103 protein-coding genes and 2 pseudogenes (2 of these 105 only partly in view) are annotated in these 115343 nt (G+C 37.5%); 44 read left to right on the forward strand and 61 right to left on the reverse strand.

What is annotated here, in order from left to right:
• The 5 genes from CW736_RS03600 to CW736_RS03620 form a co-directional block, all read left to right on the forward strand.
• Window positions 1-252, forward strand: partial view of a phage holin family protein gene (locus CW736_RS03600; protein WP_101012609.1) — the 3' portion only. Its footprint begins 96 nt before the window's first position; the window shows 252 of its 348 coding nt (coding positions 97-348); the start codon falls outside the window, past its left edge; the stop codon is at window positions 250-252.
• A gap of 375 nt (window positions 253-627) precedes the next feature.
• Window positions 628-1956, forward strand: a complete 1329-nt coding sequence (tig, locus tag CW736_RS03605; protein ID WP_101012610.1) for a trigger factor — start codon at window positions 628-630, stop codon at window positions 1954-1956.
• A 92-nt stretch (window positions 1957-2048) separates the two neighbouring features.
• Complete coding sequence (locus tag CW736_RS03610; protein ID WP_101012611.1) at window positions 2049-2723, forward strand: ClpP family protease; 675 nt, start codon at window positions 2049-2051, stop codon at window positions 2721-2723.
• Between the two features lie 190 nt (window positions 2724-2913).
• On the forward strand, window positions 2914-4149 hold the full coding sequence (gene clpX / locus CW736_RS03615; RefSeq protein ID WP_101012612.1) for an ATP-dependent Clp protease ATP-binding subunit ClpX: 1236 nt from the start codon (window positions 2914-2916) through the stop codon (window positions 4147-4149).
• A 103-nt stretch (window positions 4150-4252) separates the two neighbouring features.
• Window positions 4253-5854 (forward strand): Ig-like domain-containing protein, encoded by a 1602-nt coding sequence (locus tag CW736_RS03620; RefSeq protein ID WP_101015017.1) that lies wholly within the window; start codon window positions 4253-4255, stop codon window positions 5852-5854.
• On the opposite strand, the gene CW736_RS03625 is transcribed toward CW736_RS03620, so the two are convergent.
• Together CW736_RS03625 and CW736_RS03630 are read right to left on the reverse strand one after the other, a co-directional pair.
• Window positions 5841-6617 carry a nitrilase family protein gene (locus tag CW736_RS03625; RefSeq protein WP_101012613.1) on the reverse strand — a complete coding sequence of 259 codons (777 nt, stop codon included), beginning with the start codon at window positions 6615-6617 and terminating at the stop codon, window positions 5841-5843. The two genes, CW736_RS03620 and CW736_RS03625, sit on opposite strands and share 14 nt — an antisense overlap.
• A gap of 211 nt (window positions 6618-6828) precedes the next feature.
• Window positions 6829-8121, reverse strand: a complete 1293-nt coding sequence (locus tag CW736_RS03630; RefSeq protein WP_101012614.1) for an aminopeptidase P family protein — start codon at window positions 8119-8121, stop codon at window positions 6829-6831.
• 551 nt (window positions 8122-8672) lie between these two features.
• Here CW736_RS03630 and CW736_RS03635 point away from each other — a divergent pair.
• The 5 genes from CW736_RS03635 (at window position 8673) to CW736_RS03655 (ending at window position 15254) form a co-directional block, all read left to right on the forward strand.
• Complete coding sequence (locus CW736_RS03635) at window positions 8673-11513, forward strand: WD40/YVTN/BNR-like repeat-containing protein (protein ID WP_101012615.1); 2841 nt, start codon at window positions 8673-8675, stop codon at window positions 11511-11513.
• Window positions 11514-11517: 4 nt separating this feature from the next.
• Window positions 11518-12342 carry a cyclase family protein gene (locus CW736_RS03640; protein WP_101012616.1) on the forward strand — a complete coding sequence of 275 codons (825 nt, stop codon included), beginning with the start codon at window positions 11518-11520 and terminating at the stop codon, window positions 12340-12342.
• Between the two features lie 9 nt (window positions 12343-12351).
• A complete protein-coding gene (locus CW736_RS03645; protein WP_101012617.1) occupies window positions 12352-12972 on the forward strand; it encodes a DUF4230 domain-containing protein in 621 nt (206 codons plus the stop codon).
• Entirely contained in the window at window positions 12972-13340 is a 369-nt protein-coding gene (locus CW736_RS03650; RefSeq protein WP_101012618.1) for an MmcQ/YjbR family DNA-binding protein, read from the forward strand. The genes CW736_RS03645 and CW736_RS03650 overlap by 1 nt, the downstream gene beginning before the upstream one ends.
• A 135-nt stretch (window positions 13341-13475) precedes the next feature.
• Window positions 13476-15254, forward strand: a complete 1779-nt coding sequence (locus tag CW736_RS03655) for a MutS-related protein (protein ID WP_198519337.1) — start codon at window positions 13476-13478, stop codon at window positions 15252-15254.
• A gap of 110 nt (window positions 15255-15364) precedes the next feature.
• Here CW736_RS03655 and CW736_RS03660 read toward each other — a convergent pair whose 3' ends face one another.
• The 3 genes and pseudogenes from CW736_RS03660 to CW736_RS03670 form a co-directional block, all read right to left on the reverse strand.
• On the reverse strand, window positions 15365-15901 hold the full coding sequence (locus tag CW736_RS03660; protein ID WP_101012620.1) for an RNA methyltransferase: 537 nt from the start codon (window positions 15899-15901) through the stop codon (window positions 15365-15367).
• A 103-nt stretch (window positions 15902-16004) separates the two neighbouring features.
• Window positions 16005-16136: pseudogene (locus CW736_RS14350) on the reverse strand (T9SS type B sorting domain-containing protein); the annotation flags it as partial.
• 101 nt (window positions 16137-16237) lie between these two features.
• The gene (locus CW736_RS03670; protein ID WP_101015019.1) at window positions 16238-17239 is read right to left on the reverse strand and encodes a type IX secretion system membrane protein PorP/SprF; all 1002 of its coding nucleotides are present in this window, start codon (window positions 17237-17239) and stop codon (window positions 16238-16240) included.
• A gap of 353 nt (window positions 17240-17592) precedes the next feature.
• Between CW736_RS03670 and CW736_RS03675 the strand changes: the two genes are divergently transcribed.
• The 3 genes and pseudogenes from CW736_RS03675 to CW736_RS03685 all read left to right on the forward strand — a co-directional run bounded on the left by CW736_RS03675 (window position 17593) and on the right by CW736_RS03685 (window position 19466).
• Window positions 17593-18504 carry a NifU family protein gene (locus CW736_RS03675; RefSeq protein ID WP_101012621.1) on the forward strand — a complete coding sequence of 304 codons (912 nt, stop codon included), beginning with the start codon at window positions 17593-17595 and terminating at the stop codon, window positions 18502-18504.
• 36 nt (window positions 18505-18540) lie between these two features.
• Window positions 18541-18718: pseudogene (locus tag CW736_RS03680) on the forward strand (dodecin family protein).
• Between the two features lie 52 nt (window positions 18719-18770).
• Entirely contained in the window at window positions 18771-19466 is a 696-nt protein-coding gene (locus CW736_RS03685) for a hypothetical protein (protein ID WP_101012622.1), read from the forward strand.
• Here CW736_RS03685 and CW736_RS03690 read toward each other — a convergent pair.
• On the reverse strand, window positions 19456-19770 hold the full coding sequence (locus tag CW736_RS03690) for a hypothetical protein (RefSeq protein ID WP_198519338.1): 315 nt from the start codon (window positions 19768-19770) through the stop codon (window positions 19456-19458). The two genes, CW736_RS03685 and CW736_RS03690, sit on opposite strands and share 11 nt — an antisense overlap.
• A gap of 65 nt (window positions 19771-19835) precedes the next feature.
• Between CW736_RS03690 and CW736_RS03695 the strand changes: the two genes are divergently transcribed.
• Entirely contained in the window at window positions 19836-20468 is a 633-nt protein-coding gene (locus CW736_RS03695) for a hypothetical protein (protein WP_101012623.1), read from the forward strand.
• 8 nt (window positions 20469-20476) lie between these two features.
• On the opposite strand, the gene tsaB is transcribed toward CW736_RS03695, so the two are convergent.
• The 16 genes from tsaB to CW736_RS14255 form a co-directional block, all read right to left on the reverse strand.
• Window positions 20477-21157 (reverse strand): tRNA (adenosine(37)-N6)-threonylcarbamoyltransferase complex dimerization subunit type 1 TsaB, encoded by a 681-nt coding sequence (gene tsaB, locus CW736_RS03700; protein ID WP_101012624.1) that lies wholly within the window; start codon window positions 21155-21157, stop codon window positions 20477-20479.
• Between the two features lie 2 nt (window positions 21158-21159).
• Complete coding sequence (locus CW736_RS03705; RefSeq protein ID WP_101012625.1) at window positions 21160-22446, reverse strand: efflux RND transporter periplasmic adaptor subunit; 1287 nt, start codon at window positions 22444-22446, stop codon at window positions 21160-21162.
• A 10-nt stretch (window positions 22447-22456) separates the two neighbouring features.
• Window positions 22457-23782 (reverse strand): TolC family protein, encoded by a 1326-nt coding sequence (locus CW736_RS03710; RefSeq protein ID WP_101012626.1) that lies wholly within the window; start codon window positions 23780-23782, stop codon window positions 22457-22459.
• 53 nt (window positions 23783-23835) lie between these two features.
• Entirely contained in the window at window positions 23836-25005 is a 1170-nt protein-coding gene (locus CW736_RS03715; protein WP_101012627.1) for an efflux RND transporter periplasmic adaptor subunit, read from the reverse strand.
• A gap of 16 nt (window positions 25006-25021) precedes the next feature.
• Window positions 25022-26281, reverse strand: a complete 1260-nt coding sequence (locus tag CW736_RS03720; RefSeq protein ID WP_101012628.1) for an ABC transporter permease — start codon at window positions 26279-26281, stop codon at window positions 25022-25024.
• Between the two features lies 1 nt (window position 26282).
• Window positions 26283-27530 carry an ABC transporter permease gene (locus CW736_RS03725; protein ID WP_101012629.1) on the reverse strand — a complete coding sequence of 416 codons (1248 nt, stop codon included), beginning with the start codon at window positions 27528-27530 and terminating at the stop codon, window positions 26283-26285.
• Window positions 27523-28224, reverse strand: a complete 702-nt coding sequence (locus tag CW736_RS03730; RefSeq protein WP_101012630.1) for an ABC transporter ATP-binding protein — start codon at window positions 28222-28224, stop codon at window positions 27523-27525. Before CW736_RS03730 ends, CW736_RS03725 begins: the two co-directional genes overlap by 8 nt.
• A gap of 146 nt (window positions 28225-28370) precedes the next feature.
• The gene (locus CW736_RS03735) at window positions 28371-28598 is read right to left on the reverse strand and encodes a hypothetical protein (RefSeq protein ID WP_101012631.1); all 228 of its coding nucleotides are present in this window, start codon (window positions 28596-28598) and stop codon (window positions 28371-28373) included.
• A 9-nt stretch (window positions 28599-28607) separates the two neighbouring features.
• Complete coding sequence (locus CW736_RS03740; RefSeq protein ID WP_101012632.1) at window positions 28608-29129, reverse strand: DUF420 domain-containing protein; 522 nt, start codon at window positions 29127-29129, stop codon at window positions 28608-28610.
• 3 nt (window positions 29130-29132) lie between these two features.
• Window positions 29133-29843, reverse strand: a complete 711-nt coding sequence (locus CW736_RS03745; RefSeq protein WP_101015020.1) for an SCO family protein — start codon at window positions 29841-29843, stop codon at window positions 29133-29135.
• The gene (locus CW736_RS03750) at window positions 29836-30534 is read right to left on the reverse strand and encodes a membrane or secreted protein (RefSeq protein WP_101012633.1); all 699 of its coding nucleotides are present in this window, start codon (window positions 30532-30534) and stop codon (window positions 29836-29838) included. The genes CW736_RS03745 and CW736_RS03750 overlap by 8 nt, the downstream gene beginning before the upstream one ends.
• A gap of 84 nt (window positions 30535-30618) precedes the next feature.
• Window positions 30619-31026, reverse strand: a complete 408-nt coding sequence (locus CW736_RS03755) for a cytochrome C oxidase subunit IV family protein (protein WP_101012634.1) — start codon at window positions 31024-31026, stop codon at window positions 30619-30621.
• Window positions 31027-31043: 17 nt separating this feature from the next.
• Entirely contained in the window at window positions 31044-32045 is a 1002-nt protein-coding gene (locus CW736_RS03760; protein ID WP_101012635.1) for a cytochrome c oxidase subunit 3, read from the reverse strand.
• Window positions 32046-32081: 36 nt separating this feature from the next.
• On the reverse strand, window positions 32082-32672 hold the full coding sequence (locus CW736_RS03765) for a heme-copper oxidase subunit III (RefSeq protein WP_232735413.1): 591 nt from the start codon (window positions 32670-32672) through the stop codon (window positions 32082-32084).
• A 2-nt stretch (window positions 32673-32674) separates the two neighbouring features.
• Window positions 32675-33568 (reverse strand): heme o synthase, encoded by an 894-nt coding sequence (gene cyoE, locus CW736_RS03770; protein WP_101012636.1) that lies wholly within the window; start codon window positions 33566-33568, stop codon window positions 32675-32677.
• 219 nt (window positions 33569-33787) lie between these two features.
• On the reverse strand, window positions 33788-37402 hold the full coding sequence (locus tag CW736_RS14255) for a leucine--tRNA ligase (protein WP_232735414.1): 3615 nt from the start codon (window positions 37400-37402) through the stop codon (window positions 33788-33790).
• Between the two features lie 329 nt (window positions 37403-37731).
• On the opposite strand from CW736_RS14255, the gene CW736_RS03795 reads away from it, so the two are divergent.
• The 4 genes from CW736_RS03795 to CW736_RS03810 all read left to right on the forward strand — a co-directional run bounded on the left by CW736_RS03795 (window position 37732) and on the right by CW736_RS03810 (window position 40725).
• Window positions 37732-38610 carry a cell division protein FtsX gene (locus CW736_RS03795; protein ID WP_101012637.1) on the forward strand — a complete coding sequence of 293 codons (879 nt, stop codon included), beginning with the start codon at window positions 37732-37734 and terminating at the stop codon, window positions 38608-38610.
• Between the two features lie 409 nt (window positions 38611-39019).
• Complete coding sequence (locus CW736_RS03800; RefSeq protein ID WP_101012638.1) at window positions 39020-39328, forward strand: DUF3098 domain-containing protein; 309 nt, start codon at window positions 39020-39022, stop codon at window positions 39326-39328.
• Window positions 39329-40138 carry an undecaprenyl-diphosphate phosphatase gene (locus CW736_RS03805; protein WP_101012639.1) on the forward strand — a complete coding sequence of 270 codons (810 nt, stop codon included), beginning with the start codon at window positions 39329-39331 and terminating at the stop codon, window positions 40136-40138.
• 71 nt (window positions 40139-40209) lie between these two features.
• Window positions 40210-40725, forward strand: coding sequence for a DinB family protein (locus CW736_RS03810; protein WP_101015022.1), 516 nt, complete (start codon window positions 40210-40212; stop codon window positions 40723-40725).
• Window positions 40726-40844: 119 nt separating this feature from the next.
• Here CW736_RS03810 and CW736_RS03815 read toward each other — a convergent pair whose 3' ends face one another.
• Together CW736_RS03815 and CW736_RS03820 are read right to left on the reverse strand one after the other, a co-directional pair.
• Window positions 40845-42908, reverse strand: coding sequence for a M16 family metallopeptidase (locus tag CW736_RS03815; protein ID WP_101012640.1), 2064 nt, complete (start codon window positions 42906-42908; stop codon window positions 40845-40847).
• Between the two features lie 8 nt (window positions 42909-42916).
• Complete coding sequence (locus CW736_RS03820; RefSeq protein WP_101012641.1) at window positions 42917-44638, reverse strand: insulinase family protein; 1722 nt, start codon at window positions 44636-44638, stop codon at window positions 42917-42919.
• Window positions 44639-44809: 171 nt separating this feature from the next.
• Between CW736_RS03820 and CW736_RS03825 the strand changes: the two genes are divergently transcribed.
• From CW736_RS03825 to rpmA, 3 genes are all read left to right on the forward strand, one after another.
• On the forward strand, window positions 44810-45265 hold the full coding sequence (locus tag CW736_RS03825) for a DUF4199 domain-containing protein (protein WP_232735415.1): 456 nt from the start codon (window positions 44810-44812) through the stop codon (window positions 45263-45265).
• A 110-nt stretch (window positions 45266-45375) separates the two neighbouring features.
• Window positions 45376-45903 (forward strand): 50S ribosomal protein L21, encoded by a 528-nt coding sequence (gene rplU / locus CW736_RS03830; protein ID WP_101012643.1) that lies wholly within the window; start codon window positions 45376-45378, stop codon window positions 45901-45903.
• A 21-nt stretch (window positions 45904-45924) separates the two neighbouring features.
• Complete coding sequence (gene rpmA, locus CW736_RS03835) at window positions 45925-46188, forward strand: 50S ribosomal protein L27 (protein ID WP_101012644.1); 264 nt, start codon at window positions 45925-45927, stop codon at window positions 46186-46188.
• 287 nt (window positions 46189-46475) lie between these two features.
• Here rpmA and CW736_RS03840 read toward each other — a convergent pair whose 3' ends face one another.
• From CW736_RS03840 to ahcY, 3 genes are all read right to left on the reverse strand, one after another.
• Entirely contained in the window at window positions 46476-46832 is a 357-nt protein-coding gene (locus tag CW736_RS03840) for a hypothetical protein (RefSeq protein WP_101012645.1), read from the reverse strand.
• A 153-nt stretch (window positions 46833-46985) separates the two neighbouring features.
• Entirely contained in the window at window positions 46986-47204 is a 219-nt protein-coding gene (locus CW736_RS03845; RefSeq protein WP_101012646.1) for a hypothetical protein, read from the reverse strand.
• A gap of 115 nt (window positions 47205-47319) precedes the next feature.
• Window positions 47320-48636: an adenosylhomocysteinase gene (gene ahcY / locus CW736_RS03850; protein ID WP_101012647.1), complete on the reverse strand. Its 1317-nt coding sequence runs from the start codon at window positions 48634-48636 to the stop codon at window positions 47320-47322.
• Window positions 48637-48748: 112 nt separating this feature from the next.
• Here ahcY and CW736_RS03855 point away from each other — a divergent pair, with 112 nt between their 5' ends.
• The 9 genes from CW736_RS03855 (at window position 48749) to CW736_RS03895 (ending at window position 55550) form a co-directional block, all read left to right on the forward strand.
• Complete coding sequence (locus CW736_RS03855) at window positions 48749-49384, forward strand: 4'-phosphopantetheinyl transferase family protein (RefSeq protein WP_101012648.1); 636 nt, start codon at window positions 48749-48751, stop codon at window positions 49382-49384.
• Window positions 49377-50108, forward strand: a complete 732-nt coding sequence (locus CW736_RS03860) for a geranylgeranylglyceryl/heptaprenylglyceryl phosphate synthase (protein WP_101012649.1) — start codon at window positions 49377-49379, stop codon at window positions 50106-50108. The genes CW736_RS03855 and CW736_RS03860 overlap by 8 nt, the downstream gene beginning before the upstream one ends.
• Window positions 50109-50138: 30 nt before the next feature.
• Window positions 50139-50399, forward strand: coding sequence for a hypothetical protein (locus CW736_RS03865; protein WP_101012650.1), 261 nt, complete (start codon window positions 50139-50141; stop codon window positions 50397-50399).
• The gene (pnuC, locus tag CW736_RS03870) at window positions 50399-51028 is read left to right on the forward strand and encodes a nicotinamide riboside transporter PnuC (protein WP_101012651.1); all 630 of its coding nucleotides are present in this window, start codon (window positions 50399-50401) and stop codon (window positions 51026-51028) included. Before CW736_RS03865 ends, pnuC begins: the two co-directional genes overlap by 1 nt.
• The gene (locus CW736_RS03875; protein ID WP_101012652.1) at window positions 50989-51549 is read left to right on the forward strand and encodes an AAA family ATPase; all 561 of its coding nucleotides are present in this window, start codon (window positions 50989-50991) and stop codon (window positions 51547-51549) included. Before pnuC ends, CW736_RS03875 begins: the two co-directional genes overlap by 40 nt.
• A complete protein-coding gene (locus CW736_RS03880) occupies window positions 51546-53099 on the forward strand; it encodes a DUF4301 family protein (protein ID WP_101012653.1) in 1554 nt (517 codons plus the stop codon). The genes CW736_RS03875 and CW736_RS03880 overlap by 4 nt, the downstream gene beginning before the upstream one ends.
• On the forward strand, window positions 53099-53500 hold the full coding sequence (arfB, locus tag CW736_RS03885; protein WP_101012654.1) for an alternative ribosome rescue aminoacyl-tRNA hydrolase ArfB: 402 nt from the start codon (window positions 53099-53101) through the stop codon (window positions 53498-53500). The genes CW736_RS03880 and arfB overlap by 1 nt, the downstream gene beginning before the upstream one ends.
• A gap of 49 nt (window positions 53501-53549) precedes the next feature.
• Window positions 53550-54629 carry an isoaspartyl peptidase/L-asparaginase family protein gene (locus tag CW736_RS03890; protein ID WP_101012655.1) on the forward strand — a complete coding sequence of 360 codons (1080 nt, stop codon included), beginning with the start codon at window positions 53550-53552 and terminating at the stop codon, window positions 54627-54629.
• Between the two features lie 159 nt (window positions 54630-54788).
• Window positions 54789-55550 carry an exodeoxyribonuclease III gene (locus CW736_RS03895; protein WP_101012656.1) on the forward strand — a complete coding sequence of 254 codons (762 nt, stop codon included), beginning with the start codon at window positions 54789-54791 and terminating at the stop codon, window positions 55548-55550.
• Between the two features lie 134 nt (window positions 55551-55684).
• On the opposite strand, the gene rsmI is transcribed toward CW736_RS03895, so the two are convergent.
• Window positions 55685-56353: a 16S rRNA (cytidine(1402)-2'-O)-methyltransferase gene (gene rsmI, locus CW736_RS03900; protein ID WP_101012657.1), complete on the reverse strand. Its 669-nt coding sequence runs from the start codon at window positions 56351-56353 to the stop codon at window positions 55685-55687.
• A gap of 342 nt (window positions 56354-56695) precedes the next feature.
• Between rsmI and CW736_RS03905 the strand changes: the two genes are divergently transcribed.
• Window positions 56696-57052, forward strand: a complete 357-nt coding sequence (locus CW736_RS03905) for a hypothetical protein (RefSeq protein ID WP_101012658.1) — start codon at window positions 56696-56698, stop codon at window positions 57050-57052.
• Here CW736_RS03905 and CW736_RS03910 read toward each other — a convergent pair.
• From CW736_RS03910 to mutY, 6 genes are all read right to left on the reverse strand, one after another.
• The gene (locus CW736_RS03910; RefSeq protein WP_101012659.1) at window positions 57049-57948 is read right to left on the reverse strand and encodes a DMT family transporter; all 900 of its coding nucleotides are present in this window, start codon (window positions 57946-57948) and stop codon (window positions 57049-57051) included. The genes CW736_RS03905 and CW736_RS03910 overlap by 4 nt on opposite strands.
• Before the next feature lie 103 nt (window positions 57949-58051).
• Complete coding sequence (locus CW736_RS03915) at window positions 58052-58591, reverse strand: hypothetical protein (protein ID WP_101012660.1); 540 nt, start codon at window positions 58589-58591, stop codon at window positions 58052-58054.
• A gap of 147 nt (window positions 58592-58738) precedes the next feature.
• On the reverse strand, window positions 58739-59308 hold the full coding sequence (gene gldD / locus CW736_RS03920) for a gliding motility lipoprotein GldD (RefSeq protein ID WP_101012661.1): 570 nt from the start codon (window positions 59306-59308) through the stop codon (window positions 58739-58741).
• A complete protein-coding gene (locus CW736_RS03925; RefSeq protein ID WP_101012662.1) occupies window positions 59293-60594 on the reverse strand; it encodes a gliding motility-associated protein GldE in 1302 nt (433 codons plus the stop codon). The genes gldD and CW736_RS03925 overlap by 16 nt, the downstream gene beginning before the upstream one ends.
• A 61-nt stretch (window positions 60595-60655) precedes the next feature.
• Window positions 60656-61162, reverse strand: coding sequence for a single-stranded DNA-binding protein (locus tag CW736_RS03930; RefSeq protein ID WP_101012663.1), 507 nt, complete (start codon window positions 61160-61162; stop codon window positions 60656-60658).
• 119 nt (window positions 61163-61281) lie between these two features.
• Window positions 61282-62325: an A/G-specific adenine glycosylase gene (gene mutY / locus CW736_RS03935; protein ID WP_101012664.1), complete on the reverse strand. Its 1044-nt coding sequence runs from the start codon at window positions 62323-62325 to the stop codon at window positions 61282-61284.
• Window positions 62326-62454: 129 nt separating this feature from the next.
• On the opposite strand from mutY, the gene CW736_RS03940 reads away from it, so the two are divergent.
• Both CW736_RS03940 and CW736_RS03945 read left to right on the forward strand, forming a co-directional pair.
• A complete protein-coding gene (locus CW736_RS03940; RefSeq protein ID WP_101012665.1) occupies window positions 62455-62745 on the forward strand; it encodes an HU family DNA-binding protein in 291 nt (96 codons plus the stop codon).
• Window positions 62746-63013: 268 nt separating this feature from the next.
• Window positions 63014-64558 (forward strand): ribonuclease E/G, encoded by a 1545-nt coding sequence (locus CW736_RS03945; RefSeq protein ID WP_101012666.1) that lies wholly within the window; start codon window positions 63014-63016, stop codon window positions 64556-64558.
• 207 nt (window positions 64559-64765) lie between these two features.
• Here the strand turns inward: CW736_RS03945 and CW736_RS03950 are convergent, their stop codons facing one another.
• Window positions 64766-65371 (reverse strand): DUF6252 family protein, encoded by a 606-nt coding sequence (locus CW736_RS03950; RefSeq protein WP_101012667.1) that lies wholly within the window; start codon window positions 65369-65371, stop codon window positions 64766-64768.
• A 307-nt stretch (window positions 65372-65678) separates the two neighbouring features.
• Here CW736_RS03950 and CW736_RS03955 point away from each other — a divergent pair, with 307 nt between their 5' ends.
• Entirely contained in the window at window positions 65679-66188 is a 510-nt protein-coding gene (locus tag CW736_RS03955; RefSeq protein WP_101012668.1) for an acyl-CoA thioesterase, read from the forward strand.
• 162 nt (window positions 66189-66350) lie between these two features.
• On the opposite strand, the gene CW736_RS03960 is transcribed toward CW736_RS03955, so the two are convergent.
• From CW736_RS03960 to CW736_RS04030, 15 genes are all read right to left on the reverse strand, one after another.
• Complete coding sequence (locus CW736_RS03960; RefSeq protein WP_101012669.1) at window positions 66351-67556, reverse strand: murein hydrolase activator EnvC family protein; 1206 nt, start codon at window positions 67554-67556, stop codon at window positions 66351-66353.
• Window positions 67557-68312 (reverse strand): DUF4292 domain-containing protein, encoded by a 756-nt coding sequence (locus tag CW736_RS03965; protein WP_101012670.1) that lies wholly within the window; start codon window positions 68310-68312, stop codon window positions 67557-67559.
• Complete coding sequence (locus CW736_RS03970; protein WP_101012671.1) at window positions 68312-69685, reverse strand: tetratricopeptide repeat protein; 1374 nt, start codon at window positions 69683-69685, stop codon at window positions 68312-68314. The genes CW736_RS03965 and CW736_RS03970 overlap by 1 nt, the downstream gene beginning before the upstream one ends.
• A gap of 60 nt (window positions 69686-69745) precedes the next feature.
• Entirely contained in the window at window positions 69746-70762 is a 1017-nt protein-coding gene (locus CW736_RS03975; protein ID WP_101012672.1) for a sugar phosphate nucleotidyltransferase, read from the reverse strand.
• 211 nt (window positions 70763-70973) lie between these two features.
• Window positions 70974-71408 carry a dUTP diphosphatase gene (gene dut, locus CW736_RS03980; RefSeq protein WP_101012673.1) on the reverse strand — a complete coding sequence of 145 codons (435 nt, stop codon included), beginning with the start codon at window positions 71406-71408 and terminating at the stop codon, window positions 70974-70976.
• The gene (locus CW736_RS03985) at window positions 71405-72871 is read right to left on the reverse strand and encodes a lipopolysaccharide biosynthesis protein (RefSeq protein WP_101012674.1); all 1467 of its coding nucleotides are present in this window, start codon (window positions 72869-72871) and stop codon (window positions 71405-71407) included. The genes dut and CW736_RS03985 overlap by 4 nt, the downstream gene beginning before the upstream one ends.
• Before the next feature lie 314 nt (window positions 72872-73185).
• A complete protein-coding gene (locus CW736_RS03990) occupies window positions 73186-73680 on the reverse strand; it encodes a hypothetical protein (RefSeq protein ID WP_101012675.1) in 495 nt (164 codons plus the stop codon).
• Between the two features lie 186 nt (window positions 73681-73866).
• Entirely contained in the window at window positions 73867-75000 is a 1134-nt protein-coding gene (locus tag CW736_RS03995; protein WP_101012676.1) for a methionine aminotransferase, read from the reverse strand.
• 116 nt (window positions 75001-75116) lie between these two features.
• Window positions 75117-75863 carry a succinate dehydrogenase/fumarate reductase iron-sulfur subunit gene (locus CW736_RS04000; protein ID WP_101012677.1) on the reverse strand — a complete coding sequence of 249 codons (747 nt, stop codon included), beginning with the start codon at window positions 75861-75863 and terminating at the stop codon, window positions 75117-75119.
• Between the two features lie 55 nt (window positions 75864-75918).
• Entirely contained in the window at window positions 75919-77922 is a 2004-nt protein-coding gene (locus CW736_RS04005; protein ID WP_101012678.1) for a fumarate reductase/succinate dehydrogenase flavoprotein subunit, read from the reverse strand.
• A 10-nt stretch (window positions 77923-77932) separates the two neighbouring features.
• Window positions 77933-78598: a succinate dehydrogenase cytochrome b subunit gene (locus tag CW736_RS04010; RefSeq protein ID WP_101012679.1), complete on the reverse strand. Its 666-nt coding sequence runs from the start codon at window positions 78596-78598 to the stop codon at window positions 77933-77935.
• Between the two features lie 279 nt (window positions 78599-78877).
• Window positions 78878-79861, reverse strand: coding sequence for a PKD domain-containing protein (locus CW736_RS04015; protein ID WP_101012680.1), 984 nt, complete (start codon window positions 79859-79861; stop codon window positions 78878-78880).
• Between the two features lie 10 nt (window positions 79862-79871).
• Window positions 79872-81428, reverse strand: a complete 1557-nt coding sequence (locus CW736_RS04020; RefSeq protein ID WP_101012681.1) for a hypothetical protein — start codon at window positions 81426-81428, stop codon at window positions 79872-79874.
• 11 nt (window positions 81429-81439) lie between these two features.
• Window positions 81440-82897 (reverse strand): RagB/SusD family nutrient uptake outer membrane protein, encoded by a 1458-nt coding sequence (locus CW736_RS04025; RefSeq protein WP_101012682.1) that lies wholly within the window; start codon window positions 82895-82897, stop codon window positions 81440-81442.
• Between the two features lie 12 nt (window positions 82898-82909).
• On the reverse strand, window positions 82910-85936 hold the full coding sequence (locus CW736_RS04030) for a SusC/RagA family TonB-linked outer membrane protein (RefSeq protein ID WP_101012683.1): 3027 nt from the start codon (window positions 85934-85936) through the stop codon (window positions 82910-82912).
• A 730-nt stretch (window positions 85937-86666) separates the two neighbouring features.
• On the opposite strand from CW736_RS04030, the gene CW736_RS04035 reads away from it, so the two are divergent.
• Genes CW736_RS04035 through CW736_RS04045 form a run of 3 tightly spaced genes read left to right on the forward strand, consistent with a single transcriptional unit; the run spans window position 86667 to window position 91095 of the window.
• A complete protein-coding gene (locus CW736_RS04035; protein ID WP_101012684.1) occupies window positions 86667-88259 on the forward strand; it encodes a hypothetical protein in 1593 nt (530 codons plus the stop codon).
• The gene (locus CW736_RS04040; protein WP_101012685.1) at window positions 88256-89632 is read left to right on the forward strand and encodes a LysM peptidoglycan-binding domain-containing protein; all 1377 of its coding nucleotides are present in this window, start codon (window positions 88256-88258) and stop codon (window positions 89630-89632) included. Before CW736_RS04035 ends, CW736_RS04040 begins: the two co-directional genes overlap by 4 nt.
• A complete protein-coding gene (locus CW736_RS04045) occupies window positions 89629-91095 on the forward strand; it encodes an MBOAT family O-acyltransferase (protein WP_198519339.1) in 1467 nt (488 codons plus the stop codon). Before CW736_RS04040 ends, CW736_RS04045 begins: the two co-directional genes overlap by 4 nt.
• A gap of 198 nt (window positions 91096-91293) precedes the next feature.
• On the opposite strand, the gene hemW is transcribed toward CW736_RS04045, so the two are convergent.
• The 4 genes from hemW to CW736_RS04065 all read right to left on the reverse strand — a co-directional run bounded on the left by hemW (window position 91294) and on the right by CW736_RS04065 (window position 97561).
• Window positions 91294-92427 (reverse strand): radical SAM family heme chaperone HemW, encoded by a 1134-nt coding sequence (hemW, locus tag CW736_RS04050; RefSeq protein WP_101012686.1) that lies wholly within the window; start codon window positions 92425-92427, stop codon window positions 91294-91296.
• Between the two features lie 521 nt (window positions 92428-92948).
• Complete coding sequence (locus tag CW736_RS04055) at window positions 92949-95654, reverse strand: carboxypeptidase-like regulatory domain-containing protein (RefSeq protein WP_101012687.1); 2706 nt, start codon at window positions 95652-95654, stop codon at window positions 92949-92951.
• A 77-nt stretch (window positions 95655-95731) separates the two neighbouring features.
• Window positions 95732-96595 (reverse strand): GLPGLI family protein, encoded by an 864-nt coding sequence (locus tag CW736_RS04060; RefSeq protein WP_101012688.1) that lies wholly within the window; start codon window positions 96593-96595, stop codon window positions 95732-95734.
• 99 nt (window positions 96596-96694) lie between these two features.
• On the reverse strand, window positions 96695-97561 hold the full coding sequence (locus CW736_RS04065) for a GLPGLI family protein (RefSeq protein ID WP_101012689.1): 867 nt from the start codon (window positions 97559-97561) through the stop codon (window positions 96695-96697).
• Between the two features lie 118 nt (window positions 97562-97679).
• On the opposite strand from CW736_RS04065, the gene CW736_RS04070 reads away from it, so the two are divergent.
• The 4 genes from CW736_RS04070 to CW736_RS04085 all read left to right on the forward strand — a co-directional run bounded on the left by CW736_RS04070 (window position 97680) and on the right by CW736_RS04085 (window position 101493).
• Entirely contained in the window at window positions 97680-99182 is a 1503-nt protein-coding gene (locus CW736_RS04070; RefSeq protein WP_101012690.1) for a sensor histidine kinase, read from the forward strand.
• A complete protein-coding gene (locus CW736_RS04075; protein WP_101012691.1) occupies window positions 99175-99861 on the forward strand; it encodes a response regulator transcription factor in 687 nt (228 codons plus the stop codon). Before CW736_RS04070 ends, CW736_RS04075 begins: the two co-directional genes overlap by 8 nt.
• Before the next feature lie 226 nt (window positions 99862-100087).
• Complete coding sequence (locus tag CW736_RS04080) at window positions 100088-100873, forward strand: hypothetical protein (protein ID WP_101012692.1); 786 nt, start codon at window positions 100088-100090, stop codon at window positions 100871-100873.
• Window positions 100874-100875: 2 nt separating this feature from the next.
• Window positions 100876-101493, forward strand: a complete 618-nt coding sequence (locus CW736_RS04085; protein WP_101012693.1) for a deoxynucleoside kinase — start codon at window positions 100876-100878, stop codon at window positions 101491-101493.
• A gap of 236 nt (window positions 101494-101729) precedes the next feature.
• Here CW736_RS04085 and trpS read toward each other — a convergent pair whose 3' ends face one another.
• Window positions 101730-102698 carry a tryptophan--tRNA ligase gene (gene trpS, locus CW736_RS04090; RefSeq protein WP_101012694.1) on the reverse strand — a complete coding sequence of 323 codons (969 nt, stop codon included), beginning with the start codon at window positions 102696-102698 and terminating at the stop codon, window positions 101730-101732.
• Between the two features lie 212 nt (window positions 102699-102910).
• On the opposite strand from trpS, the gene CW736_RS04095 reads away from it, so the two are divergent.
• Entirely contained in the window at window positions 102911-103603 is a 693-nt protein-coding gene (locus CW736_RS04095; protein ID WP_101015024.1) for a lysophospholipid acyltransferase family protein, read from the forward strand.
• A gap of 139 nt (window positions 103604-103742) precedes the next feature.
• Here the strand turns inward: CW736_RS04095 and CW736_RS04100 are convergent, their stop codons facing one another.
• The 5 genes from CW736_RS04100 to CW736_RS04120 form a co-directional block, all read right to left on the reverse strand.
• Window positions 103743-105341: an outer membrane beta-barrel protein gene (locus CW736_RS04100; RefSeq protein ID WP_101012695.1), complete on the reverse strand. Its 1599-nt coding sequence runs from the start codon at window positions 105339-105341 to the stop codon at window positions 103743-103745.
• A 2-nt stretch (window positions 105342-105343) separates the two neighbouring features.
• Window positions 105344-105889 carry an RNA polymerase sigma factor gene (locus CW736_RS04105; RefSeq protein ID WP_317044414.1) on the reverse strand — a complete coding sequence of 182 codons (546 nt, stop codon included), beginning with the start codon at window positions 105887-105889 and terminating at the stop codon, window positions 105344-105346.
• Between the two features lie 17 nt (window positions 105890-105906).
• Window positions 105907-106320 (reverse strand): hypothetical protein, encoded by a 414-nt coding sequence (locus CW736_RS04110; RefSeq protein WP_101012697.1) that lies wholly within the window; start codon window positions 106318-106320, stop codon window positions 105907-105909.
• 121 nt (window positions 106321-106441) lie between these two features.
• Window positions 106442-107455: a recombinase RecA gene (gene recA, locus CW736_RS04115; RefSeq protein WP_101012698.1), complete on the reverse strand. Its 1014-nt coding sequence runs from the start codon at window positions 107453-107455 to the stop codon at window positions 106442-106444.
• Between the two features lie 205 nt (window positions 107456-107660).
• A complete protein-coding gene (locus CW736_RS04120) occupies window positions 107661-112175 on the reverse strand; it encodes a fibronectin type III domain-containing protein (protein ID WP_101012699.1) in 4515 nt (1504 codons plus the stop codon).
• Between the two features lie 190 nt (window positions 112176-112365).
• Here CW736_RS04120 and CW736_RS04125 point away from each other — a divergent pair, with 190 nt between their 5' ends.
• Both CW736_RS04125 and dusB read left to right on the forward strand, forming a co-directional pair.
• The gene (locus tag CW736_RS04125) at window positions 112366-113415 is read left to right on the forward strand and encodes a rhodanese-related sulfurtransferase (RefSeq protein ID WP_101012700.1); all 1050 of its coding nucleotides are present in this window, start codon (window positions 112366-112368) and stop codon (window positions 113413-113415) included.
• A 60-nt stretch (window positions 113416-113475) separates the two neighbouring features.
• Window positions 113476-114468, forward strand: coding sequence for a tRNA dihydrouridine synthase DusB (dusB, locus tag CW736_RS04130; protein WP_101012701.1), 993 nt, complete (start codon window positions 113476-113478; stop codon window positions 114466-114468).
• Here the strand turns inward: dusB and CW736_RS04135 are convergent.
• Window positions 114453-115343 carry the 3' portion of an ABC transporter permease gene (locus tag CW736_RS04135; RefSeq protein ID WP_101012702.1) on the reverse strand. Its footprint extends 327 nt past the window's final position, so 891 of the gene's 1218 nt are visible here — the last part of the coding sequence; its start codon lies off the right edge, out of view; the stop codon is at window positions 114453-114455. The genes dusB and CW736_RS04135 overlap by 16 nt on opposite strands.

Here is a 115343-nt window from a genome sequence, read left to right on the forward strand (position 1 = left end):
ATCTTGGTAGCACTATCCTTATCTGTTCTAAATTTTATAGTAAAACCCATTTTAGTCCTACTTACCTTACCTATAACCATTGTCACCTTAGGCCTGTTTTTATTAGTGATCAATGTGTTCATTATCTATCTCGCTGACTGGTTCGTGTCTGGATTTGAAGTAAGCAGCGTGTTCTGGGCGGTTATATTTTCATTATTACTCGCTCTTGCGAGGTCTGTTTTATTTAAAATGTTAGATAAAGAGAAACAGTAAAAACAAAGTCCTGAAAATAAAACCTAGACTTAAACAATCCAAATCACAGAATAACTAGGTAAACTACCGACTGGTGCCGTTTAGTTTTCAAGTTAGTCTTTTGATGAAATGACGGTGTTTAAAAACAGAGTCTATAGGTCCATCTAAGACAAAAGAAGGCTATTTAATTTGAGTTTGATATAAATGAGAGGCTTGAAAATGTTGGAACACCAACCCCCACTTAAAGACCAATTCCTTCATGCGCCTTATAGAGTTATCCTAAACATCGTTTATCAAAGTGACTGGATAAAGGAATCCAACAAATAAACACTTTGATAACTAGTAAATAAAGCTTAATTTTGCACCCCAATTTTAACAGCATATAAAAGTCTTTCAATGAACATTAAACGTACTGACATTGACGCGCTTAACGCGACACTTACACTAGATATTACTAAAGCAGATTATCAAGAACAAGTAGATAAGATCTTAGCAAACCACCGCAAGACAGCAAATATTCCAGGCTTTAGAAAAGGACAGGTTCCTGTAAGCCTTATCAATAAGAAATATCGTATTCCAGTATTAGTTGAGGAGATCAATAAAATGATTCAATCACAACTTAATGAATACATTACTAAAGAAAAATTAAACCTATTAGGCAACCCATTACCTAAAGATCAAGAAGATGTCAACTGGGAAGCAGATGACTTCACATTTGAGTTTGAATTAGGTTTTGCTCCAGAATTTGACGTCGATGTAAAAGGTAAAAAAGCCATTACACAATACGAAATCAAAACAGACGATAAAACAATCAACAGCCAGATCGATCGTGTACGTGAGAATTATGGTAAGTTAATTGCAAAAAAAGAAGTTGCCGAAAAAAATGAAGTTACTGGAGTTTTCAAAAATGAAGACGAAGGTATCCAAGCAGACGCTACTTTCTCTACTGTGAAAATCAAAGGGAAAAGCAATCTTAAGAAGTTTGTAGGAGCTAAAGTTGGAGACACTTTAGAGCTGAAAACAAAAGGTCTTTTTGCCGATGATGATGATTTAGTGACCTTACTTAAAGTAGAAGAAGAAAAAGAAAAAGGACTTGATATTAACGTAACTTTTGAAATCACTGAAGTAAACGAGCGTGAGAAAGCAGAGTTGAATCAAGAGTTCTACGACAAGCTTTTTGGCCCTGGTGTTATCAAAAGTGAAGATGAATTAAGAGAAAAACTACGTGAAGATGCCGCAAAGCAATTTGGCCAGCAAACCGACCAAAAGCTACTAACTGATATCACAGAAGCTCTTATTGCCAACACAAAATTTGACTTACCAGCAGACTTCTTGACCAGATGGATCGCTAACAATGGTGAGAACGAATTCACAGCAGAAGAAGCTGCAGAAGAGTACAACCGTTCTGAAAAAGGATTGAGGTACCAGTTGATTGAATCTACGATTGTGAAGAACAATGAAGAGTTACAACTTAAGTTTGAAGACTTACAAGCGTATTCTCGTACCATGATACGCACACAAATGGCACAATACGGTCATATGGATGCTACTGATGAAGAGGTAGACCAAGTAGTTGCCCGCATCATGAGTAATCAAGACGAAGTAAAACGTATGAGTGAGCAACTTCAAAATGAGAAAATGTTGAAGTTTTTCAAAGAAAACGCAAAACTAAAAAAGAAAGAATTGACTTACGAAGACTTTATTAAAGAAGCCTACGACGCTTAATAAAGTCCTGTCAATAATTTATATATTTAGGCGTTGACTATTTTATCACTTAGTTAACGCCTTTTTTATTCAATACACAGTAATATTACCACATGGATATATCTAAAGAATTTGAGAAATTTGCCGTAAAAGATCAGGGAGTAAATCCTATGTATTACGATAAAATAATGGGTACGATGTACCCAACTAACTTGACTCCTAACATCATTGAAGAGCGCCAGATGAATGTGGTTGCTATGGACGTGTTTTCACGTTTAATGATGGACCGTATTATTTTTATGGGTCAAGGAGTAAACGATCAAGTAGCAAACATTATACAAGCGCAACTTCTTTTTTTAGAAAGTGCTGATGCTAATAAAGACATACAAATCTACATCAACTCGCCAGGCGGTAGCGTTTATGCAGGACTTGGAATCTATGACACCATGCAGTTTATAAAACCAGACGTAGCTACTATTTGTACCGGTATGGCTGCAAGTATGGGTGCTGTTCTATTATGTGCTGGTGCTGCAGGAAAACGTAGCGCATTGCCACACAGTCGTGTGATGATTCACCAAGTTTCTAGTGGGGCACAAGGTCAGGCAAGTGATATTGAAATTACTGCTCGTGAAGTAGTGAAATTGAGAGAAGAATTGTACACCATTATTGCAAAACACTCTGGACAGACTTATGAAAAAATCAATGAAGACTCTGATCGTGATTACTGGATGAAATCAGATGAAGCTAAGGAGTACGGAATGATTGATGAGGTTTTAAGAAGAGATTAATTCATCCTTTTCACTAGCTATATATCACTGATAAGATAAGTTAAGATAGGATTATTGTAGTAATTCCGCTTTCGCGAAAGCGATAAAAGCAAGATCTCAATAACCTTATTACAGACAGTGAGAACCGTTTTAATAGTTAAAAAACGGTCCCTATTTAAAAGACACTGGTCACCGTGTCAAAAACAAAAATATGAGTAAAGAACAACTAGAATGTAGCTTTTGTGGACGTAATAAAGCAGACACCAATCTGCTTATTGCAGGACTGGACGCGCATATTTGCGACCGCTGTATCGAGCAGGCTCATGGAATAGTTTTAGAAGATACTTCGGTAGAACAACCAGGTGTTTCTGATGCAGAGTTGGAACTTAAAAAACCTAAGGCCATAAAAACTTTTCTTGATGAGTACATTATAGGTCAGGATTTTACTAAAAAGGTGATGTCTGTAGCCGTTTATAACCACTATAAAAGGCTGTTACAAAAAAATACTGATGACGATGTAGAGATACAGAAGTCCAATATCATGATGGTCGGGCAAACGGGAACTGGTAAAACGCTTATCGCAAAAACCATTGCCAGAATGCTTAATGTACCCCTCGCTATAGTAGACGCAACCGTGTTGACGGAGGCGGGTTATGTAGGAGAAGATGTAGAGAGTATCTTAACTAGATTGTTACAAGCTGCCGATTACAACCTAGAAAAAGCACAAACTGGGATTGTCTTTATAGATGAAATTGATAAAATTGCCCGTAAAAGCGATAATCCATCTATTACCAGAGATGTTTCTGGTGAAGGAGTGCAACAAGGTTTATTAAAATTACTAGAAGGAACGGTTGTCAACGTACCGCCTAAAGGTGGACGAAAACATCCGGATCAGAAGTTTATTGAGGTCAACACAGAAAACATCTTGTTTATTGCCGGTGGAGCTTTCGACGGTATCGAGAAGGTCATACAAAAACGTATGAACATGCAGGCCGTAGGTTTTAGCGCGAGTATGTCTAATGATGGTGTGGCAGAAAAAGATAATTTATTACAATACATCATCCCTAAAGACATCAAAGATTTTGGTATGATTCCAGAAATCATAGGTCGTCTTCCTGTATTGACCCATATGGACCCATTGGATGCCAGGACTTTAAGAGCTATTCTTACAGAGCCTAAAAACGCCATCATCAAGCAATACAAAAAGCTTTTTGAAATGGACGATATTGAGTTTACCATAACTGACGATGCACTTTCCTTTATAGTAGAAAGAGCTGTTGAATACAAACTTGGTGCACGTGGATTGAGATCTCTCTGTGAAGCCATTTTAACAGATGCTATGTTTGATATGCCTGGAAGCAATGAGAATAAATTAGAGGTCAGTAAAGACTATGCAGAATCAAAACTCAACAAAAAAGCAATACAGAAATTGAAAGCGGTGAGTTAAGTAGTATCATAATAGAAAAACAAATATCCTTTGCGTTTTATAATGTAAAGGATATTTCTTTTTTGTGTGCAATCATCTTAAATTGCACACGTTAAATAAACTAGTGAAAAAGCATCTCTTACATATTCTAATCGTACTTGTTATAGCCATCACTTTAGTGCAATGTGCTAAACGAGGTCAACCTACAGGAGGCCCTGTAGATGAAACGCCGCCTGTAATTTTACGGGCTTATCCTGATAACTATACCAGAAATTTTAAGAATCAGATTATTGAGATTCAGTTTGACGAATTTGTAAAACTCAAAGATTTACAAAAACAACTGGTGATCTCACCACCTTTGAAGACACGACCTATCATTACGCCTCAAGGAAGTCCTGCCAAGAAAATAACGATTCAAATAACCGATACCCTAAAAGATAACACGACCTATGTGCTTAATTTTGGACAAAGTATTGTAGATCATAACGAAGAGAACCCTTATCCATTTTATAAATACGTCTTCAGTACTGGTAAAGTGATTGATTCCTTAACCTTAAAAGGTGAGATAACCGACGCACTACAATTTGAAGCAGAAGAATTTGTCAACGTGCTACTTTACGAAATCAATGAAGCATATACCGACAGCATTATTTATAAAGAATCGCCTCGATATGTGCTCAACACTTTAGATAGTCTGACGACGTTCACGATGGAAAACCTTAAAGAAGGGACTTATAAAATGGTCGCATTAAAGGAAGAAAATAGCGATTTACGTTTTGACCCTTTAAGAGATAAAATGGGTTTTGTATCTGAAACAATTAAGGTTCCTAGTGATGAGGTTTATGAACTTAAAATGTACCAACAAGAACTTGATCCTAGTATTAAGAAAATCACTCAAGAAGCGCAGTCTAGACTCTATGTAGGTTATACAGGTAATGTGGATTATCTGAAAATCAACTCAGTAGACAAGAGTCTTATTGCACAAAGCCGACTCACCCAACTAGATAAAACAGACAGCTTGCAATATTGGTATCGACCTGCATTAAAACAAGATTCCTTGATGCTTTCTACCGTTTTAAACGAAGAGGTGCAGGAATTCAATGTTCGTTTAAAGGAGCTTAAAAAAGACAGTTTAACACTGAGAAAGGAAAACGATTTCTCTTTAAGAAATCCAGCTAGTTTTACCGCTTCTACTCCTATTGAAAAAATGGATACCAGCTTTATGAAGCTTATAGATAAAGACAGCTTACAACTATCCTTTACTGCCAGACTGGACCGCCTTAAAAACAGAGGTTTCATAGATTTTGAGAGACAGGAAGAACAGAAATACAACCTTCGCCTTTTTCCAGGTGCCGTAACTGATTTCTATGGAGAGAAAAACTCGGACACCTTGAGTTACACCTTCAGTACATTAAAATCCACACAATTAGGAAACTTTAGCATCACTCTTAAAGGCGGCAGTTCTTTTCCTGTTATCATTCAAGTCACTAAAAAAGACCTCAGTGTAGAAGCCGAGGTGGTGGCAAATGAAAATGGAACTTATGATATCTTTTATCTCACCCCAGGAGAATATTATATAAGAGTCATTTACGATACCAACGCTAACGGAAAATACGACCCAGGTAATTTTTTAAAAGGCATACAACCTGAAGAGGTAGTTTACAATCCTGAATTGATCAAATTGCAAGCCAACTGGGATAGAAAATACACACTTAATTTAAAGTAAACCCATCGCGATCTTCTAGAAAACGCAATTTAGATCGGTTGTTCTCTATTTCAGATTTGTGGACTTCTATGGTTTGAATCCCTTCTGTTTCCCATGGATGATTTAGTAATTCATGACCTAGCACATTATAAACTTGTGAATGACCGTTATAATCCATTCCAGTTCCATCAGTCCCTACTCGGTTAACTCCTATAGAATAACTCATGTTTTCAATCGCTCTTGCCTTTAAAAGCGCATCCCAAGCACTGACTCTAGGAACAGGCCAGTTAGCTACATAAATAACCACATCATAGTCTTGCGTATTTCTAGCAAAAACAGGGAAGCGTAAATCATAACATATCTGCAAGTTAAATTTCCAACCTAGATAGGTCGCTATCACAGGTTTTTCTCCCCGATCATACACCTTGTGTTCTCCAGCAAGAGTAAACGTATGTCTCTTGTCATAAATAGTAGAAGAGCCATCAGGCCGCATAAAAATACCTCGGTTTACAAAATGATCTGCCTCCTGAAACATCACACTTCCATAAAGAGCAAAGCCGCCTTCAATAGCATGATCTTTTAAATAATCCAAAATACCTGAATCGCTAGCAAGACCTTCTGGTTTCATAGAAAAACCAGTAGTAAACATTTCTGGAAGTACGACCAAATCAGTTTTGCCGTAGAGAGTTTCCAGTTTTTCTGAGAAACGATCTAAGTTTACTTTAGGGTCTTCCCAGACTAGAGAGGTTTGTATTAAGGATACTTTTAAAGTGCTTTTTTCCATAATTAAAAATTAGTAGGCAGTAGGCAGGGTCATTTTAAGGTTGCTGCGCAACTTAAAATGTAAGTAGGCAGGATTCAACACAATCCTTTGCACCTGTATTGAAAGAATTTCAAATAGTGATAACAAAATTTTCATTGGCCTGCATACTAAATACTTACATTTTATTTTTACGAAGTGAAACATAAAATGACCCTGCCTACTACCAACTCAACTAAGAGTTCATAATTTCCTCAATCTCATCAGCTTCAATAGGTATGTCTCTCATCAAATTAAATGGAGCACCACTATTATTGATCACTAAGTCATCTTCTAGTCGGATACCAAAACCTTCTTCGGGTATATAAATCCCCGGTTCTACAGTAAATACATTTCCTGCTTGCATAGGTTCCCATAGAATCCCAGAATCATGAGTATCCAGACCTATATGGTGTGAGGTACCGTGCATGAAATATTTTTTATAAGCTGGCCAGTTGGGATCTTCATTTTGAACGTCAGCTTTATCTAAAAGGCCTAATTCTAGCAACTCTCCTGTCATAATTTTACCCACTTGTCCATGGTACTCTTTCCATAAGGTTCCAGGCACCAGCATTTTGGTTGCTTCATTTTTTACTTTTAGCACAGCGTTGTACACCTGTTTTTGTCTTTCTGTAAAACGACCATTAACAGGAATTGTTCGGGTCATGTCGCTGGAATAGTTGGCATACTGTGCACCAGCGTCAATCAACATCAAGTCACCACTCTTACATTCTTGGTTGTTTTCTATATAATGCAACACATTTGCATTATTACCACTAGCAATTATAGGTGTGTAAGCAAACCCGTCACTACGTCTTCTTATAAACTCATGTAAAAACTCAGCTTCAACCTCATATTCCATAACACCAGGCTCTACAAAATTCAAAACACGGCGAAATGCTGCGTTGGTAATATCACAAGCCTTTTGCATCACATCAACCTCAATTTGGTCTTTTACCGCACGTAATCGTTGAAGAATTGGAGCAGCCTTTACATAATTATGTGCTGGGAATTGAGCTTTAGTTTTTTTGATGAATCGATCTTCACGAGTTTCTAACTCCACCGCCTGGCGGTAATGCTCATTAGTATTGAAGTAAATGCTGTCGCATTGCGTCATCATTTCAAAAAACTTCTTGTCAAAATCACTCAGCCAGTAAACGGTTTTGATACCTGTAACTTCTCTCGCTTTTTCTTTAGTGAGCTTCTCTCCTTCCCAAACCGCAATATGTGCATTTGTCTCTGTAACAAAAAGCACTTCTCTATGCGCTGGATCTGGACATTCTGGAAACAACAATAGGATGGTATTCTCTTGATCTGCACCACTTAGATAAAATATATCTCTGTTTTGAGAAAAAGGCAAAGTACTGTCTGCTCCTGTTGTAAAAACATCATTGGAATTAAAAACAGCAAGACTAGATGGCTTCATTTTGGCCATGAAATTCTTTCTGTTTTTGATAAAAAGATTCGGATTTATAGGATGGTATTTCATTGTAAGGTCTGTAAATAGGTTTAAAAAAGATGGAAGGAGACCGCTTTCGCACTGAATCAAGTTCAGTATAAGCTTCTATTTTTTAAAGAAAACAGAAAGCAGAATTACCACAAGCAGCAAGGTAAGAATAGACCAGTAGATAGCAAAGGAAACTAGAACTCATTAACGTAAAAGTAGACAGTCCTAGCGAATGACACTCTGTTAAGAGCGCTTTTTTTTCTTGCGATTCTTGATAAACGTAATAACTAATAATAGCACGATCAAAACGGTAATACCGATGATAAAATATCTTGCAGTTTCCATATGTATTTAAGGTTGGTTGGTTCTATAAATTTAAATAAAAGTTGGCAATAAAAGTCACTCTTCAAAATATTTAAGAGACCTCCCCACAAAGTTTGTGTATTGACATTATTAATTGAAATCTATATAATCAACTATCAATCAACTATTCTACCCCTTGAAAAAGTGAAAAGTCATTTCAAATTCAATTTACTGGTTCAAGTTCAGCCTCAAAGTCCTTATCTTTAAAGTCGAAAATAAAAAAACGCATCATGAAGAAAATTCTTTCTTTTCTGTTTATCAGTTCCTTTATTATATCCTTTGCTCAAAACCCTGCGGCAACAGCTGCCAGTGAAATTCAAAATAGTTTGGAAAAAATGGAGCAAATGGCCTCCTCTTCTCCATTCAAAAACTTGGAATTCAAAAACATAGGACCTACAGTAATGTCTGGCCGTGTCGTAGACGTAGATGTAAACCCAACAGACCCTACCGAAATGCTCGTTGCCTATGCCAGCGGCGGATTGTGGCATTCTAATAATAATGGAACCAGCTTTACTCCTATAATGGATAACGCTGGCACGATTAATCTTGGTGATATTGCAGTAGACTGGAATTCCAAAACGATCTGGGCAGGAACTGGAGAGAATAATTCTAGTCGCAGTAGTTATGCTGGAATAGGTTTGTTAAAGTCGACAGACTGGGGTGAAACCTGGAGCCAACCTATGTTAACCGATTCTCATCATATAGGCCGCATTTTAATCGACCCTAAAAATACTGATCATGTAGTGGTTGCTGTTACTGGACCTTTATATTCTACCAGTGAAAATCGCGGAATTTATACTACAAAAGATGGTGGATCCAACTGGGAAAAAACTCTTTTTGCTACTGATATGGCAGGTTTTATTGACCTTGCTGCTGCACCAGAGAATTTTGATATTATGTATACTGCGAGTTGGGAAAAAGACCGTAAAGCATGGAATTTTGATGGAGATGGGACTGCCAGTGCAATTTATAAAAGCACTGATGCAGGGCAATCCTGGACTAAAATAACCACAGAAGCAAGTGGCTTTCCTGTTGGAACGGGTGTGGGGCGTATAGGTCTTGCAGTATATGATGCTAACACGGTTTATGCCATTCACGATTCTCAATTTAGAAGACCTAAAGAAGATACTGATGTTAAAACAGAAGGCCATCAAGACCTTTCTAAAGATGATTTTAAATCCATGTCCAAAGAAAGTTTCCTTAAGCTTGACGATAAAAAACTCAACACCTTCTTAAAACAAAACGGCTTTCAAGAAAAATACCGTGCACAAAACGTAAAAAATATGGTGCGCGTAGGAGATGCCACCCCTCTAGATGTAGCAAAGTACCTGGAAAATGCTAATACACAACTTTTTGACACACCTGTAAAAGGGGCTGAACTCTACCGTTCTAACGATGGTGGGAAAACCTGGAATAAAACTCACGAAGGACAAATAGATGGCGTATTCTACAGCTACGGCTACTACTTTGCTCAAGTAAGAGTGGATCCTAGCGATGTCAGTCATGTTTACGCTATGGGAGTTCCTATCATTAGATCAGATGATGCTGGAAAAACATGGAAAAGCATTTCTAAAGAAAATGTACATGCAGACCATCATGCCTTATGGATCAACCCAAACAAACGCGGTCATATTATCAACGGTAATGATGGCGGACTCAACATTTCTTACGATGATGGTGAGACCTGGATCAAAAACAACTCTCCTAGTGTAGGACAGTTTTATGCGATCAATTATGATATGGAACAACCATATAATGTTTATGGTGGCTTACAAGACAATGGTGTTTGGGTAGGTCCCCACGATGCAAGAGAAAATAGAGCTTGGCATCAACAAGGACAGTATCCTTGGGAAACTATAATGGGTGGCGACGGAATGCAAATTCAAATTGATTCTAGAAATAGTGATATCGTTTATACGGGCTACCAATTTGGTAATTATTACAGAATTGATCGTGAAAAAGAGAAACAGACTTACATACAGCCTCGACATGAACTAGGGGAATCTCCTTATCGCTTCAATTGGCAAACTCCTATTCTATTAAGCTCCCATAACCAAGATATTCTTTATCTAGGTAGTAATAAATTACACCGTTCCATGAATCAAGGTGACGACTGGACAGCAATATCCCCAGACCTTACTCAAGGTGGGAAAGAAGGTAATGTAGCCTATGGAACACTGAGTTCCATCAGTGAATCTCCATTTCAATTTGGTTTGATATATACCGGCTCTGATGATGGATTGGTTCAAATTACAAAAGATAGCGGCGCGAGCTGGAACGCGATCAAAGGAGACTGGCCGGCAAACTTATGGGTAAGCCGTGTGGTAGCTTCTCTACATAAAAAGGACCGTGTTTATGTGACCCTTAACGGTTACAGGTTTGATGACTTTAGCACTTATGTTTATGCGAGTGACGATTACGGAAAAACCTGGCGCTCCTTAGGGAAAACACTTCCTACTTCTCCAGTGAATGTGATTATCGAGCATCCTAAAAAAGAAAACACCCTATTCTTAGGAACTGATAATGCCAGTTACATCAGCACTGATACAGGCGCTTCCTGGAACTTATTAAACAACGGCATGCCACCTGTTGCTGTTCATGATATAAAAATACAACCTGTAAGTAATGATTTATTGGTAGGTACGCATGGTAGATCTATTTACACAGCCAACTTAGATGCTCTTGAATTGATGGGTAAGAGTGGTTTCGCTTTCGCGAAAGTGAATAAAATAAGAGCTTCTTCCAGATATGGATCTCAAGGCTTTATGTGGAGTGAAGGGCCAGAGCCTAAAATAGAGCTCACTTTTTACACAAAAATGGCAGGAAAAGTAAAAATAGAAGTCCTTAATGAGAAAGGGAAAACCATATATGAAGATGCAACTCTGAGCAGTAATGGTATTAATTTTTACACGTATAATGGTACAGTTGGCGCCTATGCTTTAAAGAGATTTGACAAAGAAAACAGACCTGAAAAAGCAGAAAACGGAAATTATTACCTGCCTAAAGGAATTTATGCTATCAAATTAACTGGCAATTCTGGAAGTGCTAGTCAAGAATTAATCGTAGAATAAACCTATGAAGAACTGCCTTATCCTTATAGCTGCTGTTACCTTCATGATCAGTTGTGTTGAGGAAAACAGACCTCAAACCAATACCTTTCTTATGAAAACGACCATACAGCTAGAAGACGAACAGATCTATATTGACCTTTCAAAACCGCTAGACATCAGTCTTGCAATACAAAATAATGCGGGCGTAGGCGCCTGGTATATTGACCAGCCGCAAATTAAATATGTAGAAGTAGATGGTTATGTGGGCAATGTAAAATTGGGCGGTTCAACTAATTTTAACAATGTTCATTTTAATCCGCATAGTCATGGGACACATACCGAGTGCATAGGTCATATTACAGAGGAATTCCACAGTGTAAATGATGCGCTCGACAATACTTTTTTTAAAGCTCAATTGATAAGTGTGACACCACAAGAATTAGATGGCGATCTAGTGATCAATGAATCAGTGACAACAGTTTTAAAGTCTGGAATAAAAGCTGTCGTTCTAAGAACTTTACCCAATCCAGAAAGTAAGAAAAGTAAAAACTATTCTAACAGCAATCACCCGTATGTAAATGCTGGATTGATGTTACGCTTTCGCGAAAGCGGTATTCAACACATTCTAATCGATCTTCCTAGTGTGGATAAAGAGAAAGACAATGGTGCGCTACTGGCTCATAAAGAGTTTTGGAATTATAATGGTGAGCAACGACTTAACGCCACCATTACAGAATTGATTTATGTTCCTGATCACATAAAAGACGGCGTCTATATGATGGACCTTCAAGTAGCTCCTATAGAAAATGATGCTGCCCCTTCACGTCCTATTCTGTACGAGATATTGTAAATTTGTTTTATGGATGTATTATTTTTTCTGAAACAAGTATTAGGAGCGATCGCATCATTTTTAATATTCAAGCTGCTTTTTAAAGGCGGTAAAAAAGAGAAAACTCGGGAACAAAGTGTGGTTCTTATGGAAAAAATACGCCGGGTATGCAAATTCATAACAATGGAAAGAGATTTTTCTGAAGTCTCCCATTACCAAAATGTAAAAGACAAAATAGCTAACTTTCTCTTAGGTATAAAGAAGGCCGTTATTTTGATCAAAGCACAGGCTCGTATAGGTTTGGACCTGACTAAAATCGAGATGGAAAGCACTCCAGAAAAAAAAACCATACGTCTTAAAAATTTCTCGAGGCCACTCATTCTAAGCATAGACACAGACTTTAGTTATTACGATAAGCTGGAAGGATGGGCCAACAAATTTACCAGTGAAGGCCTTGCCGAAGTAACACGTAATGCCAAGCAACACATTATTGATAAGGTTACTGAAAGCAGTCTTATGGATCAGGCAAAAAAAGAAGCTGTACTCGCTATTAAAATGATGGAAGGACTTGCGGCTGCTATAGAATGGACCCCAGCATACAACGAGTTAGTTCTTGAGGAGGCGCTGCAAACAAAAAAACTAGATTCTTAATGGAAATAGACGAGCTAAGGGATTATTGCCTTTCAAAAAAAGGAGTGACAGAAGAATTCCCTTTTGATGAGGTGACCCTAGTTTTTAAGGTAATGAATAAAATGTTTTGTCTTGCAGGGCTGGAAAAATGGGAGCGTGGAGAAAAAACAATTAATTTAAAATGCGACCCAGAAAAAGCAATAGAACTACGAGAGCGATACGATGGAACCGTAATCGGCGGTTTTCATTCTAATAAAAAACATTGGAATACTATTTATACCAATCGCGATATGCCCCGAGAAAAATTGCAACACTGGATCGATCACAGTTATGATCTTGTAGTCTCCAAGCTCACCCGTAAGGATAAAGAAATTTTAAAAACCTTCTAAAAGAAAGATAACCCCAACATACATAATATGACATTTTATAAACCTGCATACATTTAATTATAGAGTGATCTGTATACAACTCGCTCCACAGGCATTTTTAGAATGCTATATCCAATAACAAATAAAATAACACCCTTGGAATCAAAACTCCACTCCTTTTATAAAGAGCGTATTGCTCAATTTACAGCTTCCAGCAATCGATTACAAAATCAATTGCGGCTTTCTAGTACGATTAGGTTTCTGGTATTTATTGCTGGCGCTATTACTATATACTTCCTTTCTGATTTTTGGCAATACGCCATTCTAAGTGGTTTTGTGTTTTTTGGAGCCTTTCTGTTTCTAGTTTCTAGACATGAAAACCTCAAGCGCAAACGTGATTTTCAAATCGGCTTAAGGGATATTAACGGTAAAGAATTACAAATTCTAGATCGCGATTATCAAGGTTTCCCAGCGGGTAAAGAATTCTTGGCAGATGATCATGAGTACAATCGTGATATTGATCTTTTTGGTACGGGTTCTATATTCCAGTACTTAAATAGAAGTGTGACTAAAGATGGTGTGATCTCACTTGCGCAAAAACTCAACAGCAATGACATCAAGGACATTGAAAAAAAACAAGAAGCAGTAAAAGAGCTGTCGGGTAAAGTTGACTTCCGACAAGAGTTTTGGGCAACAGCCGCTTTACTGGACCGAGATCGCGATCCTAAATCCATGCTGGGATGGGTTAAAAACTACCAAGCTTTTGTTCCCAAAGTATTCTCCTGGTTATGCTGGTTATGGCTGGCTCTTAGTATCCTCACCTTTACTTTGTATTTCTACGATTTGGTTTCTGGTTATATTCCATCTGCTGTCTTTTTTGTAGGCATAGGAATTACTGGAAAATATATAAAAAGGATCTCTGCTTTTTCTGCCAACATCAGCAGTCTCGAATTGTTTTTCAGTCAGTACAGTCAGTTGATTTTAGCTATTGAACAAGAGAGTTTTGAAAGCGAGTTGCTCGTTGGTTTAAAATCCCAAATCACTACGGATGGTTCACCAGCTTCAGAACGTTTTCACCAACTCGCCCGAGCGATAGGAAGGCTGGATCAAAGAAACAACATGCTTTTTGGTGTAGTTGCAAACGGTTTAGGCCTTTGGGATTTAAAGCAAGTCTATACGATTGAACAGTGGTTGCAAGAAAACGCCTTGCATATGGAGCACTGGTTACAAGCTGCAGCAGAAGTTGATGCAATGAGTTCGCTAGGTAATTTTGCCTACAACCATCCTCATTACACCTATCCTACTATTGTAGAAGGAAGTTTTCAGTTAAAAGCTTCCCAAGCACATCATCCATTATTGGACCCTAAAAAGTCTATAGGAAATGACATCGACATTTCTTCTGGCGAGTTCTTTATCATTACTGGGGCTAACATGGCTGGGAAAAGTACGTTCTTAAGAACCGTCTCCATGAAGATAGTGCTGTCTAACGCAGGTTTGCCGGTTTGCGCACAAGAAGTCACTTACAGTCCTATAAAACTCATTACAAGCATGAGAACTAGCGACTCGTTAACTGATGATGAATCCTACTTTTTTAGCGAGTTAAAGCGTCTCAAATACATGGTGGATAAAATAGAAACCGATCGGTATTTTATAGTTCTCGATGAAATTCTTAAGGGAACCAACAGTCAGGATAAAGCTAACGGTTCTCGTAAGTTGATTGAGAAGCTCTCCAGAAAACATGCGACGGGAATCATCGCTACACACGATCTGAGTCTTACTGAAGTGGCTGACGAATACGACAGCATTTCTAACTACTTCTTTGATGCCGACATTACTAATGACGAACTCACTTTTGATTACAAATTCAAAAATGGAGTCGCCACTAATATGAACGCGAGTTTCTTATTGAGGAAAATGGGGATCGTAGATGAGTAGGCAATAGGCAATAGGCAATAGGCAATAGGCAATAGGCAAAAATTTCTATGACTTTTAAAAAAAAGTCATAAAAATTTTTATGTGTGTATTAGCCCTATTGATTTCTTTTTTTAAAGAGACTCATTAATCTTATAGAAGATATCATAAATCACAATCCCTGCACAAACGGAGATGTTGAGACTGTGTTTTGTACCGTATTGCTCTAACTCTATAACTTCTTTACATGCATCTACTACATCTTGCTGTACCCCTTTCACTTCGTTACCTAAAACAACGGCTACTTTCTGACCTTTTCCTGGTGAGAAATTGTACAGGTTTTGAGAACGCTCTGCTTGTTCTATCGCACAGGTGGTATAGCCTTGTAGGTTGAGTTTATTTACTACATCAATGGTGTCCTCTGCATATTCCCAATCTATAGTTTCTGTAGCACCAAGTGCCGTTTTTCTAATGTCTTTGTGTGGTGGTTGTGCTGTAATACCGCATAAATAGATTTTCTCGACACGATAAGCATCTGCACTACGGAAGACCGAACCTATATTGTTTAAACTCCGTACATTATCCAATACGATGACTAACGGTGTTTTATCACTTTCTTTAAAACTTTCTACAGTCAGTCGATCCAGTTCTTCGTTCAGGAGTTTTCTCATGTGTCAAATATAGTAAGATCTGTTTGTGGGAAATGACTTTATACACATTCCAACCTTTTTTTTGAAAGTATTTAGCCCCATTTAGTGCTGTAATAAAAGCAGATTATCTCTTTAAAGTAAAGTGCCCGCCAAAGCTTTTGGGAGTTCTATTCTCTTCATAATCTACTTGAAACCAATAATCTGAAGAGGCTAATGGCTGCCCATTATAAGTACCGTCCCATCCTATTCCTGTCGGATCAACTTGAAATGATAAATTTAGTTATGCTTTCGCGAAAACGGTAAAGTAAAAAGGACAACTATAAAGCTGTCCTTTTAAAAAGTATTTTAAGTTGTCTTCTATAAGTTTACCGCAGGACAATTACAACTCCATCTGTCTTTTCTACATAAAAAGTCAATCCCTAAAGTAATCTGATGGAATCCGCCATTTGCAAATTGTATATCACCAAACTGGTAACTGTAATTATAACCAAAAGTAAACTCCTTATACTTGATCCCAAAAATAGGAGACAGAAGCGATAAATTTTGCTCTTGTACGTTATCCCCATCCAGATACTCAGCTCCATCAAAACTCTGACGATAAGAAAGTCCCATATACATTACGCTATCATCATTTAGATCATAATAAGCTTTTAGGTTAACATCCATAAACTGCTCTGCTGTACGATCTGTACGCTGGTATAACACCGATGGCTCAAATTGCCAGTCGTTATTACGTGGAGCAAATAAATAACCCAGAGTTGCTATATAACGACGCTGGTTGGTACTTTCAAAACCTTCTGAATAGATCTCACGGTTTTGGAAAAGGGCATTCTTAACTGTAAAATGTGCGTAGAATTCTTTGTAGAAATAAGACATTCCTATATCAACATTAAAGTAAGAATCACTTCTAAGAACGCCTGTTATGATAGGGTCAAAATCACTAAGATCAAAATCAGACTCATCCAGTCTACTTTGTACCATACCTACGTTCATACCGAAAGAAAGACGATTTAAATCTTCAAACCCTCCACCTACTTGTAGGTGATATGCATAAGAAAGATAGGCCCCCGTCTGCGAGTGGTAACCGTTCTTATCGTTGAATAATATAGCTCCTATACCACTATTTTCCCCTACTCCAGTGTTAAAACTTAATGTTTGCAGGTTAGGGGCGTCTTCTTGATCAAACCATTGCTGACGTACTGTCCCTCTAACTTTACCACAAGCCGCTGCTCCTGCCATAGAAGGATGAAGTAGATAATAGTTATCCATTAAGTAATCTAAATAAACTGGAACACCTTCTTGTGCAATGGTTAGCTGACCACTAAAAACGACAGCTAATAATATGAATAGTTTTTTCATGTTTAGGTTTATGTAACTTCTTAACGCAAAACGCCTTAAAAATGTTTTATCTTTTGTGTTTCTTTGATTGATGTCATAAAATGAAACAAAATAAATTGTTTGGGCGCATTTTAAAAAATCAAGCATTAATTCGGTACAACTTCAAAGAATACCAAAGGATTCAAATATATAAATTTTTGGTCTAGGATATGGATTAATACGAATTATGTTGACGCTACTAAGAATTAATATAGATTTAATTCAAAACCAGCCCTGTTATCGATTATTGAATACCATTTATAGTATTTATCAATGGCATGTATCATGACATATCATCCTTGCTAGGCTTATCTTTGTTCCATATCATAATAATCATGGAGAATCATCAAATTAAAATAGTTCCTACGAGTAATGAAGCGATCATTAAATTTGAGAGCAATCATTTTCTAGTAAAAAATCACAGTTACGAATTTAAAAATATAGATGAAGCAGGTTCATCCCTTCTTGCGCAGCAGTTGTTTTATCTGCCATTTGTGAAAACAGTTTATATCGCACAAAATTTTATAGCAATAGAGCGTTATGATATTGTTTCTTGGGAAGATGTGCAGACCGAAATTTCAGAACAAATAGAAAACTATCTAAATAGTGGAGAACTCCTCGTAAAAAAGGATGAAGAAATAAAGAAAGTGCCGGTAACTGTTTACGCTGAAGCAACACCCAATCCTAATGCCATGAAGTTTGTGGCTAATAAAAAACTTACTGTAAACAATAAAGAGTTTAAAAGCATCAATGATACAGAGGTTGACACTCTTGCTAGAAATCTCTATACCTTCCCTTTTATTAAAGAACTTTATGTGGGTGAAAACTATATATCTATTCAAAAGCACGACGTTATATCATGGGATGAAGTGACTCATGAAGTGCGTTCCTTTATAAGAGAGTCTTTAGAAAGCGGCACTTCAATAGGGGAAACAAAGCATAAAAGCGCAGCGATAGTTAAAGAAAAAGGAGAGTCTGTGGACTTACCCAAGTTTGAGAATCTAAACGATATTTCTAAAAAAATAGTTGAAATTCTAGACGAATACATCAAACCAGCCGTTGCTAATGATGGTGGTAATATTGTGTTTGAAGGTTATGAAGAAAGTAGTGGTGAAGTGAGGGTTATTCTTCAAGGAGCCTGCAGCGGTTGCCCTTCCTCTACCATGACCTTGCGTAATGGTATTGAAACCATGCTTAAAGAGATGATTCCTGGTAAGATAGAACGAGTAGTTGCCTTGAATGGTTAGAAAATTGTACCTTTTATACTTTATAAAGATACAATTATGGCGGTCTTGAAAGTAATAGAAGTGCTAGCAAACAGTGAAAACAGCTGTTGAGCGTGCTTCTAAAAGTGTAGAAAACATACGATCAGTTTACATCAATAAACAAATTGCTCAGGTGAAAGACAGTAAGATCACAGAATATAGGGTGAACGTAAAAATCACTTTTGTGGTAATGTGATTTTCTTTGGCAAGATATTTGAAGATTACCAATTCAACAAAAACAAATTATTATGAAAAAATCAATCCTTAGCTTATTATTTGCAGGCGCATGTTTAACCGCAATGGCGCAAGACATTAGATCTATCTCTTCTGACGGTGGAGTAAGAATCGATATGAATCTCTATCAAAACACAACAGCCACTATTAATCAAAGTAACTTAACTTATTCAGGTAATCCTTTTATCGAAGAAGATCTTAAAGAAGGTATCGTTACTATAGGTGAGGACAATAAACAAGTTTTTTTTATGAGATATAATGTGCTTAATGAGCGTATTGAATTTAGTAAAACAAATGATGTCGCGACTTTAAAAGCTTTGCCTAAAATTGAAGATCTTGTGATACTACTTGAAGGGAAAACTTATCAATATATTGAAAGCGGAAATTTGCCGGCTGGATATTATGAAATCGTAAAAGCATTTGATGCTGATACATTTTTACTAGTAGAGCATGACAAAAATATAATGGAAGTAGAACAAAAGTCTTCTTACAACTCTGGCCAAAAATCAAAAATTAGGAGTAGTGAAACCATTTTCTTTTTTGATAATAAAAATGCTATCGAAATTGACAATCATAAAAAGCGTAGTGTAAATGCTTTTCCTGAATCTACTCAATCAGAATTGAAAAGCTTTATCCAAGATAATAAGATCAAATTTAATGATGATTACAAAGGCTTAATTGCTATAATTGATAAGTATATCACTTTATAATTATTTGCATTAATCCTGCCTTAAATTCTTTAAGGTAAAAAGGTTCAAAATAAGCGACATCTACGGTGTCGCTTATTTTATGCTTTTCTATGGCAAGGTCACACAAAGTTATTGAGGCAGGGTTTGAAGTGATGTACCTGTGCTGTTCTTCTTGAATCAACTCTCTAAATTTTTCTATTCCAGTACCTATAAATGTTAGCTTTCCGCTTTCGCGAAAGCGAGAAAAACTTTCTTTTTCTAATATTACTGCTGACACTTCTTGAACGACTTCCTTGGCGTGATATTTGTCTATTTTATTATTCAACAAAAACAAATTATTATGAAAAATCAATCCTAAGCTTATTATTTGCAGGCGCGTGTTTAACCGCAATGGCACAAGAGAATGGAATAATGGCAGATATGAATCTCTATTCAAGCCTTTCAAGCATGCCAGCCACCCTTCCTCAAAGTAATTTAACTTATTCAGGCGATCCTTTTATCGAAGAAGATCTTAAAGAAGGTATCGTTACTACAGGTGAGGATGATAAACAAGTTTTCTTCATGAGATATAATGTTTTAGAACAACGCATAGAATTTAGTGAAACTAATGAAGTAGAGACTTTGAAAATGTTACCTAAGGAAGATAACATTCTTATTCAACTAGCTGGAAAAACATACCAGTATCTTAATGTAGGGAATTTACCTACTGGATATTACGAAATCGCTAAGACATTTGATGAAGACACCCTCTTGTTAGTTCAACATGAGAAAACTATTTATAAAGCAGAACAAAGAAACTCTTATAATTCTTCCCAAAAATCAAAACTTAAAAGCAGTGAAAAGATTTACTTTCTCTATAATAAAGATGCTATCGAAATTGAGAATCACAAAAAGCGCAGTGTAAAAGCTTTTCCTAATTCTACTCAATCCCAATTAAAAACTTATATCAAAGAAAATAATATTAAGTTTAACGACGATTACAAAGGTCTTATTGCGTTGATTAACAAGTATATAAATTTATAATCACCCCTTTATCCAGCTTTAAATTCTTTAAGGTAAAAAGGTTCAAAATAAGCGACATCTACGGTGTCGCTTATTTTATTCTTTTCTATGGCAAGGTCACACAAAGTAGTTGCGGTAGGGTTTGAAGTGATGTAGCTATGCTGTTCTTCTTGAATCAACTCTCTAAATTTTTCTATTCCAGTACCTATAAATGTAAGTTTTCCGCTTTCGCGAAAGCGAGAAAAACTTTCTTTTTCTAATATTACCGCAGACACTTCTTGTAGGATTTCTTCCCCTTCAAAAACAGCAGCATAGACTTCCATTCTTCGAGCATCAAGCATAGGAACTGTAATACCTGAAGAGGTGTTTTGCTTGCTCAAAGATTCTAATGTACTGATGGCTATCAGTGGGATATCCAGCGCATAGCACAATCCTTTTGCTGAGGCAACTCCTATACGCAATCCCGTATAAGAACCTGGACCTTCGCTTACAGCAATAGCATTAAGATCTTTGGTAGAAAAATTATTGCGAGATAAAATCTCCTCTATATAAATATGCAAACGTTCTCCATGACTATAACCGTCACTGTTATCTTCTAGTACGTCCAGACAATTGAGAATTCCACAATCATTTTGAAAGGCTCCATTTTCAGTCGCAAGCGCAACAGAACAGTTTGTAGAAGTTGTTTCTATACATAATATTAAGGACATGACTAGGCTGCTTTGTCTTCTTCAGAAGAGGTTGTTTTAGAGTCTTTATCTTTTTTTGTACTTACCGCTTTTCCTGATTTTAAAGTCTTTGTAACTGTTCTATAAGGTCCAGTAATTACTTTTTCTCCTTTTTCAAGGCCAGTGAGTACCACTATATTTTTATCATCTTGGATACCTGTAGTTATCACTCTTAACTTGGCTTTGCCATTTTGCTCCAGATAAACACATTCAAATTTTTTATCACTTGTAGATAGGTCCCTAGAACTTTTTCTGCTTTCTAGAGTATCATTTTTAATGACGATAGAGCTTATAGGAATGGCAATCGCATCTTTCTTTTCTCTTGTGATAATGTCCACAGTAGCAGTCATTCCAGGTTTAAAAGGGCTGTAGTTGTCACTTTTACCTTCTAAAAGTTCTTTATAGCTATCCGGTAGGATTCTTACTTTTACTTTAAAGTTAGTCACTTGATCTGCACTTAGCGATCCAGTAGCGGTGTTGGCAATTTCAGTTACTTCTCCTTGAAATTTTCTTTTTAAGTAGGCATCTACTTCAACAATGGCTTTGTCGCCTACTTCTATCTTAACGATGTCATTCTCATTCACATCTACCTCAACTTCCATTTGAGAAAGATCTGCAACACGCAGTAATTCTGTTCCTGCCATTTGTTGAGTTCCCACTACTCGCTCTCCTAACTCGACTGCAAGTAAGGAAATTGTTCCCGTCATAGGGGCGAAAATGCTGGTGCGACTTAAATTATCTGTAGCTTCATTAACAGTAGCTCCTGCACTTTGAACTGAAAAATACGCAGAACGTTCTGCGGCTTTTGCTCTTTGATAAGCAGCAGTAGAAGCATCAAATTCTGATTGCGAAATCACTCCTTTTTCAAAGAGTTGAGAAGCACGCTGGTAATTTGCCTTTGCTTCTACAAGACTTGCTTTTGCTTGTTCAAAACCGGCCTTAGTATTAGCAAGTCCAGCTTTTGATCTGCTTACGCTAGATTGTAATAAATCTGGATTGATCTTAGCAAGAAGGTCTCCCTTCTGAACTGATTGACCTTCTCTTATAGGCAATTCAATAATCTCACCTGGTACTTCTGGAGATATACTCACCTCTACTTCTGGTTTGATTTTTCCTGTGGCACTCACCGTTTCTGTAACATCCATGGTGGTCACTTCCATAACCTCTACCGATATACCTTCGTCACTATTAGCAGCAACCATTTTGTAGCCGAGATAGCCCAGTACAACAACAGCTATTAGTATTACTATAATAATTATTGCTTTCTTCATAATTGATGGTTTATAATCTTAACTCGTTAACAGGTATACCGAAATACAATTCCAATACTTTTAAATTAAATATGTACTGGTATTTTGACTGGATCACTTGATTTGCTGCACTTACCACTTGTTGCCTACTTTGTTCAAAATCAAAGGCATTAAGCAAGCCTACGTTATATCTTTCTTGAGAATATTCAAAGGCTGTTCTTCTAGCTTCTAGTGTTTTTAAGGCACTTGCGTATGCTACTTTAGAACCTTCAGCATCTGTATAAGCTCTATAAACTAAAGCCTCTAAATCTAATTTTGCTTGTTGTTCTGCAATATTTGCGCGCTCTAAATTAATTTTTGCTCGGTCTACTTGATTTCGTGTAGAAAAACCGTTAAATACAGGAACATTAAGAGAGATTCCATAAGAGATCCCATCTAATAAATATAACTGATCTATAATTGCAAGATCGGTATCTTCTTGTGCGTTAGTATTATAATTAAGAAATCCAGTTACCGTAGGAGAATACCCTGATCTAGCGATTAAAAGGTCTTGGGTGGAAAGCTTTTTATTTATTTCAGCTATCTTGATTTCACTACGAGTATCTAACGCATTGTTGACGACTTGATCCACTTCATTATCTAAAATAGTAGTTACTGGTACCGAATAGTCTACTTCTGCCACATCAAAATTCTCATAATCTTCGATCATAAGCAGTTGAGCTAAATTTAGTTTTGAAATAGTAAGGCTGTTCTGCGCGGTAATTATTTGTTGATTTTCACTCTCATAAGTAGCTTGAATTTCTAATAAGTCACCTCTAGGTAAAGATCCTGCTTCGACTAGATTTTGAGTTTGCTTAATTTGTGAATTAGTAACTTCGTGCTGCTTTAATAAGACTTGTAAGTTTTCCCTATTGAAAAGTACATTCAAAAAAGTATTTGCAACGTTAACAGCTGTGTTATCAATTAAATTTTGCAATCTATAATCAGCTGCCTCAGCAGAAAGGTTGGCGCGTTTATACTGTCTAAAACTCCTCAAACCGTCAAAGATGGTCACTCCAGAACTTGCTCCACCAGATAGGTTGGTCCTTTTATTATTTTGAAAACCAGAAACTGGATTAAATTGGAAACCCTGAGATACGGTCCTTCTTGCAGATAAGTTCAACGAAGGTAAAAAATTACCTAATGCATCTCGCTTTTCTACTACCGCAACCTCTTTATCTAATTCTCCGTTTTTTATGGAGATATTCTTGTCTATAGCTTGTTGGATACACTCTTGCAAGGTCCATCCGTTATTCTGTTGCGCTTTCGCGAAAGCGAAACTAAAAAGAACAATGCTGCAAATTATTAACTTCTTCATAATATGGTTATGTCTATATGTAGATCTAAGATGTGATTTGTTACAAAAAAATATTATCCTCCGAATCCACCACGTCCAGCAGGGAGTTTTAAGGCATTCCAAACTTTGATGTTATCCCCTTCTTTTACTCCAGAAAGTACTTCCACGTTTATACCGTTGCTCAATCCCAATTCGATATCACGACGTTCAAACTGTTGATCCCCTATCTCGATTTCAACATAAGGTTTTTTAGTCTCTGGATCATATTGCACCAGTGCCTCTTTGATACTCAACACGTCATCTCTTCTGTCTAAAATAATACTAGCATTTGCACTTAAGCCTGCTCTTATAAACGTGGAGTCTTGTGTCGCTTTAAGAGTTCCTTTAATAGCAAATTGAATAGCTCCATTCTCTGCAATTCCTTTAGGTGCCACATAATCTAAAATAGCGTCAAACTTTTTATTGTCAAAAGCTCCTACGGTAATTTTTAGTGCGAGACCTTCTTTAATCTTCCCTACTTCACTTTCATCTACCTTTCCTTCAAAGATCATTTTATTCACATCAGCAATCATGGCGATGGAAGTACCTTCATTAAAGTTATTGGACTCAATAACTTGATTTCCTTCTTTCACAGGAACGTCTAGCACCATTCCAGAAACGGTTGCACGTATAGATGTTTGTGCATAGTTCCCAAGACCAGCGGTAGTCCCCGTTCTTATGATATCATAGTTTTGCTGTGAACCCCTTAGACTTACCTGCTCTTGCTTGTAACGTTGCAAAGCGTTGTTATAAGCATTTTGAGCCAGGTCAAATTCGTTTGCAGAAATCACTCCTTTATCAAAAAGGGATTTCTGTCTGTTAAAAATGGCCTTTTGATTATCTAGTGCTAGTTTTGCTGTTTCTACAGATGTTCTCGCTCCTGCGATATTATTTTTAGCACTAGTCAGAGAGGACACATTAGGTACTACTTTAATATCTGCAATAAGGTCTCCTGCTTTAACTAAATCACCTGCCTCGACATGGATCTTATCAATAACACCAGAGATATTAGGTTTGATACTAACCTCCTCTTTTGGCACAATGCTACCTGTTGCCACGGTCTCTTTGATAATGGTTTCCTTGGTAGGTTGCTCAGTGGTATAGGTAATAGGATCTTCTCGATCTTTTTGCCAGATGTAATAAATCCCTGCTGATGCGAGCAGCAAAATTATAATAAGTGTGATGACGGTTCCTGTTCGTTTCATTATGATTGCTTAGTTGTTATTCTGTTCTTAATGCATCTACTGGTTTCATAGTAGTTGCTCGTGATGCTGGTATAAATCCAGCGAGTAATCCTGAGATGGTTAATATGATTAATGCTATGATGATTACAAAAATATTTACTGATGGATTGGCAAAATTATCCATAGGACCACTTTGTTCCAGCACATAATTCATTATCCAAATAAATCCAGATGCAAAAGCAATTCCAGCAAGACCAGAAACCAAGGTTAGCACTATTGATTCTTGAAGAATTTGCGCTTTTATGTTCCATGGAGTTGCCCCTAACGCACGGCGCACTCCTATTTCATTAGTTCGCTCTTTAACTACAATTAGCATGATATTACTAATTCCTATTCCTCCTGACAGCAGTACTAAAGCGCCGACAAAATAGCCGACAAAATCAAGTATATTGAATAGCCCATTAAACTTTGCAAATTCCTCTGCAACATCATTATTTCCTATAGCTCTGTTATCAGTTGGGTGAACACTGTGTTGCTCCCTCATCACATCAATCACTTGCTCTTTAATAGACGTGATACTAACACCATCATAAGCAGTTAGCGTCATCCATCTTACCTCATCTGCAGAGTTAAAAGCTTTTCCAAAAGTGGTAAAAGGAATAAAAATAGTATTGGCCTCTTCCTCACTATCTCCGTTAGTATTAGGATTATCAAAAACACCTACCACCTTAAAGTTGACTCCTTGAAGTGTGATATAGGAACCTATAGGTTCTTCACCTATATCATATAGTGCTTTTACAACGTCTACACCTATTACGGCACTTTTCATTTCTTTCTGAATGTCAGAATAGCTTAACCACCTTCCTTTCAGAATATCCATATATTGTTGGTTAATGAATTCTGGATAATCTCCATTTACCTGAAAAGCACCAGTTTTTTCATTACGCGTAACGTTATTGGCTCCTCGATAACCACCTAGCTGTTGTCTAGGAGTTACATATTTTAAAGCAGGTAATTTTTGTTTAAGAGCTTCTACGTCGGCTAGTTTAAATTGTATTCTACGACCCTTATTCATTCCTTTATAAGGAATAGAAGTGCTTTGCCCCCAAATGTACATCGTATTAGTTGCTCTATTGGCAAATTGAACGCTGACACCTGTTCTCAATCCATTAGTAAGAGCCAGTAATGCAACTAGGATAAAAATCCCCCAAAAAACTCCAAACGCAGTTAGTAAGGTTCTCACTTTATTTGCATTGAGCGCCTCTAATATTTCATTCCATCTATCTTTATTAAACATATTACTCGTCTCTTAGTGCTTCAATAGGTTTGATATTTGCTGCTCGTCTTGCAGGTATAAATCCTGCTATAGCTCCAGATACTACCAGGATTATTACTGTGGTAATCGCAGTGGCAAAGTCAACTGTAGGATTATCAATAAAATCGTTTTGAATATAAGGAGCTGCGATTTCTAACAGACCTACCCCTAAGAACAAACCGATCAACCCTGAGATACTCGTAATAAATATAGATTCTTGTAAAATCATCATAATGATCTCACTAGGCAATGCTCCTAATGCTTTTCTAATTCCTATTTCTTTGGTGCGTTCTTTTACAACAATAAGCATGATATTACCCACCCCTACTACTCCAGCAATAATGGTTCCTAGGCCTATAAACCAAAACACTGCTTTGATGACGTCTATTAAATCAAAAAATGGCTTTGCTTGTTCTAAGGTATCCTCTACCCTTATGGCAACTCTATCATCTGGAGCTACTACAAATCTTGTTCTCAAATCTTGTTCAATAGATTGCGTCATTAGCGCACTTAACTTTGCTGTTTCATTAAAGTTTTTACCCATGTTCACGGTATAAGCGATACGGCTGATGTTTTCACCTTGATTAAAAACTCGCTGTGCTGTTGTAATTGGAATAAATAACCTAGACTCTTCTCTAGTTCCTCCTGGATCTGTGTAGACACCTACTACAGTAAAGTTGATATTGTTATTTACAAGGATGATCTTTCCTACTGGATCGCTATCAGGAAACAAATCTTCTTTCATTTGATAACCTATAAGAGCTACTTTACGAGTTTCTTCTACATCTGATTGACTTATAAAACGACCATGTGAAAGTGTTGCATTTTCTATAAATTGTTGATCTGGAAAAACACCTTCTATACGGTAACTTCCCTGTTTATCTTTATAATTGATCTGCCCACCCCAAGTTCTGTATAGACTTGTTTTATATTCTATCTGATCTTCATATTTGTAATTGAGACTTTCAAAGTCTGCATTTGTCATTTGAAGATTGCGACCAGGATTCAGACCTTTAAATTCTTTAGTCGTGGTACGGGTACTTATTTGAATTCTGTTGGTAGCATCACTGGAGAACTGTTCTCGCACGCCATTTGCTATTCCTGAGGAAACTCCCAAAAGAATAACCAGGATGAAAATCCCAGAGGCGACTGATAAACTTGTTAAAAATGTACGGAGTTTATTCTTGCTTATGGTCTCGAAGATCTCTTGCCAGCGTTCTATATTAAACATATGCTGAAGCTTTTATTTGATCTACCAATGTATCGTCTATGATCCTACCATCTTTAAGATTCACGATACGCTTTGTCATTTGTGCAATGTCTGGCTCGTGAGTAACGACTAGTATAGTCCTGCCCTCTTCATTAATGCCTTGTATAAGCTCCATCACTTCATAAGAAGTCTTCGTATCCAGTGCTCCAGTAGGTTCATCAGCTAGAAGTACCTTTGGATCACTAGCTAATGCTCTTGCGATGGCAACACGCTGTTTCTGTCCTCCAGATAACTGATTAGGTAAATGAGCTGCCCAATCTGCTAGACCTACCTTTTCTAAATAATGCATGGCCTTTTCATCGCGTTCTTTGCGGCCTACCTTCTGATAATAAAGAGGTAGCGCCACATTATCGATAGCTGACTTATAATTGATCAAGTTAAACGATTGAAAAATAAAGCCTAGAAACTTATTGCGGTATTGAGCTGCAATTTTTTCATTCAGATTTTTTATAGGGGTGTTGTCTAGAGTGTAAGAGCCACTATCTGCCTCATCGAGCATTCCTAAAATATTAAGAAAGGTAGATTTTCCAGAACCTGAAGAACCCATGATAGAAACCAATTCTCCTTCTTTTACAGAAAAATCAATACCCTTTAAAACATGCAGGGACGAATTTCCTGTCTTATAAGATTTGTGTAAATCGGTTATTTCAATCATTGCTTATGTTTATAAGACCTGACTCAACAGATCCAATTGACAAGACTGCAAATTTCCACACTTGTTACATTAATTTTTACAAATAAATGTTAATTCATCACTAGTGGTGTTTTTGAAATAAATTACCGGCTTTTGAAAAGGAGCTATTAGCCTTCCACCTTTTGGTTGTTTTTTTGAGTGCTTCTGTAAATTATATAGACAACAGCTCCTACAAGAATGTATGGAAAGGCCATTAAATAGGTGATCCCACTGTTCAGACCTTCAGCTGCTGCGGTGTCTCCAGAGCTTTCTATAACGGCACGACACATAGCACATTGCGCTTTCGCGAAAGCGGGAAAACTAAAAACAATTAATAATACAAGTATCTTTTTCATTATAGAATATTAGTAGTAAGGCTGCATAAAAACATACACTAAAACACCAGTAATTGCTACATATAACCAGATAGGAAAGGTCCATTTCACAATCTTCTTGTGCTTTTCAAATTTTTTATTCCACGCAAAATACATGGTGTATAAAACTAAAGGCAAAATAATACCAGAAAGGAAAATGTGTGTGATTAATATAAAAAGATATAATGCTTTTAACGGGGCATCATCTGGATAAGAAACAGGGTCATTACTGATCTTAGAAATTACGTAACTCACTAGAAATATAGCGCTGAGCACAAAAGCTGTAGTCATCACCCATCTGTGTGCTATGCGGTTTTGTTTTTTAATAAGGATGAAACCGCTTATCAATAAGACCGCTGTCATCCCGTTTATTACCGCATGAAATAAAGGCAATAAGCCAGATTCAATACCTAAAAAATTATACCGCTCTGGCATGAGCATCAATACCACCACAACTAATGGTACTATAATAGAAATGGCTATGATAATCGCCGGCCCTCTTTTTTCTAACATATCTTACTTGTTTAAAAGTGTTTCTGCGTCTTCGATGATTTCCCTAATCTGAGCTGGAATTTCATTCTCTTGAACACCATTATAGTGGTAGATCCAGTTTTCATTTTGATCATCAATTCTCACCTTGCGGGAGCGTATATAACCGTTTCCATCTACAAGGGCAAAATTACCACTGTGCTCAAAACGTATATCCTCATTGTCACTCTCAGCCACATAAGCATTAAAGCCTTCCCGACTTAATTTATAAGTAGCCTCTTTATCTCCAGTAAGAAAATACCAGTTGCTATTAGCATCGTATTTATTTGCATACTCTTTTAATACTGCCGGCTGATCGTGATCTGGGTCTATAGAGATGGAAATGGTTCTAAATTCCTTTTGATCTTTAAGGGCTTCACTGACCTTAGACATATTCATGCTCATAGGAGTACAAATTGTCGGACAAGTAGTAAAAAAGAAATCGATCACATACACCTTGCCGATTAAGTCTTTATTAGTAATCGTATCTCCATTTTGATTCACAAATTGAAAATCAGGCACTTTATTGAATTTCTTCAAAAACTTATCGGCCACAGGAACACGGTCTTCTGAACGATTGCTGTCCACGACTTTATCTTTATTGATATAATGAATAACGTTTGTTACAGCAAAGTATCCAAAGATCATAATGATGACCCCAAGACCTATAAAATACGGAGTGTCCTTTTTCTTACTCATCTTTTTGAATTTTTTCGTCTCTATTTTTTTTAAACGCAAATCTATACTCTGCTAATAGCACTCTCATATCGTCCATCATCCTCTTATTCAGATTTGCTATCAAGTAGGTATCGTAACCGTAAACCATTCCTAGCTCTTCATCATCTGTACGACCCCTTAAATTTAATTGTTTATCTACCACAAATGCATGCTCTGATGAAAGATCACCGTTGAGCGTCAAATTAGACTTAAAAGAGTTGAATAAATTTTTGATTTCCTCATCACTACCTACCAGAAAGTGCCAGTCGGCAAGATCTGTTGTCTCGGCCATTTGAGCTTTGATTTCTTCGATATCTTTTACACCTTCCTCTGGCAGGATACTGATCATTTGATACCCGTCAAATTGATGAAAATCTTTATAGATCTTTTCGTTGATATTAGACACGTAGCCTAAACGTTTATAAGGATTGCTTCCTAGAAATGTAATAATGGAAACACTATCCTTTAATTGAATAGTATTCCCTTCTATGGTTTTAAACGCAGATAGTTGCGACACATTTTCTGTGACTATGGGTAAGGTTTTAAAATGGTGTTCTCCATTTAAAAAAAATAAATAGGTAAGTAGTGGTAGTGCAAAAAGAATAAGCAATACACTTACTATAGCTACTCTACTGGTTTTTTTAATTCCTTCGGCTTTGGGAAAATCTGACATGGTCTGAAGTGATGAATTATTTCAAAATAAGATGTAAAAAAGGACGGAAGAACCGTCCATTTTTATATAATATTATAGTCGTCATTAAAAGTCTGTACTTACAGCAGCGTCTCTATACACTTCGTATATGTACTCCCCTTCTACCAGTAATATGGCTATTAAGTAAATAATAAGGAATACTGCTGTCCATACTACCGCTCTTCTTAAACCACTGGTCTCGTCACGCATGTGCATGAAGTCCCATGTGATGTAATAGGCTTTCACCAATGTTAGGATAATGAATATCCAGTTGAGAATCTTAAGCTTTAAGAAAGTTGAATTAAGTAGATCAGGTTTGATATAACCCAAAGCTACTTCAACAATCGTTATTAAGGAAAGAAAAATAAGGACCCCCCAAATCTTTTGTGTGTTTGACTTGAACTTTACAAGACCTCTAAAGATCTCTAATTTATGTGCTGCGTGTCCGTCAGTATGTGCTGCGTGATCTGCCATGTTAATGTCTTAAAAAATTATACTAGGTAGAAGAATGTAAATACAAATACCCAAACTAAATCTACAAAGTGCCAGTAAAGACCTACTTTCTCTACCATTTCATAACTTCCTCTTCTTTCATATGTTCCTAATAGAACGTTGAAGAAAACCAGTAAGTTAAACATGACCCCTGAGAAAACGTGAAAACCGTGAAAACCTGTAATAAAGAAAAAGAAATCTGCAAAAAGTGGCGCTCCATATTCGTTTTCCGTAAGATTTGCTCCTTCTACAACCCCTACACCGTCTTTATTCAACTTTACTAAAGCATCGGCTCTAGAAAGAACAAGCTTTTCACTTGCACCAGTTTCTTCGTTTAGGATCAGCTGTTGCGTTCTAATGGTTACATTGGGATTTGCGTCAAAGCCCTTCTTAACTTCTTCAAAAGTATAGGTTGCATTGTATTCACCAGAAGATTCAAACCAGACTCCTTGACTGTTACCGTAAGGTGCAACATCTCTAGGACCTACTTCTGCAAAGTCTTCAAGAGCTACTCGTTTACCGGTTTCTACATCTAGAAACTGAAGGATTTTTCCACCTTTAGTTGTTACCGCACCATATTCACCAGCAATAAAGTTTTTCCATTCCCAAGCTTGTGAGCCTACGAATATCATACCACCAATAACGGTAAGCAACATATAAAAAGCCACCTTTTTTTGCTTCATCTGGTGCCCTGCATCTACGGCAAGTACCATAGTAACAGAAGAACCTATAAGTATAAAGGTCATCAGCGCTACGTAGAACATAGGTGCGTCAGTCCCGTGAAGAAATGGGAAGTGATTGAACACCTCATCTGCTAGAGGCCATTCTTCAATAAATTTAAATCTCGAAAAACCGTAAGCTGCAAGAAAACCTGTGAAGGTAAGAGCATCCGAAAGGATGAAAAACCACATCATCATTTTTCCATAACTGACATTGAGTGGCTTCGTGCCACCACCCCATTTTTGTCCTTCGGTACCAGTAGATGCTACTGTTGAATCCATAACTTTAGATTAGTTGTAAGTTCTTGCAAAAATAGGTTAAAAAATATCTTTAGCAAAAACTAAAAACAGAAGAAGAAAAATCCATAACACATCTACAAAGTGCCAGAAAGTAGCTCCCAACTCAAAGCCTAACATATTATCCTTAGAATATTTTTTAGTCACTGCCTTAAAAGCAATGACTGTCAGCGAGATAAGTCCAGCTACGATATGCGCCAAGTGGGCCATTACCATTATATAAATAAAAGAACCTGCTACACTGCTTCCTTTTCCAGTAAAGAAAATACCCGCATCAGTTAAAGAACCGAAAGCCATAAATTGCATCACGACAAAGGTAGTTCCCAATAAAAAAGTTATAAAAGTCAATAAAGAAGCTCCTGAAAGGTTATTGTTTTTTAAACTTTTCTTTGCGAGGAATAAAGTCAGCGAACTCAACAAAATGACTCCCGTGCTGTAATAAAACTCTATAGGGAGGTTTACTTCTACCCAGTCTCTTCGGCTGCTACTGATAATGTAAGCACTTGTTAAACCTGCAAACATCATTATTAAACTCATGATTCCAAACCACATCATCTGTTTTTTAGATCTTGCGATTTTTTCCTTTATAGGTAATTGCGTTATATCTATCATTGTTATCTTAAAAATTTATCTACTACATATATGATTTGGATAAGAGTGATGTAACTCACACTAACCAACATTAATTTTTTAGCCACGGCGTTGCTGCGTTCTTTAAATAGCTTTACTGCATAATAAAGAAACCAAGCACCAAGTAAGCCTACTAATACAGCACTCCAAACGGTGATATACAATTCTCCTGTTACACCAAAAACCGGTACTAAAGAAATCATGATGGTCAAGATCGTATACAATATAATTTGCACGGCCGTTCCTTTATCTGCCGAGCCAGTAGGAAGCATTTTAAACCCTCCTGCTTTGTAGTCGTCCTCTAGCATCCATCCTATCGCCCAGAAGTGAGGAAATTGCCAGAAAAACTGCAGCATAAATAAGGTTCCTGGTTCAATACCAAAGTTACCGCTAGCAGCTACCCAACCTAACATATAAGGAATCGCTCCTGGAAAAGCTCCTACAAAAACACACAAAGGCGTTCGGGTCTTTAAAGGCGTATAAACTGCCGCGTAAAGCAAAATACTCAATGCGCCAAAAAATGCTGTTGCAAAATTGATCAGATACAACATGTAAATACCGCTCAATGCCATGAGCACTCCATAAATCCAAGCATTTTGCACAGATACTCTTCCTGTAGGTAGTGGTCTGTTTTGAGTACGCTTCATCAACGCATCCAGGTCCTTTTCAATGATCTGGTTAAAAACGTTAGAAGAACCTACGAGAAAATAACCTCCTACACAAAGCAATAAAACAGTCCACCAGTCATAAGTCGTGGCGCCTAAAAAGTAACCCGCAGCAGATGAAAAAACAACAACAATAGACAACCTTGGTTTGGTGATCTCGATGTAGTTTTTAAATACACTGGGTGATTTTTCTAATGTAGTTACTTCAGTCAAAAAGCTGTTTTTAAGGGAGTGCAAAGATACCTCACAAGTACTTTGTTGCAAAGGTTTTAAAAAGCTTTCGCACCTATGGTTTATTTATAGTTTTGTTAATACAGATAAATCTTTTGCTGGAGTCAATAAAGCACTGGGTAAAGATGCAAAAGCAAAGCCCAAAACAAAAAAAAGAGAGCTCATAAAGCTCTCTTTAATTTTATTAAAATCCTCAATGACTTATCCCACCACAAAATTTACAATCTTACCCGGTACGATAATCGTTTTGCGTATTTGTTTTCCTTCTAATTGCTCTTGCACTTTCTCATTAGCAAGTACCATTTTCTCCAACTCGTCTTTAGAAATAGCTACTGGTAAATCAAGGGTAAACTTCATCTTCCCGTTAAAGGAGATCGGATAGGTCTTGCTACTCTCTACCAAATACTTTTCATCAAAAATCGGGAAAGGCGCTTCACTAATAGACTCTTTATGACCCAATAAAGACCATAATTCCTCTGCGATATGCGGTGCATATGGCGATACTAGAATCGCAAGCGGTTCTAAGACCTCACGGCTATTGCATTTTTGAGCGGTCAATTCGTTCACAGCAATCATAAAACTACTCACACTGGTGTTAAAAGAAAAGTTCTCAATATCTTCTTGAGTTTTCTTAATGGCTTTGTGCAAGATCTTCATACTGTCTGGAGAAGCTTTCTCGTCGCTTACTGAGAATCCAGCATCGTTATGGTACAACTTCCAGAGTTTTTTTATAAAACCGTATACTCCAGTGATTCCTGCCGTATTCCATGGCTTGGCTTGTTCTAGTGGTCCTAAAAACATCTCGTACAACCTCAAGGTATCTGCGCCATATTGCTCACAAATATCATCTGGACTCACCACATTGTACTTGGACTTGGACATTTTTTCTACTTCGCGAAGTACAGCAATTCTATCATTTGGCACAATTTCATTTCCATCATAATAATCAGCTCCCTGAATCCATTGGTATCGCTCATCTGATGGAATATTCTTGACATTTACAGTGTTATCTAGGCCAACGTAATTGACATCTAAATGAGATGATTTGTATTTTTTATAGATTAAATCAAATTGATCTGTGATACCATTAAGCTCTTTAAAAAGATCAGTCACCTCGATTATATGTAACTTTAAATTTGAATGAAGACTAGAAACAGCTGCTTTTTCATCTAATTCTTTTGCAAATGATGTGTCTATTATTATTTGACAGTTCAGCTGATGAAAATCACCTTCTCCGTCTTCATAACCAATTTCTAAATAATTTAAAAAAGCGCTCTCACCAAGTATCATACCTTGATTGATCATCTTTTTAAAGGGTTCTTTTACGGTGACCTTTCCTAGATCGTGTAATAACTTTATCCAAAACCTGCTATACAACAAGTGTCCGGTCGCATGCTCGCTTCCTCCTATATAGAGGTCTACATTTTCCCAGTATTCTTGTGCCTCACTAGAGAACATCTCCTTCTCATTATGAGCATCCATATATCTGAACATGTACCAAGAACTTCCTGCCCAACCTGGCATGGTGTTGAGTTCTAGTGGGTACATATGTTGATCCCATCCTAAATCCTTCCTTGAGGGAAGGACTTCATCTTCATTTTTAAAGAACTCTGGTCGTTGTTTTATTAATTCTGAGATTTTTAAAAGAACAGCTTTCGTGTCATTTATTACCTCTTCATTTGTAAATCTGATGACTTTATATCCTAATTTTTGCTCTAATTTTAAAGTTCGTTGGTCATCTTTATCAACTTGAAATTCGTGATACTTACCCTCTAATTCAACAATCAACTTACGTGAAAGACATACAAAATCTGGAATAAATTCATCAATAGGATGCTGTTCTCTAAATTTAAAACCTGTCTTTTTACCTTTTAACTCTTTCCATAGCACAGCTTCTGCTTCGGTTGGATTATTACGCATTTCTTGTGCAAGCTGTAATAAAGTGGATGCAATTTCTGGTTTTGCCGTAAAATAACCTGGAGTTGAATTGCTCTCCCTTCTTAAATTCTTCTCTGCGGGAAGGACTTTGCTTTTCCCGTCAGAAACACTTGTTTTTTCTGAAATTCCCTTCCCTTCGGGAAGGGTTAGGGATGGGTTGGCCACCACACAATTATTCTTTTCATCCCAATGCCAGTGTGTCGCACGACCCAAAGGCGGCGCACCATCTTCTGTTGGCAAATATTCGTCCACTTCTGGCAACTCTAAAGGCAAATGCTTGCGGTCTATCATTTGTGGCAAGCCGTCTTTATAGTATACCGGGAAAGGCTCGCCCCAGTAACGCTGTCTAGAAAATACCGCATCACGCAATCGGTAATTTGTTTTCCCTTTTCCAGCTCCTATTTCTTCAAGTTTTTCAATCGCCGCAGCCATCGCTCCAGACTTATAACTCATTCCGTTTAAGAAATCACTATTACAAATAGGTGTTTTATCTTTAGGGGTATAGGCTTCTTTAGAGATATCAATACCGTCAAATATATTTTTGATCGCAGGCATTCCTTGTTGACCTGCAAAAAAGTTAGCAAACGCATGATCACGCTCATCGCCACATGGCACCGCCATTACGGCTCCTGTTCCATAACCTGCCAGCACGTAATCTCCTATCCAAACGGGCACTGACTCCCCACTTAATGGGTGGGTAGCATAAGCCCCAGTAAATACCCCGCTTATGGTCTTCACATCAGCCATACGTTCTCTTTCTGAACGTGCCGCGGTTGCTTTTTTATAGGTTTCTATCGCCTCTTTTTGCTCAGGAGTCGTAATAATATCTACAAGCTCATGCTCTGGTGCAAGTGTCATAAAGGTTACTCCATATATCGTATCTGGCCGAGTGGTAAACACATCAATTTTTGCCCCATTGCCTGCGGCATTTCCCCAAAGGGAAAAGTTTTCATTATGCTTAGATTCTAATGGAAACGATACCATCGCCCCAACAGATTTCCCTATCCAGTTTCTCTGTATTTCTTTAATAGATTCTGACCAGTCCAATCCTTCTAAATCGTTCAATAAACGTTCTGCAAAGGCACTGATGCGCATCATCCACTGGCGCATTTTTTTGCGCACCACAGGATGCCCACCACGTTCAGAAACACCATTGACAATCTCGTCATTTGCGAGCACGGTTCCCAGTGCTGGACACCAGTTGACTTCTGTATTGGCAAGAAAAGTCAATCGATAATCTAGTAATACTTCTTGTTGTTCTTGGTCTGTAAACGCGTTCCACTCTGCAGCTGTGAAGTCTCTTAAATCCTCGTCTGTGGCAGCGTTGATGTTGTTGGTTCCGCTTTCGCGAAAGCGAGATTCCAACTCACTTATCAAAATAGCTTTGTCAGCGTCTTTATCGTACCAGCTGTCAAAAAGTAGGATAAAAATCTCTTGAGTATATTTATAATAATCTGGTGAAGAGGTCCTTACTTCTCGATCCCAGTCAAAGCTAAAACCAATGCGATCCATCTGCTTGCGGTACCCTGCAATCTTATTTCCAGATTTATCTGTTCCACCTTCTATATTTGTTTTAGTAGTTTCGGCAGGATGCTGACCGGTCTGAATCGCATATTGCTCTGCTGGCAATCCAAAACTATCGTACCCCATAGGATGCAATACATTAAAACCCGTATGACGCTTGTAGCGGGAAACGATATCACTAGCGATATAACCTAACGGATGACCTACATGTAAGCCCGCACCACTAGGGTACGGAAACATATCAAGTGCGTAAAATTTAGGCTTATCTGAATTATTTACCGCTTTAAATGTCTTATGAGTCGCCCAATGCATTTGCCATTTTGCTTCTATTGCTTTGTGATCGTAGAGTAACATAGTTTCTTCTTCTAAGGCGCAAAAATACTAAAGCGCAGGCTATTTGTGGTTGTTAATATGCCCGGAGTACTGGAAAAGGCTTTTGGAAAGCTCCTTATATAAGCTACCTGTCTATTATTCATGAGTGGATCACGGCTCAGCCGAAAGTGAGAAAGCTAGATGGGGTGTTGGAATAGGCCTACTATATAGGCCTTTCTCACTCCTTTTTAAACTAAAAACAGACTAAAAAGCATAGTGATACGTTTGTGAATTAAAATATATGTCTGGAACTCGTTCTAGGTCTGTTACTTTGTTATTTTTGTAAATCGATTCACGTAGTTGTAAAATTTATGCCTTCACCGTCCAGTTATCAAAAACGTCGTTTGTTCAGCTCCTATTTTTGGGTAGTGATCAGTTTATTTTTAGTTCTTTTTATGTTGGGACTCCAAGGCTTTTTCTTGCTCAACAGTCAGAAACTAGCCGATTACTTCCGCGAGCAGGTGCCCATGTCTATCTATTTTAAAGACACCGCTAAGGATGTAGAAATGCGCCAGCTAGAGAAAACGCTACAAATGGCAGATTATACTAAAAACGCTGTTTTTGTGAGTAGTGAAGAAGGTGCGCAACGCACTAAAGAAGATCTAGGAGAAGATTTTGTAGCTCAACTAGATGGATTTAATCCGATTCCTAATTCCATAGACGTGCGATTGAACGCAAAATTTGTTACCGCAACAGAAATACAGCAAATCGCAGATGATCTAGCAGCAAAGAATTATGTTCAAGAAGTGAGTTATGATAAGCCATTGGTTTCTTTACTCAACGAAAACGTAAAACGCATCTCTTTCTGGATGCTGATTGTTTCTGGACTTTTTATTCTTATCGCTTTTTTACTCATCAACAGCTCCATAAGGTTGAGCGTATATGCCAAACGATTTACTATAAAAACCATGCAAATGGTAGGTGCTACCAAAGGTTTTATACGCAAACCTTTTATCCTAACTAGCATTAAGCTGGGGCTAGTTGCAGCACTACTCGCCTTAGGATTGCTAGCCGTAGTTGTTTATTATGCCGACGGTTTTGTGCCAGAATTAGAGATACTCAAGAACTATCAAATGCTTGCGATATTATTTGTCGGCGTTTTAGTTTTCGGAATTTTAATAAGTTTGATCAGTACCTTTTTTGCAACTACACGTTATTTAAATCTGAGAACAGATCAGTTGTATTACTAGTGAACTCGAACTCGAATTTGAATTTGAACTCGAATTTGAACTCGAATTTGAATTTGAAAAATGAATGTATTTTGCTTTAGCAACTTACGGGGTTAGTTAACGGAAATAGAAATGAAACCGTTTCCCAAAGCTGAAAGAGTGAGGTTTCTTGAGAAATTGAACTTGAACTCGAACTTGAAAACTGGAAAGAAATCTGTTTCGTCACGTTTAATATTGCAAAAGTATAGGCCTGCCGGAGCTTATCAAAGAAGGCATACTAGATAATATAACCGGTTTACTCATGATGTAAATCGATCTGAAAAAGATAATAAACGATTCCGCAACAGGTGCGGAATGACAATAAAAAAAGAAAACCCCTTCCCTTGAGGGAAGGCTGGGATGGGTGTTTCACTCCTATAAAGTATTAAAAATGAAAAAAAGAACTAATCAAGAATCAAAATCTAAAGCTGCTCGCAACGAAGAGCAATCTCTAGTAGAAGACAATGTCCAACCTAGTTTTGAATTTATTTTTAAAAAGAAAAACTATGTGTGGATGATTATTGGTTTGGTGGTCATCGCATCAGGTTTTGCACTTATGGCCGGCGGCGGCACAGAAGATCCTGCTGTTTTTAACGAAGACATTTTTTCATGGAGACGTATAAGACTTGCTCCTATGCTTGTTTTGGCAGGCTTTGGGATTGAGATGTATGCGATTCTATTAAACCCAGACAAGAAGTAAATGGAAACTTTTGACGCATTTGTATTAGGAGTTATTCAAGGACTAACGGAGTTTTTACCCGTTTCTTCCAGTGGACATATTGAGTTAGGAAAAGCAGTGCTAGGAACTGATATCGCTAATAAAGAGGAAAATTTGCTCTTTACAGTTGTCGTTCATTTTGCTACTGCATTGAGTACAATTATCGTTTTTAGAAAAGACATTGTAGAACTATTTAAAGGTCTTTTATCCTTTAAATGGAACGAAGAAACTCAGTTTACTTTTAAAATTGTCTTGTCCATGATTCCTGCGGTTATTATAGGATTGCTTTTTGAAAAGGAATTGGAAAAACTATTTGAAGGTCAGATTCTTCTGGTAGGTTTTATGTTGATCATTACAGGTTTGTTGTTGTTTCTAGCTGGTAGAGCCAAAAGAACTGAAAAAGGTGTCAGCTGGACGGATGCGCTCATCATAGGAGTGTCTCAAGCCATTGCCATATTACCAGGAATATCTAGAAGTGGTGCTACTATTTCTACCTCTGTTCTTTTAGGAAATGACAGAGCAAAAGCAGCTCGCTTCTCTTTTTTAATGGTCGTTCCACTCATTTTTGGAAAAATTGCAAAGGACCTTTTAGAAATTATTAAAGGAGATTCGGTGATCGAGTCTGTTTCTACTACACCATTGATTGTAGGATTTTTTGCTGCTTTTATTGTTGGCTTATTGGCTTGTACTTGGATGATATCGCTGGTGCGCAAAGCAAAGCTTCATTATTTTTCTTACTACTGTTTTGCAGTAGGAGTTGTCGCGATAGTTGCTGGAGTAGTGAATTCTTAGAATCTGCACCCTTATCTTTACAAGTAAGACTGCTGATTTTCTTGTTACCTTTAATTATTAAAACAATTGGTATGCAAAAATCACTTTTACTTCTGGCTTTATTTATAAGTTCTATTTCTATGGCTCAACAGGTCACTTTTAAAGGTGCCTTCTTGGAGAAATGGAACAATTCCCGTGATTACCTCATCGCTGTAGCTGAAGCTATGCCAGAAGAACATTACGACTATAAACCTACGAAGAGGCAAAGATCTTTTAAAGAACAATTGCTTCATATTCAAGGGAACATCAACTGGCTCGATCAATCCTATTTCTCTAAATCTGAAGATACTGGAGATCAACAGGATGACCCTGGACTGAATAAAGCAAAAATCATAGCCTTACTACACAACACTTTTGATACTGTTTACAGGGATATTGAGAACTCCTCAGCAACAGAATTAAAGGAAAGCGTCCGATTCTTTGCTGGTCCTAAATCAAAATTACAGATCATGAATTTACTACAAGATCATGTGACACATCATAGAGGTCAATTACTCGTTTATCTCAACCTTAAAGATGTTACTCCTCCTAGTTATAGTGGTTGGTGATGTTCACTTTTATCAAATAAAAAAACGGCTTCTATTTCTAGAAGCCGTTTTTGTTATTCTATAATTAATAAATGCTAGCCCGCTTTCGCGAAAGCGGAACACCTATCTATTCCTGTTGATTATTCGAAGTCTGCGTCTTTAACCGTGTTCACTTCTACTTTTTGAACTTTAAATGCCAAGTCTCTACCCATCATTTGTTGGGTGATGGTCATCGGGAATTTTACACCGCTGGTTTCTTCGTAGTCGCTGTACTTAATCATCGTACTTACTTCCTGACCTTGTGCTTTCACCTTAGACTCTTGACCTACCATAAGTCCTGTTTTTACATCGTAAAAAGTCTTCTTGCTGTCTGACCACTTGATGACATAGACTTGGTTATCACCCATCATCTCAGCACCAGCTAAAGTTGCTTTTTCTGGAGTATAGAGTTCAGGGAAAAACATAGCTTCTTCAACTGCTGGCTGTGCATCTTCTCCAGTAAGCTCCTGACTGCCGCCCATACCACTTACCATTGCTTTACCGTCTGCATAGGTTTGCTTTGCAACCGTGTTACCTCCCATTTTGATGGTTTGGTTCCACTTGTTTCCTTTGGCGCGTTTTACATCGAGAATTAACTCTCCCATAGGTGCCGTATAAACAGCAAAATAAGAAGTAGAGTTTAAAGCTACTACAGCGTCTTTACCTCCTAATGCTTTGATGTAGTCGTCCAGCACCGTTTGTGCCGTTAAGCCAGCCGGAATCTTAATTGTAGATGGACGTTCTGTCTCATTTGCATTCTTATCGTAAAATTTAATAGGTACTGTTTTACCGTTCAAAGTCATTTTTTCTAATGGCTCAAGGATATCCCCTGCTTTTCCTACTAATACAATACGTAAGTTGTCTGGGCTTAAATACTTATTTGCCACACGCTTTACATCTTCCTTAGTTACTTTATCAATGTTTGCAATAAAGTTTTTGTAGAAGTCTTTATCCAACTCATTCTTTTCAATAGTAATAGCGCGACTGGCAACAACTGCTTTATCTTCAGATTGCATGATAAAGTTACCTAGGTATTTTGCCTTTGCTGTAGCAAGCATTTCATCTTCTACATATTCATCTCTAATTCTATTCAATTCTTTAAAGGTTTCCACAACCGCACTGTCTGTTACTTCATTACGCACTTTTGCACTTGCTGAGAAGGTTCCTTTATAGTTTCTACCTGTTCCTATATTAGAACGCGCTCCATAGGTATATCCATTTTCTTCACGCAAATTCATGTTTAAGTAAGAACCGAAAGAACCACCGAACACATAGTTAGCTATAAGAACAGCATAATAATCTGGGTCGCTCATTTTTAATTCAGAAAGGCTCAATACAGCAAGCTCCGTTTGTACCGCATTAGGCACATCAATCAAGTTGATTTGAGTTTCGCTTACATCAGATAGCTCAGGAAGAACAGGCTCTGGAGCAATTCCTTTTTCCCAATCACCAAAGTATTTCTTTACTAGTTTTTTTGCTTCCTTCTTCTCGATATCCCCTGTAATCACTAAGTAACCCTTAGATGGCTTAAAGTAATCTGCATAAAACTTCTTAACGTCTTCTAAAGTTACACTGTTGAGGGTTTCTTCTGTAGAAAACTCTCCAGCTGGATGATCTTTACCGTAGACCAAAGCACCACGAACTTTACCAGCAATGGCAGCTGCACTGTTCTCCCCTGCTTTCAACCCTTCGATAGCTTGAGACTTTTCAAAATCCAATTCTTTTTGAGTAAAATTAGGTTTGAAAGCTGCCTCAGCAAAAAGGTCAAAAATTTCATTTGTGTATTTTGAAAGACCGCCAGCAAAACCGCCACCTACTCCTACAAAAATATTAGCTCCTAAAAAGTCTACTTTTTCATTGAATTCTTCTTTAGAAGTTTCTGTAGAACCTTTTCCGATTAAAGAACCAGTTAAAGACTGTACACCAGCTTTATCTCCTTCAAAAATAGGAGGGTTGTTCAAGTCTAGGTTCATGCTTATGGTAGGTAACTTTTTATCAGTCACTACAAGAACTTGAAGGCCGTTCTTTAATTCAAACGTGTATGGTTTACCTAAGTTGATCTCTGGAGTAGGACCTGAATTAGGTATTACCGATCTATCTATTTGTGCAATGGCAGTAATTCCCGTAAGGAACAGTACCATTAAAAATATAAGTTGCTTTTTCATTTTGATAATTATTTTTTGGTGATGGTAAATTCGGTTCTTCTAGATTGCTCAAATTCCTCGTCTGTGCATTTTTTACTTTCACAATCTATCACTGGATTTTCTTCTCCACGACCCACGGCTTTAACTCTGTTAGCAGCGATTCCCTTTTCAAGCAGGTAACCTCTTACAGCATCAGCACGTTTCTGAGATAAAGTTTTGTTGTAAGAGTCACTTCCTCTGATGTCTGTATAGGTTTCTGCAAGAATTTCCATAGACTCATTTTTATTCATCATGTTTACAATGCGATCTAACTCTTTACCAGCGCTATCAGTAATGACTGCTTTGTCATTGTCAAAGTAGATGGTATTGATTTGTAGTTTGTTGTCAACCACTTTTACATCTTCCACAACTTCCTTCATTTCTTCTTCTGTAGGAGCCGTTCCTGCGAGGTAATCTAACTCTAATCTTTGGTTAGGCATCAAATATTGATTTGCTACTCTTTTGATATCCTCACGAGTAATACTTCTGTATACATCCAGCTCTTTATTGATCATACTTGTATCTCCCATCAACATATTGTAACGTGCTAATGAAGCTGCAATTCCTTCTACACGCGAATTTGAACTCACGTACTGAGCTTCAAACTGATTTTGAAGTTTTTGATACTCTCTTTCAGAAATGAGTTCTGTTTGAAGTTTTACAATCTCTTCATCCATAACCTCAGCTAGTTTGCTCAGCTCTACGTCGCCTTTAGCAAGAGCTCCCATGGTATAAGTCCCGTAATCTTGGTTAGACTGACCAAAGGCCAATACCTGAAGTGCTATTTGCTCTTCATCTACCATTCTTTTTTGCATTCTAGAACTTGCTCCTCCTGTAAGAACCGCAGAAATATAATCGATAACATAAGCATCTCTTTCTACTGACTTAGGAGTAACATAAGAAAATATTTTAACAGGAATCTGAATATTAGCATCGTATTCTGTAGCATAACGAGTAGAAGTAATAGGTTCTTCCACGATTACTGTACGCGTATTTCTAGATGCTTTATTCTCAATAGGACCAAAATAATCTTCGATCATTTTTTTGGTTTTGTTAATGTCTATATCCCCAGCAACTACTAGAGTAGCATTGTTAGGGTTGTAGTATTTGTCATTGAAGGATTGAAATTCTGCCAGCTCGGCAGCATTTAAATCTTCCATAGAACCTATGACGCTCTGGCCGTAAGGGTGTTTTTTAAACAAATGCTTATCTATACCCGTTCTGTAAAGTATAGCTCCATAAGGTGCATTATCAATACGCTGGCGTTTTTCTTCTTTTACTACTTCGCTTTGAGTATCCACACCTATTTGTTCTATCTTAGGGTGCAGCATACGTTCACTTTCCATCCACAATCCTATTTCTAAATTGTTAGAAGGAAAAGTTTCATAATAATAGGTACGGTCCTGAGTGGTGTTTGCATTATTACTTCCACCATTTGCAGATACAATATCAAACCATTTACCTCTTTCTATATTCTCTGTACCTTCAAAAAGAAGGTGCTCAAAAAAGTGAGCAAAACCAGTTCTCCCTGGCTCCTCATCCTTTGCACCTACTTGGTACATAACACCAGTAGTAACAACTGGCGCACCATTCTCTTGATGTAAAATAACGTGAAGCCCATTATCTAGATCATACTCGGTATATTTTACCTCTTGAGCAAAACCTGCTGCCGTTGCAAAGGCAACCGAAAGACTTAAAATAATTTTTTTCATTTGATAGTTTTTATATTTACTTACAAGATTAGTGTCTTACCCATATAAAACGTTACATAAAGTAATAAGACTTCCCAAAAATAATTCTTAAATGAATAAATCCGTTAAATTATAATCAAAATAACAGTAATATCTATTCATTATACCGAACTTTATAATCAAAATCCATTTATGAAAAACACACATACAACAAAGTACTCCATATTAATGGGGATAGCGCTCATTGTATATTTCCTAATTATCAATACCCTGGGATTTGCAACACAAAGCTATTTAAGCATCTTCAATGCGGTTATTGTCGGTGTTGGAATCTTCTATGTTATACGTGATACACACAAGAATAAGGAGGAGTTTGATTATTTTGAAGGTTTTGTATCTGGAATCAAATCTGGATTTGTAGCTACTTTAATATTTACAGTGTTCATGGCTATTTATCTTTTTGAAATAGATCTAGAATTAGCTCAAGAGTTAAAAAAACAAATTACAACCGCTGGAGATGGAGTTGAGTTTGCCTTATTGATATTTATACTTTTATCTGGATTTGCCACTTCCATAGTAACGCCATTGCTGATTTTACCTATCTATCAAAAGTCTTGGAACACCAAAGAAACAAGAGGAAGACAATAGTCACTCCACCAAGAATCTAAAATAATACCTTATAATTTGTTGATAACTTTGGTAGTTAAGCTAATAGAGGTATATTTGCAGCCCGAAATTAATCACATTAATCAACAATTATGTACGCAATCGTAGAGATAGCAGGGCAACAATTCAAGATCGAGAAAGATCAAAAGTTGTTTGTACATCGTTTACAAGAAGAAGAAGGTGCATCGATCAACATCGATAAAGTTCTTCTTTTAGGAAATGGTGACAACATCACACTCGGCGCCCCAGCTATAGAAGGAGCATTTGCTGAAGCAAAAGTTCTGGGCCACCTAAAAGGTGACAAAGTAATCGTTTTTAAGAAAAAACGTAGAAAAGGATACCGTAAGAAAAACGGACACCGCCAGTATTTAACTCAAATTCAAATTTCTACAATTTCTGCTTCTGGTGGAAAGAAATCTGAAGCTAAGAAAGCGGCTCCGGTAAAAGAGGAAAAGCCTGTTGCTAAAACTGAAGATGCTCCTAAAGCAAAAGCAGCAAACAGCGCTACAGATTTAAGCAGCAACACTGTTGCAGAGCTTAGAGAAATGGCAAAAGACAGAGGACTTGAAGGATATTCAGCATTGAAAAAAGCTGAACTTATCGAATTACTCAGTAAATAATAACCTAAAAATTAGAACAAGATGGCTCATAAGAAAGGAGTAGGTAGTTCGAAAAACGGAAGAGAATCAGAATCAAAACGCTTAGGTGTTAAAATTTTTGGTGGACAAGCTGCGATAGCAGGTAACATCTTAATCCGTCAGCGCGGTATGACTCACCATCCAGGTGAAAACGTATATGCTGGTAAGGACTTTACATTACACGCAAGAGTAGACGGACTCGTGAAGTTTACTAAGAAAAGAAACGATAGATCATATGTATCTATAGTTCCTGTAGCTGAAGCTTAAGGAATATTTCTTTTAACATATAAAACCCCAAATCGATTTTCTCGGTTTGGGGTTTTTTATTGAAATCAATTAAAAAAAATTGGAGGGATCCATACCCAAACTCACTCCTATTTATCTCTACATTAAATTGAAGAGTGTATAGAAAGATAAAAGCTTGAGGCCCTTTTTTATATAGAAAAGAAGGAATGCCAGCTATGCTCTCGAATCCTCTATTTCTGACAAGCCTGCATACATAAGGTAAGTTGTAATAGGGAGTCCATCAAATACTAGATGATTATAGAATACATTTACTTGGCTAATCCGGCCCTTCCCAATTCTACTATTAGGGAGTCACAGAAAGCACCTTCATCCAGCTCGCCAGTATTTGCTATTTGAATGGTATATACGTCAGCAAAACCCGTCTGATCAACTATAGAGGTGTCTCTTAGTGTGTTGAGACTGCTCACCAACCTAGAGATAGGCCAGTCTTTCATTTTGATGGAATCTCCTGTGATTTTAAGCCCTGCTTTACCGTAAACCCCGGCCGCATTGCCTCCTTGTATAAAGCCGTTGAGATGATCAGTAGCTACTTCCCTTTTAGAGAAATCTGTGGCACAAGAAGTGATGCATACTGCTATAAAAAGAACTGCAAAGAATTGCTTCATGGTAATGGCGTTGTTTTAGGTGGTACCAACTGTAAAGTAACGAAGATAAAGTTTCTTTATTCTAAAAAGAAATCATGAACCATTATAGCATAAAAAATCCTGATAAAATGTTTTGAGCATCTTATCAGGATTTTTATTAATTATGTTAAAACTTTATGTTCTAATACCTTTAAGACGTTTCTCAATCTTTTGCTTCTTTACAGTAAGCAACTTCATAAGATCCATTAATTCTTCGTCTTTGGTTTCTTTGTAAACTTCGTTGATGCCAAGAATAAGCTCTTTAGCTTTTCTCGAAGAATGCACTCTATCGCTTGTCGACATGTTACTCATCGATGCTCCGAGCCATTCATTTGCGTCTTTTATTATATCCATTTTTGCTTCATTTAATTTCGCTTTCGCGAAAGCGTATGTGTAAAATTCACTTACGCTTCAAAAGTTAAACTATTTTCTCGTATATCCTAACAAATAGTCTAATTTTAAGGAATTCTTAATACCTGTAATATTCTGGCTTATATGGCCCTTCTACTTTTACACCAATATAGTCAGCTTGATCTTTCTTTAATTCTGTAAGCTCTGCTCCCATTCTTTCTAAGTGAAGCGCTGCCACCTTCTCATCTAAATGTTTAGGCAACATATACACTTCATTCTCATAAGCATCTCTATTGTTCCAAAGTTCCATTTGAGCTAGCGTCTGATTGGTAAATGAATTACTCATTACAAAACTAGGGTGACCCGTTGCACAACCTAAATTAACGAGACGACCTTCAGCAAGAAGTATGATGTCTTTACCATCAATAGTATACTTGTCTACCTGTGGCTTGATCTCTACTTTAGTGTTTCCGTAGTTGTTGTTAAGGAAAGCTACATCTATCTCATTGTCAAAGTGACCGATATTACAAACGATTACTTTATCTCTCATAGACTTAAAGTGTTCCCCACGTATAATGTCTTTGTTACCAGTAGTGGTAATAACGATGTCTGCATTTCCTACTACATTCTCTAATTTCTTTACTTCAAAACCATCCATTACCGCTTGTAAAGCACAAATAGGGTCAATTTCAGTAACTGTAACTATAGATCCAGCACCTTTAAAAGAAGAAGCAGTTCCTTTTCCTACATCACCATAACCACAAACGACAACACGCTTACCAGCAAGCATGGTATCTGTAGCACGACGTACAGCATCTACAGCACTCTCGCGACAACCGTATTTGTTATCAAATTTAGATTTAGTTACAGAATCATTTACGTTAATGGCTGGCATTACCAGTGTTCCATTCTTCATACGCTCATACAGTCTGTGTACTCCCGTAGTGGTCTCTTCAGACAGCCCATTGATTCCTTTAGCTAATTCTGGAAACTGGTCAAAAACCATATTGGTTAAATCTCCCCCATCATCTAAAATCATGTTCAACTGCTTGCGATCCTCACCGAAGAAGAGCGTTTGCTCGATACACCAATTGAATTCCTCTTCATTCATACCTTTCCAAGCATAAACAGGAATTCCTGCAGCAGCTATAGCAGCAGCAGCGTGATCTTGTGTAGAGAAAATATTACAAGAAGACCAAGTAACGTCTGCTCCTAAAGCAACAAGTGTTTCAATTAATACGGCAGTTTGTATAGTCATGTGAAGACATCCAGCGATACGTGCCCCTTTAAGTGGCTGCTCTTCTTTGAATTCTTCTCTCAATGACATCAAGCCAGGCATCTCTGCTTCGGCTAATTCTATTTCTAGACGACCATACTCTGCAAGAGACATGTCTTTTACTTTATAAGGTACGTAAGGAACTGTTTTAGTGCTCATAGACTTATTATTTTGGTAAGTAAATTGCTGACTGTTTAGAAATCAACAATTTAAATGCCTTTTTTATTTATTAAATTGCGGGCGCAAACTTACGAAATACTAGCCAATTTTCATGCCAATTTTTCAAACCATTAACAACCGCGAGAACACTCAGATTTTTATCTGGAAAATCACGGAACCTGAAGCTTTTTTAAGAGCCGGCATAGTGTTGTCAGAAAACTCTGTGAATAGACTATCTACCATGAGCTCAGAATTGCACAGGCGTGGTTTTTTAAGTATCAGACACTTATTAAAAAAAGCGGGCTACAGCGATTTAGACCTCTATTATTCAGAGCATGGAAAACCTCACCTGACTGATCATAAGTATATTTCCATCACTCACAGTTTTGAGTTTACGGCTATTATTATCAGTGATGTTCCTATAGGAGTCGACATCGAGAAGCAGCGCGATAAAATAAAGCGCATCGCTCCTAAGTTTATAGGTTATGAAGAAAACTTCATTGCGTCCATAGAAGACCCCGTAAAAGAGCTTACGGTTGTTTGGGGAGCTAAGGAATCTATGTACAAACTCTACGGTCATAAAGGACTGGGTTTTAAAGCGCATTGTCTTGTAGAGCCTTTTAGCATGCAAAGCGATCAAACAGTGGCTCGCATTGTTTTTAAAGATGATCATCTAAAGTTTGACGTGTTTTTTAAAGAGGTAGAAAACTTTATGCTCGCCTACGTAATTCCTTCCCGCAATGCCTGAGTTGCTCAAAAGTATACAACAAGCAAATCGCAGTCTTGCTGTATTGATTGATCCAGAAAAAATGGAGTTGGATGCGATTGAAGCTTTCGCGAAAGCGATACCTCTAACCCTCTCTTCTTTAAAAAAAAAGTTACAGATCGACCAATTTTTCTTCTTTGTAGGTGGCAGTACGATGGAAAACACAGACATTAATCAATGGATCAAAAAACTAAAAGAGCATACTGATACCGCTGTAGTTCTATTTCCTGGCTCCCCAGAGCAACTCTCTGAAAATGCCGACGGGCTATTATTTCTAAGCCTTCTTTCTGGGCGTAATCCAGAATTTTTGATAGCGCATCAAGTAGCCGCGGCAATGCAGTTAAAAAAAACACATCTAGAGGTTATTCCAACGGGCTATCTTTTGATCGATGGCGGTAAAGAAACAGCTGTACAACGCGTTTCTAAAACAGTGCCTTTATCTCAAAATCATATTCAAAATATTGTAAATCACGCTTATGCAGCTGCGTTAATGGGAAATCAATTGATCTATCTGGAGGCTGGAAGTGGTGCTGTGAAATCTGTTGCCGCAGAGATCGTGCGTGAAGTGAGTGCTCAAATAAATGTTCCGTTAATTGTAGGCGGTGGATTGAGAACTATAGCTCAAATAGAAGCAGTTTACAATGCTGGGGCAAAAATCGTGGTAGTAGGAACGGCAATTGAAGAGAATATCAATTGGAATGGCTAGCTTTGTGACGCTATAAAAATTTAAAGAAAAATGAAAGCATCCATAGAGCTGACCATGTCGCCACTTCAAGACGATTATGAGCAACACATCATCGATTTTATAAAAACCCTACGCAATTCAGAATTTACAGTTATAGAGAATCCGCTGGCGACACAAATTTATGGGGAATTTGTACCCTTGATGGAATTTCTAACAAAGGAAATGGCTGCCAGTATGGAGAAAACTAAAGCTGTTCTGTTTTATATCAAAGTAGTAAAAACAGATCGTAGCGATTACGAGCCGTTCTTTTAATGGAGGTTGTAGCGTTTTTTTTTGGACAGTATAGCGAGTACAGCACAACGCACATACTTCTAGAAGCGACTGCTATCATAGCGAGCATCATCAGCGTGCTCTATTCTTTAAAAAATAATATTCTCGTGTTTCCTTACGGGATCATCAGCACAGGAATATTTGTTTATTTATTAAATGAATGGAACTTGTTGGGTGATATGATCATCAATATATATTATTTTGTGATGAGTGTCTATGGCTGGTATGTTTGGACCAGAAAAGATGAAAACAGTCAAGCAACTCCTATTTCCATAACAGACCGCTTAGACTGGTTAAAGTCATCAGCAATATTTATAGGCTCTGGAATGTTTGTTTACTTCGTTTATTGGAAATTTGAAAGATTTGAAAACTGGATAAGCTATCTGGATATACTAACCACGAGCATTGCTTTTGTTGGTATGTGGTTAATGGCATTACGCAAGATTGAATACTGGTTGGTTTTACTAGTGGCTAACCTGATTTCAGTACCCTTATATTTTTATAAAGGTTATGGAATGACCGGACTTTTATTTATATTTCTCTCGATCATCGCCTGGAAAGGTTATCAAGAATGGAAAAAATACCTCAACAAAAAGCCTTTAAAGGCATAAAAATCGTTCTCTATGGACCGGAGAGCACTGGTAAAAGCACCCTTGCTCGTCAGCTTACAGAACATTTTGAAACTATAAAAGTAGATGAATACGCACGTCAATACCTGCAAGAAAAGTTGGATCAAACTGGGAAGGTTTGTGACTATGCAGATTTAGTTCCCATAGCCATAGGACAAAGAAAAGCTGAAAACATTGCATCAATTACTGCAAAGAACCACCTCTTTTGCGATACCGATGCACTAGAAACCTATGTGTATTCTTTAGCCTATTTTGATAAAGCACCAGTAGAACTGGAAGAAGCTGCAAGAAAAAGCGATTATGACTTATATTTACTCCTAGATGTAGATATTCCATGGGTTGCAGACGATTTAAGGGATAGACCAAAAGACAGGAAAGAGATGTTAGGGCGTTTTGAAAAAGGACTCCTAGATTTCCAAAAAAATTATAGTAAAATTAGTGGCGCAGGAGAGGAGCGTTTCAAAAATGCCATCACCGCCATAAAAAAGCTAACAGACAAATGAAACTAACCGCCATACAAGAAAAACAACTTCAGGATAAAGGAATTTCAAAAGAAACACTTGAAAAACAACTCTATCGTTTTAAAAATGGCTTTCCAGGAGTGATTTTGAATCGTGCCGCCACCATCAATGACGGGATCGTACCTATTAAAGAATTAGACGCCGACACCTTAATATCTAGTTATGAAGCCTCTAGAGATCAACTAGATATTATCAAATTTGTTCCTGCCAGTGGTGCCGCAACTCGCATGTTTAAATTTCTACATGAGTTTCTTAATAATTTCAATCAGAACAAACAGAGCATCAATAGTTATATCAATAATAACAAGGCAAATGATCTGTTTACTTTTCTGGTAGGAAGACGTGATTTACCGTTTTATGACGAAGTCATGGAGTCCATTAAAAAGAAAAACTCAGACTGGTCCACCAAATCAAAAATAGAAAAAGAAACGATTTTTGTCGAAGAAGTGCTCACGTCTAATGGCTTTAATTATGCTTCTATGCCCAAAGGACTTGTCCCTTTTCACAAATACAAAGACCACAGCGCTACGGCCTTTGAAGAACATCTCTTTGAAGCATCTGCCTACGCTTCCAGTAATGGAAAAGCCAAATTGCATTTTACGATTGCACCTGCTTTTGAAGATGCCTTTGCGGCAGAGTTTGATCAGATTAAAAAAAATATCGAAGAAAAGACCAAAACAAAATATGACATCACTTTTTCTTATCAATCACCAGCGACAGACACCCTAGCTGTAGATTTGAAGGATAATCCTATCGTTATTGAAGATGGCACTTTATTCTTCCGCCCGGCGGGACATGGAGCGCTGATCAACAATCTCAACCAGCTGGATGCAGATCTTATTTTCATCAAAAACATTGATAATGTAACGATCTCCAGTTTGAAACAAGAAACCTCCCATTACAAGAAACTTCTCGCGGGATACCTTTTACGCTTAAGAACTCAGGCTTTTGAATACTTACACATTTTAGAGAATAATGGTGTTCCAGATTCCACAAGGGAAGAAATTGAAAAGTTCGTGACGAATCAGTTATCTGCTGTGCTGCCTAAAGACTATTACAAATACAAAACCAATTACCAGCTTGAGCATCTTTACCATCAGCTAGACAGACCCTTACGTGTTTGTGGTATGGTGAAGAATGAGGGAGAGGCTGGCGGCGGCCCTTTCTGGGTGAACAATCAGCGTGGTGAGTTGTCTGTGGAGATCGTGGAAACAGCGCAAATGAACAAAAACGATCAACGACAGAAAAAAATTGCCAAAGAAGCCACTCACTTCAATCCTGTAGATCTTATTTGTAACGTACGCAATCATAAGGGAGAAAAATATGACCTGACTGAATACTGCGATGCGGATACCGGCTTTATCACTTACAAATCCCGACATGGTAAAGAAATCAAAGCTCAAGAGCTTCCCGGTTTGTGGAATGGAGGTATGGCTTATTGGAATACCATTTTTGTAGAAGTGCCTCTCATTACTTTTAATCCAGTAAAAACAGTGACCGATTTATTAAAATCAGCACATCAACTGGACTAATGAATATAGAACTATTACATAAAGAAGTTATTTATAAGGCTGTTACCAGCAGTGGTCCAGGCGGGCAACACGTTAATAAAGTTGCCACAAAAATCCAATTGTATTTTGATGTTTTGAATAGTCTCGCTTTCGCGAAAGCGGAACACGAAAGAATCCTCACCGCATTATCAAAACAACTCACCACAGAAGGAGTCCTGCAACTCAACTGCCAAGAATCTAGAAGTCAAGCAAAAAATAAAGAACTAGCGTTTAAAAAACTGCTTGCAACACTTTCTAAGGCAAGCTTTGTACCTAAAGTACGCAAAAAAAGAATCGTTCCCAAAGCTATAAAACGCAAACGGCTCAACGATAAGAAAAAACACGGCGAAAAAAAGAAAGATCGCAATTTTAAACATCAATAACATATAAAAAATAAAACGCATAACCTCATTAACCTCAAATCCTTTCCACATGAAATACTACGCCTACCTCATTCTATCCCTTATTTTGATTTCCTGTAATCAAAAACCAGAAGTTGCCTCAACAGAGACAGGCGATTCTAAAACAACTGAATTACAAGAAACAAGAACCAGCGAATTTGCCATAGTTATTCATGGAGGGGCTGGAACCATAAAAAAAGAGAACATGACTCCAGAGTTAGAAATTCAATACAATGAAAAGCTATCTGAAGCCATAAAAGCAGGACATGAGATTCTTAAAAATGGTGGCGATGCTATGGATGCGGTAGAAGCAAGCATAAGAATTATGGAAGACTCTCCTTTATTCAATTCAGGTAAAGGCGCTGTATTTACCCATGATGGGGTCAACTCGTTAGACGCTAGTTTTATGGATGGAAAGACCTTAAACGCTGGCGCCGTTGCTGGAGTAACCACCGTAAAAAACCCAATTTCTCTTGCCAGAAAAGTAATGACCGATTCAGAACATGTTTTACTGAGTGGCACAGGAGCAGACGAGTTTGCAAAATCACTTAGCTACGACAACATTGAAATAGTAGAAAACAGCTACTTTTTTACAGAGAATAGATACCAATCATTGCAGCGAGTTCTTGCAAAAGAAAAGGAAAATGATCAAAAAACAGCACTTTTAAAACTGGAAGATCCCTTTATTAAAGACTCTAAATACGGGACTGTAGGTTGCGTTGCTCTAGATAAAAATGGAAATATCGCTGCAGGAACCAGCACTGGAGGTATGACCAATAAAAAATACGGCCGTATAGGTGATTCTCCTATCATAGGTAGCGGTACATATGCCAACAACAACACCTGTGGAGTATCCAGTACTGGACATGGCGAGTATTTTATAAGAGCACAAGTCGCTTATGACATTAGTGCTTTAATGGAATATGGAGGTAAAACACTTAAAGAAGCTACAGAAGAAGTGATCCAAAAAAAGCTAGTCAATCTAGGTGGAACCGGAGGAATCGTTGCTTTAGATCATTTGGGTAATATATCTATGGAATTTAATACAGCAGGAATGTATCGCGCCATGATGGATGATCAAGGAACACTGACGGTCGGTATGTATAAGTAGTAGATGAGAAATGAGAAATGAGAAATTTTAAAAAATCTGAATTCTTACACAAGAAAAAGCCGCATAAATTCGGCTAACCAAATAGAACGCCACAGGCGACGCAATAAATTACTAGCAGCAGACTTTAGTCTGCTCATTCTAAATTGAAATAAAATACCAATGAAAATCATCTCCTACAACGTAAACGGCATCAGAGCTGCCATGAAAAAAGACTTTATAACCTGGCTTACTGCGGCAAATCCTGATGTACTTTGTTTACAAGAAATAAAAGCACAGGAAGATCAAATAGACACAGAAGCTTTTACTGCTGCTGGATATAAGTACCAGTACTATTACAGCGCGCAGAAAAAAGGCTATTCTGGAACAGCCATTATCTCTAAGATACAACCAGATCATGTAGAATATGGCACTGGTATAGAAACTATGGATCATGAAGGAAGAAATATCAGAGCAGATTTTGGCAATATATCTGTCATGAGCATGTACTTGCCTAGCGGAACTAATGATGCGAGATTGAGCTTCAAATTTGAATATATGGAGCAATTTCTAGCGTATTCTAAAGAACTGATACAAGAACGTCCTAATTTGTTGATCTGTGGCGACTATAACATCTGTCATCAAGCTATTGATATTCACGATCCAATACGTTTAAAAAATACATCTGGTTTCTTACCAGAAGAGCGCGAGTGGATGGATCGATTTGTGGAAAGTGGTTTTATAGATACGTTTAGAATCTTTAACGATCAGCCAGATCAATATTCTTGGTGGAGTTATAGAGGTGGTTCTCGAGCAAGAAATAAAGGCTGGAGATTGGATTACCACATGGTAAACGACAGTTTGCAGGATCGTGTTAAAAGATCTGTAATCCTAAGTGAGGCAATACATAGTGATCACTGTCCAGTAATGGTCGAGATTGATTAATTCTGATAGAAAGACATCTCGATAGTTCTAGCAGAACCCAGATAAATTTGGAAAAGACTATATAGAATAATACGGTTTTTTCAAGGCAAATTTTCTATGAAGCCAAGACAAGTTGCTTAATTATTAGTTATATATCACGCAAAGCCTTCTAGCACCACAACAAATTCCCCTCTAGGTTTTTTATGCTCAAAATGAGCAATCGCTTCTGTTAGCGTACCTCTAAAATGTTCTTCGTACAGCTTAGTAATCTCGCGAGAAATAGAAATCTGTCGCTCTTCTCCGTAGTGCAATTTGAAGTCGGCTAAGGTTCTTAATAGTTTGTGAGGTGATTCATAGAAAACGATAGTTCTAGTTTCTTCTTTTAAAAATTCAAGACGTTTTTGCCTTCCTTTTTTTACCGGTAGAAATCCTTCAAAAACAAATTTATCGCAAGGCATTCCAGAGACGGTAAGTGCAGGAACAAAAGCCGTAGCGCCTGGTAAGGATTGTACTTCTATTCCATTCTCTATGAGTTTTCGAGTCAGTAAAAACCCAGGGTCGCTTATTCCTGGGGAGCCGGCATCTGTGATCAATGCCATGGTTTCTCCAGATTTGATACGGCTCACAATGTTATCACTTATTTTATGCTCATTGTGCATATGATAAGAAAGCATTTGTGTGGTAACGCCATAATGCTGCAATAACTTACCACTTGTTCTCGTATCCTCAGCAAGAATGAGGTCTACCTCTTTCAATATTTCTACGCCTCTATAAGTCATGTCTTTTAAATTACCGATAGGTGTAGGAACAAGGTAGAGTTTCATGTGTGTCATTTAGTGTACAAAGATAGAAAAGTTAGAGTGGAAGAAGGTACTTTAAAAGACCCTCTTAATACCTCTAAAACAGAAATCCATCAAGCATTTAAGCCTGATGGATTTAAACCAAATAAACATCCCTAACTATTTCTTTGGTTGAAATTCAAAATTAAAGGAGATATGTGGTTTTTAAAATACCCTATAAAGGGTATATTTAGAAGAAGAGCTCACGGGTTTAACTTTCTTTTTTTGAAATAAAACAGAAAGTTATAAGCAACTTGATTCCTCATGAAAGCAGAATAAAACAGAGATGTTATGGCTTGAACAGCTTTCTATAAGTATCTTTGCCCTATGAGCAGAGACGAGCAATTAAAAGACAGATGGATGCGCACCGTAGCATTTTTTCAATCACGTTTTGCAGACGGAGATGAAATGGATCTTGATGCGATTCTATTTATAATAGGTGTACAAGAATTAGGGCAATTGCATCGCAAATTCAAAAAAGATGAAAAATTACAGCTCATGCATATAGCTATATGTCGAGTGTTAGAACCTTATGGTTACTATGAATTCTCTCACTACGATGATGATAAATGGCCTCATTATATTGTAAAAGAAAAATTACCTTCACTTAAAGCTGGAGAACAATCTTTGTTGATGAAAGAAGCAATAGTAGGTTATATGATGGCTAGTGAGGTAATCGATTAAACCTTCTTCTTCTCTCTGGTCACTAATACCACTGCAAAAATAATTACCCCAGTAGCAACAACTTGCCAGATATTAAAAAGCTCCCCGTCTAAAACCCCCCATGTCAATCCTATCACGGGCATTAAATAAGTAACTGAGCTAGCAAATACTGGAGAAGTCATTTGCACTAACTTGTTGAACATAACCTTAGCCGCAACAGTTCCAAAAATACACAAGGTAATAATATACATAAAGCTCTCTTGTACTGCTGAACTTTCAAAATCAATGGAAGCGCCATCGGCACTAAAAAAAACGATGGTTGCCAGAGGTACTATAAAGACAAAATTACCCGTAGCAATAGCGAGAGGTTTGATGTTTTGAAGGTATCTTTTTATAATGTTTACATTACTGGCATAACAGGCACAAGCGATGAGTATCAATCCTGCAAAAAGATAGTTTTGCTCTGGATGACTTTCCATACCCGCCAAAACTAAGCCTACAGCTCCTGCAAGGCCTATAATAACTCCAATCAATTGGTTACGCGAGAAAGAAATACCGAAAATAATCGCTCCCATAATTAATGTTATTAATGGAACAGTAGAATTAAGGATGGCACTTATAGCGCTATCGATTTCAGTTTGCGCGTATGCAAATAAAAAGGCGGGAAAAAAGGTGCCTAGCAATCCGGAAAGCGCCAGCCACGGCCAGTCCTTTCTTCGTGTGGCAGCAAATGATTTCCAACCTATAGAAATAAGAATAGCTCCGGAGATCATGGTACGTAAGGCCCCTAATTGCAAAGGGTGCAATACCAACTCCCCATTTTCTTCTCCCAATGCTTTCTTGATTAAGATAAAAGAGGAACCCCAAATCAAGCTTAGAATGACAAGGTATAGGTACTTTAATTTAGCGTTATCCATAGAATTTTAAAGCTGCAAAGGTCTACTATTTAAACATAAAAAAAGCTCAAGATTTAATTCTTGAGCTTTTTTAAGATTATTAATTCTTTATGAATTGATTCCGTTACTGAATAGTAGTAAGCGTTCCTTCGTATGAACCACTAATAGTATCACCACTTGCTATTGTACATTCTACTAAAATGGTATACTCAGTACCGTCTTTAGTTAATACTACACTACCGCCAGTTGCTTGAACACCAGTTCCTGTCATTGCAGTCGCATCAAAATCAACAACAACTACCGCATTCACAAGAGAAAATGCAGTTCTCGTCGTTGAAAAGTTGTAGGTTCCATTAGAAAGAGCAGCCATGTTATCAGAGTTCAGATCTAAATAAAGTACCTGACCACTACCAGTAAACGCAGCATTTGTACTGTCATAATTGATTCCACTACTTACTAAAGTAACATCAAAGTCATAAGATCCATTACCATTATCTCCATAATCTTCTAAGAATCCTTTTGATAGTGTATACGTGTTACCATCGTAAGTAACTTCATTTGCAATTGTAACTGCTGGAATATTATCATCGTCACTGGAACAAGATGTTGTAACTGTTCCTAATACAGCAATAAAAATAATCGAGAGTAATTTAAATTTTTTCATTTTGGTTATAGTTTTAGTTTTGGGTTGAGCCAAAAGTAGACATTAAATTATATCTAACATATTGTTCTTTAACTTTCCTTATAGATAATTTATAACAGCAAAACTAATAGCTTTTTCCTATATATAAAACACCCTTTAATAGGCGTTTTATTCCTTCCACCTCAGAGTTTCCATCATTTTAACCATATCACCTTTTACATAGTCTACCGCTGGTAGAATGGAATCGTAATTAGGTTGTGTGTAAAAATATAAGGAAGCGGTAAGAAAATGTTTGGTACTGTCCGTTACATAAAATTGAGCGTTAGAAGCCGCATCACCTTCTATTTCATACATCATCCCATAGGTCTTGTTAAGTTTGTTAACAAAGGGAAAATCTGCAATAACATCTGCTTTTTGATTGTGCTCATAGGATAGTTTTTGTCCGTCGATGAGCAATTGTCTGAGGTTGTTTTGTACAGGTCTATAATTGAGATATACCGTTGCATCCATATCAGGATATTCAATCTTCATAGAACAATCGCTTTTAGACAGTACTCGTGCTAATTCATTTACTTCAAAAGAAAAGGGACAATTCATATCATCTGAATTCACATAATTCCCTTTTGGAAAATCAAGTGCCAACTGGCCGCTAGGCTTGGGCAATACTTTTTTATCATTACAACTGGAAATCCCAATGAATAGTAACAATACAAATAGAATTCTTAAGCTAGTGTACATTTTATTTGTTTAATGCGTTTTTTATCCATGACTTCTACTAAAAAGGTCATGTTGTGAAAAGGTACTTGATCTAATTTTCTAGGAAAGTGACCGGTTTGCTCTAGTAAAAATCCTGCAAGGGTCTCCGATTCTCCTTTACCATTCTCAAATACTGCGATATCTTCTTCCTCTAAATCTAAAACTCTGTAGAAATCTTTTAATTGCGTTTTACCTTCAAAAACGTAATTCTTATCGTCCAGCTTTGAGTAAATCAGATCTTCCTCATCAAACTCATCACTGATATCTCCAACAATCTCTTCTATAATATCTTCTAATGAAATAAGACCGCTTGTGCCTCCATATTCATCCACCACTATAGCGATGTGCTTTTTCTTCTCTTGAAATTCTTGTAAAAGATCATCTAACTTTTTATTTTCTGGAACGAAGTAGGCTTCTCTAAGCAACTTTCTCCATTCATAATTTTTACGATCTATATAAGGCAGCAGGTCTTTTACATACAAGACTCCAGTAATCTGATCTATGCTTTCCTTATAACAAGGTATGCGCGAGTAACCATGCTCAATAACTTGAGGTATGATGTCTTTAAAAGGCAGGCTTTCATCTAGAGCAAACACATCGGTACGATTGCGCATCACGTTTTTTGTATGCGTATTACCAAAGCTTACAATCCCCTGAAGCAATTGTTGTTCTTCATCTGTAGTATCGTTCCCGTCAGTAAGTTCTAATGCCTGTGATAGTTGAGAAACTGTTATATTAGACTTCTTACCTCCTAAACGGTCTTGTATTTGTAAAGTAACATAACGCATTGGTAAGCTGATAAAACTAAATATTTTGTCGAGCACATTAAGAGGTATCGCCATAAAACTGGCAAATCCCTTTGGGTTGCGGTTAGCGTAAACCTTTGGGAAAATCTCGCCAAAAAGTAAAATCAAAAAGGTCACCACTACAACTTCAATAACAAACCTTATATCCAAATCAAACTGAAAGCCAAAGTCGATGGCAATAGGTTTCACATTTTCCAACCAAGTATCGCTGAGGATTCCAAATATCAATACTGAGGTGATGTTAATCGCGTTATTTGCAATTAATATAGTTGCCAGGAGTTTTTTAGGCCTGTCAAGGAGTTTATTGATAATCCTACGTCTAGGAAAGTCTTCGCTTTCATCATCTAATTCTGTGTTAGAAAGACTAAAAAAAGCCACTTCAGCGCCGCTTATCAGGGCGCTACAAATAAGTAGTAAAATAAAAACTATTAAATACATCAATTGATCTCCGCTGGAAATCATTGAAACGCTAAGAAAATGCGGTGAGTCAATATCCAATTAGTGCGAATTAATTCTTTTTAAGTTAAAATGGTAAATCATCGTCTTCATTTACACTACTGCTCTCCGGTTGTGGCTCGCTGTAAGAATTTGTCGGTGTTTCTTTTTTCTCTGGATCTGTAGATGCTTGTTGAGATTTTTGCGTTTGCTGAGCAGGAGCAGTTTGTTGAGGTCCACTAGGTGTCGAGGCTTCGTTTTTAGGAGTTAAAAAGGTAAACTCTTGCACTTGGATTTCTGTTGTGTAACGTTGCTGCCCATCTTCTCCAGTCCACTGTCTGTTTTTAATACGCCCTTCTATATATACTTTATCTCCTTTTTTTAAATACTTTTCACAAACTTCAGCAGCTTTGTTTCTCACGACACAATTATGCCATTCTGTATTAGAAACGCGTTCTCCTGTGCTGCGATTTACATATTCTTCGTTAGTAGCAAGAGGAAACCTCCCTATGCAATTACCCCCTTCAAAATATTTCATCTTTACTTCATCTCCTGTGTGACCTATTAGAATCACTTTATTAACGGTACCTGCCATAATGAGTTTGTATTGAATTTATAAAAATAATCTTTTGTATGGTGTTTAAAAAAGTCGTCAAAGATATGAAAAACGCCTACATCGCTAGATCGTTAGCTGCTCTAATTTACAAAATACTTTTAGTTTTTTTGCCAGAATTCTTTCATAAATCTATCCATTAAGACATGAACCGGCTTTTCAAATGCTTCTTCAACAAGAACCGCAGTTTCTAGTTCTTCTTCCACCTTTACGATCCAGAAATAAGCGTGAATCTTTCTATGAGATAATTTATGGATAATGGGCTGTTGGTTGTATACGCTTTCGCGAAAGCGAGACTTCCCTACAACACCTTTAAACACATCATGTTCTGTAACCTCATTTGATAACAGAGCCCCATTTGCCTCAATATAAGGGAACTCAAATAATCCTGCCCAAATACTACTGTTATCGCGCTGGTTCATAATTGTTTTTCCCGAAGGAGTTTGTACCACCACGTAATGATGAAAAAGACTTTTGACTTTGGCTTTCTTCAATTTTACAGGCAACTCTCCTATTCTATCTTCTTGAAAAGCCACACATTCCTTTTTAAATGGACAAGTACTGCAATCTGGATTTTTGGGAGTGCATTGAAGTGCCCCAAACTCCATAATCGCTTGATTATGTGTTGCAGGATCTTTTTGATTGATTAATTTAATGGCAAGTTCCTTGAACTCTTTTACCCCAGCAGGAACATTTATAGGTATAGAAATCCCATACAGACGGGATAACACTCTATAAACATTACCGTCCACTACAGGAACCACTTCTTTAAAGGCAAAACTAGCAATTGCTGCTGCTGTATAATCTCCAACCCCTTTAAGTCGTAATAAATCCTTATAATTGTCTGGAAACTTAAGGTCGTCCTCCACTATTTGTAGAGCAGCTGCTTGTAAGTTTCTAGCCCTGGAATAATAGCCCAATCCTTGCCATAACTTCAGTACTTCATCTTGGGGCGCAGCAGCGAGTTTCTCTACTGTTGGGTAGGTTTTAACAAAAATTTGATAGTAAGGTAGGCCTTGCTGAACCCTTGTTTGCTGCAAAATCACCTCACTTAACCATATAAAGTAAGGATTTTCTGTTTCTCTCCAAGGAAGTGTTCTTTTGTTAACCACATACCAATCAATAAGTTGCACGGAAAAGTTCATAAAATGAGTTCAATTTCAGGTTGCAATATATATCTTCTTAAATTTTAATTGGTTAAGGATTTCATATCTAGTTTTTTAGGGTATATTTGCACGCTATTTAAATTTAACCCTAATTAAATTAAATCTAAAATGACTAAAGCAGATATCGTATCTAAAATTTCAGACAAGCTGGGAATGGAGAAGACTGATGTGCAGGCTACTGTTGAATCTTTCATGAATGAAGTGAAAGACTCTCTTGAAACTGGAGAAAACGTATATTTACGTGGTTTCGGTAGCTTTATTGTTAAGACAAGAGCTGAAAAGACTGGTCGTAACATTTCTAAGAACACCACTATTAAAATTCCTGCTCACAACATACCAGCATTTAAACCTGCTAAAGTATTTGTAGACGGAGTAAAATTAAACGTAAAAGTTAAGTAAAAAATATAAGAGATATGCCAAGCGGTAAAAAAAGAAAAAGACATAAGGTTGCAACGCACAAACGTAAAAAACGTCGTCGTGCAAATCGTCACAAGAAGAAAAAGTAGTCTTAGACTACTTTTTGTATTTTAGTAGTTCTTTGAAATAGGGTTGCATTTGACAACTCGTTTATTGTATAAGCAGTGAATTGCTTGTACTATATAATTATAAACATACTTTACTATTTCTAATCGTTAGAAAAAGTGAGGTTATAAATATTACAGGAATTATGGATAAAGAAATTATTATCCGTTCCAGTGCTACAAAAATCGATTATGCGCTTACTAAAAGTGGTAGACTAGTCGAGTTACATAAAGATGAAGAAAAAACTAAGTTTGCGGTAAGTGACATATTCATTGCAAAGTCACGCAAGGTTCTTTCTGGCCTCAACGCTACGTTTGTAGATGTAGGCTATGAAAAAGATGGGTTTTTACACTATCACGACCTAGGTATTAAATACCTTACCCAACTTAAATTTACCAAACAAGTTTTAAGCGGTAGACGCAAAAACTTTGCACTTAAAGATATCAAATTTGAAAAAGATATAGAAAAACATGGTGCTATTGAAGATGCAGTATCGCCTACACAACCTATACTTGTTCAAGTAGTTAAAGAACCAATATCTACTAAAGGACCTCGCCTAAGTGCCGAGCTTTCTTTACCAGGTAGGTATGTTGTTCTCGTTCCTTTTTCTGACCGCATATCTATATCTCAAAAGATAGAAGATCGTGAAGAAAAAAGTAGACTAAAAAGACTTGTAAAAAGCATTAAACCCGAAGGATTTGGCGTTATTGTACGCACAGTTGCTAAAGGTAAACTCGTAGCAGAGCTGGACCAAGATTTACAAAATCTTGTTGAAAAGTGGGAAACCATGTGTAGTAAAATACACAAGGCGCAATTCCCAACAAAGGTTATGACTGAAGTAAGTCGTACCAATTCCCTTATGAGAGATGTTTTTAATGATACGTACACTTCCATTGTCGTTGATGATGAAGAGGTGTTTCAAGAAATTAAAAACTATTTGAAAACTATTGCCCCACATAAAGAGTCTATTGTAAAATACCACAATCCGAGAACATCCGTTTTCGAAAAATTTGGTATTGAAAGACAAATAAAAACATCATTTGGACGTACTGTATCTATGAGTAAAGGTGCTTACCTTGTTATAGAACATACAGAAGCCATGCATGTTATAGATGTCAACTCTGGAAATAGATCTAATAAAGCCGACAGTCAGGAAGACACCGCACTTGAGACCAACATGATCTCTGCAACTGAGATTGCACGCCAGTTAAGGCTTAGAGATATGGGTGGAATTATTGTGGTCGATTTTATCGACATGCGCAAAGCAGAGAATCGCAAGAAACTCTACGAGCACATGAGAGATGAGATGGCAGATGACCGCGCAAAACACAAGATTCTTCCACCTAGTAAATTTGGTTTGATCCAGATTACAAGACAACGTGTGAGACAAGAAGTAAATATCAAAACTCGTGAGGAAAATCCTGACGGAAAAAATGGAGAAGAAATACAAGCTCCAATTCTCGTCATTCAGGAAATTACCGAAACATTAGAACGACACCTTAAAGCTGGTGTAAAAAAGATAACGCTCAATGCGCATCCATTTATCGCCGCTTTTATTACAAAGGGATATCCTTCTATACGATCTAAGTGGTTCATGAATCACAAAAAATGGGTCAAGGTAGTACCTAGAGATGCCTATACTTATCTAGAATACAATTTCAAAGATAAAGACGGCAACGATCTTACTTAAAAACACAAAACGCCTACAGGCTTTGATCTGTAGGCGTTTTTTTTGTGGGGTGTTTTAAGGTTTTCGCTTTTGTGAAAGTACTGTCGTTAAATATAGCGTTGATAGAATTTCTCTATTGATTATCCACCTTTACTTGAGAAAGGGAGAACGCAGGAATTAGCCATAATAATAGTATTAGTTTTTTCATCATTGTTGGTTTTTTAAATTTTATCTAGTGAAAAATGAATCAAACCTTCCGTTTGTTATTTGGTATATTTGATTATCGTCTGGATTTAAGACCTGAAACTCAAAAGTTCCTGAAACTATTTGATTTGTTTGATCAAACTTTGTAATGCTTAGGGTTCCAATATTATTATCAGTTGTATACAAAGTTGTACTCAAATTATTATCGGAAAGGCGAATGAAGGAATAAATTTTATTTTCCCCAAAATCTCCAAGTATGAAATCTGATTCACTAATTGACATTTTGGTTGATTCTAAAATTATAGATCGTAAAGTGCCAGATTCTCGATTTGAACCAACAACAAAAAAATACTCTCCATCAATTAATTGATATTGAGCATTAACGCCACCAAAAGCAAAAAATGGCTCTCCATTAACAAGGCATCCAAAAGTCCCTGCGCCAGTTTGTGTAATGGGTGGTAGACAATCTATTCCTTGGCAGTCTGCGCTGTCATCGTCGTTTTTATCACAAGAAGTAGTGGTGTTTAAAACGCATAGCGATAATGCAAGAGAGCCAACCCTTGATCCCTTCCAGCGGAAGGGAAAAGACGAGATACTATCTTGTACTGAATTAGGAATGATATTTTTCATGATATAAAGATTAAGATAATATATCTAGTAGATCTAAAATTAGGGTAAGGGTTGCGTTAAGTTAGGGAAAAGGTTGTCATAATTATTTTTGCCGTAGCTAAAAAGTATCTTTTTATAAATATATTGAGATAGTTATAGCAGATCCCGTATAAATTTGGGAACGGCTTTTTCCATAAGTTATAATTTTTACAGCCAAATTTTACGGGATGACAAGTGAGGTAATAAAATGTAAGTTTCTCAATCTTTTCTAAAATAATTAAATAGCCTCTTTAATTGCGAGTACCTTTGCAAAAAAAAATTGCGCTTTATGGACCCTAAAACACCATCCCAATCATTTACTACGGTGACCGATATGGTATTGCCTAGTGAGACCAATCCATTGAATAATTTGTTTGGTGGTGAGCTGTTGGCTCGTATGGATCGTGCCGCGAGTATTGCGGCTAGACGCCATTCCAGGCGTATCGTAGTTACTGCTTCTGTAAATCACGTAGCCTTTAATAGAATGGTTCCTCTAGGAAGTGTGGTGACTATAGAAGCACAAGTCACAAGGGCATTTAAGAGCTCCATGGAAGTTTATATGGACGTCTGGGTAGAAGATCGTGAAAGCGGCGAGCGCACCAAGGCAAACGAAGCCATCTACACCTTTGTAGCGGTAGACGATACCGGAAGACCTATTCAAATCGCTCCTATCACACCAGAAACCGAAATAGAAAAACAACGTTACGACGCGGCCTTGAGACGCAAACAATTGAGTCTTGTTCTTGCAGGAAAAATGAAAGCAAAAGACGCCACAGAATTGAAAGCCTTGTTTGAATGATCATCTATCAAGGTGCCGCTTCGCATATTTATAGCACTTAAAGTACTGTGCGTATTAAAGAGCAGGTTAGGCTAGTTACAGACGCAAAGATGATAGTATAGTTGGTCCAACATAGATAAAAATTAAACAACTAATCGTGTTGCTCTACTATTGTTAACCAACCTATTTTCTTGCAATCCACTGCGCTGGATCAACGGTTTCTGTGTCTTGCATTAAGACAAATTTGAGTTCTGTCTCACCAGAGTTAGATGTGAATATTTCACCTATAATATCTTTGGTCCTCACCGTATCACCAGTTTCTACGCTTACTAATTTTAAGTTATCATAAATAGAAGTGTAATTTCCATGTCGTATATGTACCGCTAAAATGCCGTATTTACTCTTGGTAATACGAATGACTTTACCTTCAAAAATAGAGCGTACTTTGGCGCCTTCAGGGCTTTGCATTCTCAATCCATTAGAATCTATGGTAAGGGATCGCACTACAGGATGTGGTTGTTTACCATAACGCCTGGAAACAAAACCTTCTTCTACTGGCCATGGCAATTTTCCTTTATTGCTTATAAAATTATTAGCGAGTAGCTTAGCTTCTGGAGTAAGAAAAAATTTATTGGCAACAGCCCCTGTTTTTCCTTTATTGGAAGCTTTAATATCTGCAGCAATTAAAGCTCTTAATTCGCTATCTATTTTATTGCGTTCTCTTGATTTCTCCTTGATGTCAGCCGCGTATTTCTTTTCATTTGCCTTAACGACGGCCAGTAAGTCTACTTGCTCTACTTTATCTGTCTTAAGAGCTGCTCGTTGTCTTTGATTGAGATCCAACACACGACTTTTTTCCTTTTTCTCACTTTCCAGTTCTTCGTTCTTATCAGCTATTGCCGTTGACTTTAACAAAATCTCATCGGCTTGCTTTTTACGATAGTTAGCATAAGACTGAAGGTATTGCACTCTTTTATAAGCCTGTAAGAAATCTTCAGAACTCAGTAAAAACATCAAGCGACTTTGATCATTTTTAGATTTATAAGCTTTTACAATCATTTCGGCATATTCTGCTTTCAATGCTTTAATCTCCACTTCCAGTTTCTTGATTTGAACAAGGTTAGCTTTGATGTTTCTGGTAAGCGTATTGGCCTGTTTATTAGTAATATTAATGATCTCTTGAGTACGAGAGATTTTTTTATCAATGGTTTCCACAAGCAAAACCATCGTTTTTTCTTCTTTCCTAACGTTCTTCAACAATCTGTCAAACTGATTGATTTCATTTTGAATTTCGGCTTTGCGTTCTTCTAGAGCGGCTTTTTCTGATTGCGCTTTCGCGAAAGCGAAACACAACAAAAACAACATTAAAATATAAATATGCTTTTTCATCTACAATTTGAATGGGCTATAGCCTGAAGGCATGTTAAACGGAAAGGTCATCTCTTGATCAAAGTCCACACTCTTTAATTCCATATCTACTTTAGATACCCGGTCGCCTTGAAGGGCATCGATTTTAATTTCTGTTGGAATGATTCTTCCATCCACGATTTGATACTCTGGATAATTTACCTTTAAAAAACTACCTTCAGAAGGTTTAGAAATGGATTGTTCAGAGATTTTAAAATCTGTTGGGCGCAAATTAAACATCTTAGTAATCACTGCTACCTGCTGGAACTGATATTCGTTATTTACAATGGTAAAATCCTTGTTTTCCAAAGGTTCTACCGACTGTCCCAACAGTAAATCTTCTAACTGCTGAAAGCTAATTTCTTCACCTAAAAAGTCACTTATTAAACTAAAGTCCCCATCAAAAGCTCTTTTATTTAGTTTTTCGTAAAACTGAACTCGATCTGGAGTGATGTAAACCTTAGCGGCCGTAATCCCAAAAAGCCCAGCGCTCATCCAGATTTGCTTGCCCTTTTCCATACGCAAATTTACCGTAAAGGATCGGGTGGTTATAGAATTGTCATAGCTCACAGAAAGCCGCGAATTCATAGTTTTAAAATCAGTGCGTGCCGCTTCGTGGGCTTTTACCACTTTAGACTTTTTGGCCGTTGCCGTTGCGTTATTTGCTGCTCGTTGTGTGCTAGCGCAACCTGCAAGCAATAAAAACAAGGCTATAGGGAGGTACTTCAAGTATTTCATTAGGTTTTTTTAGACAGCATTTCAACTTTAGAACGCATATTTGCCGCTTTAGTTGTATCGTTTTTTTGATCGTAACTCCATGCGAGTTGCTGGTACATATCGCTTTCTAGCTTGGGCTCGTCAAGTAAAAAACTCAATCCAGTTTCCAACTGACTGATAGCTATATCTGGCTCATTAAGATGGTTATGCGCGACGCCACTTAACAAATAAAGCAAGGCTTGTGCAGGGAAAACTTCCAATGCTCGGTTGGTGACTTCTACCGTCTTCTTATAGTCTTTAATGTCGATACTTAGAAGAGCTACTTTTTTAATTAAATCGTAGTTCTTATCGTCCAGCTCCAGTCCTTTTTCATAAAATGATACCGCTCTTGCAGCGTCTTTTCGCTTCAAGTAATAGTCTCCTAAAGCACTAAAAGCTTTTACATCTTCTACTTGATCTGCAAAATCATCTATCGCATTTTGAATCTCTTCATCCTCCAAGTCTGCTCCACCAGACTGTATGAAATCATTGAGCACATTGATTTTAGTCTCTATGTCAAACTGCACCGACTCAAAGACCTTTTGCATGCTTTTGATTCCCTTTTGTGTTTTACCATTTTCCAGATAAATCTTGTAAAGCGCCAGTTGTGCTTTATCACTTTCGGGCAGGTTTCTTTCCAGAGCCTCTGCCACTTCTTGAACCTTCTCCGTGTTGTTTTTCTTACTATAAAGGTAGATCAAGTTGACATAAGCTTTCTCGTCTTTAGGATTTGAAGCAATCGCTCTTTCTAAATCTTCAATGTTAGCGTCTCTGGCTTCATTTGTATCTAATCTCCCTTGTATCTGTACTTTTAACTGAGTGCGCCGTTCCTCTTTCCCTAGACGGCTATCGAGCTTATTGATGATGGCCAGTGCTTCCTCATTTTTGCTCGCTCTCGCATACTGATAGGGCAATAACTCCTCGTAATTCTCATTGATTTTTACAAGCTTTTCTAAAGTTTTTAAGGAGTTATCGTACTGCTTTTGCTTGTCATAGACATCGTATAAGGTCTCCAGTAGCCATTCTGTTTCACCTGCTATTTCTATGGCACGAATTATTTTCTGTTCCGCTTTCGCGAAAGCATCACTCATCAAATAGTTCTTACCCAACTCAAATTGCACCGCACCTGATTCTGGCTCCATCTTCTCACAGGCCTCCAAATATTGAATCGCCTGATCGTGATTGCCTATTGCCTTTGCCGCTAGGGCATTGAAAAAATTATCTTTAAAAGCATCAGACACATCTCCTAAGTCATCTACATTTACCTCATCAGAAAAAACTTCTTCCTGAGCAAAAATAAAATTGCCCAAGAAAAGTATCGCGATAAATGAATATGTTTTAAATGACTTGTTCATGTGTGGTTCTTTTCAAAAGTTATACCAAATAGACATCAAAATGACCTATTAAATGAGGTGTTATTCCAAAGTAGAATAGTCTCCTATGCTAATTTTGGTAAACTTTCCATCGTATTTTACGTGACTGCCTATCATAGCCTCCTCTAAAGTTGCATTTTTAATGGTGGAGTTGTTCTGGATCAACGAGTTGGTTATCGTACAATTTTCAATAAGCGTTCCTGCACCTATAGACACGTGAGGTCCTACGGTACTGTTTTTAAGCACTACACTACTGTCAATCACACAAGGCTGGATGATTTTAGAATCCTGTAAGGTAGGTTGTGAGTTGATTTCTTCACTTCCATCCTTTTCCATAAAAGTCATGATGCGCTGGTTGGTCTCTATCGCAACATTCTTGTTACCACAGTCCATCCACTCGTCCACGGTTCCCGTTTTAAAAATATTTCCAGAGGCCATCATTCTTTTGATACCGTCATTGATCTGGTATTCTCCACCGTTGATGATCTCGTTATCGATCACAAACTGAAGTTCCTTTTTAAGGTCTGCAATTTCTTTAAAATAATAGATTCCAATAACTGCCTGATCGCTTACAAATTGCGCTGGCTTTTCTACCAGTTCCACGATTTCTTCTTTGTCGTTTAATTTTACAACTCCATAAGCTTCGGGCTGGTCTACTTGTTTGGTCCAGATCACTGCGTCTGCTGCTGGGTCCAGTTCAAAGCTAGCTCTGATTAGGGTGTCTGCATAAGCAACTACTGCTGGCCCTGAAAGAGATGGCTCGGCACACATGATGGCATGACCAGTTCCCAATGGCTGGAGTTGTCTGTAAATACTGGCTTTGGCGCCTAGGCCATTTGCCAGTTCTTCTAAACTTTTTACTACCTCATCTCCAAAAAATGCTGGATCACCCAGTATAAAGGCAATTTCTTCTACTGGCTCTGAAAGAATACGTGCAATATCTTTTACCAATCGGTGAACTATAGGCTGATTTGCAATAGGGATTAATGGTTTAGGAACGGTAAGTGAGTGTGGGCGTAATCGTGAACCACGACCTGCCATAGGAACTATTATTTTCATTTTTTCTATTACTTAATCTAAATTAATATTATTATCAGAACAAATCTTTTTGAAAAGTTCTTGCTTATTTTCTTCTGCAAACATATCGTATAAATACCGCATGAGCTTTTCTGCATCTGCGGTATAAGGAGAGCCTGATTCTAAATAAAGTGCTCTTGCGTCGATAGGTTTTTCCCTCTTCTCCTGTTAAAGACCCTGAGCGACTCTTTTTTTATTTCACTCCCGTACTTCCAAAACCACCTGCACCTCTTTCTGTGCTGCTCAATTCTTCTACTTTATGCCAGTCTGCACGCTCGTGTTTTGCGATTACTAGTTGTGCGATGCGTTCTCCGTCTTCTACGGTAAAAGCCTCGTTTGATAAGTTCACTAATATGACTCCTATTTCTCCTCGGTAATCTGCATCTATAGTTCCAGGCGCATTGAGTACCGTAACCCCATTTTTGGCAGCCAGGCCACTTCTAGGTCTTACTTGAGCTTCAGTTCCTATAGGAAGTTCTATAAATAGCCCTGTTTTTATAATGGCTCGTTCAAGCGGTTGTAAAGTTATGGCTGCTTCAATACTCGCTCGTAAATCCATTCCTGCACTTGCCTCGGTTTCATAATGAGGTAATGCGTGTGCCGATTTATTTATGATTTTAATAGTCATTTTCTTTTGATGATTTTGTGGATGATTTCTTTTTCGCGTAAGCTCACTACTGCTATAATTACCAGCGTCATTAAGGCTCCTACAAGATAGGTTTGCCAGCTTTCTATTCCAAATACATCTCTTACAAAATAGAAAAACACTAATGATAAGCTGATTGATAAGGTTAGGTATAGTAAAATATTTTTAACATCATAAGGAACCGCAAGGTGTTTCCTTCCTATCAAATAAGAAACAACCATCATCAAAGCATAGGCGGCACAAGTCGCATAAGCACTCGCCATATATCCTATATGCGGAATCAATAGTACATTCACTAGAATGGTAAGTACTGCTGCTGTAATGGAAATATAAGCCCCATACCGTGTTTTATCTTGGATTTTGTACCAGACAGAAAGGGTTTGATAAATCCCGGAAAAGAAATAAGCGATGAGAATCAATGGTACCACTTCCATAGCGGTTTCAAAGCCCTCTTTAACAATATAAGGCTTTATAAAATCTACCAAAACCACATAAGCCATTAACGTCACAGATCCAAAAGCGACAAAGGCCTTGGTAATCAACGCATATTGTTGCGTAGCATTTTTATCTCCTGACTGACTAAAGAAAAAAGGTTCGACTCCTAGTCTAAAGGCTTGTGCGTACAACGTCATTCCTACGGCAAGTCGGTATCCCGCCGTGTATACTCCTACAATCCCTTCTGCCTCTTCATCTCCTACCGGCAGTAATTTTTGAAGCAATATTTTATCTACAGTTTCATTGATGGCAAAAGCAAATCCAGCCAAAAGAATAGGCCAGCCATAAGTAAGCATCTTCTTCCATAGTTCTTTATCAAATTCCCATGTCATAAAATAGGGTTTGATCACAATTAAAAATGTGATCAGACTTGCTGCCAAAAAGGCGATAAAAAAGAGCTCAATTCTATCTGCTGGAAGCAAGCCTTCTATTGCCGGGAAATATTTCAATGCTGTAAAAAACAAAAAGGTCGTTCCTACAGAAATCACCACATTGAATAATTTGATCAACGCATAGCTGGTCGATCTTCCCTGTACTCGCATATAGGCAAACGGAATAACCATTAAAGTATCAAAAACAATGACGGCAATGACCCATTTCCAATATTGAGCAGATAATTCTGTTGCAACTTCTATTTGATCTATAAATAAATAGGCAGCTGCTCCAAATACAATGGTAGTAACCAATAATGATAATAACGCAGTACTGAGTGTTTTTGCCTTAGTAGAAGCATCATTATAAAACCTAAAGAATGCCGTTTCCATACCATAAGTAAGGATGACGTTTGCAAAAATGATATAAGAAAAAATGATAGAAACCTCTCCAAATGCAACTGGATCTGGCAAATAAGAGGTGAGAAGATAGGTCAATAAAACCGTAAGCAAACGAGGCAATACCGTCGCCAGACCGTAGATAAAAGTATTCTTAAAAAGATTTTTTATGGAACTCAAAAACGCGCTTTATTTTAATGAACTCATTTGCTTTCAAATGTACGATTATGTGCGGATTTTAAAGGGTCTTAAGTTATGAAGCCCCAATAATAATTAATGAGCTATTTACAAACATCGCATCTCCCTTCCAACTCAAGGCAAGGCCGAGATCATCGCATGCAAGTTCTAGAAAAGGAACCTTTGCGCTGTTGTAACCTGTATAAAATCCTCCGCATGCTGGACAGATAGTCATCATCAATCGAAAAAGCATCACTTCGTTAATAGCGTGTATTCTAGATAGCCATGAGGTGATCTACTTATCCGCTTCCTGAAATTTAATTACCCCCGCCTTGTGGTGGTGCACTGGGAAAAGCGATGCTTTCTTTTTGTGTTATATTTTCCAGTTTTACCAGTTTTGTTTTTCCGTCTACTTCAAAGGCAATTACCGCTTCGTTTTTTAGTAATTTAATGGGCAATCCTTCCATTTGAGGTGCTTGGTTACCGTATTCGTTTTTAGGATCCAAGCTCATCTCCCTGTCTGTATTTGGAAAACTAAAGCGGGTGACTAACATTTGCTTATCGTTTGAAGTAAAGCTGGCACTATGATTCTCCATACCACGAAAGTAAACCGATTCTAACTGATGTCCTTCTATAACTGAAGTGGGAAAATAAAGGGTCACACCACTTCCAGAACCTGGCGCGCCACCAGTCCATTCTTGATAATAAGGCTGCTCTCCTACTTTAAAATCAGCACTGGAGAAGGTTTTGGATATTTTTTGAGAACTACAAGAACTGAAAACAATCGCTATCAATAGAGTGAGGTATTTCATGAGGTATTTTATTTGATGAATTCAACAAATATGCCGAATTATAAAGATAGAGTTTTGTTAGGTAACTTTATGGAGTATCCCTTCCCCAGCTGCTTATGGAGATCATACCTCCTCTTTAATTACCAACGACAATCTTCCTTAAACTGAGAGAAGCGACAACACGGAAAAAGGTTGGAAAAAATACACTTACAAACTATTCAAAATCTTAGCCGCAGCAATAATCTCTTCATCTTTCTTTGCAAAGCAAAAACGCAGCATTTTAGGATCTTGGCCATTCATAAAAACAGAAATTGGAATGCTGGCTATTTTATGTTCGATAGTGAGTCTTCTGGCAAAATCTACATCAGGTTCCTTGGTAATCCTGCTATAATCCAATAACTGAAAATAAGAGCCGTGAGCAGGTGTAAAAGTAAACTTGCTACCCTTTATTAGGTTTAAGAAAAGATCGCGTTTGCGCTGATAAAAAGCACCTAATTCTCGATATCTATGGGGTTCTTGAATATAATGAGCTATGGCATCTTGTACCGGATGATTCACACAATAGACTACGTACTGATGTACTTTATAGAATTCTTTCATAAAATGTTTAGGAGCGAGACAGAACCCCATTTTCCATCCAGTAACATGAAAGGTTTTTCCAAAACTACCCGTTATAAAACTGCGATCACGCAAGCCTTCATATCTTGCAGCACTAAGATGTTCTCTTCCGTCAAAAGAAATATGTTCATAAACCTCATCGCTTAATAACAACAAGTTATTGTTCACTACTATTTCCTGTAGCTCCTCCATATCTTCATGTGTCAACATATTACCGCTAGGATTGTGAGGTGTATTGATCACAATCATCTTGGTTTTAGAAGTGATTTTATCACGTACTTCTTGCCAGTCTATCCCAAAGTCTGGCAATGTCATTGCTATAGGGACTGCTTTTCCACCTGCGAGTTGAATGGCTGGTTCATAGCAATCATAAGCTGGGGTAAACAGGATCACTTCGTCACCAGAATGCACCATTGCTTGTATGGCAGAGAAAATCCCTTGAGTCGCCCCAGCAGTTAAACAAATTTCGCTTTCTGGATGGTAAAAAGCATGGTGCTGTTGTTGCGTCATATTTGAAATCGCAACGCGTAATGACATCAGTCCTGGCATAGGCGCATATTGATTTTTATCCTCTTGAATTGCCCTTACTAACAAGTCTTTTAAAATAGGGTCTGCTGGGAAATTAGGAAATCCTTGAGAGAGATTAAGCGCATTTTGCTCGTGCGAGAGCCTGCTCATAATAGTAAAGATGGAGTCAGTGACCTTGGGAAGCTTTGAAATCATGCCTGTAAATTACAAAAACGCTTTTTATATAAAGAAGGTTAGCCCACATTTCCAAGCATAAAAAATCCCACTTCAGTTCAACTGAGGTGGGATTTTAATAATTTTATTTTAAGAAACTATTTGATAATTTCTGCTTTCAAATACTCGCGATTCATACGAGCAATGTTTTCTAATTTAATTCCTTTAGGACACTCGAGCATACAAGCTCCTGTATTGGTACAGTTACCAAAACCTTCAATATCCATTTGACGTACCATGTTCATCACACGATCGGTAGCCTCTATTTCACCTTGTGGTAACAAAGCGTATTGAGAAACCTTTGCGCTGGTAAATAACATAGCACTAGCGTTCTTACAAGCTGCAACACAAGCTCCACAACCTATACAAGTTGCTGAGTGAAATGCCTCATCTGCTTTGGCTTTCTCAATCGGAATGGAGTTAGCGTCTTGAGTATTACCTGAGGTGTTAACCGATACATAAGCACCAGCCTGCTGGATTCTATCAAAAGAAGATCGATCGACAATTAAATCTTTGATCACTGGAAAAGCTGCTGCTCTCCATGGCTCAATAGTGATGGTATCTCCATCATTAAACTTTCTCATGTGCAGTTGACAAGTAGTTGTCAATTTTTGCGGTCCATGAGGTTGTCCATTAATCATCATGTTACAAGATCCACAGATTCCTTCACGACAATCGTGATCAAATTCTACAGGAACTTCTCCTTTATTGATCAGATTTTCATTTAAGATATCCATCATTTCAAGGAAAGACATATCGCCATCTATACCATCAATTGGATAAGTAACTATTTTTCCTTTGGCTTCAGGACCAGCCTGTCTCCATATTTTTAAAGTAAGTTTCATACTTTTTATATTTAGTTCGTTCTGCTTTCGCGAAAGCGGAACATTTAAAATTCAATTATTTATAACTACGAGTCTTCAATTCTACATTTTCAAAGACCAAGTCTTCTTTATGCAATTTAGCATCACGTGGGTTCTCATTATATTCCCAAGCACTAACATAAGCATAGTTCACATCATCACGTAATGCTTCACCATCTTCAGTTTGATATTCCTCACGGAAGTGACCACCACAACTTTCGTTTCTGTCTAGTGCATCTTTTGCAAACAATTCCCCTAATTCAAGGAAGTCGGCAACACGTCCAGCTTTCTCTAGCTCTTGGTTTTTAGTGTCTGCCGTGCCTGGAACTTTTACATTCTTCCAGAAATCTGCTCTCAACTCAGCGATTTCATCCATGGCTGACTGTAGGTCTGTCGCATTACGAGACATTCCACATTTGTTCCACATGATCAAACCTAATTTCTTATGATAGTAATCAACAGAATGTGTTCCTGCACCAGTCATCAATTTCTCGATGCGTGCACGAGTATCATTTTCTGCTTGATCAAACTCAGCTGTTTCTGTAGAAATAGGTCCAGTCCTAATTTCATCTGCTAGGTAATCACCAATGGTGTACGGTAAAACAAAATATCCATCAGCTAGGCCTTGCATTAAAGCACTTGCCCCTAAACGGTTAGCGCCATGATCTGAGAAATTAGCTTCACCAGCTGCAAAACATCCAGGTACCGAGGTTTGCAAATTATAATCTACCCAAAGTCCACCCATTGTATAGTGCACTGCAGGAAAAATCTTCATAGGTACTTCATATGGATTTTCGTCTGCGATATTACGGTACATATCAAAGAGATTTCCATATTTCTTCTCAATCACTTTCTTACCTAAAGCAATCATTTCTTCTTTACTAGCATCCTTTTGACCGTGTGTTAAGGCTTCTATTTTTCCATATCGAAAGAAAGATGCTTCAAAGTCGAGATAAACAGCATTACCTGTTTTGTTAACACCATAACCGGCATCACAACGTTCTTTTGCAGCACGAGATGCTACATCACGTGGCACCAAGTTACCAAATGCTGGATACCTTCTTTCTAAGTAATAATCTCTATCTTCTTCTTTAAGGTTGACACCTTTTAACTTCCCTTCACGTATTGCTTTTGCGTCTTCTAAGTTTTTAGGAACCCAAATACGTCCATCATTACGTAAAGACTCTGACATTAATGTCAGCTTGGACTGGTGATCTCCAGAAACTGGAATACAAGTTGGATGAATTTGTGTGTAACATGGGTTTGCGAAGTAAGCACCTCGACGGTGAGTTCTCCACGCTGCCATTACGTTACTACCCATAGCGTTTGTAGAAAGGAAAAATACATTTCCATAACCACCAGTAGCAATCACTACAGCATGTGCTCCATGTCGTTCTATCTCACCAGTAACTAAGTTACGAGCAATAATACCACGTGCTTTACCGTCCACCTTTACAAGGTCTAACATCTCATGACGGTTGAATGAAGTTACTTTACCACGGTTGATCTGTCTGTTCAAAGCAGAATATGCTCCTAACAATAACTGCTGTCCCGTTTGACCTGCGGCATAAAAAGTTCTTGAAACTAGTACCCCACCAAAAGAACGGTTGTCTAACAATCCCCCATACTCACGAGCAAAAGGAACTCCTTGCGCTACGCACTGGTCGATAATGTTAGAAGAAACTTCAGCAAGTCTATGAACGTTTGCTTCACGAGATCTATAGTCACCACCCTTTATCGTATCATAAAACAGACGGTAGTCAGAATCTCCATCTCCTTGATAGTTTTTGGCAGCGTTAATTCCTCCTTGTGCAGCAATGGAATGCGCACGACGCGGAGAATCATTATAACAAAATGTCTTTACATTGTAACCTAGTTCAGCAAGAGTTGCTGCAGCAGATCCACCTGCCAAACCAGTTCCAACAACAATAACATCTATGTTACGTTTGTTTGCTGGGTTCACGAGATCAATGTGATTTTTATGATTGACCCACTTATCTGCAAGTGGTCCTTTAGGTACTTTAGAATCTAATACTGACATAATTTATATATTATGAGTGAGTAAAATGGTGGTACAACGCGATGAAAATAAACCCTGCTGGTATCAATACAGACCATGCGTAAGTTGCTTTTCTCAATCCATCACCTTTATTAACTGCCTTTGCTCCCACAGACTGGAAAGAGCTGTTAAAGCCGTGCCATAAGTGCATGGACAAGAGAATAAATGAGATAACATATATTACAGTTCTCCAAAACGGCTCAAATTTCTCTTTCAATTCTGGCAAGTAACGTGTTGCATCTTCTGGTTGAGCATCTATATATTTTACCGTCATTTCATGTACCCAAAAATCATACATATGCAATCCTAAAAAAGCAAGTACTACAAGTCCGGTAATAACCATGTTACGAGATACCCAAGAAGAATTTGAATTACCTGAAAATTTGACATATTTAATCGGTCGTGCTTTTCTATTTTGAAAGTCTAAAACGATACCCATGATAAAGTGTACGATCAACCCACCTATTAATATAGGTTGAGCAACAAACTGTACTAATGGATTATACCCCATGAAATGCGACCACTCGTTAAAAGTATCTGGTGCGATAACAGAAGTAATGTTAATTACAAAATGCTGTGTTAAGAAAATAACTAGGAATAATCCTGAAAGTGCCATTACCCACTTTCTAGCAAGCGATGATTTAACTAATGCGCTCATGTATAAATTTTTAATTTGCTGCAAAGATAACTTTCAGGCGTCTCAATATCAATCGTAATAGTTAAAAGCCCTATCAGTTTACCTTATTTGGATTGAGTCTTAATAATTTATACGGATATGGCCTTCTAATTAGTAGTTTATACGCTGTTTTCCTTTCAGGGAAATAGTTAAGAAAATGCTGTTGTTTTGTTTGCTTAAAGTTTATGTCGCTTTCGCGAAAGCGAGCATAAAAAAAGCCACTCCTAAGAGTGGCCTAATAATCTTGTAATCATTGTTATTCTATATGCAACCCGGGTTAGGGTTCACTGGAACATCAGTAGTAAGCGTATGATACCATGCCAGTGCTGGATCATTTGCCTGTATGGTACGCAGTACCATTCTATTTGCAGTTATTTCTAAGATTTCATACTCACTACTTCCTACATACCAGCTAATGAAACTGTCGTTTGCTAATAACATAGTGGTTTTTCTAGATTGATCCACCGGAACATCTGTATCAAGTGTAGGAAGAAAAGTCACTTCCCCAGGAGCTGGAGCTGTAAATGGCAAGCATTCGTCAGCATTCATAGTATTAAGAGCGGATGGCCCACCAAATTGACTTAAATAGGTGTTATGAAAATAAGTGCCTCCAAAATTATTCAATCCATAAATAACATTATTTCCATCCTTAGTAAAAGTCATTTCATCCTCGTAAAAACAATCTGTTAAGTCATTACAATACCTGCCAAATGCAGGAACTGGGAAAAATGCAGGCGTATAATAGGCATCCGGAGACTGCCCCCCTATCAAGTTGGTAGGTCCTACTCCCCAATGACCATTTTCAGCTACAGACCAATACCATGTTTTAGAAGATCCTCCAGTTAGAAAATCTTTGGCTTCTGCATCATCAAAGGTGCTCAACACATCTATTACTTTGGTTTGTGTTGTTGCAGCTCCACCGGTACCAGTAGCGGTTACCGTTACATTGTAACTAATCACCCCTAATTGTACAAAACGGTGCTCTATACTTCCATCAAAAGAAGAACCAGTGCGACCGTCGCCAAAATCATAGGTATAATTAAGTGCATTATCTGCTGTAGCAGTAAAGACAACTATACCAGTTCCATTTCCATCAGGATCTGTCATGTTTTGACCTTGTATAGCTACATTTAATTCTAAATTACTCGGGGCAGTTACAGGCCCAAACTCGGTATCGTCATCTTGACAGGACTGAAAGGAAACTCCCAGCATCAAGACCATTAAAAACTTATAATAATATTTCATCTTAATTAATTTAATTAGTTTTTATTAGATCATCAATGTAGATAGTCTCTGCAGAAGCTGTTGTTGCTAAAGGATCAAAGAATATAACAACATTTCTTAAATCAGCTGTAGTAGATCCAGTAAAGCCATTGAAAGTTAATTCTTCCCAACCATTGGCAACCGTAGTAGTTACACTTGTCACTTCTTGAAATAACCCACCATTCCCTATTCTTTCGATTTTTAACCATACAGGTAAACCTACTCTAGGAGAATACACTTTTAAAGTGAAAGAGGTTGTTGCACTAAATGCAACAGGTTGATCAATAACTATAGCAACCAAAGAATAATTATTGGGTCCCGTAGCAGGTCTAACAAACTGCATCACAGTATTAGAACTATTTACCATATCTGGCACAGGATTAGGTATTATAGAGAATGCTCCATTATTAGTACCTATATTATATATTCTGTTAGGATCTTCAAAAGTTAAAGGCAATAGTATTGGAGGACCATCAGCTAGCTCAATATCATCAAAGTAATTTACATCATTAGTAGGTGCCCCTCCTAAATCAAAAAACACTACAAAACGACTAAAAGGTTGCGTGGTATCTAAACCAGTAGTATCAAAGAAAAGCGTTTCCCATTCACCAACTTTAGTTGTAAATGCTTCAAAATCTGCCGAGGCAATAGTCCCGTCTGAATTTTCCATTTTAATGGTAACCTTTGTTCCTAGTGGCATTGGAGACCATGATTTCATTCTCAAGTTTTGAGGGCCAGAGAAGTCTATAGGACCTCCTAATGGCACAACAACACCTCCGTAGGTTTGTACACCAGTCTTTACTATGCTGACTACTTTAGTGCTATTATTATCTAGGCTAACATCAGGATTATTGATGATACTAACGTTAGATTCAAAGTTGATTAAATTGTAATTTAAAGTAGACGATTCAAAGTCCAACGGTAAAGTTACCGGGTCTTCAATCATAATCACTTCGGTTATTTCAGTAATAGCCGCACCACCACTTAAAGCAGTAACAGTTATGGTGTAAGTACCAGTGCTTGAATAGGCATAAGGAACTGTATCTCCTTCTGAAAAAACGACAGGCGCTAGAACTGGATCCTCGCCAAAAGTAACTTCAAAAGCTGTCTCATAGTCTGCTGTAGCGCTAACTGAAACACCGTAGTTAGAAGCTGCACTTTCTGTAACAGTAACCACTAGATTCTCTGGAGGCCTAAAGGATACATCGAGGTTTTTAGTAAACTCTGTCGTTTTACCACTTAGATTAGTAGCAATGACTCTTACAGGATAAGTTCCTTCCGCATAATTGCGTTGTGCATTTTCTCCCAATGGCAATACGATAGATTCTCCACTAGCGTCTGCATAAAACACCTCAAAGCTTGTCACATCAACCCCAGAAGGTGAAATGGTCACTAAGCCCGAATTATCTTGAGTAATATTAAAAACTAGACCAAGATCAGATGGTGCTTCAAGCGCTAGGCTTAAGTCTGTATCATCAGTACTGTCACAACTCCACAGTGCCGCACTGGCGACTATTAGAGCAACTAATAAAAATTTAGTGTTTTTCATTTCAAATCGTATTAATAATTAGGGTTTTGTTCCCATCGATTCCCCGCAAGTAAAATCTCTTCGAGTGGGATAGGGAACACTTCATGTTTGCCGGCTACAAAACCGTCTATTTCAGCAGCTGCACGACCAGTTCTAACTAAATCAAAGAAATGATGTCCTTCTCCTACTAGCTCTAGTCTGCGTTCTAAAAATATAGCGTCTGTTAATGCTGTTCCAGCAACCTGAACATCAGGTAATCCAAGCCTCATGCGCACCTCGTTTAAATAGGTCCGCGCTTGTCCGTCTCCTAAGCTCCCACTATTGTAGGCCTCTGCAGCCATAAGATAAACGTCTGCGAGTCTTATCGCTCTATAGTTATTAGGGTTGGTTAGGTTTGCATCTCCAGTATTCAAATCGCCTTGTCTGGCTATATATTTTCTATTGTAGTAACCCGTATGTTCAAAACCTACACTAAAAGTTGCGTTATTAGCTGCCGCGAAAGCGTCTATATCTAAAATCGCCGTGTCTTTACGTGGATCAGTAGGGTCAAATAAATCTACTACTTCTTGAGTAGGGACATTAAAACTAAATCCAGAGTCAAAAGTTGGACCGTTATAATTTCTAATACCGTTAAATCCTACCGCAACGTTTCCTTCACTACATTGTAAACATCCAAAACCAGCTCCCTCAGCATCTGAATATTGAACTTCAAAAATTGATTCTGAATTGTTTTCATTGTCATTTTCAAAAATGGTAGAGTAGTCCGTTACCAAGCTGTAAGGTCCCATCATGATCAAGTCATCCAGCACATTAGCGGCCTCTATATATTTCTCTTGAAACAAATACACCTTACCTAACAAGGCTTGTGCACTACCTTTAGTAGCACGACCTACATCTGGGGTAGTGTATTCTAAATTGTCAATTGCATAGATCAAATCTAGTTCAATCTGAGTATAAACATCTGCTTTAGGTGTGCGATCCACATTAAACTGATCGCCAAATAGGAATCGCTCATCAACAGCTAAGGGTACATCTCCAAAAAACTTGACTAATTCAAAATAATAGTAGGCTCTAAGAAAGCGAGTTTCCCCTATAACTCTAGGCTTATCAGGAAAATTAATGTTATTTTGAAATTCCATGATGTAATTTGTTCTATTCACACCAGCAAACATCCACCTCCATAAATCTGTTAATTGTGCATTTACAGGCGTATGAATCATGTCGTCTATTTGTTGGATACCTATCACGTCAGTTGCGCTCTCGCCACCAGCTAAGGTATTATCAGAGGCTATCTCACCTAACATGACATTTATATAACTAGACTGCAACATATCATATGCAGCAATTAGAGCATTTTCATAATCGGCTTGCGTATTAAAAAAGTTTTCTGAATTCGCATCTTCACTAGTAACGTCTACATAATCCTCGCTACAGGCATTAAAACCTATCGCTGCGACGAATAATAGAATATATATCTTATAAATTTTCATCTTGATTATTTTTTAAAATTTTGCGTTTATTCCAACTAAAAAGGTTCTTGCCACTGGGTAAAAACCGTTGTCTATACCACTTGATAAAGGATCCCCTGAACTTGCACTAGGATCGTAACCTCTATACTTTGTAAGCGTAAATGCATTATTAACAGAGGCATAAACTCTTAATTTACTCAATTTAAGATTATCAAGTGCCGATTCGTTTAAAGTGTAACCAATTTGCATGTTTTGAGCTCTTAAAAAAGAGGCGTCTTCTACAAAAAAGTCTGAAAACACTTGATTTGCAGTCGCTCCTGTAGTCACTCGCGGCACAGAATTGGTTGATCCTTCACCCGTCCAACGGCCTAATGCATTAGTTGTTAAATTGGTTAAAGGTTGATTACGTTCATAATTACGTACCATTTCATTCCCTATAGAAGCGAATAAATAAGTTTGTACGTCCCAGTTTTTATAATTGAAACTAAGATTTAAACCCATAGTGAAATCTGGTAACGCATCACCTAGTTCTGTTCGGTCATCGGTATCTATAACACCGTCATTATTTAAATCCCTATATCTGAAATCACCAGGTTGCGCATTAGCTCCTAAAGCAATTTGAGATGGATGCGCTGCAACTTCGGCAGCATTTTGAAATATTCCGTCAGTTTGATACCCATAAAAATATCCAATAGTATATCCTTCTTGCATTCTAGTAATAGGCAGTTGACCAACACCAAACACTCCGGCCTCAATAAAACCATTTTCATTGTTTACAGAAAGCACTTCATTGTCAAGAGTCGCCACGTTGTAACTCACGTTAAAACTAAAATCATCTGTAAGCTGATCTGAGTAACCCACAGAGAATTCAAGACCACGATTACGTATATCACCTCCATTTATGAATGGTGCGCTTGACCCAGGCGCTCCAGAACCTAATATTCCAGATACTGCAGGCGCAATCAATAAGTCATTCGTCTCTTTATTGTAATAATCAAGAGTCACATTTAACTTGGATGATAAAAATTTCATGTCCAACCCTACGTTAGTAGAAAACTGCTCTTCCCACTTAATTTCTGGATTGCTCAAAGCTCCACTAGCGGTTCCGTTGGCAATTTGTCCATTAAATACATATTGTCCTTCACCGGTAAGCAGTGAAACAAACCCAAATGCAGGAATACGGTCGTTTCCAATAATACCAGCAGATGCCCGTACTTTAAGGAAATCAAAAACCTTACTATCTTTTAAAAAGTCTTCATCAGAAGCTATCCAACCTAAACTTCCTGTAGGAAAGATACCAAATCTATTTTCAGGGCCAAATATGGTACTACCATCGCGTCTAACAACCGCTGAAAGCAAATACTTGCCCTTGTAATCGTACTGAACACGAAGAAAATGAGAAAGTAAACGCTGGTCAAAACGACGCGCTCCATTAAGATCTCCATCGATAACACGAACAGCTCCATCAATACTCACTTCATTATAATCATTACTTACATTACCAAATCCAGTAAGATCATTAAAGTCACCTCGTGTTCTAAAGGCACTCATACCTAGCGTAGCCTCTACATTGTGTTTATCAGCAAAGGTGTTGTCATATTTTAGAAATGCATCATAAGTATAATCACTAAAGAAATTCTCATACTCACTATAAACATTCTCCGTAAGATTAAAGACTTTTCCTGAACCATAAAATGCTCTAGGATTAAAATTGTTCCCATAAGACGTTGAATAATTAGCTTGTATACGAGCTGTAGCTTCAAAATGATCTAAAAAGGAATAGGTCAGTCCAAAGTTACCACTGATCTTACCTACTTTATTTTTATTAAAGGTATTTGCCAGTTGTGCTTCTGGATTTATAACTTCATTTCCCAAACCTTCTGCCAATGAGAATTCTCCAGCTTGATCTCTAACCGGTATCGTAGGCGCCATGTTTAATGCGTTAAAAAGAACAGATCCTAGACCACCGTCGTTGATGTTCTTATTACTCGTGTAAGAATAAAGGAAACCTGTTTTCATTTCCAGGTTTTTAGTCCATTTATGATCAAAGTTCCCACGCATTGTAAAACGATCAAAATCAGACTTATCACTACCTACTATACCATCCTGATTTAAAACCGACACTCCAAAAGCATAAGTAGATTTTTCAGTCCCACCTCGTATAGAAATGTCGTTGTTGACAATAAATGCATCATCAAATACTTCATCTTGATAATTAGTATTTGTGAGATTAGATATATCAGTAAAAGGCAACGCCTCGCCATTATTAGCAAAAGCTTCATTTTTAATCAACGCATATTGCTGAGAATTTAATGTAGGAAGTCTTCTCGTAGTTTCTTGGAAACCACCCCACGAATTGTAGTCAACAGTTAAGGGTTGATTTTTACGACCACGTTTAGTAGTAATAATAATCACCCCATTTGCCGCTCGTACTCCATATATACCAGCTGTTGCATCTTTTAAAACAGACAAGCTTTCGATATCCCCAGGGTTGATCACGCTCAGGTCTTCAATAATGTTTCCGTCTACCAAGATTAAAGGACGGCTATCCCCATTAGTAGAAATACCACGTATTCTGATATTTAATCCTGCTCCAGGTGATCCAGATGAAGAGGTCACATTAACCCCGGCAACTTGTCCTTGAAGTGCTTGCTCTACTCTAGTAGGCTTCAAGTTTTCAATTACCTTACTGTCCACTATACTTACCGCTCCGGTTACTTCTCTAACGGCCTGTGTACCGTATCCTATAACTACGACTTCTTCAAGTGCAGCAACATCTTCCAACAAAGAGACCGTAATAAAATCGCTGTTAACAACAGTAACCTGTTGAGGAAGTGTTCCTATATAGGAAAACTTAAGAATATCTCCTGATGACGCTGCTATCGTAAATAGACCGTCAAAATCGGTGGTAGTTCCCTTATTAGTATTTAAGTTCAGAACAGTGGCTCCTAATAAAGCCTCTCCAGTAGATTGTTCAAGAACCTTTCCTGAGATGATACCTTCTTGCGCAAAGCTCAAAGCTGCGATAAAGTAAAATATTAAAAGTGTAAATTTATTCATGAAAATTTATTTATTTCATAATTTTAAAGAGTCTCTATAACGTTGTAGGTTAAGATCCTCTTAAAGTTAGAATCCAAATGTAAAAAAGATATCTGAATTTGTGAATAAATCCGTTACACCAATAGTACTACTTTAACATAATCCAACTAATCTATTGATTTATTGTGTTTTATATATATCTATAAGCACCAAATTTAACTTAAATTGATCATATGATGTGGTAATGTATAGTACAGACTAATTAGAATGTAACCATTTATTTTTTTAGTTGTAAGCAGATAGAGCGTTCTAAAAGCTGTTCCTATTAACATCTTCTTTAAAAAAGGTTGAGAACTGTTAAGACTTAAAATGCAAATCACGACCCTTTTGCGTTACAATAATTATAAATCCCTTGTACTCAAAGTTTACAGTATCTATAATTCCCAATAACTAATTAAAGCTTTTACAGCTTATTTTGACCCTCCGACATTTTTATTAGTACAAATAGAATGAAGACCAAGCGCTGCATAGGCTTAGAGATATCTAGCTCCAAAATTTACCTACAAAAGTTAATCATAGCAAACCCATATGTACAGAATTGAATTAGCAATGTCCTATTAATTAGGAAAACTCGTAAACTAAAGATACTTTACTATTTAGTTTTCAGGGATTCTCTTAAATTGCAATCCAATAAAACGCCTCTAAAAAGCGTTCATTTCTCATGCATCTTTGATTTAAGATTTGGTATTAAATGCACTTTAAAGAACAAAAACAATTCTACTTTGCTTTTTTCGTCATCGCACTTGGTGGGCTTCTGTTCTATTTGACAAAACCCTATTTACCAAGTAAAATGTTTGTGGAACACAATAGCTCTGCTCCTATTGTAGTAGACAGTCTTATGATCAAAGCAATGAAAGACTTAGATCTTGTGACAGACACTATAACAGACACTAAAGATTCCAATCAAATAATAAAACCTATAACCAAACCTATAAACTCAATAAATCCTCTTTCTAGTCTGCCTTCATTGGAAACGGTGAAAAATACCTCCTATCAAAACCTTATAAATACTGCCGATTTTGATTTTAACTTAGAACATCCAACAGACTCATCAAGTATTGTTACTATTCCAAAAACTATGACTTTAAAAAGTTATACGGGCATCCAACATTTAACTCGTTTTTTTGAAAAGCTTTACGAACTCGATCAATCTAAGGAAGGTAAAGTACGCATCGCTTATTACGGTGATTCCATGATTGATGGCGATTTGATTGTGCAAGATTTTAGAAGTGCCTTACAAAGCCATTTTGGCGGTCGTGGTGTAGGCTTTGTGCCTATAGAATCAGAAAGTGCTCGAACTCGTTACTCTATAAAGCATTATACCCAAGGTAACTGGAGGCAGGAAAACTTTATGAAAGGTAGAGCAGACAGTATTCCATATGGAATAAATGGTGGTGTTTTTTTTCCAGCAGACTCCACCGCTCGTGTAACCTACCTCGCCAGTGGTATTAAAAATGCTTACCGACTCAACTCGCCACGTCTTTTTTACGGAACTGGTAATGAAAATGCCTTCCTTAAAGTGACCGAAGAAAAAGACAGTAGTGCTACTTTTATTGCGTTAAACGGTTCCCTTAGCATGAATTCAACAACTATATCTACTAATAACCTCCGCAAAATTGAATTGGATTTTTCAAATGCACAAAACACTCCTATATACGGAGTCGATTTTTCAAACCATACAGGAATAGCGGTGGACGGTTTTTCTAACCGTGGTAATTCTGGATTACCATTGAGTTTATTAGATATTTCTCAAATGCAGAGGTTTGATAAGAACTTCAGTTATGACTTGATCATCCTTCAGTTTGGCGCCAATGTTCTCGCTATAAAATCTAAAAACTACAATTGGTATAAGAGCCGCATGACTAAAGTAGTAACCCATTTAAAACAGGCTTTCCCAGAAGCTGATATTTTGATTTTAGGAACCGCAGATAAAGGGACTAAGTTTCAAGGTGCTGTAAAAACAGATAGTAGTGTCGTAAAGTTATTGCGGTCCCAACAAGACTATGCTTTAAAAACGGAGTCCAGTTTTATAAGCCTTTTCCATCTTATGGGGGGTGTAAATTCCATGCCTATCTGGACAGATCAAAAACTGGCTAACAATGATTATACCCATTTTAGCCCTCAAGGTTCTCGTAAAATAGGACGCATGATCTATGGAGAATTGATGGATGGTTATTCCGCTTTCGCGAAAGCGAGAACACAACAAATTGCCCTGCAGCAAAAAACAGATAGCGCAACGATAAAAACTGTACACGACAGCATTCCAAACCTACGGAAACCATGATCAAATCTTATATATTTTTATGGTTCAGTCTTCTGACATTAATATCACACGGACAGCAAATAGATGATTTACAAATCAATCCCTTATTGATAGATCGCAGTTTTCAGGAGTTGAAGAACCCCTTGGTATTGAATGATTTTTTTCAAAAACTCCAAGAACTAGAAAGCGGGAATAGAAGTCAAGTAACCGTAATTCAAATAGGCGACTCTCATGTTCAAGGACCTTATTTCCCGCAATATATAAGACAAGGCTTGCAAAATAAATTTGGTAATGCAGGTCGTGGCTTTGTATTCCCTTATCGAGTTGCTGGTACTAATGGGGCAGTAGATGTAAAGTTTAAAGCAAGCGGCGATTGGAAGGCAGTACGCAATGTGAAAAGTAATGGTGGTGATGATGTAGGCCTAAGCGGTATTAACCTGGAGACCACAGACAGTGATTTTCTTATGGAAATCAATCTGGGTGAAACATTAGAGGACTTGACTGAAATCAAAATCGTTTCACCACATCCCGAACGTTTTAAACTGAGCCTAGCTGATAAAAGCGACCTTCTCCAACAAGTCAACACGAACAAAACCTATAAAGTAGCGCCTGGGGATTATCTAGGTAAAATCGCAGCTCAATTCCATACTTCTGTACAGAAAATACAACAGGTAAACGGAATGAACAATGCTAATTTAAGGGCCGGACAGACCCTTCAAATACCAACGGGCAGCGCACAAAATCAAATAATGTCTAACACTAGTTTTACCGACCTTACTTCTGTCGATGGAATCGTTTACCAAATTCCTCCAAGAGTACATCAACTTTATTTAAGACCTGCTCAAAAGGAATCAAAATACCTGCTCGATGGACTATTATTGAGCACTGGAAAGAAAGGTGTCAACTTTCACGGCATAGGTGTCAACGGGACAAAATTTAGTGATTATAATATGTTTCCTAGATTTTTTGATCAGATAGCGGCCTTAAATCCTGACTTGATCATCATCTCTTTAGGAACTAACGAAAGTTTTTATGACCCATATACAGAAGAAAAACTGAAGTCTGCTATGGACGTATTCAACCGCGAAATGATCAAACGCGGCATGACGGGAAGTGTTTTGTTAACCAGCCCACCTCCATCCATGAAGAATCGCCAACAAATCAATTATACCGCAACAGCATATGCCTATGAGATGGGCGTCTTTGCAAACTTGAATTCTTGGGCATTCTACGATTTACATTCGGTTTCTAAAACGAGTAACGCGATGCCTTATTGGTACGATGCCAACTTAACCTCGAGTGATAAAATTCATTTCTTAGAAAAAGGCTACCAGCTACAAGCCCTACTACTAGTAGAGTCCCTCTTTAACTCCTATGCCGACTATAAAAAATGATGGAATGGAATGACATATGGAACTGGTTAAATTATGATCCACAAAGTCCCTTACTATTTAATAGTGAGGCATTTTTATACCTGTTTCTAGGTTTTTATCTGTTGTATATTTTTATGAGCCATGCTCGTAGAATGCGCATCTTATATGTCATCGCCTTTTCTCTGTTTTTCTATTACAAATGCAGTGGGGTATATTTTATACTGCTCATATTTTCTTCGTTTGTAGATTATTACATCGCTGAGCTTATTTACAAAAGCAATCATAAAGGCAGAAGAAAATGGCTGCTTATCCTTTCCTGTATCATCAATTTAGGCCTGCTCGCTTACTTTAAATACACCGGCTTCCTTGCCGATAATTTTAATGCACTGTTTTCAGGTGATTTAAGTTTTGGAACTATTTTTCTACCTATAGGTATCTCATTTTACACTTTTCAAACCATGTCTTATACCATAGACATTTATAGAAAAGAGTTAGAACCGGCTAGAAACGTATGGGATTTTATGTTTTTTGTTTCCTTTTTCCCACAATTAGTTGCGGGACCTATTGTAAGAGCAAAAGATTTTATACCGCAGATTTATGAAAAGCTACAACTTTCCAAAAAAGAGTTGAGCTATGCCCTCTTTCTGATTATGGGAGGTCTACTCAAAAAAACGCTCATCTCTGACTACATAAGCGTAAATTTTGTAGACCGTGTTTTTGAATTTCCAGATAATTACTCCGCTTTTGAAAACTTGCTTGCCGTTTATGGATATACTCTACAGATTTATTGCGATTTCTCCGGCTATTCCGACATTGCTATAGGTCTTGCACTTTTGATGGGTTTTAAATTACCTCCCAACTTTAGAACACCATATCAAAGTACTAGCGTTACTGAATTCTGGCGCAGGTGGCATATTTCTCTTTCGAGCTGGTTAAGAGATTACCTCTACATCTCTATGGGCGGGAATCGCAAGGGTAAGATACGCATGTACTTCAATCTTTTTATGACCATGTTACTGGGTGGATTATGGCACGGTGCCTCTTGGAAATTTATTCTTTGGGGAGCGATGCATGGAACCGTCCTCGCGATAGAAAAGGCCTTCAACATCCCAAAATTAACCAGCAAGAGTTTTCCTTTAAAACTCATCGCAGGAATACTGACGTTTCACTTTGTAGCTTTTTGTTGGATTTTCTTTAGAGCATCAGACTTTAGCAATGCCTTGAACGTGATTTCTAATATAGGCAACATAGAATGGAATCCTGAGGTTTGGTGGGCAGTATTAAGAGGTTATCAAAATATAGCTATCGTTTTATTGATAGGTTATCTGTGGCATTTTATACCTCAAAAAGTACAAAACAAACAACTGGAATTATTTCATAGAATTCCACTAGTTGGGAAAATGGTTTTGTTTGCTGCTGTCATCTGGGTAATAAGTGCAACGGCGAGTAGTGAAGTGCAACCTTTTATTTATTTTCAGTTTTAAAATTGAAGTCCAATAAGATTCTTCCATCCTATTTATCCTTTGCATTTAAAAGTCAGATACATAAGGCCCTCAGATAAATTTCAATTTCAGCAGTTATTTTTAATCTTAAATATTCTGAGAGGATCAACTATAGTTCAAGTATGTCTATAAAAAAACAATTAGGTCCCATACAAATCGAGAATGAAAACTCAGAAGTACTTAACTCAAATTCACCATAAACAATTCACTTGCTATTCCATCACTAAGGAACTTACCTTTCCTGGTAACTAACAAGGTATCGCCATCTAGGTAGAGCAAGTGGTCATTTAAATAATCTGCGGCTTGTTTTAAAAGATATTCTTTAAAGCTTAGTCCGTAATCTGTTTCTACTTTCTGAAGAGAAACACCGTAAATAGTTCGCAAGCCCGTCATGATGTATTCATTATAACGATCTACCAAAGTCAGCTCCTCGGTTTCCATAGGCAACTCTCCTGCCTGAATGGACTTCATATATTTCACATTGTTATTGATATTCCAGCCACGTCTTTTACCGTCAAAGCTGTGTGCACTGGGCCCTATACCTATATAACTTTTACCGGTCCAGTAAGCAGTGTTGTTTTGGGAGAAGAAACCTTCCTTACCAAAATTGGAGAATTCATAATTTTTAAAATGATGCAACTCCATGACATCCAGCAGTATCTCAAAATGTTCTTGTGCCACCTCATCTTCTACTTGAGGTACAATTCCTTTTTCTATAAAGGATTTAAGGGCTGTATTTTCTTCCACAGTAAGTGCATAACTAGAAATATGTGGCACTTTTAAATCTATGGCTTTGTTTAGATTATCTCGCCATCTTTCACTGCTCATTCCAGGAATTCCATAAATAAGGTCAATAGAAATATTAGGGAAATAGCGCACTGCTTGCTCGATGCATTGGTGAGCTTCGGTAGCATTATGCGCGCGATTCATCAGTTGGAGATCTTCTTCAAAAAAGCTTTGGACACCTATAGACAGTCGGTTGACGCGTGTTTTTGAAAAAGAAATGAGTTTTTCTTCGGTCAAATCATCAGGGTTTGCTTCCAGAGTAATTTCTGGATGTGCTCCCACGGCGTAGTGATCAAAAACAGTTTGGATGATCTTTTCTATCTCTTCAACTTCTAAAACGCTAGGAGTTCCTCCTCCAAAATAAATTGTTTGCACAGTGGTGTTTTTAAACTCGCTTTCGCGAAAGCTTAACTCATCACAAATAGCGTCAATTATATTGGTCTTGTGCTTCAAATTAGTGCTAAAATGGAAGTCACAATAATGGCAAGCCTGTTTGCAAAATGGAATATGTATATAAATACCGCTCATTGCAACAAAAGTAAGTCTTAAAACACTAGTAAAATAAGGCCCTTCCGACAAAATGTGTTTTTATTAGGGTGTTATGTAATACCCTAAATCTATATTCAGGATCCTTGTCGTTGATCATATGTTCCCTTTTAAGCTCAGGGCAGTGGTCTCTGGAGTCTCTAACACTGCCGTCTGGACAAAACCAGTTGATGCTTTTTAAGGACCAGAGTCCAATTCTCGATACTGCTGGATGAATTCTTTGACACGAGCATCAGTAAATTCCTGTGCTATCGTGATAGCAATAATGAATAGAATACGTAGCTATAAAAATATTTTCATACTATCATTTGTAGATAGGTTTAATATAATTAACTGTATTGTTAAGATGGATTGACTATAACAAATCCAATGTTTTGATGCATCACCCGTTAGTATCCATATAGAAGTTATTCTGTTTTAGCAAAAGGTAGATGGTCCAGCTTCCCCAATAAAAAAGCAGCTCTTGAATCAAGAGCTGCTTTAAAGTTAATGGAGTTGAATCCTTACAAATCATATCTCACTTGTAAATACACATAACGTGGTTGCACCGTATAAAACTGAGTACTAGTAGCAATCTGACCAAAAGAGTTGTTATTCAATGCCTCTGTATTTAGCAAGTTAGTAGCTGCAACTTTATATTCCCATTTAGAATCTGGCTTGTTATAAAATAAGGCGGCTTCTAAGAAATCGTAATTATTGCTCACATCACCTGAGGCTCTAAAGAGGTTCAGATCATAATCTACATCAAAGAACCACGCTTTATTAATTTGCCAGTCGGTATTTAAGGTAATGGTTTGTGTGGTGGCATCATTAATTTGCCCACCGTTATCTGAGTTATTAAATGCTATATTATAACCTACATCAAAGTTGACTCCCTCTTTATAATTACTTCTTGCACTTACACCATAACCATGATTGATGTTTTGTGATTCTCTGGCATTACCGTTAATAATGTTGTTGAATGTACTCCAACTCAGATTTGTATTTACACTGGCTCTAATTTTTCCAAATTCTCTAGAAAAACTACCAGAACCACTCGCAGTTTCATTTGCAAATGGGGAATTTATCAAGTTACTTTGCTGGTTAATATCTTCAATATTTACACTGCTTTGTATCGCATCTGTAGTTTTTGAATAAGAAAGTTGCGCACGTATATTTGTGTAATTAAACATATTAAAATTGAAGTAATTTAAACTGTAACGATCGTTTAAAGCACCAGTTAATTGGTTATTACCGCTAAATAAGGAGTTGTAGTTATTAAAAACTGTTCCTAATGCATAATTCTCAACATCTGTAAAACTTACGGTCCTACGGTAATCAAAATTGATGTTTTCACTAGATCTTAAGGCAAAACGCACATTAAAATCTGGAAGGATTTCTTGAAAATCTAACTCGTTAGTGTTATCTAGCTGAGTGTCTTCTATATGAAAACTATGGGCTGTTACTCCTGGCGTTATAGTGAATTTACCCGTAATGAACTTATAATGCACCGCACCGAATAGGTCTCTGAATTTATAATTCACATCGTTTCCTAAAGCCGGATCTGTAAGGTCATTTTGAGAGCCGTCGTTACGTATTTGAAAGATGTTGGTGTTGTAATCTTGATTTACAATAGATGTTCCGACTGTAAAGTTGATGTTACTTTTCTTGTTCAATACTCTCCAATAGTCCACCTTAGCGTCTAATTTTTGGCTTTCCACAAATTTTTGTTGATTGATATTGTATGGGTCTGCTGGGTCGAGTCCTAAATTTCCACTAAAAGGCTCTGGATCTTGTATGCCTTGACGGTCTCTAATAGCGTTATAAAAAGGATCTTCCTCTGCATCTACATACCTAGCTTCTAAAGCAAAAATGTCTTTATCGCTCAATGTATAATACATGTTTATCGATTGATCTAATGTAATAGGTTTTTGAGATTCGTTTTGATCGATATCTTCTACAAAACCACTACGAGAAGAAGTAAAATCATTGAACTGAGTTACATCACTTAAATTTACCTGACCATCATATTCAAAAGTAAAATTTTCATTAGGCTTATAATCTGCTCCTAATTTGAAAATCCCTATTTGATTGCGTTGAAAGGATCTGTCTTCCGTATTTTCCACAACGCCAGTCTCAATAAATGTTCTGCTTGCTGTAGTTTCTTGTTCCGTATCGGTACTTGAGAAAATAGCAAACCCATCTAAACTTAGAGCTTTATTTACTTGCCATGAGCCATTAAATGCACCAAATTTACTTTCGATTTCTTTAGCACGATTTGCTTGAAGGTTTAAAATTCCTCCTGCGCCTACTCCTACATTTATAGTAGATCCAGAAGCTCTAGTATTACCTCTATTAAAACCTGTAAAACGCAAGTATTCTCTAAATGTAAATGACTGTAATCCTAGATTATTAAAATCTGTAAGAATGTTTATAGAAACATCTGGACTGTAATAAAAAGCTTTAGGCTTTGCTTGATAACGCACTGCATCGTCACCTTGACCTATCGCACCAGTAACTTCTCCAAACCAGAAATTCTTCTTTCCTTCTTTTAATCTAATGTTAATCGCAATGCGATCATCATCATTCCCGAGTCCTTTCAACTGGCTTTGATTGTTAAAGTTTTTTAATACCTCAACTTTCCCAACTGCATCTGCAGGAATGTTTTTTGTGGCCAACCTGGAGTCTCCTTCAAAGAACTCTTTTCCATCTACAAAAACTCGCTCGACTGTTTTTCCCTCTACTTGAATATCTCCATCTTCATTTACCTCGACTCCTGGAAGTTTTTGAAGGACATCACCTAATTTACGCTCTGTACCGTTTGTAAAACTGTCTGCATTATAAATAATAGTATCTCCTTTGATAGATACGGGCATGTCATAAACGATGTTGACCGCATCTAGCATGTTTTCATCTTCTAGCATGACATAATTTTTCATTAGGTCATCTTGAATGTTTTTTACGGTATCTACGATGGTTTTAAGGCCTAAAAAAGATACTTTAAGAACATAAGTGCTGTCTTTTTTAAGATTGCGTAGTTGGTATTTTCCCGCATCATTAGTAATACCAAAAGCGCCTAAGTTCTTATCCTTTTGATAAGCAATTACATTAGCCATTTGAAGTGGTGTGCCCGCACTATCTACTACTACACCAGTTATTTTTACTGACTGAGCTCCGGCTAGGTAAAATACAAAACAAGCTAGAAGTGTTAAGAGTAAGTTTTTTTTCATTTTAGTTTTTTTGATTAAAAAATGCGAGAACAGTGGTTAGCATACTCTCGCATATCAATAGTATTTAATAGTATCTATTACTCTCCACGACCGCGTCTGCCGCGACCCCATCGCTCTGACATTTCTCTCATTTTTTCTTTGAATAGGCTATTGTATTCTTCTTCGGTAGTTTCTTTTCCTTTAGTAGCAGGTTTGATATCCTCTTTTTCTTCTGGGTTGACTTCGATCTTACTACAAAGTAATGTAGTATTTCCAGCACTTACTTCAAGAATTAACCCTGGAAGACCTGCGTACTCTGCAGGGCCATGCTGCACTGGAATCTGAGGTGTGAACCATGCGGTAATTTCTACTTGTGGGTCTTGTTCAAAAACCTCTTCTATATTGCCATTTGCAAGTGCTAGGCTGTCCTTTTTCTTTTCTTCTGCACTATCACCTCTACGTCTTCTAAAGGAAGACCAGTCCAGTTCATTGTTCTTTTTATATGCTACTGCTTTTATCGCTTGATACTGGCCTATCATTCTAGTTTCACCTGTGATTTTCCATTCTAATTGCGGAATACTGTCTTTTATTAAAAACATTTTTCCCATCATGTCACGTTGTTCGATCCACTGACCTTCTTTTAGGTTTTTATATTTCTCTCCACCCATAGAAGTCCCCATAAAGTTTCCCATACCACCACCTTGCCCAGGTGCCGAAAGCTCTTTTTCTTCTTTATAAATAGATTCATTACGGTTGAATTTCAACACATAAGTCTTTTCACCCATTTTCTTCATACGCTCCTCAATACGCTTTTTTTGTTGTGGAGACATCTCACGACCTTCTGGCATCCAGCTCATATCTGTTTTAGTCTTAGACATGTAAGTCGCCTCACCATAAAATTCCTGAGCATTTAAGACTCCAGTAAAAATTATAGCAAGCGTTAATAAAATTGATTTTTTCATCTTTGATTTGATTTTAATGCAGACTCCAATTAGTAAGTCCTCGAATAAGACTGGGTAAAAATGGATTAGTTTCAAGTTAAGACAACTTTAACAAAACCATTAATTGTGTTGTATAAATACGTCCCCGCCGCGGCCGCTATTAAAACGCTCTCTCATCTCTTTATTTTTTTTCTCTTGTAACTCATCAAAATCCTTGGAAGAAATTTCTTTGCCCTTTTTAGGTTTCTTAATTTCAAAGTCCTCTGGGTTCATCTCGATCTTATTACAAAGAATAGTGATGTTCCCTTCATTCAATTCCAAGATCAATCCAGGCAAACCTTGATAAATTCCAGGTCCATTACTTATGGGAATATCCATGGTAAACCAAGCGGTCACAACTTTATCTTTATCCTCGACCATACCGAGTAAACCCGTTTCTTTTTCTTCCTCTACTTTCTTCTCTTTTTCCTTCTTTTCTTTTTTAGGGTAGGTATAGGTTGCTTTCATCACATTGTACTTTCCTATCATCTTTTTCTCTCCAGTTACTTTCCAGGCTAGTGGTTCAATTTTATCAGTAACCAGAAATTCCTTTCCTTGAATTTGATCTTCTCTTAAAAAGCTTTGCGCATTGAGATCTTTATAAGTGGTTCCATAAGTATCTCCATTTCCAGAGAATGAAACTTCTATACTCATACCATTACTAGGCTTTTTAGGAGCAGCTAATGCCTGCACTTTTTCATAGAGTGACTCGGTGCGAGAAAATTTTAACGTGAATTCTGCCTCGCCCGCTTTTTTCATGGCTTCATTGAATATTTTGCGCATAGCAGGATCCATTTTTGACATACTGGAACTATCCTTGGGCTTTTCTAACGTCATCTTACTTTGATAATGAGCGATTCCAGTAAAGTCTTGTTGCGCTTGTAAAGTATACGCTTTCGCGAAAGCGAGAACAACAAAAAGGAGCATACTAAGCCTATATTTTTTCATGTCAAATGGGTTTTAAGATCATTCAAATATGAACTATTTTTATAGTTACATCTATTATGCTGCGTTAATATTTGTTAACCGACTTCCTACTGTAGAGGGAATAGCGCACCTTTGAATTATGAATGATAGAAAATATCACTTTATTCTTGTCCTGATAAGTGTGGTCATCGCCGCTACGCTAGCCATACAACTGTACTGGAATTACAACAATTTCCAGGAGTCTAAAAGAGTACTGGTTTCTGACTTGCAAATGAGTCTGGATAAGAGTGTAGATGTTTATTATGAACAACTGATTAAAAGAAATAATTTAGGAATCATCGTTGATGAGACTACTAATAGAAAGGCAGAGTTTGACAAAATATTTAGAAGAATGGATAGTGTCAATCGTGCCTCTGGATATCGAGGTTTTAACCTTGATAACGTGGCAACCAGTGACCTTTCTGAAATCAGAATTTACAAAGGCATCTCTATGGATAGTCTCAATAGGATAAGACCTATGGAGGACTTGTGGAATTTTCCCAATTATGAAATTCAGAAACCTGACGGTAGTTTTAAAGAGTTGCAGGTAGAAACTTTTTTTTCTGATCAACACAACCTAGAGGAGACTATATCGTCACTGACTAGCAAAATAGTAGTAAGTATCCAAGAGGATCAAATGAATCTAAAACGTATGGATAGTCTTATATCGGCAAACCTTCAATTGCGAGGCCTTGATATCACACACGATGTTGCTATTGTAAAAGCTACCGATAATAATCTTCTTCAAAAAAACACCCTCAAAGCAAATTCAGAATTATTAAAAAGCGGTGACAGTTTACTAATGAGTTATTCTGGTCTTTCTCCTGAAATATACAGACTCAATCTAACTGGTATTATTCTCAGTGCATTACTTATCACAGCAGTAGTTCTTTGCCTATTTTATCTGTTACAAATTATAAGAAAACAAAAAGCGTTGGGAGAGATGAAAAACGATCTCATTTCTAACATCACTCATGAGTTTAAAACACCCATCGCTACTGCAAGCGCCGCCTTAGAAGGTGTTCAAAGTTTTACTAATAGTGGTGATCAAGATAAAACAGATCGTTATTTGAGTATGGGCCGCGAGCAACTCGTGAAACTTAATGGTATGGTAGAGCGCATCCTTGAAACAGCTACTTTGGACAGTGACGAATTAATGTTGCAAAAAAGTGGTGTGGAGATCAATGAATTGATTGAAGTAATTATACACAAACACCAAAACCAAACTTCTAAAAAGATCTCTTTTATAGAAGAAAGCAAAGGAGTTGTGTTCAATGCCGATGCTTTTCATCTAGAAAATGCCATCAACAACCTTATTGATAATGCTATAAAATATGGTGGTGATCAGATTGAGGTCAGCCTTCGTAAGCATACAGAATCTATAAGTATAACGGTTACTGATGATGGGAAAAACTTGAGTTCTAAAGACGTACGACTTATTTTTGATAAATTTTACAGAGTAGGGAAAGGAAACCGTCATGATGTAAAAGGGTTTGGGATAGGTTTATTCTATACAAAATCCATCATTGAAAAGCACAAGGGTACCGTTACTGCAACTGTACAACCACAAACCTCTTTTAAAATCACTTTGCCTTATGAATAAAGATACTATAAACATCATACTTGCCGAAGATGAACCTGCATTAGGAATGATCGTTAAAGAAAGTCTGGAAACTCGAGGTTTTAGTGTACGTCATGAATTAAATGGCGCTCTTGCGCTCGATGCATTTCATGAAAAACAACCCGATATTCTTGTTCTAGATGTAATGATGCCAAAATTAGATGGTTTTGAATTGGCTAAAAAAATACGAGTAGAAAATGAGGAAATTCCCATCATTTTCCTGACCGCAAAATCACAGACAGAAGACGTTTTGGAAGGTTTTCACGTAGGCGGTAACGACTACCTTAAGAAGCCTTTTTCCATGGAAGAGCTCATTGTGCGCATCGAGAGTTTACTCAGCAGGCAAACCGTTCAAAAAACAGCTGCTATTTATGAATTAGGAGACTATTCCTTTAATTTTCCCAAGCAGCATCTTATATATAAAGAAGAGGTAACAAAACTCACTCATAGAGAGGCACATTTGCTCTATCACTTAGTTTTAAAGAAAAATAAAGTGTTAGACCGCACCTTTATTCTTAAAAAATTATGGGGTAATGACGACTTTTTCTCTGGTCGTAGTATGGATGTCTTTATCACAAAGTTGCGCAAAAAACTAGCACTAGATGATGAACTAGAAATAGTAAATGTGCGCGGTTACGGCTATAAGTTAATAACGCCTTAAACTATACCCGATTTTCAGTTCTTGATAAAAAATCTACACGCTATCACAAGGGCTGTATCTATTTTTAGACGAGCTATCCACTTAGCCGTAAATGACAGCTGTTTATTCCTGATCAGATGATCATCTGTATAAAAACTTTCTTAGAACACATACTGCTTGATTCACGGATTCCTGCATTTAAATGAATTGCTAGAAATATCCATCACATAGTTGTAATTTGCTGTTTATGAAGTGGACGTTTTTCTTATTTTTTATTTGCATGATGGCACAAGGTCAAAAAACTGACAAAGGCTTTGACCTCATGGCAGACTCTTTTTATGGAGTTGACGACTTCGCAGCGATTTATTACGGTAAAAACGGTGCTTTTATTAAGAAAAAAGGAAAAGAAACTCAGCAGTTTTATGATGTACTGTTGGGGGATCTTACCGAGGTAGATTTAATCAATCCTTTGAGCATCTTATTATTTTATAAGGATACTCAAACTGTTGTATTACTGGATAACCGCCTTAATGAAAAGCAGCGTATTTCATTAAACCAACTCTCTCCTTCTCGATTTTATGAACACGCCAAACTTGCTGGTGAACGAAGGCTCTGGCTTCACGATCTGGATCAAAATAGGCTAGAGCTTTATGATTACATCAATAACAGGACGCTTATTAGTACGGCTGTTTTAAAGGATGATATTTCTCAATTGTTAAGTGATTATAATTTTTGCCATGTGGTGAGTAAAAACTACATAGAAACTTATAATTCTTATGGTAGTAAAACAGCCACTATGCCATTTGTAGAAGGCTCATTGCTTGATTATGATTTTGAAAGCCTTATTATCCTTAAGGATCATCAAGTTAAAGTGATGAGGATGGATAAAGAGTACCGCTTTCGCGAAAGCGAGATAACCACTAGAAGCATATCAGAAAAGGAAGTGAATTCCCTTTATCTAAAGAATGGAAAACTTTATATTTGGACCGGTAAACGTGTAGACGTCTATACCATCAACCTCATTAAGAATTAAACATGCATATAGCCGTTGCTGGAAATATAGGCGCAGGTAAAACCACGCTTACTCAATTACTTGCCAAACATTACAAATGGACACCTCAATTTGAGGATGTTTTAGAAAACCCCTATTTAGAAGATTTCTATCAAGACATGGAACGCTGGTCGTTTAATCTACAGGTATATTTCTTGAACAGCCGTTTCCGTCAGATTTTGGAAATACGTGAAAGCGGTAAAAAAATCATTCAAGACCGGACGATATATGAAGACGCAAGCATTTTTGCTCCTAACCTTCATGCGATGGGATTGTTATCACAACGTGATTTTGATAATTACAGCTCCCTATTTGACCTTATGGAAAAAGTAGTTGCTGCTCCAGATTTGTTGATCTACTTGCGCAGTTCTATTCCTAACCTAGTGAACCAAATACACAAACGAGGTCGCGATTATGAAAACAGCATTTCTATAGACTACCTAAGCCGTTTGAACGAACGTTATGAAGGGTGGGTTCATGGTTATAAGAAGGGGAATCTATTGATCATCGATGTAGATGATATAGATTTTGTCAATAATCCTGAAGATTTAGGAGAGGTTATCAATAAAATAGATGCAGAGATGACAGGGCTTTTTGCTTAAAATTTGCTGAATTAAAATAAACAAAGCCTGTTCTAAATTACCAGAACAGGCTTTGTTATTTATAAGGTTTTCCAGCTTTCAAAATCACAAATCCCGTATTTAAATCCTATCCCTATTCAACTGGGCTTTTCTCTAACGGCATAGCTGATATTGTCAAATACAAGAGGCGAAAACAGCAAAAGTAATTTGTTGCGGTGCTACTGGACCACCTCAATTCCTTGATTCAAAATCGGTTTTTAATACCCAACTTTAGAACGCACACGTTTCAACACACTATCTGCAATATGTCGCGCCTTAAAAGCTCCTTCTTCAAGCGCCATGTCTAATTCGTGTCTATTCTCCATTAAGTAGTCGTAACGTTCTCTAGCTTCCTTAAAGCGTTCACAAAGTGCTTCAAATAATGCCTGCTTTGCATGACCGTAACCATAATTTCCTGCAGCATAATTATTGCGCATTTCTTGAATCTTTTGCTCTGGTGCAATTAATTTATATAAGGCAAAAACATTACAGGTTTCTGTGTTTTTAGGTTCTTCAAGTGGTGTACTATCGGTTTCTATAGACATACACTGCTTGCGTAAGTTTTTATCTGATTGGAAAATATCAATAATGTTACCTCTAGACTTGCTCATTTTACCGCCATCGGTTCCAGGAACGAGGAGTCCGTCTTTTTGGATTTTGGCCTCAGGCTCTATAAAAGTAGTCCCCATTTTATTATTGAATCTACCCGCAACATCACGTGTTATTTCCACGTGTTGCAATTGATCCTTACCCACAGGAACGACCTCTGCGTCATAAAGTAAAATATCTGCAGCCATCAACATAGGATAAGTAAAAAGGCCTGCATTTACGTCTTCAAGTCGGTCTGCTTTATCTTTAAAGCTATGTGCAAGAGTCAGTCTTTGATAAGGATAAAAACAAGCGAGGTACCAATTCAATTCTGTTACTTGTGGAATATCGCTTTGTCTATAAAACACCGTTTTACTGATGTCTAGACCGCACGCCAGCCATGCCGCTGCAGTAGAATAAGTGTTTTCTCTTAATAATTCTCCATCTTTAATTTGGGTTAGAGAATGCATGTCTGCAATAAAAAGAAAGGAATCATTGTTTTCATCTGAGGACATTTCTATCGCTGGTAAAATAGCACCTAGAAGATTTCCTAAATGAGGTGTGCCAGTAGATTGAACGCCAGTAAGTATTCTTGCCATTATTTTTAATTGAGGATCAAAGATAATTAGTAATCCGTATTCTCAACAAAGGAATGTCTATTAATACCGCTTAAAAATCTGGAAGTCTTTAGTTTTAAGTGAGATCCTTAAAATAAGGTGCCTATTAAGTGATAAATTCGTCTATTTTTGACAACTTGAAATGGATACGCTACATATTAATGCCTTTATACCGTGTATGGTTTTACATACTGATGGGCATTCCTATTGTTATTTTGTTTCCGCTGCTATTGGTTCTAACCATTTCAGAAAAAACTTATTCCCTATTTTTTAAATTTGCTCAGTTTTGGGCAGCTATCATTCTATTTGGAATGGGGTTTTGGCCCTCTATTAAAAGAGCCGAGTCTATGAAAAAGGATCAAAGTTATATGCTAGTAGCCAACCATACGAGCATGAGTGATATTATGATAATGTTACTGATCTCCAAGAATCCTTTTGTTTTTGTAGGAAAAAAAGAACTGGCTAAAATTCCTGTTTTTGGTTTTTTCTATAAACGCACGTGTATCCTTGTTGATAGAAACAATCCTAAAAGTCGTACAGAGGTTTTTGACCGCGCGAGAAAGCGTATGCAGGACGGCGTAAGTATATGCATCTTTCCAGAAGGTGGCGTTTCTGACGATCTCAATATAGTGCTAGATACTTTTAAGGATGGTGCATTTAGGCTCGCCATAGAGCATCAAATCCCTGTTCTTCCGGTTACCTTATTTGATAATAAAAAACGTTTCCCTTTTCATTTTTTTAAAGGAGGCCCTGGAATGATGAGGGCACAGACGCATAAGGCTATAGATACTAAAGGTATGAGTGTTGCTGCAGATAAGGTACGCTTTCGCGAAAGCGTCAGAAACATCATTCTTCATTCCTTAGAAAACGGACCACTAACCTCTTAAAACAGAAAAACCGCTCCATGGCACAGGAACGGCTTCTCATCATCATTGCAAATAATTGAGTTGAAATGAATCACCCTCAACATTCTTCTTTTCCTTTTTCACGAAAAATCTTAACTGACGTACAATGATTGTCAGCAATTTAAAATCTATACATAACACCGCTTTGAACACCTATGGTATAAGGTCTAAAGTCTGCAACGTTATTTCTTAATGTACTTAGCTGGTATTTAAATGTAGGCTCTATAAAAGCTCCTAATTGATTGGTAAAGTCATATCCTAATCCTAATCCAAAATTAGCACTCTGATTAAAGTCATTAAAATTGCGATCCTCGCCTAACTCTAATCGCTGACTGGAATTTTGAACAGCGACCACATTATCTGTTAAGAAAAGAGCACTGACTCCACCTAATACACTTATTTTAAACTTCCTATTCACAAGGTTGTATTGCAGTTCTAATGGCACTTCTATATAGCCTAGTTGCTGAGAAATCTCTCCTTTAATTCCTTGAAACTGATTACTTACCAATTCTTGTGCGGCAAAACCGGTCTCAAACGCATCGTTCAACAAAGGACTGTTACCAATGGAAGCGTCACTTACAGAGCTCGCATTATAAACTTGATCTAACTGCTGACCACGAGAGGCTATACTTACATTAACCTGATAATTGATGTCTTGTGTATTATAAGTCATGTTGATCTGATTGACTCCGGTTCTAAGACTTAAGCGAGGTGATATTTCATAGCTTAAACCAATTCCATAACTTAAATGAACACCCGCATTTTTACCATTATCACTAACTTCATTGTTGACAGAACTCCCGCTTAAGCTGTTAGAGTAGACTGGTCCTGCCTGTGTAGTAGCGGCCCATCTCCCTTTAAAAACATTCTCCTTAATGCTGTCTTCTTTTTTCTCTTGAGCAGCGATGTCTTCTAAAGTTGGCACACTCTTTTTAGTGGAATCTATAGCGGTAATGGCATTATTAATAACATCATCCTTGACTGCATTAGCTAGACCAAGATCCTTAGGGGTATACTTTAAAACAACTTCTTTTCTAGGGTCAGGAGTCGCCGACATAGGGTTTTTTACAGAAGGCTTTGTACTATGTTCTGAGCTGGCAACTCCAGCTTGTTGTTCTTTAATTGGTGTTGCAATAAAATTATCTTTTGTAGCACTGCCTTCTAAAGGCTTTTTATTGGTTCCCTGTGCATTTGAATAAAGCTGCTTTGGTTGTTCCTTAGCATTATATCGAGGGTCTGAATACCCATCAACAGACGTTGCCAAATCGCTTGTCTTTAAGGGAAGCTTTGCTCCAGTGTTCGCATTAGAATTCTCCTTTAAATTATTCAAGGGTTCTGAGCCCCCTTTTGTGTCTTCAGTTGCTAACTGGGTATCATTAGTTCTTTCCTTGAGGTATGGTACCGCGCCTTTACTAGAAAGCTCTTCGTTGTTTTTTAAAGAGTTTTGCGGCTTTGTCTTTGCGTCTCTGGACGTTTCGGAATTAACAAACGGCTGTTGTTTGCTACTCATATCATTATCCATACCGAAGTATAAGGATGTCAATAAGATCGCCAATCCCGCAGCAATTCCTCCTAGTACCCACCAAAATGGAATAATTCTACCCGTCTTGTTTTTATCGAGATCTTTTTCAATAGCATCCCAAACCTTTCCTGATGGTTGCACCTCAAAGTCTTTGAATCCTTCTTGAAAAAGTCTGTCTATGTTTTTCTTTTTACTCATAATTAACCGGCATTAGAATTGTGAGATTCACGCCATATTTTAACCATTGATTGCAGGTGTTGTCTAGCTCGTGCAAGATTAGATTTTGATGTACCCGTCGTAATTTTCATCATCTCTGCTATTTCTTTGTGACTGTATCCATCCATTACATACATAGTAAATACGAGTCTGTACCTTTCTGGCAACTCTTGCACCATGGATAATAATTTTTTAAGCGGCACATCATCTGATTCCTCTATCTGAACCGCCTCTAAATCTTCTAATTGGTCTTCATTTACCAGGTCGTATACCTTTACACCTCTATACCGCTGCAATGCAGTGTTTACTGCTATTCTTTTGCACCACCCTTCAAAAGAACCTTTAAATTTAAACTGATCTATTTTTTTAAATATGATGATAAAAGTGTCTTGCAATATGTCTTGAGCCTCTGCTTCATTAGGAGCATATCGCAAACATGATCCATATAGCTTAGGAGAAATTGTTTGATACAGTTCCTTTTGAGCCTTACGATCATTTTTCTGACATAATGTAATTATCTTTTTATACACCACGATTTAAAGTTCAATCATTCTTCAACAGGTATGGTATATTCTAAATAAGTCGCTTCATTATTTGCATCCAAACCATTAAAAAACTTAAATATATAGGTGCCATTACTGGCAGCTAGAAACCTTAAATCTCTTTGTGTTGTTACTACGCCTTCTTCACAATCACGGTTAGTAACGGAAGCTACTACCGTAATAACCCTCTCATTGAGATTAGAACTCACCTCAAAACCTGCAAACTGTTGACAATTATTTGTAAAGTCAAATGTCACCGGAATCGTATGCGTCTGTCCAAAAGTGAATGCTTGTGGTAATTCTACACTAACTACAGGTAGTGCCTCATAGTTAACAACTGACGACTCACCATCATCAATACTACAAGCATTGAGCATAACCGCTACAATAGCAATGATCATTAATATTTTATATTTCATATTCCTTTATAGTATTATATATATAAGATGCAACTTTTTACAAAAGGTTGCGTCTGTATTAAAAAAATAAAACCGCTAACGTTAAACGGTAGCGGTTTTAAAAGTTATTAGTCCGTAAAGTTTAAGCGTTTACTGCTTTTATAGCGGCCATGATTTTAACTTCCAACTCCTCTACAAGGTCTGGATTATCCTTAAGAATTGTCTTTACAGAATCTCGTCCTTGACCTAATTTAGTATCTTCATAAGAGAACCAAGAACCGGCTTTGTTTATGATTTCATAGTTAACCCCTAAATCGATGATCTCTCCTAATTTAGAAACTCCTTCACCGTACATGATATCAAACTCCGCCATTCTAAAGGGAGGTGCTACTTTATTCTTAACCACCTTAACACGGGTTTTGTTACCTAAAACATTACCAGCGCTATCTTTAATCTGTGTAGATCTTCTAATGTCAAGTCTCACCGATGCATAGAATTTCAAGGCATTACCACCAGTAGTTGTCTCTGGATTACCGAACATCACTCCTATCTTTTCACGTAACTGGTTGATAAAAATAACCGTACAATTGGTTTTTGAAATAGAACTGGTTAATTTTCTACATGCTTGAGACATTAGACGGGCATGAAGTCCCATTTTACTATCTCCCATTTCTCCTTCAATTTCACTTTTAGGAGTTAAGGCTGCTACGGAGTCAATTACAATAATATCTATTGCTCCAGAACGTATCAAATTATCTGCAATTTCTAATGCTTGCTCTCCATTATCTGGTTGAGAAATAATTAAGTTTTCCAAATCAACACCTAATTTCTCTGCATAAAAACGATCAAATGCGTGCTCTGCATCAATAAATGCGGCAATACCACCTGTTTTTTGGGCTTCGGCAATGGCGTGTAAGGTTAATGTAGTTTTACCTGAAGATTCTGGACCGTATATTTCAACAACTCTGCCACGAGGGTATCCACCTACACCTAGAGCTGCATTTAAGGCAAGAGATCCTGTAGAAATAGATTCTACCTCAACTACCTGCTTATCGCCCAATTTCATTACTGTTCCTTTACCATAAGCCTTGTCCAGCTTGTCAAGGGTAAGTTTAAGGGCTTTTAATTTTGCTTCTTTCTCTTTATCGTCTGCCATTGTAATTATTTTAGGTAAAAATACGGTCTAGAAAAAATAGAAACAACAGGATTAAGATTAGGTTATTAACGATGTTCCCTTTTTTGTTATATTCTTTTATCTCGCTTTCGCGAAAGCGAAATTTACAAATTCCTCATCCACAAAAAAAAAGGGAACCTCATAACGAGATTCCCTTTTCTATAATACTAATAATAATGGAGTTTGCTTACTCCTTTATAAACTTCAATGTGGCTTGTTGAGTGCCACTAGAAAGCCTCACAAAGTACATACCCTTAGATAAACTAGAGATATTGTCAATGTTGATCGTATGATTTACTTGATCAAAAGATCTTGTCATCACTTGTTGCCCTAAAGTATTGAAAACAACAACCTCAACGGAAGAAGCACCTCTCTGATCCATACTGATCGTCACCACATCTCCATTTACTGGATTTGGGTATAGACTTAAAGTACTTTCAAAAACATCCTCATTTCCTGCAGTTCCATCGATAATAAACATACCTACATGAAAGTCATAATCTTCAGGGTCATTTACAGTACCGTCAGTAGCAAAAAATGCAAATTGTACGGTTCCAGTATAAGAACTTAAATCAATAAACTCTCTTGTACCAGTCACAGATGGCTGGTTTGCTGCCGTCCATGTCATTAAAGAAATCCATGTCATACCTCCGTCAGTGGTAATTAATAAATCTACTTGATCATCAGATCCCATAGTATCTGTATCTGTTGCATTAGAAGCTCCACTAAATTGATAGTCTGTAACGGCTACCTCTATAGAAAGCACATCGTTACTTGTTCCAGACATATCATAAGACTCTGAAAGCAACCACTCTCTATCATTATTGGAGTATAAATTTACCAAGTTACTAGGGGTTGCTGTCCCAGCAAAATTCTCATAAGACCTGCCAGCTTTCCAGTCCGAAGAACCTACTGTCATAGGGCCGTCTGTAATCTCTCCAGAACCTGCTTCATCCCAACAAGCATTAGGCACATTGTTTGTGAAGTCTGTGGTATACGGATAGGTAGTAACAATAGCACACGAAGTTGTAAGACTAATTGGTCCAACAAAAGTGGTACTACAATCGGCTCTCACATACACATCATATGAAGTGTTTGCTGTTAAAGAAGCAATGGTATAAGGGTTTGTAGTAGCATTACTTGTTCCTGCAACTGGTGCTGGACCTCCTGATACAACTGCAACAACTTCCCAAGCAGTTCCTGCTGGAATGTTATTCTCTGTCCAACTTAATGTAGCTGAATCTGTAGTTACAGAATCAACTATTAAACCTGATACATCAACACAAGAAGGTCTAGGCGTACATGTATAGTTTGCCTCCCATCCAGCTCTTGTTACAGAAAAATCAGATGTAAATTCTATAGTTATAGCCCCTGATGGATTTAAGGCCGAAAAGACTGCTGGGTTTTCTAAGTCAGCTTCTAAAACCGCAGCGCTCGTGTCTAAACCATCATAAATAGTTAAGGTATCACAACAGTTTTCTAGATCTACTAAAGTAAAATCTAATGTTACCACATTTGCTGCAGTGTCTGGTAAATAGGTAAAGGTATAAGATTCATTATTTGAATAATCACCCGCAACTCCACCTGTATCATATACAGTATCGCCACATACAGCACTTGTCGTTACCCCAAGAGGTCCTACAAAAGTTGTTGAACAATCTGCACGAACATAAATGTCATATGCCGTACTTGAAGCAAGTCCCGTTACTGTGTAAGGTGTTGCAGTTGTATTAGTTGTTCCTACTACTGGAGCGGGATCACCTGCTGGTACTGCTATAACTTCCCAAGCCGTTGAAAGTGGAACATTGTTTTCAGTCCAACTTACAGTAACTGAATCTCCCGTAACAGAATCTATAGTAACTGCACTAACATTGTTACAAGTAGGCAATTCATTAAAGCTTACATCATCAATTGCAATATCATCATAAAAAGATCCAGAATCTGCTATTGAAAAACGAGCTTGTGCAGCGCCTGTGAAGGTTAACGTACTCAAGTCTATAATCTTTAATTCCCATCCTGCAGTATTTGTATTATAGGTACCCATTACATTCCAAGCAGCACCATCCCATACACTTACAGTTAATGTTGCACTGGCATTACCTTCGTTATCGCTTATCTCATAAAAGGAAAGAGCTGGTGCGCTTAGTCCAGAAACATCAACCAATGGCGAATTTAATTGTCCATCTGCAGCATCAGGTGATGAGTCATCTAAAACAGCATAGTAATTCCCAGATGCAGTTGATCCAGACAATGTACCTGCATTTCCTACGTGGTTAGGTCCTGTTAAATTAAATACCCAATCTTCATCTCCTCCTAGAGTCCAGCAATTAGGGACTGCACCTGCATTTTCAAAATCCTGTGTGTAAGGAGCAATTAGAGTAGTACAAGCAGTTGTAAAATTCACAGGTACTGGACTCCAAACGCTTTCATCTCCTACTGCACAAACTTCTCTTACGTGGACAAAATATTCTGTCTCTGCTGTTAAACCTGTTATCGTATAAGTCACATTAGGGTTTGCACCAGCAATATCAGACCATGAGCCAGAAACAGCTGGAGCAGTTCCAGCAACTGTTGTTAAGGAATATTCATAGTTTCCTGCACTCGTTGCATTACCGCTATCGAAATTGATAGTTGCCGTTACATCTGTATTACTAGCTAAAGTAAGGTTGGAAGTGTCTGGACATGATGGAATCGCTTCCCATGCAATATTATCTAAATACATAGAATCAAATGTTCCTGCAAAAATATGTCTGAAAGCAACATATTGATCTGTTCCTGTGTAGCTATCAAAATTCACAATAAACTCACTATGTGTTGTTGTAGGAGCTATTGCGCTTAATGAAGTAAATGTACTTGGGTCAGAAGGATCTGTAATTGTTCCTACTTCTAAAGTACTAGTTGCGGTACCTGCATCGGCAAAAAACCTAACTCTATGAGTCCCTGCCGCAAGGTTATTAAGCTCTGGACTAACTAAAATAGTCTCGCCTTCAGATGCTGTACCACTACCTATATTACCAGTTAAACCACCACTATAAAGTCGTACACCATTTGGTGCCGTGTTATCGGCAACAGTATTTGTAATTACAGTTGCAGCAGTTCCTGTTACCGGAGAACTAAAAGAATTCCAGCAAACAGGAAGATTAGGAGTAGAAACTCCGTCAAAGTTTTCGGCAAAAACAGCAACAGCAACACAATCTGTGGTAAAACTAAAAGGTCCTGCCCAAGCGGTTAGATCCCCCATTCCACAGTCGCTCTGTAAATAAAAATCATAGGTTGTTGCGCTCATTAGACCTGTTAGTGAAAAAGGAATCGTTGTATAAGAAACAGGAGTACCGGTTCCTTGAACAAATCCTGGAGCGCCATATTCAACATTTGTATTTGTAGAAGTGTTGGCATTGGTAAAATCGATAGTTGCTCCATCAATTGAAGTCGCTGTTACCAATACATTAGTGGGAGCAAAACAACTAGGCGCTTCATCAAACACTACATTATCAATTGCGAGATCTCCTTCAAAAGTACCTGCACTTGTAGCTCTAAATGTAATAGAGATCGTCTGCCCTACATAAGCTGCTAAATCTACAACTGCAATTCCCCAAGGAGCTGTGTCACTTGTTTGTTGCTGTCCTGACAAACTCCAAACATTTGTTGTTCCATTTACTAATACATCTAACGTTCCTATTTCATTACCAAACATGTGGTAATTAAATGATAATGCTGGTGCTGTTAATGCTGTTAAATCTACTAGTGGAGATACTAAATCTGTAGTATCCCCTATAGCACCACCTGATGCTTCTGTATAGAAATAGTTTCCAGTAGTGATGGATGGATCTGGCCCTGTTCCACTTGATCCATTATCAGTTCCTGGAGCAGACTCCCAATAATAAGATCCTCCTGTTCCTGCCCAACAGTTTCCTGATGCAAATGCAGATGTTGATGTAGTAAACAATTCAAAATCTTCAGTGTAAGCTGCTGCAACAGGAGAACATAAGGTTGAAAAACTAATAGGGCCTACATATGTACTTGTCCCAGCACCACAATTAGACTGTAAATAAAAGCTATATGCCGTATTCTGTGTTAAACCGGTAATATTTACTGTAATAGCATCTGCAGCAGTTGTACCGCTAGTAATCACATTTACTCCTTGCGCATCACCATCTGGCACCACTTCCCAATTGTAACCCGCATCTTCAGTAGAAGAATCTGTCCAATCCATAGTAGCAGTAATATCTGTTGCATTGTTCAAAACAACGTTTGAAGGCACTGTACACGCCGGTGGACTAGGTACGACTATCATAAAAGACGCCTCTAACTCATCTGCTGGAGTTTCCCAGCCAGAAGTAGCATCGTTATTTGTACCGTCATCAGGAGAGGTACCACCGTTATTACCTATGGATGCTCCATAAGCAGTAACATCTATAGTTGTTCCGTCCCAACCGTCAGCATATCTGTCATAGCAATTCACCCAATAAGTTCCGGGTGTAAGCATGATGTCTTGATTAATGAGTCCCTGTGCATTACCGTAAGTACCGTCACCTTGACCCCAAATTTGAGTTCCAGCGCCATCAGCCATATCGGTAATATTGACCCATTTTTCTGTAGTAAAACTACCTCCAGTGGTAGTAATGTTAATGGTAGACTGCGCGCTGGAAAAGATTCCAAACGCAACGATTACCAAGGTTGATAAGAGTAATTTTAATTTCATATTTAGTTATTAAGGTTAATTTTCAATTCGTTTAGTAGGAGGACTAAAATAAGAATAATTAAAATATTATCTTAACTATTTTATAACTAATTGTTAAAGTTAGTTGTTAATCCGATTAAAAACAATGTCCTTTGTTTTGACAATACTAGTTATATTTGCAAAAATATTCAACACATAAACTGTTTATAGCATGCAACTGTATAACAAATTAAGTGCTGAAGAAAGACGCGTTTTAATACGGGAAACGGGAAAAGAACGCCTTACTATTTCTTTCTATCAGTACCACAACATTGGTAACCCTGAATTATTAAGAGACCATTTATTCTTACACTGGCATCCTATGGATGTTCTAGGAAGAATTTATGTCGCCCATGAAGGAATCAATGCCCAGCTCTCCATTCCAGCAGCTCGTTTTGAAGAATTTAAAGATTTCTTAGACGGTATTGATTTCTTAGAAAACCTGCGCATCAACATCGCACGCGAGCAAGATAATGAGAGTTTTTTAAAGCTCAAAGTTAAAGTGCGCGACAAAATAGTTGCTGATGGCCTGGAAGACGCCACTTTTGATGTAACTAATAAGGGTATACATGTAGACGCTATTGCATTTAATCAACTTATTGAAGATCCCAATACGGTCCTAGTGGATATGCGCAATCACTATGAATCTGAAATAGGTCATTTTAAAAATGCCTGGACTCCAGATGTAGATACCTTTAGAGACAGCCTTGATTTTATAGAAGACAAGCTCAAAGACCACAAAGAAGGTAAAAAACTAGTCATGTATTGTACGGGTGGTATACGTTGTGAAAAAGCCAGCGCCTACTACAAGCACAAAGGTTTTGAAAATGTCTATCAACTAGAAGGCGGGATTATAGAATACCACAGACAAGTCACCGAGCAAGGTCTCGAAAATAAATTCAAAGGTAAAAACTTTGTTTTTGACCATAGACTCGCAGAAAAGATAGGAGAAGAAGTCATTGCCAACTGTCATCAATGTGGTGCTTCTTGTGATGCACATACCAATTGTGCTAATGATGCTTGCCACTTGCTGTTTATTCAATGTGATTCCTGTAAAGCAGCATTTGAAAATTGCTGTAGCCAAGAATGTAACGATATCATACAACTGCCTTTTGAAGAGCAAAAAGCTTTAAGAGCTGGACACTACAACAGCAATCATATATTCAAAAAAGGCCGTTCAGAAAAACTGGTTTTTAAGAAACATAAGGAAATTAACGAGTAGATCTTAAATAATTCCGCTTTCGCGAAAGCGAGATCAACAAACACCTCTTACCTTTGCAACATGGTTAAAATAGGCAACATAGAATTACCAGACTTTCCACTACTCCTTGCTCCTATGGAAGATGTGAGTGATCCACCTTTCCGTACGTTATGTAAAGAAAATGGCGCTGATGTGGTTTTTACAGAATTTATTTCTAGTGAAGGATTGATACGTGATGCTGCAAAAAGCACCATGAAGCTGGACATTTACGAGACAGAACGTCCTGTAGGAATACAGATTTTTGGAGCCAATTTAGAATCTATGCTTCAATCTGTAGAGATTGTAGAACGTACCAGGCCTGATATTATCGACATCAACTTCGGTTGTCCAGTAAAAAAAGTCGTGTCTAAAGGTGCCGGTGCCGGAATTCTTAAAGATATAGACCTTATGGTCTCGCTTACAGAAGCTATGGTAAAACACACCTCTTTACCTATTACCGTTAAAACCAGATTGGGCTGGGATGACGATTCTATTAAAATCGTAGAAGTGGCCGAACGTTTACAAGACGTAGGTATTAAAGCCATTTCTATTCACGGTCGTACACGAGCTCAAATGTATAAAGGAAGTGCTAATTGGGATCATATAGCAGCGGTCAAGAACAATCCTCGTATGCACATTCCTGTTTTTGGTAATGGTGATGTAACCACACCAGAGCTGGCCATGAAAATGCGCGATGAATACGGACTAGACGGCTGTATGGTAGGTAGAGCAAGTATTGGTTATCCGTGGTTTTTTAGAGAAGTAAAACATTTCTTTGAACACGGCACACATATGGCAAAGCCTACTATGGCAGAGCGTGTTGAAATAGCTCGCAGACACCTGCAACTGGCCATAGACTGGAAAGGAGAAAAGCTAGGTGTTTTTGAAACAAGACGACATTACACCAACTATTTTAAAGGTATTCCTGATTTTAAAGAACACCGAATGAAAATGGTCACTAGTGACGATTCCCGAGGAGTATTTGAAGCTTTTGAAGAGGTTTTAGAGAAATTTGGCGATTACAACTTTGCCTGAGACAGCAATCTATCGTTAATTCTGCGTGAGCCTATATAGCTAGCTATAATTCCCAATACGGTAATTGTAGCAAGAGAAACGATCACATTCCATACATCCATTGCAAACGGATATGGAATACCTGGAGCGATGTAGATCAAGTCGTATTTTACTTGTAAGACTACAAAAGCGATTCCTATCACAAGGCCTATGATACCTCCCGAAAGCGTCATAAGACTTCCTTGAATAAAAAATATTTTACGCAATGAGCTCACTGGTGCTCCAAGATCAAGCAGCGTCTTCATATTCTTTTTCTTATCGAGTATCATCATGATGATACTGCCCACCACGTTGAATAAAGCGATAATTAATATCAAGGTAAAGATCAAATAAACCACTAAGTTTTCTGAATTGAGCATTTTATATAATGCGTCGTTCATTTGGAATTTATCCTTGATTTTTACTGGTTGTTCAAAGACATCATGAATAGCCCCTCTTACGTCGTTTTCATTTGCGGTAGGAGTTAATTTAATCTCAACGGCACTTGCCGTAGAATCATTCATTTCCAACAACTTACGCGCTGCACTCAGTCTGGTAAAAATATATTTACTATCCAGGGTTTCATTAACGCTAAATGTCCCTACAGGAATGGCATCCAGTCTAGAAAACGAGCTGTTGATATTTAATTTATTGATGGCGTTTACCCCTGGTTTAGGCACCATAATCTGCATGTAACTCCCGTAGTTATTAACGGTAAGAGAAAGCCTAGAAGCAAGTGAATAACCGGGAACTACTTGTGCATCACTTTGAGAAAGCCAGCTGCCATAATAAAGAATGGAGTCCGTGCGGATCATTTTTACATAATCATCTGGAACGCCTTTGATAAAAGCGATATC

Origin of the sequence: Nonlabens sp. MB-3u-79 (assembly GCF_002831625.1) — a bacterium.
GTDB lineage: Bacteria > Bacteroidota > Bacteroidia > Flavobacteriales > Flavobacteriaceae > Nonlabens.

Bases quoted from the DNA above. Each gene is read 5' to 3' on its own strand.
- tig (WP_101012610.1), top strand. From the start codon at position 628: ATGAACATTAAACGTACTGACATTGACGCGCTTAACGCGACACTTACA.
- CW736_RS03610 (WP_101012611.1), top strand. From the start codon at position 2,049: ATGGATATATCTAAAGAATTTGAGAAATTTGCCGTAAAAGATCAGGGA.
- clpX (WP_101012612.1), top strand. From the start codon at position 2,914: ATGAGTAAAGAACAACTAGAATGTAGCTTTTGTGGACGTAATAAAGCA.
- CW736_RS03625 (WP_101012613.1), bottom strand. From the start codon at position 6,617: ATGGAAAAAAGCACTTTAAAAGTATCCTTAATACAAACCTCTCTAGTC.
- CW736_RS03630 (WP_101012614.1), bottom strand. From the start codon at position 8,121: ATGAAATACCATCCTATAAATCCGAATCTTTTTATCAAAAACAGAAAG.
- CW736_RS03635 (WP_101012615.1), top strand. From the start codon at position 8,673: ATGAAGAAAATTCTTTCTTTTCTGTTTATCAGTTCCTTTATTATATCC.
- CW736_RS03640 (WP_101012616.1), top strand. From the start codon at position 11,518: ATGAAGAACTGCCTTATCCTTATAGCTGCTGTTACCTTCATGATCAGT.
- CW736_RS03645 (WP_101012617.1), top strand. From the start codon at position 12,352: ATGGATGTATTATTTTTTCTGAAACAAGTATTAGGAGCGATCGCATCA.
- CW736_RS03650 (WP_101012618.1), top strand. From the start codon at position 12,972: ATGGAAATAGACGAGCTAAGGGATTATTGCCTTTCAAAAAAAGGAGTG.
- CW736_RS03660 (WP_101012620.1), bottom strand. From the start codon at position 15,901: ATGAGAAAACTCCTGAACGAAGAACTGGATCGACTGACTGTAGAAAGT.
- CW736_RS03670 (WP_101015019.1), bottom strand. From the start codon at position 17,239: ATGAAAAAACTATTCATATTATTAGCTGTCGTTTTTAGTGGTCAGCTA.
- CW736_RS03675 (WP_101012621.1), top strand. From the start codon at position 17,593: ATGGAGAATCATCAAATTAAAATAGTTCCTACGAGTAATGAAGCGATC.
- CW736_RS03685 (WP_101012622.1), top strand. From the start codon at position 18,771: ATGAAAAAATCAATCCTTAGCTTATTATTTGCAGGCGCATGTTTAACC.
- CW736_RS03695 (WP_101012623.1), top strand. From the start codon at position 19,836: ATGGCACAAGAGAATGGAATAATGGCAGATATGAATCTCTATTCAAGC.
- tsaB (WP_101012624.1), bottom strand. From the start codon at position 21,157: ATGTCCTTAATATTATGTATAGAAACAACTTCTACAAACTGTTCTGTT.
- CW736_RS03705 (WP_101012625.1), bottom strand. From the start codon at position 22,446: ATGAAGAAAGCAATAATTATTATAGTAATACTAATAGCTGTTGTTGTA.
- CW736_RS03710 (WP_101012626.1), bottom strand. From the start codon at position 23,782: ATGAAGAAGTTAATAATTTGCAGCATTGTTCTTTTTAGTTTCGCTTTC.
- CW736_RS03715 (WP_101012627.1), bottom strand. From the start codon at position 25,005: ATGAAACGAACAGGAACCGTCATCACACTTATTATAATTTTGCTGCTC.
- CW736_RS03720 (WP_101012628.1), bottom strand. From the start codon at position 26,281: ATGTTTAATAAAGATAGATGGAATGAAATATTAGAGGCGCTCAATGCA.
- CW736_RS03725 (WP_101012629.1), bottom strand. From the start codon at position 27,530: ATGTTTAATATAGAACGCTGGCAAGAGATCTTCGAGACCATAAGCAAG.
- CW736_RS03730 (WP_101012630.1), bottom strand. From the start codon at position 28,224: ATGATTGAAATAACCGATTTACACAAATCTTATAAGACAGGAAATTCG.
- CW736_RS03735 (WP_101012631.1), bottom strand. From the start codon at position 28,598: ATGAAAAAGATACTTGTATTATTAATTGTTTTTAGTTTTCCCGCTTTC.
- CW736_RS03740 (WP_101012632.1), bottom strand. From the start codon at position 29,129: ATGTTAGAAAAAAGAGGGCCGGCGATTATCATAGCCATTTCTATTATA.
- CW736_RS03745 (WP_101015020.1), bottom strand. From the start codon at position 29,843: ATGAGTAAGAAAAAGGACACTCCGTATTTTATAGGTCTTGGGGTCATC.
- CW736_RS03750 (WP_101012633.1), bottom strand. From the start codon at position 30,534: ATGTCAGATTTTCCCAAAGCCGAAGGAATTAAAAAAACCAGTAGAGTA.
- CW736_RS03755 (WP_101012634.1), bottom strand. From the start codon at position 31,026: ATGGCAGATCACGCAGCACATACTGACGGACACGCAGCACATAAATTA.
- CW736_RS03760 (WP_101012635.1), bottom strand. From the start codon at position 32,045: ATGGATTCAACAGTAGCATCTACTGGTACCGAAGGACAAAAATGGGGT.
- CW736_RS03765 (WP_232735413.1), bottom strand. From the start codon at position 32,672: ATGATAGATATAACGCAATTACCTATAAAGGAAAAAATCGCAAGATCT.
- CW736_RS14255 (WP_232735414.1), bottom strand. From the start codon at position 37,402: ATGTTACTCTACGATCACAAAGCAATAGAAGCAAAATGGCAAATGCAT.
- CW736_RS03795 (WP_101012637.1), top strand. From the start codon at position 37,732: ATGCCTTCACCGTCCAGTTATCAAAAACGTCGTTTGTTCAGCTCCTAT.
- CW736_RS03800 (WP_101012638.1), top strand. From the start codon at position 39,020: ATGAAAAAAAGAACTAATCAAGAATCAAAATCTAAAGCTGCTCGCAAC.
- CW736_RS03805 (WP_101012639.1), top strand. From the start codon at position 39,329: ATGGAAACTTTTGACGCATTTGTATTAGGAGTTATTCAAGGACTAACG.
- CW736_RS03810 (WP_101015022.1), top strand. From the start codon at position 40,210: ATGCAAAAATCACTTTTACTTCTGGCTTTATTTATAAGTTCTATTTCT.
- CW736_RS03815 (WP_101012640.1), bottom strand. From the start codon at position 42,908: ATGAAAAAGCAACTTATATTTTTAATGGTACTGTTCCTTACGGGAATT.
- CW736_RS03820 (WP_101012641.1), bottom strand. From the start codon at position 44,638: ATGAAAAAAATTATTTTAAGTCTTTCGGTTGCCTTTGCAACGGCAGCA.
- CW736_RS03825 (WP_232735415.1), top strand. From the start codon at position 44,810: ATGAAAAACACACATACAACAAAGTACTCCATATTAATGGGGATAGCG.
- rplU (WP_101012643.1), top strand. From the start codon at position 45,376: ATGTACGCAATCGTAGAGATAGCAGGGCAACAATTCAAGATCGAGAAA.
- rpmA (WP_101012644.1), top strand. From the start codon at position 45,925: ATGGCTCATAAGAAAGGAGTAGGTAGTTCGAAAAACGGAAGAGAATCA.
- CW736_RS03840 (WP_101012645.1), bottom strand. From the start codon at position 46,832: ATGAAGCAATTCTTTGCAGTTCTTTTTATAGCAGTATGCATCACTTCT.
- CW736_RS03845 (WP_101012646.1), bottom strand. From the start codon at position 47,204: ATGGATATAATAAAAGACGCAAATGAATGGCTCGGAGCATCGATGAGT.
- ahcY (WP_101012647.1), bottom strand. From the start codon at position 48,636: ATGAGCACTAAAACAGTTCCTTACGTACCTTATAAAGTAAAAGACATG.
- CW736_RS03855 (WP_101012648.1), top strand. From the start codon at position 48,749: ATGCCAATTTTTCAAACCATTAACAACCGCGAGAACACTCAGATTTTT.
- CW736_RS03860 (WP_101012649.1), top strand. From the start codon at position 49,377: ATGCCTGAGTTGCTCAAAAGTATACAACAAGCAAATCGCAGTCTTGCT.
- CW736_RS03865 (WP_101012650.1), top strand. From the start codon at position 50,139: ATGAAAGCATCCATAGAGCTGACCATGTCGCCACTTCAAGACGATTAT.
- pnuC (WP_101012651.1), top strand. From the start codon at position 50,399: ATGGAGGTTGTAGCGTTTTTTTTTGGACAGTATAGCGAGTACAGCACA.
- CW736_RS03875 (WP_101012652.1), top strand. From the start codon at position 50,989: ATGGAAAAAATACCTCAACAAAAAGCCTTTAAAGGCATAAAAATCGTT.
- CW736_RS03880 (WP_101012653.1), top strand. From the start codon at position 51,546: ATGAAACTAACCGCCATACAAGAAAAACAACTTCAGGATAAAGGAATT.
- arfB (WP_101012654.1), top strand. From the start codon at position 53,099: ATGAATATAGAACTATTACATAAAGAAGTTATTTATAAGGCTGTTACC.
- CW736_RS03890 (WP_101012655.1), top strand. From the start codon at position 53,550: ATGAAATACTACGCCTACCTCATTCTATCCCTTATTTTGATTTCCTGT.
- CW736_RS03895 (WP_101012656.1), top strand. From the start codon at position 54,789: ATGAAAATCATCTCCTACAACGTAAACGGCATCAGAGCTGCCATGAAA.
- rsmI (WP_101012657.1), bottom strand. From the start codon at position 56,353: ATGAAACTCTACCTTGTTCCTACACCTATCGGTAATTTAAAAGACATG.
- CW736_RS03905 (WP_101012658.1), top strand. From the start codon at position 56,696: ATGAGCAGAGACGAGCAATTAAAAGACAGATGGATGCGCACCGTAGCA.
- CW736_RS03910 (WP_101012659.1), bottom strand. From the start codon at position 57,948: ATGGATAACGCTAAATTAAAGTACCTATACCTTGTCATTCTAAGCTTG.
- CW736_RS03915 (WP_101012660.1), bottom strand. From the start codon at position 58,591: ATGAAAAAATTTAAATTACTCTCGATTATTTTTATTGCTGTATTAGGA.
- gldD (WP_101012661.1), bottom strand. From the start codon at position 59,308: ATGTACACTAGCTTAAGAATTCTATTTGTATTGTTACTATTCATTGGG.
- CW736_RS03925 (WP_101012662.1), bottom strand. From the start codon at position 60,594: ATGATTTCCAGCGGAGATCAATTGATGTATTTAATAGTTTTTATTTTA.
- CW736_RS03930 (WP_101012663.1), bottom strand. From the start codon at position 61,162: ATGGCAGGTACCGTTAATAAAGTGATTCTAATAGGTCACACAGGAGAT.
- mutY (WP_101012664.1), bottom strand. From the start codon at position 62,325: ATGAACTTTTCCGTGCAACTTATTGATTGGTATGTGGTTAACAAAAGA.
- CW736_RS03940 (WP_101012665.1), top strand. From the start codon at position 62,455: ATGACTAAAGCAGATATCGTATCTAAAATTTCAGACAAGCTGGGAATG.
- CW736_RS03945 (WP_101012666.1), top strand. From the start codon at position 63,014: ATGGATAAAGAAATTATTATCCGTTCCAGTGCTACAAAAATCGATTAT.
- CW736_RS03950 (WP_101012667.1), bottom strand. From the start codon at position 65,371: ATGAAAAATATCATTCCTAATTCAGTACAAGATAGTATCTCGTCTTTT.
- CW736_RS03955 (WP_101012668.1), top strand. From the start codon at position 65,679: ATGGACCCTAAAACACCATCCCAATCATTTACTACGGTGACCGATATG.
- CW736_RS03960 (WP_101012669.1), bottom strand. From the start codon at position 67,556: ATGAAAAAGCATATTTATATTTTAATGTTGTTTTTGTTGTGTTTCGCT.
- CW736_RS03965 (WP_101012670.1), bottom strand. From the start codon at position 68,312: ATGAAATACTTGAAGTACCTCCCTATAGCCTTGTTTTTATTGCTTGCA.
- CW736_RS03970 (WP_101012671.1), bottom strand. From the start codon at position 69,685: ATGAACAAGTCATTTAAAACATATTCATTTATCGCGATACTTTTCTTG.
- CW736_RS03975 (WP_101012672.1), bottom strand. From the start codon at position 70,762: ATGAAAATAATAGTTCCTATGGCAGGTCGTGGTTCACGATTACGCCCA.
- dut (WP_101012673.1), bottom strand. From the start codon at position 71,408: ATGACTATTAAAATCATAAATAAATCGGCACACGCATTACCTCATTAT.
- CW736_RS03990 (WP_101012675.1), bottom strand. From the start codon at position 73,680: ATGAAATACCTCACTCTATTGATAGCGATTGTTTTCAGTTCTTGTAGT.
- CW736_RS03995 (WP_101012676.1), bottom strand. From the start codon at position 75,000: ATGATTTCAAAGCTTCCCAAGGTCACTGACTCCATCTTTACTATTATG.
- CW736_RS04000 (WP_101012677.1), bottom strand. From the start codon at position 75,863: ATGAAACTTACTTTAAAAATATGGAGACAGGCTGGTCCTGAAGCCAAA.
- CW736_RS04005 (WP_101012678.1), bottom strand. From the start codon at position 77,922: ATGTCAGTATTAGATTCTAAAGTACCTAAAGGACCACTTGCAGATAAG.
- CW736_RS04010 (WP_101012679.1), bottom strand. From the start codon at position 78,598: ATGAGCGCATTAGTTAAATCATCGCTTGCTAGAAAGTGGGTAATGGCA.
- CW736_RS04015 (WP_101012680.1), bottom strand. From the start codon at position 79,861: ATGAAATATTATTATAAGTTTTTAATGGTCTTGATGCTGGGAGTTTCC.
- CW736_RS04020 (WP_101012681.1), bottom strand. From the start codon at position 81,428: ATGAAAAACACTAAATTTTTATTAGTTGCTCTAATAGTCGCCAGTGCG.
- CW736_RS04025 (WP_101012682.1), bottom strand. From the start codon at position 82,897: ATGAAAATTTATAAGATATATATTCTATTATTCGTCGCAGCGATAGGT.
- CW736_RS04030 (WP_101012683.1), bottom strand. From the start codon at position 85,936: ATGAATAAATTTACACTTTTAATATTTTACTTTATCGCAGCTTTGAGC.
- CW736_RS04035 (WP_101012684.1), top strand. From the start codon at position 86,667: ATGCACTTTAAAGAACAAAAACAATTCTACTTTGCTTTTTTCGTCATC.
- CW736_RS04040 (WP_101012685.1), top strand. From the start codon at position 88,256: ATGATCAAATCTTATATATTTTTATGGTTCAGTCTTCTGACATTAATA.
- CW736_RS04045 (WP_198519339.1), top strand. From the start codon at position 89,629: ATGATGGAATGGAATGACATATGGAACTGGTTAAATTATGATCCACAA.
- hemW (WP_101012686.1), bottom strand. From the start codon at position 92,427: ATGAGCGGTATTTATATACATATTCCATTTTGCAAACAGGCTTGCCAT.
- CW736_RS04055 (WP_101012687.1), bottom strand. From the start codon at position 95,654: ATGAAAAAAAACTTACTCTTAACACTTCTAGCTTGTTTTGTATTTTAC.
- CW736_RS04060 (WP_101012688.1), bottom strand. From the start codon at position 96,595: ATGAAAAAATCAATTTTATTAACGCTTGCTATAATTTTTACTGGAGTC.
- CW736_RS04065 (WP_101012689.1), bottom strand. From the start codon at position 97,561: ATGAAAAAATATAGGCTTAGTATGCTCCTTTTTGTTGTTCTCGCTTTC.
- CW736_RS04070 (WP_101012690.1), top strand. From the start codon at position 97,680: ATGAATGATAGAAAATATCACTTTATTCTTGTCCTGATAAGTGTGGTC.
- CW736_RS04075 (WP_101012691.1), top strand. From the start codon at position 99,175: ATGAATAAAGATACTATAAACATCATACTTGCCGAAGATGAACCTGCA.
- CW736_RS04080 (WP_101012692.1), top strand. From the start codon at position 100,088: ATGAAGTGGACGTTTTTCTTATTTTTTATTTGCATGATGGCACAAGGT.
- CW736_RS04085 (WP_101012693.1), top strand. From the start codon at position 100,876: ATGCATATAGCCGTTGCTGGAAATATAGGCGCAGGTAAAACCACGCTT.
- trpS (WP_101012694.1), bottom strand. From the start codon at position 102,698: ATGGCAAGAATACTTACTGGCGTTCAATCTACTGGCACACCTCATTTA.
- CW736_RS04095 (WP_101015024.1), top strand. From the start codon at position 102,911: ATGGGCATTCCTATTGTTATTTTGTTTCCGCTGCTATTGGTTCTAACC.
- CW736_RS04100 (WP_101012695.1), bottom strand. From the start codon at position 105,341: ATGAGTAAAAAGAAAAACATAGACAGACTTTTTCAAGAAGGATTCAAA.
- CW736_RS04110 (WP_101012697.1), bottom strand. From the start codon at position 106,320: ATGAAATATAAAATATTAATGATCATTGCTATTGTAGCGGTTATGCTC.
- recA (WP_101012698.1), bottom strand. From the start codon at position 107,455: ATGGCAGACGATAAAGAGAAAGAAGCAAAATTAAAAGCCCTTAAACTT.
- CW736_RS04120 (WP_101012699.1), bottom strand. From the start codon at position 112,175: ATGAAATTAAAATTACTCTTATCAACCTTGGTAATCGTTGCGTTTGGA.
- CW736_RS04125 (WP_101012700.1), top strand. From the start codon at position 112,366: ATGCAACTGTATAACAAATTAAGTGCTGAAGAAAGACGCGTTTTAATA.
- dusB (WP_101012701.1), top strand. From the start codon at position 113,476: ATGGTTAAAATAGGCAACATAGAATTACCAGACTTTCCACTACTCCTT.